The organism is Bosea sp. ANAM02 (assembly GCF_011764485.1).
Classification (GTDB): domain Bacteria; phylum Pseudomonadota; class Alphaproteobacteria; order Rhizobiales; family Beijerinckiaceae; genus Allobosea.
Genome location: NZ_AP022848.1, coordinates 4,485,240 through 4,596,220, shown reverse-complemented (window position 1 = coordinate 4,596,220; position 110,981 = coordinate 4,485,240). Strand labels below are relative to the sequence as shown.

Below are 110,981 nucleotides of genomic sequence, written 5' to 3'. Positions count from 1 at the left end.
CGCGCGGGCGAGGCGCTCGTCGCGCTCGGCACGCGAGACCTTGCGGACCTTCAGGCCGAACAGGATGTTCTCGGCGACGCTGAGATGCGGGAACAGCGCATAGTTCTGGAAGACCATGGCGATGCCCCGCTGCGAGGGCGAGGCATGGGTGACGTCGCGCCCATCGATCTCGATCGTGCCGCTGCTGGTGTCCTCGAGCCCGGCGATCAGCCGCAGCGTGGTCGACTTGCCGCAGCCGGACGGGCCGAGCAGCGCGACGAGATTGCCGCCTTCGACGGCGAAGCTGATGGCATCGACGGCGGCGGTGCCGCCCCAGGTCTTCGAAACCGTCTTCAGCGCTACAGAAACCATTCGCGATCCGGTGAGCCGAGTCATGTTGAGCCGGCACAGCGATAGCGTCACCAGCGTGAAGTCAGCGGGACCATGCCGTGAAAACCGTCAGCCGCACAAGAGGCGCAAGGCAGATCGATGATCAGCCTGCCCGCCCGCCATGATGCCGGACAAAGGCAAGCGCCGCTTCCCAGGCGCCGGCATTGGCCTCGGCATTGGCGGCCGGCGTGCCGCCCATCGTGGTCGCGATGCCGCTGACAGGATGGCGATGGGCGATCCGTGTCGCCGGAGTATGCGGAAACAGGATCGAATGGCCGGCATCAGGCCAGTTCTTCCAGAGAACCTCGTGCGGATGCCCGGCCGCGAGCAGGCTCGACTGCACGATCAGCGAGTAGAGATCGGAAGGCCAGGCGCCGTCATCGCCGCCCGACAGCAGCAGCACCGGTCCGGCGATCCGCTCCACCGGGATGCGGGCGCGGGCCATCGCGGCGGGGTCGCCGAGCGCGGTCCGCATCGCATCGGCATTGCGGCGCGTCTCAGTCGCCTCGTCATAGGGCTTCCAGCTCGCCGTGGCGTTGTGCTGCCATTGATGGACGAGCGGCTTGCCGTCGAGCGTCCAGCCGGGGCCGTCGCGACCGAAAGCCGGATCGGCCGCGGCCTGCCCGCCATGCACGAAGGCGCTCGGCACATAGCCCAGTACCGCCGAGACCTTGTCGGGGAAGGTCGCGCCGAGCAGGAGCGCGAGCTCGCCGCCGCGCGACTGTCCGGCGACCGCGACGAAATCGTTGAGCGGGCGCACCGTGGCACGCAGCCAGTCCAGCCCCCGGGCGAAATATTCGAGCGGCGTGTTCGAGATGTATTTCGGCAGGCCGGGCGCACCGAAATAGCCGAGCGCCAGCGCCGCGACCCCGCGCGAGGCCCAGAGCGCGGCGCGTGGCTCGTTGATGCCGCCGCCCGAGCCGTTGAGGATCATGATCGCGGGATGCGGACCTGCGCTGGCCGGCAGGAACAGCGTCCCGACAAGCCCATCCTTCGCGAGCGGATGGCGCGTCACGCCTTTCGCCATCAGGATTTGGCTGAAGCGCCCGGAAGCAATCGTCTTACCGCCTATTGTGGCGGTAAGCGTGGTTTCGAGTGGGCGGGACAGGTCGGCCGGAAACAGCTCGCCCTGGCCCGTCTGCGCCCAGACCAGTCCCATCGCCGCGACGCCCGCGTAGTCGCCGCGCAAGGGCGCATCGCGTTCGAGGTCGACGCTGCCATCCGCCGTGGCCGCGAAGACGGCCTGCGCCCGCCAGACATGACCGTCGCGCGGGGTTTCCGCGGCGATGGTCACCTCCGCGCCCGCCGGCAGTCCGGAAAGCGCGATCCGGCGGGGCACGTCGATCAGGTCGATGGCGGGGCTGATCGAGAAGGCGACAGGCATGGCTGTTTGCGTCTCCGGTGGATTCGGATCATGCCGATTTTTCTTGGAACCGCGCCGTCATCCCGGGCTTGACCCGGGATCCGTCGAAGGGTTGCGAAGCTTTCCGATAGATCCCGGATCGGCGCTGCTTCGCAGCTTGTCCGGGTGACGGCGCGGTTCGTCAGAAATCAGCAGGCTCCGGGATCACTTGGCCTTGCTGACCTGCATCGCGACGGTGCGGTCGCTGTGCCACGGCACGACCTTCAGGTCCGGCCGGCTCGCCCAGATGTTCTTGTAGTGGTAGAGCGGGATGACGCCGACATCGTCCATCACGACCTTGACGGCGTCCTTGATGATCGCCTCGCGCTTGGCGTCGTCGAACTCCGCGCTGGCCTTGGCGAGGGCCTCGTCGAGCTTCGGATTGCTGTAGCGGCCCCAGTTCGAGGCGCCGAGGCCCTTGGCGGCATTGTTGGTCGCCAGGATCGCGGTCATCGCATAGGTGCCCTCGCCGGTACCGTTGCCCCAGCCGATCATGCTCATCGCGTATTCGTTCTTGTTGGCCGCGCCGGAATAGACCGAGAAGGGTACGACCTCGACCTGCGTCTCGACGCCGATGCGGGTCCAGAACTGGGCGATCGCCTGCGCGGTCTCGGGCGCGAGCGGGTAGCGCTCGCCCGGCACATGCATGGTCAGCTTGAAGCCGTCGGGATAGCCGGCCTCGGCGAGCAGCGCCTTGGCCTTGTTGGCGTCGACCTCGATCTTGGCGCGATCGGGATCATAGCCGAAGCTGCCGGCCGGCATCCATTGCGTCGCGACCGTCACGCCGCCGCGTGCGACGCGGTCGGCGATCGCCGCGCGGTTGATCGCGATGCTCAGCGCCTTGCGGACGCGGACATCGAGCAGCGGGTTCTTGTCGAACGGCTTGCCCGCCTTGTCGGTGATGAACTTCGACGGACTGGGATTGAAGCTCGGCTGCAGGAGCAGAACGCGCAGGCCCGGATAGGACCAGACCTTGACCTTCGGATTCTTCTCCAGCTTCTCGATGTCGGAGAACGAGACCTTGTCGATGACGTCGACATCGCCCGAGAGCAGGGCGGCGGTGCGCGCAGCCGGGTTGGCGATGTAACGGTAGCTCACCTTCTCCCATTCGGGTTTGGGGCCCCAGAAGCGCTCGTTGCGCTTCATCTCGATGCGGTCGCCGGGCGCATAGCTGACGAAGGCGTAGGGGCCGTCCGTGACCATCGCCTTGCCGCTGTTGTAGTCGTCGGTCGTCGCGTTCTGGCCGACATGCTTGCTGACGACATAGATGCTGGAGATGTTGATCGGCAGCAGCGGATCGGGCGCGCGGCTGGTGATGATCAGCGTATGCGGATCCTTGATCTCGACCTTGGCGACGTTGCGCAGGAAGCCCTTGAAGCTGGCGACCGAACCCGGCACGGCCTGGGCGCGCTCGTAGGAGAAGGCGACGTCCTCGGCCGTGACCGGCTTGCCGTCGGTCCAGACCGCGTTCTCGCGCAGCTTGAACTCCCAGGTGTTGGGGGCGAGGTTCTTCCAGGACGCGGCGATGTCGGGCACCACGCCGCCCTCGGTCTTCTGCGCGACGAGCCGCGACCAGAAATGCTGCGAGACCGAGTGGTCGCCCGCATGGTTGTTGAGCTGCGGGTCGATCGCGGAGACCGGGTCGGCAAAGGCGATGCGCAGGTCTTCCGCGCTGGCGGTTCCAGCGGCGACGATCAGCGCCGCCGAAAGGGCGAGCGAGCTCAATGTGGTCGTCATGCGATCTCTCCTGTTTGCGCGCGGACCGGGGTCGTTGCGGTGTCGTTGAGGTGGCAGGCAGAACGATGGCCCGGCGCGATCGCGCGCAGGGTTGGTCTTTCGACGCGGCAGCGGTCGAAGGCGGCCGGGCAGCGTGGGTGGAAATGGCAGCCGGGCGGCGGCGCGGCCGGGCTCGGGATCTCGCCCTTCACCGGCGCATAGACGCGCCGCCGCTGCTTCAGGTCGGGGATCTCCGCCAGCAGCCCCTGCGTATAGGGGTGGTTGGGATGGGCGAAGAACCGGGCCGCCGGCGCATCCTCGACGATGCGGCCGAGATACATGATCACGACTCGGTCGGCGATGTGCTGGACGACGCGCAGGTCGTGGCTGATGAAGAGATAGGTCAGGTCGAGCTCGCGCCGGAGCTGCATGAACAGGTTGAGGATCTGCGCCTGGATCGAGACGTCGAGCGACGCCACGGATTCGTCGCAGACCAGGAAACGCGGCTGTAGCGCGAGTGCCCGCGCGATCGAGATGCGCTGGCGCTGGCCGCCTGAGAACTGGTGCGGGAAGCGCTGGCGATAGGCGGGGTCGAGCCCGGCCCGGCGCATCTGCGCGCAGACATAGTCGTCGATCTCGGACCGGCTCGCGATGCCGTGGACGAGCGGCGCCTCGCCGATCGCCTCGGCCACCCGCATGCGCGGGTTGAGGCTCGCTTGCGGGTCCTGGAAGATCAGTTGCACGTCGCGATGGACCGAGCGGTCGCCCTGCGGCGAGCGGCCGAACACGTCGACTTCCCCGGTGCTCGGCGGCAGGAGGCCGGCGGCGATGCGCCCGAGCGTCGACTTGCCCGAGCCGGATTCGCCGACGAGCCCGACGAACTCGCCGGCGGGAATGGTCAGGTCGATGCCGTCGAGCGCCCGGATGATCGGCTGGCGCTTCGCCAGGTGCAATTTGACCGCAAGCCCGTCCGGGCGGCCGAAATGCCGGGTCAGCTTGCGCGTCTCCAGCGCAGGAGCGGAGGGTGTCGCGGCCATGGTCATGCCGGCACCTCGGCGGCGGAGGCGGGGCCGGAGAGGGGATGGAAGCAGCGCAGGCGGTGCGTGCTCTCCGTGAAGGCGGGCTGGCGCTCGCAATCAGCGTCGCGACGGGCGCAGCGTGGCCCGAAGGCGCAGCCTTGCGGCGGATCGACCATGTCCGGCGTCGTACCGGGGATCTGCACCAGCATCGAGCCCGGCGCGCTCGTGCCCGGCAGGCTGCCGATCAACCCGGCCGTATAGGGGTGGCTGGGTTGGTCGAGCACGGCGTCGACGCTGCCCTGCTCGACGATGCGGCCGGCATACATCACCGCGATCTCGTCGGCGATCCCCGCGATCACCGAGAGGTCATGCGTGATCCAGAGCAGGGCGGTGCCGCTCTCGCGGGTCAATTGCTGCACCTCGGCCAGGATCTGCGCCTGGATCGAGACGTCGAGCGCGGTGGTCGGCTCGTCGGCGATGATGAGGTCGGGCTTGTTGATCAGCGCGATCGCGATGGCAACGCGCTGGCGCATGCCGCCGGAGAGCTGGTGTGGAAAGGCGTCGAGTCGGGCCTCCGGGCTCGGGATGCCCATGGCGCCGAGCAGGTCGCGCGCCCGGACGCGCGCGCTGGCGTCGTCGATCGCCTCATGCGCCCGGACCGTCTCGATCATCTGCGTGCTGATCCGGAGCACCGGGTTCAGCGTCATCATCGGGTCCTGGAAGACCATGGCGATGCGGTTGCCACGCAAGGAGCGCATCGCCTCCTCGTCGAGCCTGGTCAGGTCCTGCCCGCGGAACAGAATCTCGCCGCCGACGATCTGGCCGGGCGGGTCGATCAGCCCCATGATCGAGAAGCCGGTGACGGATTTGCCGGAGCCGCTCTCGCCGACGAGGCCGAGCGTCTCGCCGGCCCGCAAGGTGAAGGAGACGTCGCGCACGGCGTCGAGATCGCCGCGATCGGTGCGGAAGCGGGTGCGCAGGTTGCGGATATCGAGCAGCGGCGCGGTCATTTCAGCGCCCTCGGATCGAGCACCTCGCGCAGGCGGTCGCCGACGAGATTGATCGCGACGATCGCCGTCAGCAGCGTCAGGCCCGGAAAGAAGCTGATCCAGTACTCGCCCGAGAGCATGAACTGGAAGCCGTTGGCGATCAGCAGGCCGAGCGAGGGTTGCGTCACCGGCGCGCCGAGCCCGAGGAAGGAGAGCGTCGCCTCCAGCGTGATGGCGCGCGCCACCTGCAGGGCGCCGATGACCAGCAGCGGCGGCAGGCAGTTCGGCAGGACATGGCGCAAGAGGATGCGCGAGATCGGCAGGCCGAGGCCTCGCGCAGCCTCGAAATAGTCGCGCTTGCGCTCGACCAGCGCCTGGGCGCGGGCGGTGCGGGCGTAATAGGCCCATTCCAGCAGCACCAGCGTCAGCACGACATTGCCGATGCCCTTGCCGAGCAGCGCCAGCATCAGCAGCGCGACCAGGATCGAGGGCAGCGACATGATGAGGTCGACGAGCCGCATGATCACGGCGTCGAGGATGCCGCCGGCCCAGGCCGCGACCAGCCCGAGCAGGATGCCGACGATGCCGGCGAGCACGGCCGAGCCGACGCCGACGGTGAGGCTGGTGCGCAATCCGTAGAGGATGGCCGAGAACAGGTCGCGGCCCTGCCCGTCGGTGCCGAGCAGATAGGTGATGTCGCCGGTCGAGGACATGGAGCCCGGCGTCATCCGGGCGTCGAGCACGTCGATGGCGGCGAGGTCGAACGGGTTCTGTGGCGCGATCTGCGGCGCGAAGACGGCGCCTATGACGAGGAGCGCCATCAGGCCGAGCCCGATCCAGGCGGAGGGCGCGCGCAGGAAGCGGCGGAGCGCGTTGCCCGACGGGCGGCGGGCGGGAGCGGCGGCAGGAACCGTGGTCATGCCGAGGCCTCCTCGCGGACGCGCGGATCGAGCACGCGATAGAGAATGTCGACCAGGAGGTTGATGATGACGAAGAGCGTCACCACGACCAGGAGATAGGCCATCACCACCGGCCGATCGAGCGCGTTGATGCTGTCGAGGATGAGCTTGCCCGAGCCCGGCCAGGCGAAGATGCTTTCGGTCACCACCGCGAAGGCGATGGTCGAGCCGAGTTCGAGCCCGAGCACGGTGACCAGCGGGATCATGATGTTGCGCAGGATATGCATCGTCACGATCCGGCCGCGCCGCAGGCCCTTGGCCCGCGCGAAGCGGACATAGTCGAGCGGCAGAACCTCGCGCACGCCGGCCCGCGTCAGGCGGATCACCAGCGAGACCTTGAACAGCGACAGGTTGATCGCCGGCAGCAGCAGGTGGCGCCAGCCATTCAGCGTCAGGAACGACCACTCGACGCCGAAGACGCGCACCGTCTCGCCGCGCCCGCTCGCCGGCAGCCAGCCCAGCGATACGCTGAAGGTCATGATCAGCAGGAGACCGACCCAGAAGGTCGGCAATGAGAAGCCGAGGATGCTGCCGGTCTGGATCAGCTTCGAGAGCAGGCGCTCGGGATAGAGCCCGGCATAGAGCCCGAGCGGCACGCCGATGATGACTGCGAAGACCATCGCCGCGAAGGCGAGTTCCAATGTCGCCGGCAGGCGCTGCAGGATCAGCGTCACGGCGGGCACGTTGTAGACGAAGCTGCGGCCGAGATCGCCCTGCAGGGCGCTGCCGGCGAAGTTCAGGTACTGCTCCCAGAGCGGCCGGTCGAGGCCGAGCCGCGCCACGAGCTCGGCCCGGTCGATCTGGGTCGCGTCCGGCGCCAGCAGCAGGTCGGCGGGGTTGCCGACGGCATGCAGCCCGAGGAAGACCACGAGCGACATGGCGAAGATGACGAGGAGCGCCTGCGCGACGCGCTGGAGCAGCCACCCGAGCATCAGACCGGCACCTTCGCGGGTTCGGGCAGGATCGGCACCCATTCGTCGCCGAAGATTTCGGGCTCCGAGTACTCCTGGCCGCGCTGGAAATGCGCCTCGATATCCTCGCGGAAGAGGCTGGAGGCGATGGCCTGCGACAGTCGCTCGGCGCCGTCGCTGATCGCCGGGATGTCGCCGGAAACCGTGCCATGCGACATCATCGCCGGGTAGCAGAAGCAGTGGATGCGCTCGAGCCCGGGGCAGGTGCCGGGCAGTTTCGGCTGGAACTCGAAGGCGGGGCCGAGATCGGGCATGGCGCCGAGGCCGGGATCGGCATCCGGGGGCACGCCGCGATCGACCCAGTTGCGGGCGCTGGCCGCGATCTCCCTGAGGAAGGGCCGGCTGCCCCAATCGACCTTGAAGCCGGTCGAGAAGATCATGAAGTCGAAGCGCATCGTGCCGGCGCTGGTCTCGACGACGATCTCGTCGCCCTCCATCCGTGCCGAGATCAGCGCCGTGCCCTGCCGGAAGAAGGCGTTGGGGTGGCGTGAGACGCGCAGAACGCTGGCGCGTGGGGGCGGCACCTGCTCGCGGGCGATATAGCTGTTGATCCGCCATTTCCAGGCGTCGGGCAGGTGGCGATAGCCGGCGATGGAACCCGGGTGGCCCATGCCCTTGCCGCGATTGATGCGGGGGATGTCGCGGCGGCGGATCAAGAGGTCGACGCTGGCCGCCCCGGCTTCGAGCGCCGTGCCGGCGCTGTCCATCGCCGACGCGCCGGCGCCGATCACCGCGACGCGCTTGCCGCGAAGCTGTCCATAGTCGTTCTCATCCGAGGAATGCGCCCAGCGCTCGCGCGGCAGGCTCTCGGCGAACTCCGGCACGGCCGGGCCGCCGAGCCCGTCGCGCCCCGTCGCGAGCACGACATGGCGGGCTAGCACGCGCTGCCGCTTTCCGGTGGCGTCGACCTCCAGCGTCGCATGCTCGCGGCCGGGATGGATCATCGCGATCTCGTGGCCGTTGCGGACATCGAGAGCGAGAACCTCGCGGAACCAGCGCAGATAGTCCATCCACATCAGGCGCGGGATCTTGTCGAGCGCCTCCCAGTCGGCGGCGCCGAACTGCGCCTCGAACCAGGCGCGGAAGGTCAGCGAGGGAATGCCGAGCGCCGGCCCCGTCAACGTCTTCGGCGAGCGCAGCGTCTCCATTCGGGCCGTCGTCGCCCACGGGCCCTCGAAACCCTGCGGACGCCGGTCGAAATTGACGGCGCGCAGGCCGATATTGCGGAAGGCGGCGGCCGCGGCGAGCCCGGCCATGCCGGCGCCGACGATCGCGACATCGAGCACCGGCTCGCCGTCGATGCGCCGTTCCGGCACCCAGGGCGCGGCCGGCAGGGTCAGCAGGCCCAGCTCGCGGGCGACGCGGCGGTTGAGCGCTTCCAGCCCTTCCGGTGTCCCGACCAGATTCGTCGTCACAGCCGCGTCTCCTGTTTGGTCAGCGAGGCGAGGAGCGCGTGGTGCTCTTCGGGCGGGATCAGGGTGAAATCGGCAAGCCGCTTCTCGGCCGTCGTCTGGAGCGCTCCGATCAGGTCCCGGGCCTTGTCGGAGACGGTGATACCGCGCGCGGTCACGACGCCGAAGCAATAGGGGATCGGCGTCGTCAGCGGCAGGATGCGGATGCCCGGCGTCGGATTGCCGGTCAGCGTCAGCGGCTCGACGATCGCGATGCCCGCGCCGGCCCGGATGAAGGAGAGCACGTTCATGGTCGAGGTCGTGCGGATTCTCACCCGCACATCGACACCGGCCGCGTGGAGCGCCGCGCGGATGCGTGCCGGAAAGCCGCGGCGCAGCGACATTCCGACGAGATCGCGCCCGGAGAGGGCGTTGAGATCGATCGGCCCTTCGCTCTGGGCGAGCGGATCGGTCTCGGGCACGGCGAGCACGCAAGGCGCCGTGCCCAGCCATTCGAGCGCGAGATCGCGATGCAGCAGGGGCGCGCTGGTGGCGCCGAGTTGCGCATTGCCGGAGATCACCGCGTTCTGCACGCGATCGGGATTCTCGACCTCGATCGCGAGCCGTGGCGCGCCAGCCCCGTTCCAGGCATCGGTGAGCAGGCCGAAGGCGAGCGACGACACCGCCGAGATCCGGATCGGCGGCTCGGCCTCGCCGATCACCTCGCGGGCGCGTTCCCACAGATTCACGAAGCCGGCCAGCGCCCGCTCGACATCGTCGCGCAGCACCATGCCCTTCTGCGTCAGCACCAGCCGCTGGCCGACGCGCTCGAACAGCGGCTGGCCGAGATCGCGCTCCAGCTCCTGGATCATGCGGCTGACCGAGGGCTGGGACACGCCGAGATGCTTCGCCGCCGCGGTGACGCTGCCGAGCGAGGCGACCTGCAGATAGGCTTCGAGGGTCTTGAGACGGCTCATCTCACCCGTCTTTGCGGACCGGGTCGCCGAGGATGTGCATCAGCCGGTTGGCCCAGCCGAACAGCGCGGTGGACAGGATGAGATCGACGATCTCGGCCCCATCCAATCCTGCGTCGCGCAGGCGGGCGGTGTCGGCCTCGGTCACGGCCGGCGGTGATTGCGAGAGCTTGACGGAATAGTCGAAGATCGCCTGGTCGCGCGGGCCGAGCCTGGCCTTCTCGCCATTGGCGAAGAGTTCGTCGGTGACGGCGGTATCCTTGCTGAGCTGGGCATGGCGGGCGGCATGGACGGCGGCGCAATAGATGCAGCGGTTGACCACCGAGGCACCGATCGCGCCGAGCTCGCGCTCGGCCCGGCTCAGCCCGCCGGAATCGTACATGATGCCGTTGAACAGCGGCGAGCGCACGTTGAGCGTCTCCGGATCATGCGCCAGCACCAGCACATAGTCCGAGACCTTGGTGTTCGACGGCGTGACCTTCAGCGCGTCGAGCTGCTCGGGGCTCGCCTTGGCGAGGTCGACCGGAGTGACCCGCGGCTGCCAGTCCGGCACGTTGCGGGTGAAGCGATGCACGACGCGGCTCATGCGGAAGCTCCCTCGAGAACGGCGAGGCCGGCAAGGACGCGGCACTGGTAGCTCATGAAGGCGTTGAGTTCGCAGAGCCGCACGATATCGGCATCAGTCACGCCGGCCGCCTTGAGCGCCTCGATCTCCTCGGCCTGGACGGCGCGCGGCTGGGTCGCGACCCGGTCCATGAAGGTGATGACGCTGCGCTCGCGGTCGTCGCGCCCGGTCGCGTCGGGGTCGGCGAGGCCACGCAAGGCCGGATCGGTCACGCCGCCGAGATAATGCGCGGCAAGCTCCGGCAGCGCGTTCAGCGTCGCGATCCGGGCTGCGACGGCGCGCCGCCAGTCGGAGGGGAACCCGCCGGCATCGCGCGGGGCGATGACCGCGTTTTCGGCCTGCCGGCTCATCTCGAAGATGTTGCTGCGCGACTGAGCGGCGGCCGATGCGGCGGCGCCGATCCAGGGAGAGGCCTCAGGGTTGGCGGGTCGAGCCATGGCAATCCATTTCATGCATCAACTTCACTTCTTGATGCTCTAAATGAATGAAGCAACGAATTTGCGCTGCGTCAAGGAGCTTTGCCGGCGCCATGTTAAACTGCGCGCCACGGGCGGCTTGCGACGTGGCGCGCTGCTTCCTCGCGGGGCTCCTGCGCCCTACGGCGCAGCTTGGCGGGCGGCGTAGCGATCGCGATGCAGCCACCACGGCCCCTCCGCCTCGTTGCGGCCCTTCGGCGCCCGGTCGAGCCAGGCATACATGCCCCAGACGCCGTCCACGCCGCGCGAGTAGCTGGAATAGGTATGGTAGATCGCGCCATCCTCGCGGATGAAGGCGCTCAGACCCGGCCGGTCGCGGTGATAGGTCGGCACGTCCACGCCGGACATCGCGGCGAGCGAGCGCTCGATCGCGTTGCCGGAGGTCCGCCACTCGAATTTCGGCTGGTGCCGGAAATTGTAGTCGATGCCCTGCGTCCGCTCCTGCATCTCGGTGAAGGAGACGTTGTAGTCGAAATTGAAGTCGGTCTGGCCGGACGAGGCCCAGGGGAAGCTCCAGCCCATCCGTTCGCGGAAGGCGAGCAGCTTGTCGATCGGCGCCCGCGAGATCGCCCAGAGCATCACGTCGTGGTTGGCGAGATGCGTCGCCGAGCCGTTGAACCCGTCGGCGATCGCCGAGCAGGACGGGCAGCCGGCCGTGTAATCCGGCCCGAACATGAAATGGTAGACGAGGAGCTGCGAGCGCCCCCGGAAGAGGTCGGTGAGCGAGGCGTCGCCCTGCTCGGTCTGGAAGAGATAGTCCTTCTCGACCTTGACCCAGCGCAGCGCCTGTCGCCGCTGCGCGAGCGCATCGCCCTGCCGCGTATAGGCCTTCTCGGCCTCCAGCAGCTCGAGCCGTGCGGCAAGCCATTCCTCGCGCGTTCCGATCGTATGACTGGTCATGATGTCTCACTCCTGTCGCCAGATGTCCGCGCCGCCTCGACACTCGATGCGGCGTCGCGATCGGTGGTAAGGCGGGGGCGGCAGACGGTGGGAGTGACAAGTTTGGCGGGATTCCGATGGACTCGCTGATCACGGCGGCGGCCCGCGCCCTCGCGGCGGGCGATCCGTTGGGGGCGCTGAACCGGGTCGCCTTGCGCGACGATGCGCCCGCTCTGGCGCTGCGCGGCATCGCGATGGCGCAACTCGGTGATTTCGCCCGCGCCAAGGTGCTGCTGCGCCGTGCCGGCCGCGCCTTCGGGACGGGGGAGGCGGTCGCGCGCGCCCGCTGCACGGTCGCCGAGGCGGAGGTCGCCCTGGCAGCGCGCGATCTCGGCTGGGCGCCCGGGAAGCTGGAGGAGGCCGCCTCCGTGCTCGAGGCCCAAGGCGACCGCACCAATGCCGCCCATGCGCGCCTGCTCGACATCCGCCGCCTGCTGCTGATCGGGCGGATCGCGCATGCGGGCGAACGGCTCGCCGGCATCGACCCCGCGCGGCTTCCGGCTCCGCTGCGGGCAATCCATGGATTGGCGATGGCCGGCATCGCCTTGCGCAGGATGGAGGCGCGCGCTGCGCGGTCCGCCTTGGACGCTGCGCGCGACGCTGCCGACGGCGCCGGCATTCCCGCCCTGATCGCCGAGGTCGCGGCCGCATGCCATCTGCTCGACGAGCCTGCCGCGCGCCTGCTTGCCGGTGGCGTCGAGCGGCCGCTTATGCTCGACGAGGTCGAGGACCTGCAAGCCTCGCAGGCGCTGGTCGTCGATGCCTGTCGCCACGGTGTCCGCGACCGGTCCGGTTTCGTTTCGCTGGCGACGCGGCCCGTGCTCTTCGCCTTGCTTCGAACCCTGGCCGAGGCCTGGCCGCAGGATGCGCCGCGCGATGTGCTGATCGGACAGGCTTTCAACTCGCGCTTCACCGATGAATCCCACCGGGCGCGATTGCGCGTCGAGATCGGCCGGCTGCGCGCGGCCTTGCGGCCGTTCGCGCGGATCAGCGCGACGGAGCGCGGTTTCGCCATGACGCCGCGGCGCGCGACAGGGATCGTGGTGCTGGCCCGCCCGGTCGAGGATAAGCATGCCACGCTGCTTGCCCTCATGAGCGATGGCGAGACATGGTCGAGCTCCGGACTGGCGCTTGCGCTCGGCTCGAGCCAGCGCAGCGTCCAGCGAGTGCTCGAGGCTCTGGCCGAGACCGGCAAGGTCCAGTCCTACGGGCAGGCGCGGGCGCGCCGCTGGGTGATGCCGCCGATGCCGGGTTTCGCGACGAGTTTGTTACTCCCGGCCTCCTGGCCGGATGGCTAGGGTCTGGCATCGCAACAGACGCTGGAGCCAAGCCATGACGATTTCCAATGCCGATATCGCCCGCACCTACGGACCGTTTCCGGGCGTCGAGAAGGTCCATGGCGTGAGCTTCGACGGCGCCAATGTCTGGTTCGCGTCGGGCGACAGGCTGAACCAGCTCGATCCCGCCAAGGGCGAGGTCATCAGAACCATCGACGTGCCCGCCCATGCCGGCACGGCCTTCGACGGCACGCATCTTTTCCAGATCGCCGAGGACCGCATCCAGAAGATCGATCCGCGGACCGGCTCCGTGCTGGGCACGATCCCCGCGCCGGGCAAGGGTGGCGATTCCGGCCTCGCCTGGGCGGAGGGCTCGCTCTGGGTCGGCCATTACCGCGAGCGCAAGATCCACCAGATCGACCCGGCCACGGGCAAGGTGCTGCGCAGCATCGAGACCAACCGCTTCGTCACGGGCGTCACCTGGGTCGAAGGCGAATTGTGGCACGGCACCTGGGAAGATGACATGTGCGAATTGCGGCGGATCGAACCGGCCTCCGGCAAGGTCCTGGACGCGCTTGCCATGCCGTCCGGCGCGGGCCTGTCCGGGATGGAATCGGACGGTGCCGATCTGTTCTATTGCGGCGATGGCGGCAAGAGCACGCTGCGCGCCGTGCGCCGGCCGAAGCGCGCCTGAATGTTGAAGCATGAGCCTGTTCGACAGCCATGAGGCGGGATCAGGCTCATGTCTACGCCGGCCGGTGTAGGGTTTGGCGCCATAGATCGGGGGATCTCTGCAAGGCTCTTCCCCGAGAGCGCCGGCCGAGAAAAGCTTCTTCTCCCATGCCGCAGGCACTCAGCCGGCGGGCAGCCTGTGCCGGACGATTCCGGCATGGAACCGCGCGCCGTGGATCAGGCCGCGATCGTCGAAATCATAGGACGGGTTGTGCAGGGGGGCCGAATTCTCGCCATTGCCGAGATAGGCGAAACAGCCGGGCACATGGTCGAGGAAGCGGGCGAAATCTTCCGAGCCCGTCATCGGCTCCCCGGCGATCGCGACTTTGTCCTCGCCCAGCACGGTCCGGGCGGCCGAGAGCGCCTCCTGAGATAGCGCCTCGTCATTCACCAGCGGCACGAATTCGCGCGTATAGGTCAGTTCGTGGCCGAGATTGTAGCTCTCCGCCGTGCCGCGCGCGATGATACCCATCTGATGCTCGATCGCGGCGCTGACCTCCGGGCGGAAGCTGCGGGCGTCCCCGAGGATGCGCGCGGTTCCCGGCAGCACGTTGCGGGTGCCGTCCGTCAGCAGTTCGGTGACGGAGACGACCGCGATATCCGCCGGGCTCAGCCGGCGCGAGACGATGGTCTGGAGCTGCATCACCAGCGCGCAGGCGGCGACCAGCACCTCGCTGCCGGCGTGGGGTTTTGCCGCATGGCCGCCGACGCCCTTCAGCACGATCTCGAAATTATCCTCGGCCGACATGAAGGCGCCGGCACGCGTCTGGAATTGCCCGATGCCGAGGCCCGGCATGTTATGCAGGCCGTAGATCTCGTCGAAGGGAAAGCGCTCCATCAACCCGTCGTCGAGCATGGCGAGCGCGCCGCGGCCCCATTCCTCGGCCGGCTGGAACAGAAAGCGCACGGTGCCGTCGAACCCGCCTTCCTCCGCCAGCAGCTTCGCCGCGCCGAGCAGCATGCTGGTATGGCCGTCATGGCCGCAGGCATGCATCACGCCGGGCGTCTGCGAGCGATGGGCCTGCTCGCCCTGCTCGGCGATGCGCAGCGCGTCCATGTCGGCGCGCAGCGCAATGGCGCGGTTGCCGCTTCCACGCTTGAGCGTGCCGACGACGCCCGTGCCGCCGATGCCCTCGGCGACCTCGTCCAGGCCGAACTCGCGCAGCTTCTCCGCGACGAAGGCTGCCGTTCGCTTCTCCTCGAAGCCGAATTCCGGATGGGCATGCAGGTGGCGGCGCCACGCGGTCATCTCGGATTGCAGGGTGTCGAGATCGAGCTTGGACATCGGAGCGGCCTTGCATCACGGGGTGCCGAAGAAATAGGTCAGATGTGCCGAAAGAAGCGCTGCAATACTGCCGGCCAAGTGCAAATTTCTTGCACCCGGCGACCGGCTGGCCAGCGCGCGGACGGGTTCGTCACGGCCTGGCCGGAATGCTAGGAACGTTGCCGGATTCGCGTCAGCCGATGCAGGAGGAATGGACATGGCAGTGGATAAGGTCGCCCTGGTCACCGCGGGCGGGAGCGGGATGGGCGCCGCGGCGGCGAAGCGCCTCGCGCAGGACGGGTTCGCCGTCGGCATCCTCTCCTCCTCGGGCAAGGGCGAGACTTTGGCTGCCGAACTCGGTGGCATCGGCGTCACCGGCTCCAACCAGTCGAACGACGACCTGAAGCGCCTCGTCGATCTCGCCATGGAGCGCTGGGGCCGCGTCGACGTCCTCGTCAACAGTGCCGGCCACGGGCCGCGCGCGCCGATCCTCGACATCACCGACGAGGACTGGCACCGCGGCATGGACACCTATCTGCTCAACGCTATCCGCCCGACGCGGCTGGTGACGCCGATCATGCAGAAGCAGAAGGCCGGCGCGATCATCAACATCTCGACCGCCTGGGCCTTCGAGCCAAGTTCGATGTTCCCGACATCGGCGGTGTTCCGGGCCGGCCTCGCCTCCTTCACCAAGATCTTCGCGGACACCTATGCGGCCGACAATATCCGCATGAACAACGTGCTGCCGGGCTGGATCGACAGCCTGCCGGCGACCGAGGAGCGGCGGCAGGGTGTGCCGATGCAGCGCTACGGCACCAGCGACGAGATCGCCGGCACCATCGCCTTCCTCGCCTCGAAGGACGCGGCCTATATCACCGGCCAGAACCTGCGCGTCGACGGCGGCATCACTCGCGCGATCTGAGGTTCTTCCGGGCGCCGATCCGGCGCTCGGCTTTCCGGCTTCGATCGCCGCGCGGCGCCGTTTGACGCCGCCATGTTTTCGCCTTACGCGTCACTGCGACGGTTCCCTCACGGGATCAAAAGGGAACGCGGTGCGGGTGGTTCGCCACTCCATGCCGCGGCTGCCCCCGCAACTGTAAGCGGCGAGCCTTTCGCCAGACGCCACTGGGGCCTCGGACCTGGGAAGGCGGCGCAAGGCACCGACCCGCGAGCCAGGAGACCTGCCGTCAGCCGTGGTCACACGCGAACACGTTCGGACGGGGTGTTTCGATCGCTGATTTGACTGTTCGCCGCCTTTCGCGCGGCTGATGGGAGATCGCGTTCGCGGTGACGTGCCACTGACGTCAACGCCCGAGGTCTCCATCGTGAACGTCTTCCTCCCGGCCGCCGGATGCGGCCGCCTGCTGCTGTCCGCCTCCTGTTTCGCCATCCTGGCTGCCGTTGCCCCGGCTGTCGCCCAGAATGCACCCGCTACCGTGGCGCTCGACGAAATCATCGTCAGCGCCACGGGCACGCCGACCCCGGCGCGCGAGATCGCGAGCGCCGTCACCGTGATCACCACCAGGGATATCGAGCAGCAGCAGCGCCGCACCTTGCCGCAGGCGCTCGCCACCGTGCCCGGTCTCAACATCGTCCAGACCGGCGGTCCAGGCGGCCTGACCTCGGTCTTCATGCGCGGCACCAACTCCAACCACGTCAAGGTGCTGATCGACGGCATCGAGGCCAACGACCCCTCGGCACCGAACCGCTCCTTCGATTTCGGCTCGATGCTGACCGAGGATATCGAGCGCATCGAGGTGTTGCGCGGCCCGCAGAGCGGCCTCTACGGCGCCAACGCGCTGGGCGGCATCATTTCGGTGACCACGAAGCGCGGCGAAGGGCCGCCGAAGATGACCGCGCGCGTCGAGGCCGGCTCGCACGGCACCTTCAGCCAGTCCGCCGGCTTCAGCGGCGGCGACGATCGCTTCAACTACGCCTTCAACGCCGCGCATTTCCGCGCCGACGGAACCGAGGTGACGCCGCCGAACCTCGTGCCGCCCGGCCGCCGGATCAATCCGAACATCTTCGACAATTACAGCTATTCCGGCCGCCTCGGCTTCGCGCTCACCGACACGCTGACGCTGAACTGGGTCGGCCGCTATCAGGACGGCCAGCTCCGCTATACCGGCGATACCGGCTTCCCGAGCCGGCCCTCGCCCTATCGCTCCCTGCAGAACTACGCGCAGGCCTTCACCCGCGGCGAGGTGGTCTGGGATCCGCTCGCCGGCCGCTTCGTCAACACCTTCGGCCTGTCGTATTCGCGGCAGGACAGGGGAACGCGCACGGCGTCTGCGGCAACCGGCCTGCTCGGCCTGTCCAACCAGAGCCTCGGCGAGCGCATCAAGTTCGACTGGCGCGGCAATCTGGAGATCGCGAAGGGCCACAACCTGATGATGGGCCTGCAATACGAGCGCGAGCGGCTGGACACGACGAACCTCATCGCCTCGAACGGCAACAAGGCGGCCTGGCTCGAATATCAGGGCAATCTCCAGGATCGCTATTTCCTGGCGGCCAATATCCGCCACGATCATGACGACAGCTATGGCGGGCACACGACCTACCGCGTCGCGCCGGCCGTGATCATCCCCGGCACGGACACAAAGTTGAAGGCGAGCTACGGCACCGGCTTCAAGGCGCCGACGCTGAGCGAGCTGTTCATCGACTACCGCCCCGGTTTCAACTTCTTCGGCAATCCCAACCTCAAGCCGGAGGAGAGCCGCGGCTGGGATATCGGCTTCGAGCAGCCGCTCTTCGACAAGCGCCTGCAACTCGGCGCGACCTGGTTCCAGAACGACATCGAGAACCTGATCGTCACCAATACCCGGCGCGATTCCTACGCCAATATCGGCAAGGCGAAGACGAAGGGCGTCGAGGCCTTCGCCGCGCTCGAGATCTTGCCGCAGTTCCGCATCCGCGCCGACTACACCTTCACCCTCGCGAAGGATGAGATCGCCCGGCAGGAATTGCTGCGCCGGCCGCGCCACGAGGCGAGCGCGACCGCAACCTGGGCGCCCACCGACAGGCTCAGCCTCTCGGCGACGCTGGTCTATGTCGGGTCCTGGGTCGACGGCAATCGCGACTTCTCGGTCCCGCGCATGCGGGCGAAGGGCGCGACGCTGGTCAATCTCGCCGCCGAGTACAAGGCGACCGACAGGGTGACGGTGTTCGGACGGGTCGATAACCTCTTCGACAAGCGCTGGGAGAATCCGGTCGGCTTCCTCGTGCCGGGCCTCGGCATCTTCGGCGGCATCAAGGTGGCCATCGGCGGATGAGCTTTGCCCGGCTCCAGCGGCGCCTGCGTGGCGCTTACCTGATCACCGTCGCGCTTTCGGGCGCTGCGGTATCGGTCACGTCCGCCACGGAGCGGCCGGCGCGCATCGTCTCGCTCAACATGTGCACGGACGAGCTCGTGCTGCGCCTGGCCGATCCCGCACGCATCGCCTCGGTGACATGGCTGTCGCAGGATCCGCGCAACGCCAACATCGCCGAGGCCGCACGCCTGATTCCGGCCAATCACGGCCTGGCCGAGGAGGTACTGGGCTTCAAACCCGATCTCGTCGTCGCCGGCGCCTATACGACGCGCGCCACCGTTTCCCTGCTCCGGCGCGTCGGCATCACGGTCAAGGAATTCGGCGTTCCTCGCAACCTCGCGGAGATGAAGGCGCAGATCGCGAAGATGGCGGAGGTTCTCGGCGAGCCCGAGCGCGGGCAAGCGTTGCTCGCCGGGATCGAGCGGCGACTGCAGGCGCTCGCCGCGCGTCGCGTCGAGCGGCCACTCCGGGCGATCGTCTTGCGTCCGAGCGGCTTCACGGTCGGGCGGGGCTCGCTCGTCGACGAGATTCTGGCCCGCGCTGGCCTCGTCAACATCGCCGCCGAGCTCGGTGTCGAGAGCTATGGCCAGATCGCGCTTGAAACTGTGGCGCTCGGCCGTGCCGATATCCTGATCCTGAACGAGACGCCGGACGGGCCGCCGTCGCTGGCGCATGAGGTCCTGCACCATCCGGTGATCGAGCGGCTAGGGGACCGCCTGAAGCTCGTCGCCTTGCCGTCGCGGTTCTGGACCTGCGCCGGCCCGAGCGTGCTCGACGCGATCGAATTGCTGGTGCGTGCCGTGGAGGAGAAGTCATGAGGTCGGAGGCTTCATCCGACGTCAGGCCGGTGGTGCTGCTGGGATTGCTTGCCCTCGCCACTCTGGCGATGACCGCGATCTCCATGGCTGTCGGCTATGCGCCGCTGGCGCTGGGCCAGGCGGTGTCGGACCTCCTCGCGGGGCAAAAGAGCCTGCCGGCACTGGTGCTCTACGAACTGCGCCTGCCGCGCGCCCTGCTCGGCGCGCTCGTCGGCTTCAGCCTCGGCATGGCCGGCGCGGCGATGCAGGGGCTGCTGCGCAACCCGCTGGCCGAGCCGGGCGTTATCGGCATCTCCAGCGCGGCCGCCTTCGGTGCCGTCCTCGCCTTCTATAGCGGGCTCTCGGCCAGCCTCGCGCTCGCCCTGCCGCTCGGCGGCATCGCGGGTGCGCTGCTGGCGACCTCGATCCTCTTCATCCTGCTTGGACGCGGCGCGAGCACGACCACGCTGATCCTTGCCGGCGTGGCGCTCAACAGCTTCGCGGGCGCGGCGACCGCGCTCGCCTTGAACCTAGCGCCCAACCCCTACGCGGCGCTGGAGATCGTGTTCTGGCTGATGGGCTCGCTGGCCGACCGGAGCATGAGCCACGTCGCGCTGGCCCTGCCGCTGATGCTGCTCGGCTGGATCCTGCTCGCCTCGACGGCGCCTGCCCTCGATGCGCTCAGCCTCGGCGAGGACACGGCGGCGAGCCTCGGCTTCGACCTCGGCGGGCTGCGCGCGCGCGTGATCGGCGGGGCGGCTCTCGCCGTCGGCAGCGCGGTCGCGGTCACAGGCGCGATCGGCTTCGTCGGACTGGTCGTGCCGCATCTGCTGCGCCCGCTGGTCGGTCATCGGCCGGGGCGGTTGCTGGTCGCCTCCGGCTTCGGCGGCGCCATGCTCGTGCTCGCGGCCGATATCGGCGTCCGGCTCATGCCGCTCCGGCCGGAACTGAAGCTCGGCGTCGTCACCGCGCTGATCGGCGCGCCCTTCCTGTTCGCGCTGGTCCAGCGCCTGCGTCGGGAGGCCTTGTGATGGCGATCACGGCTTCCGGAATCGCGGTCTCGCTCGGCGGCAAGCCGATCCTGCACGATGTCGATGCCCAGGTCCGGCCGGGTGAGCTGCTCGGCCTGATCGGCCCCAATGGCGCCGGCAAGACGACCCTGTTGCGCGTGCTGGCGGCTCTGCTTGAGCCGGAGCGTGGCAGCGTCGATTATGACGGCGCCTCGGCGCGCGCGCTGGGGCGGGCTGCATTGGCGCGCCGCGTCGCTTTTCTCGCGCAGGGCGGAGAGGCGCCTGCGGCGCTCGCGGTCGAGGCGCTGGTCGGGCTCGGCCGGCTGCCGCATCGCCGCCCCTTCGCGGAGGCCGGCGACACCGACCGCGACGCGGTCGCGCGGGCTCTGACGCTCTGCGACGTGGCGGGCTTCGCCGGGCGTGCGGTCGGGACGCTTTCGGGCGGCGAGCGTCGTCGTGTCCTGCTGGCGCGGGCGCTGGCGGTGGAAGCGCCTTACCTCCTCGCCGATGAACCCTTGGCCGGTCTCGACCCGCAGCATCAGCTCGACACCTTGCAACTCCTGCGTCGGATCAGCGCTGGCGGCACCGGCGTGGTCGTCGTGCTGCACGATCTCACGCTCGCCGCCCGCTTCTGCGACCGGCTGCTGCTGCTCGATCACGGCCGGCGGATCGCCGACGGCGCGCCGGCCGAAGTCCTCGACGATGACAGGCTCGCGCAGGTCTTCGGCATCCAGGCCCTGCACGGCTTCCACGCCGATGAGCCCTTTCTCCTGCCCTGGCAGGTGCTCAACAATGAAAATGCGCCTTGAGCGGCGCCAATATCGACAGCGCCAGCATCAGGCGCTACCTCCTCTGGTCGGCTAACGGGGGCGAGAACGGGGCATGCGTAGGGTAGCGGCAGGTCTGGCGGGCGCGCTGATCCTCTTCCTCGCCCGCTTCGTCACGGCCGTCCGCGGCCGCTGGGCGGGCGTCGAGCCCACGGACGAGCAGCGCATCTACTTCGCCAACCATGCCAGCCATGGCGATTTCGTCCTGATCTGGACCGTGCTGCCGCGGCGCATGCGCTTTTCGACCCGCCCCGTCGCCGGCAGCGATTACTGGCTGAAGAGCGGGCCGCGCCGCTTCATCGGCCGCGACGTCTTCGACGCCGTCCTGATCGACCGCGATCGCGACAGCCGCACCAGCGACCCGGTCACCCAGATGACCGAGGCGCTCGATGCCGGCTCCTCGCTGATCGTGTTCCCCGAGGGCACGCGCAACATGACCGAGACACGGCTGCTGCCGTTCAAGAGCGGCCTGTTCCATCTGGCGCAGGCGCGGCCGGACGTGGCCCTCGTGCCGACCTGGATCGACAATCTCAACCGCGTCATGCCCAAGGGCGAATTCGTGCCGATCCCACTGATCTGCACCGTCACCTTCGGCGCACCGCTGCGTCTTGCCGATGGCGAGGCGAAGCCGGATTTCCTGGCGAGGGCCGAGGCCGCCTTGCTCGCCCTGTCCCCGAAGGCGAACGCGTCATGACGATGCCGCATCCCGATCTGGTGGCCGTGCTCGCCGGCATCCTCGGCGTCCTCGTCCTCGCCTCGGCCATCGGCTTCGTGCTGCAGCGCAAGCTCTCGCCCGACGGCTCGAACGCCGTGGTCGAGAACCTGAACGACCGCATCCGGGCCTGGTGGGTCATGGTCGTGCTGATGGGGCTTGCCCTCATCGGCGGCAAGACCGGCGTCACCCTGCTCTTCGGCTTCTGTTCCTTCGCGGCGCTGCGCGAGTTCATCACGCTGACCGATACGCGCCGGGCCGATCACTGGGCGCTGGCCGCTGCCTTCTTCGTCGTGCTGCCGGTGCAGTATTACCTGATCTGGATCGAGTGGTATGGGCTCTATTCGATCTTCATCCCGGTCTACGCCTTCCTGCTGATGCCGATCATCGCGGCGACGCGCGGCGATACCGACCATTTCCTGATCCGCATCGCGGAAGTGCAATGGGCGCTGATGATCTGCGTCTTCGCGACCTCGCATGTGCCGGCGCTGCTCAGCCTCGATATCGCCGGCTATGAGGGTCGCAACGTCCTGCTGATCGCCTTCCTTGTCATCGTCGTGCAGATCAGCGACGTCCTGCAATATGTCTGGGGCAAGCTTCTCGGCCGCACCAAGATCGCGCCGAAGCTATCGCCCTCGAAGACGGTCGAAGGCTTCGTCGGCGGTGCATTGAGCGCCACCGCCGTCGGCGCAGGTCTGTCCTGGATGACGCCGTTCACACCCCTGCAAGCCGCTTTTCTCGCGCTGGTCATCGTCCTGATGGGCTTCTTCGGCGGGCTCGTCATGTCGGCGATCAAGCGCGATCGCGGTGTCAAGGACTGGGGCAACCTGATCGCCGGCCATGGCGGCTTCATCGACCGGCTCGACTCGGTCGTATTCTCGGCGCCGATCTTCTTCCATCTCGTCCGCTACGGCTGGTCGGCCGTATGAGCAGACCGCTCGCGCGCCTGATGCGGAGCAGCATCGTCCATGTCGGCTTCGCCTTCCTCGCGATGGGAAGCTGGGCGGTCTTCGCCAACCGCGCCCATCCGATGCCGGCGCCGCTCCAGGCCGGACTGCTGCAGGGCGCGATCTCGGCCACGATCACGCTGGTCCTCAAGCGCTGCATTGAGTATCTCGCCAGCCGCTTCTCGGGCCTCACAGCCTTGCTCGCGCCGCCCGCGATCGCCGGCCTTGTCTCGGCGACGCTGCTGACGCTTCTCCACACGATCGGCGGCACGCCCGAGATCGCCAAGACCATCGCCGTGCCGCTCACCGTCGCGACGAGCTACGCCGCGCTCTACAACTATTCGCTCTGGCGCATCCGGAAGGCCTGACCCATGGCGCATGACGAGAACCGCCGCCCGCTCGCCAGCCGCGATTCCGGCTGGGCCCGCACGATCGCCCGCAAGCTGTGCGCGGCTTCCGTGACGCCGAACCAGATCTCCAAGGCGAGCATGGCGATGGCGGCCGTCGCCGGCATCGCCTTCTGGCAGGCGGGCGCGACCACGGGCGGTTCTCGCGTTGCCTTGCTGTTCGTTGCCGCGCTGTTCTGCCAGTTCCGATTGCTCTGCAATCTGTTCGACGGGATGGTCGCGATCGAGGGCGGCAAGCAGGCGCCAGACGGGCCGTTCTGGAACGAATTCCCCGACCGCGTCGCCGATATCCTGATCCTCGTCGGTGCCGGCTATGGCGTGGGGCAGCCGGCGCTGGGCTGGGCAGCGGCGGCTTTCGCGGTGCTGACCGCCTATACCCGCGAGCTCGGTCGCAATTGCGGTCTGCCCGCCGATTTCTCCGGGCCGATGGCCAAGCAGCACCGCATGGCGGTGATCACGGCGGCTGCCGTGCTATCATTGGCGGAGCCGCTCTGGAGTGGCCACAACCAGGTTCTCGTCGGCGCGCTCTGGCTCATCGCTGTCGGCGCCGCAATCACCGCGATCCGGCGCGCCGCGAACATCGTCCGCAAGCTGCGCGCCGGTTCATAATACCCACCGATCTCAGATCGACTCGATCAGCAGCTTGCGCGCCGCGTCGACCGTGAGTTCCACCGGGTTGCCGCCGGTCGAGGGGTCTTCCACGGCGGCCTCCGCCAGTTCGTCGATCCGGTCGGTTCCGACGCCGAGCGCGCCGAGCTTGTCGGGAATGCCGAGATCGGAGCGCAGCTTCAGCACGAAATCGTAGAAGCCGTCGAAGCCCCCGGCGATGCCGAGATAGGCGGCGGCAGCCGCGATCTTCTCCTCGATCGCCGGGCGGTTGAAGCGCAGCACCGGCGGCATCACGACCGCATTCGTGGTGCCATGATGGGTGTGGTAGACCGCGCCGACCGGATGGGAGAGCGAATGGATCGCGCCCAGCCCCTTCTGGAAGGCGACGGCGCCCATCGCGGCGGCCGCCATCATCTGCGTGCGGGCCTCGATATCCCCGCCATCGGCATAGGCGCGCGGCAGGTAGGTCTTCACCAGTCGCATGCCTTCCAGCGCGATGCCCTGGCTCATCGGGTGGAAGAAGGGCGAGGAGTAGGCTTCCAGGCAATGCGCGAAGGCGTCCATTCCGGTGCCCGCCGTGATCGCCCTGGGCATGCCGACGGTCAGCTCGGGGTCGCAGATCGTCACGCCCGGCAGGAATTTCGGGTGGAAGATGATCTTCTTGGTCTGGGTCTGCGAATTGGTGATGACCGAGGCGCGCCCGACCTCGGAGCCGGTTCCCGCCGTGGTCGGCACCGCGACGATCGGCGCTATGCCCTCGATCGAGGCGCGCGTCCACCAGTCGCCGATATCCGCGAAATCCCAGACGGGCCGGGTCTGGCCGGCCATGAAGGCCACGCATTTGCCGAGGTCGAGACCGGAGCCGCCGCCGAAGGCGACGACGCCGTCATGCCCGCCCGCCTTGAAGGCTCGGACGCCGGCATCGAGATTGCGTTCGTTCGGGTTCGGGTCGACATCGGCGAAGATCGCCCGGCCGAGCCCGCCGGCCTCGAGGATGTCGAGCGCGTTGGCGGTGATCGCCATGCTCGCCAGCCCGCGATCGGTGACCAGCAGCGGCCGCTTCATGCCGAGCGCCTTGCAGTGGTCGGCCAGTTCCCTGATCCGCCCCGCACCCAGCTTGACGGCGGTCGGATAGCTCCAGTTCGCGGTGATCGGCATCAGCCAGCTCTCTTCAGATGGTAGGATTTCGGACGGGTGAGGTTGTGGAAGCCGATGACCGAGAGCGAGCCGCCGCGCCCGGTCTCCTTGACGCCGGTCCAGCACAGGGCCGGGTCGAGATAATCGGCGCGGTTCATGAAGACGGTGCCGGTTTCCAGCTCCTGGCCGAGCCGGGCTGCGCGCTCGGCATCGCCGGTCCAGAGCGAGACGGTAAGGCCGTATTTCGAGTCGTTCATCAGTGCGACAGCTTCGGCATCGTCGCGCACCTTCATGATGCCGACCGCCGGTCCGAAGGTCTCCTCGCGCATGATCGTCATGGAATGGTCGACATCGACCAGGACCTGCGGCGCGAGATAGGCGCCGCCATCGTCCTGCGGGAACAGCTTGGGATCGACCAGCGCTCGTGCGCCCTTCGCGGTCGCCTCCGCGATCTGCTCGCGCACCACCTGCGCGAAGCGCTTGTGGGCCATCGGGCCGAGCGAGGTCTCTCGATCGAGCGGGTTGCCGAGGCGGTAATTCGAGACCCAGGCGACCGATTTCTCGACGAAGGCGTCGTAGAGGCTCGCATGCACATAGATGCGCTCGATGCCGCAGCAGCACTGCCCGGAATTGAAGGTCGCGCCGTCCATCAGCGTGTCGACCGCCTTGTCGAGATCGGCGTCCTCCATGACATAGCCGGGGTCCTTGCCGCCGAGCTCCAGCCCGATCCCGGTGAAGGTCCCCGCCGCCGCGCGCTCGATCGCCTGCCCGCCCGCGACGGAGCCGGTGAAGTTGATGAAGTCGAACTGCTTCTCGGCGATCAGGCGCGACGAGGTCTCGTGGTCGAGGAAGACGTTCGCAAAGACCTCTTCCGGCACGCCGGCCTCATGGAAAGCCCGCGCCAAGCGCTCGCCGGTGAGCAATGTCTGGCTGGCATGCTTGAGGACGACAGCGTTGCCGGCGATCAGCGCCGGCGCCACCGAGTTGATCGCGGTCATGTAAGGGTAGTTCCAAGGCGCGATCACGAAGACGACGCCATGCGGCTCGCGCGCGATGGAACGTTTGAACGCGGCGCTATCCTCGATGACGAGAGGCGCCAGCGCCTCGCCGGCGATCGAAGCCATGTAGTTCGAGCGCTCGTTGAAGCCCTTGAACTCGCCACCATACTTCACCGGCCGGCCCATCTGCCAGGCGAGCTCGGTTACCACCTCGTCGCCCATCTCGTTGAGCCGCGCGACGCCCTTGAGCACCAATGCGATGCGCTCGTCGAGCGGGCGCTTCGCCCAGGCCTTCTGCGCCCTGCGGGCATGGGTGACCACGGCCTTGGCCTCGTCGAGGCTCAAGGCCGGCCGCTCGGCATAGACCGAGCCGTCCACCGGCGACACGCATCGGATCATCGTCATCGTTACTATCCGTCTGGCTGAAGGCTTTGCTGCAGGAGGGAGGATTGGTCAGGCGCGCTCGAAACCGCGCTTCACTTCCCAATCGGTGATCCGGCGGTCGTATTCCTCCTGCTCCCATTCGGCGGCGCGGACATAGTGGTCGATCACGCCGTCGCCGAAGGCCTCGCGCAGCATCGCCGAGCCCTTCAGCGCGACGGTCGCATCACGCAGGGTCTTGGGGATTTCGCGGACATCCCGGTCGCCATAGGCATCGCCGACGAAGGCCTCTTCCAGCTCCATCTTCTTCTCGATGCCGTCGATCCCGGCGGCGAGCAGCGCCGCCATGGCGAGATAGGGGTTGAGGTCGGAGCCACCGACCCGGCACTCGATGCGGATGCCCTTGGTGCCGGCGCCGCAGAGCCGGTAGCCGGCCGTGCGGTTGTCGGCGCTCCAGACCGCCTTGGTCGGCGCGAAGGTGCCGGCGACGAAGCGCTTATAGGAGTTGATATAGGGCGCGAGGAAGCCGGTGATGTCCGAGGCGTGCGCCAGCAGTCCCGCGACGTAATTCCGCATCAGCGGCGACATGCCGTGCGGCGCCTGCGCGTCGAGGAAATGCGGCGTCTTGCCGTCGGCGCTCCAGAGTGACTGGTGGATATGCGAGGAGGAGCCGGCATGCGCGTTGCTCCACTTGGCGAGGAAGGTGATCGACTTGCCCTGCGCCCAGGCGATCTCCTTGCAGGCGTTCTTGATGATCGCGTGCCGGTCCGCCATCGTCAGCGCGTCGGCATAGCGGACATTGATCTCCTCCTGCCCGGCCGAAGCCTCGCCCTTGGAGTTCTCGACCGGAATGCCGGCGCTCTGCAAACCGTTGCGGATCGCTCGCATCACCGCCTCTTCCTTGGTCGTCTGGAAGATGTGGTAGTCCTCGTTGTAGCTGCTCGCGGTCTTGAGGTCGCGATAGCCGCTGGCGCAGGCATTCTCGTAGCTCTGGTCGAACAGGAAGAATTCGAGCTCGGTCGCCATATAGGCCTTGAGGCCCATCGCCTCGAGCCGCTTGACCTGCTTCTTCAGCACCGCGCGGGGCGAATGCGCGATCTCGTGGCCGTGATGGTCGAGCACGTCGCAGAGTACGAGCGCGGTGCCTTCGAGCCAGGGCACGCGGCACAAGGTCGAGAGGTCCGGCTTCATCGTATAGTCGCCATAGCCTGCGGCCCAGCTCGTCGCCGTATAGCCGGCTACGGTTTCCATCTCCATGTCCGTGGCGAGCAGGTAGTTGCAGCTATGCGTCTCGTGATGCCCGCTTTCGAGGAAGAAGGCGGCGTGAAAGCGCTTGCCCATCAGGCGCCCCTGCATGTCGACGAGACAGGCGAGCACCGTATCGATGCGGCCGTCGGTGACATCCTGCTTCAGAGCGTCGAGCGTGTAGGCTTGCGTCATGCCGGTCATCCATCTCCGATGCGCGATCTTCACACGGTAATGCCCCCGGCGGAATAGCCGGCTCGCATCCCCCGGCCTGAATATTCGGCAGGGTTCCGCTTCACCCGGTTGCCATCAGGGCGGCGGCGCGCTCTCCAACCATCATGGCCGGTGCGTTGATGTTGCCCGAGGGAATGGTCGGGAAGATCGAGGCATCGACGATGCGCAAGTTGTCGATGCCGTGCACCCGCAATTGGGCATCGACCACGGCATCATCAGCATTGGGCCCCATCCGGCAGGTCCCGCAGGGGTGGAAGACCGAATAGGCGTTGGCGCGGATCGCGGCGACATGGGCCTCCTCGTCGGCGGTTTCCGGCCCCGGCCGGATCGCGGCATCGATCACGGCCGAGAGAGTTGGCGTCGCGGCGAGCCGGTGCAGGAAGCGCGCGCCCTCCAGCAGGATGCGCAGATCCTCCGGCTCGGATAGATAGTTCGGCGCAATCTCCGGTGCGACATTGGGATCGGGCGAGCGGATCGCGACATGGCCGCGGCTGAGCGGGCGGCAGGGCGAAACGCTGAGGCTGAAGCCCGGAAACGGGTCGGGCTTCATCAGGGCGCGCACGCCCGGTACGGCGCGCTCATAGCTCAGCGGCGAGAAATAAAGCTGCATGTCCGGACGCGTCAGCTCCGGCCTTGTGCGGTAGAAGCCGCCGCCCTGATTGACGCTGAGCGAGAGCGGCCCGCGCTGCCGCAACAGGTAATTCGCGGCCATGCCGATGCGGGCCGGCCATGACAGCAGCGCATCGTTCAGGCTCGGCAGCTTCGAGCGATAGACATGGTCGTAGCAGAGATGGTCCTGCAGGTTGCGGCCGACCGCCGGCTGGTCGAGCAGCGGCGTGATGCCGTGCTGCTTCAGCAGTTCCGCCGGGCCGATGCCGGAAAGCTGCAGCAGTTGCGGCGAGTTGAACGCGCCGCCGGAGAGGACGACCTCCCTGCGGGCACCGAAACGCAGGGTCTCGCCGCCGCGCCTGGCCTCGACGCCGATGGCGCGTCGCCCGTCGAACAGGACGCGCGTGACCTGCATGTCGGTTTCGAGCTTCACGTGTCCGCGCCGCCTTGCCGGATGCAGAAAGGCGCGCGCCGCCGACTCGCGCCGGCCGCCGCGCGTGGTGATCTGATAGAAGCCGGCGCCCTCGCTGGTCGCGCCGTTGAGGTCCGGATTGAAGCGCAGGCCCGCTTCGCCGGCCGCCTTGACGAAAAGCGGGGTCAGGGGGTGGACTTCTCCCGCAACGTTCTCGACATGGAGCGGCCCACCGGCGCCGTGCCAGATCGAGGCGCCCAGCGCGTGGTCCTCCATCCGCCTATAGGCGGCGAGCACCTCGGCCCAGCCCCAGCCGGGATTGCCGAGCCGCTTCCACTCGTCGAAATCCTCCGCCTGGCCGCGGGCATAGACCATGGCGTTGATCGCGCTCGATCCGCCGACAACCTTGCCGCGCGGCTGGTAGATCTCACGCCCGTTCAGCTCCGCCTGCGGCGTGGTCCGGTACATCCAGTTCATGCGGCGGTGGTAGAAGGTCTTGCCGTAGCCGATCGGCAGATGGACCCAGGGGCTGAGATCGCGCGGCCCGGCCTCGATCACCAGGATCGAGCCTTGGCCAGCCTCAGCAAGCCGCCCGGCCAGCACGCAGCCAGCCGAACCCGCACCGACGATGATCACGTCCCATTCCGTCAAGATGCTCTCGTCCAGCCTGCCCGGCACGATTCCTAGGAAGGATTGGGCTTCCCGCTAAGGGCCATTCCCACCGAAGCGCCAGTCCATTCGCCGGCCGCCATGAGGTCGTCGATGGCGTGGCGCAGGTCGAGCACGCCCACCTTGATCTCTGCCGGCGTGAAGCCGCTGAAGCCCAGCACGAGCCCGTCCCGCGCGGCGGGTTCGAGGCAGAAGCGGCTGATCGGCGCGACCGTCACGCAGCGTTTCGCCGCGGCCTGCGTCAGCGCGACGGCATCCAGCCCGTCGCGGAGATAGGCGATGGTGTGCATGCCGGTCTGGGTCGGCACGACCTCCAGATCGGGCGTCAGATGCTCCCGCGCTGCGTCCTCCAGTGCCTGATAGCGTTCCTGATAGAGCTTGCGCATGCGGCGGACATGCGTCGCGAAATGCCCCTCGACGATGAAATCGGCAACGATGCCCTGCAGGGCCGTCGGAACGCCCGGCGAGAAGGCTTCGAGGCAGATGCCGATCTGCTCGACGAGATGCGGCGGCGCGACCATGAAGCCGAGGCGCAGCGACGGGAACAGCGTCTTCGAGAAGGTTCCGACATAGATCACCCGGCCGCTGCGATCGATGCTGGTCAGCGTCGCCATCGGCGCACCCTGGAAGCAGAACTCGCCGTCCCAGTCGTCCTCGATGATCCAGGCGCCGCTGGTCTCGGCCGCCTCCAGCAGGGCGAGGCGCCGTTCCAGGCTCATCTTGGCGCCGAGCGGCTGCTGATGAGCCGGTGTCACGAAGGCGAGCCGGAACTCGGGCGCGCGGCGCAGGCCCTCCTCGACGACGAGCCCGGCCTCGTCGACCGGAACCGGCACGATGTCGACGCCGGACTGGATCATGCTGTTGCGCGCGCCGATCGCACCGGGGTCCTCGAACCAGACCTTGTCGCCGGGGTCGAGCAGCGTCGCGGCGATGAGCTGGAAGGCCTGCTGCGCGCCCGCCACGACGAAGACCTGTTGCCATTCGCAGGCGATGCCGCGGTTGAGCCTGAGATGAGCGGCGATGGCCTGCCGCAGGCCCCGTTCGCCATGCGGATCTGGATAGCCGAGCACCTGATGGCGTGGCTTGCGCCAGTTCTTGCCCGAAAGCCGCGCCCATTGCGCCATGGGGAAGGCGTCGAAGGCCGGCATCGCGGTGGTGAAGGCGCGGGGTTGATGGGGCAGGCGCGTGCCGAACAGTTTTGACGCCGTGTTCATCGCCAGCGCCAGCTTGACCCGCGCGGTCGGTGCGGCGATGGCCGCGGCGGCCGGCGTCGGCCGTTCGTTCGCCAGCGCCTGGCTGACATAGGTGCCTGATCCGACGCGGGTCTCGATCAGCCCTTCCGCCGCAAGCCGCTCGAAGCTCTCGACGATGGTGGTGCGCGCGACCCTGAATTCCTGCGCCAGCGTCCGCGTCGCCGGCAATCGCTCGCCGACCTTGAGCGTGCCGCCGAGGATCAATTCGCGCAGGCCGGCGCAGATTTGGACGCTGAGCCCATGCTCGCCCGCGCGGTCCAGCACAATCGACTGGAGCAGGGCGCCTTCCTCGCGTTTGACCATGCTGTCCCGGGACAAGAGTGGACTGTCGATTTGGTGAGAATGGACCTTGGGATCAGGCCAATTCAAGCCCCTTCTTGCGCCGAAGCTGCCTGCGGTCCCGCCGGGCGGCGCTCCCGGAACGGATAGCGGCTGCGATGAAGATCACCCGGCTCGAAAGCTTCTCGACGCAGGATGTCGGCTTCGTCCGCGCCACATGCGAGGATGGCAGCCAGGGCTGGGGTCAGTTCTCGCCCTATAATGCCGACATCACCGCGACCGTCTTCCACCGGCAGGTCGCGCGCTGGGCGGTTGGTGCGGACGCCGTCGACATCGACGAATTGATCGCGACCGTCGGCGAGCGCGAGCACAAGTTCCCCGGGTCCTATCTCTGCCGTGCCATGACCGGGCTTGACACCGCCCTGTGGGATCTGCGCGGCCGGATCGAGCGCAAGAGCGTCTGCGAATTGCTCGGCGGCACGCCACGACCCTTCCCCGTCTACGCCTCAAGCATGAAGCGCGGCGAGATCACGCCGGAGGCCGAGGCCGAGCGCTTCCTACGCCTGCGCGACGCTCATGGCTACCGCGCCTTCAAATTCCGGGTCGGGCGCGAATGCGGCCGCGATATCGACGAGTGGCCGGGCCGGACGGAGGCGATCGTGCCGCAGGTCAGGCGCGCGCTCGGCACCGATGCGACGCTGCTCGTCGACGGCAACAGCGCCTATTCGCCGGCCAGGGCCATCGCGGTCGGCAGGATGTTGCAGGATCACGGCATCGTTCATTTCGAGGAGCCCTGTCCCTATTGGGAGCATGCCTGGACCCGCGAGGTTCGGGAAGCGCTCGACCTCGACGTCACCGGCGGCGAGCAGGACTGCGATCTTGCGGTCTGGCGCGCGATGATCGACGGCCGGGTGGTCGACGTCGTACAGCCGGACGTCTGCTATATCGGCGGCGTCGGGCGGATGCTGAAAGTCGCGCGCTGGGCGCAGGAAGCGGGCCTGCCGGTGACGCCGCATTCGGCCAACCAGACGCTGGTGACCGTTTTCACGCTGCACATCATGGGCGCGCTCGCCAATGCCGGCCCCTATGTCGAATTCTCGATCGAGGGACCGGATTACTACCCCTGGGAGCAGGGCCTGCTGCGCAACCCGCCGCAGGCGCGCGACGGCATGGTGGCGATACCCGACGGGCCAGGCTGGGGCGTCGAGATCGAGCCGTCCTGGCTCGACAAGGCCGCCTATCAGGTCACGGAGATCGGCGCGTGATCCTGAACCGTGCCGAACTTGTCGCCGAAGCCTTGCGGACGGGAACGCTCGCCGGCCTGCCAGGCGGGCATTTCATCGACGGGCGCTTCGTCGAATCCGTCTCGGGGCGGCGGATGGAGAGCTTCGATCCCGGCCGGGGCAAGGCCTTTGCTACCATCGCGGCCGGTGATGGTGAGGATATCGAACGAGCGGTCGCAGCCGCCCGCGCCGCCCTGTCCGGCCCATGGACGCGCCTGAGCCCGGCCGCGCGCGGCGAGATTCTGATGCGGGCGAGCCGCCTGATCGCCGAGCGCGGGGCCCGCTTCGCCGTGGTCGAGACCCTCGATTCCGGCAAGCGGCTCATGGAAGCCGAGGGCGATGTCGGCGGCGTGGTGAAGGCCTTCGCCTATTATGCCGGCGCGGCCGACAAGCTGCATGGCGACAGCATGCCGCTCGGCCCCGACCATATCGGACTGACGATCGAGGAGCCGGTCGGCGTCGCCGCCCAGATCGTGCCCTGGAACTACCCGCTCTCGACGGCGGCGCGCGGCATCGCTCCGGCGCTCGCGGCCGGCTGCACGCTCGTCGTCAAGCCGGCCGAGCAGACGCCCTTCACGACGCTGATGCTGGCGGAACTGCTGCACGAAGCCGGCTTGCCCGCAGGCGTGCTCAACGTCGTTGCCGGTACCGGCGCCGAGGCCGGCGCGGCGCTCGTCGCCCATCCGGGCATCGACCACATCACCTTCACCGGCTCGGTCGCCACCGGGCAACGCGTGATGCGGGCCGCGGCCGAGCATGTCACCCGGCTCGTGCTTGAACTCGGCGGCAAGTCTCCCCTCGCCGTGCTTGCCGATTGCGACCGCGACGCGGCCGTGGCCGGAATCATGGAAGCGATCTTCGAGAATGCCGGGCAGATCTGCTCGGCGGGCTCGCGCCTGATCGTCGAGGAGGCGATCGCCGCTCCCTTGCTCGAACGCCTTGTCGCCGCCGCGCAGGCCTTGCGGCCGGGCCATGGCCTGAGCGATGCCGGGATCGGGCCGATCAATTCGCCGGCGCAGCTCGCGCGCGTCGCCGACCATGTCGACCGCGCCCGCGCCGCCGGCAATCGCATTCTCGCGGGTGGCGCGATCGTACCGCCCGAGGCGTGCGGCGGAGGCTGGTTCTATCGGCCGACCATCGTGCTGGCCGATGGCCCGGACGATCCGCTGGTTCAGGAGGAAATCTTCGGGCCGGTGCTGACGGTGCAGGTCGTCGCCGATTTCGAGGCGGCCATCGCGGCTGCGAACGCGACGTCCTATGCGCTGGTCGCCGGCATCTATACGCGCGATCACGCCAAGGCCTGGCGTTTCGCCCGGGCGGTCGATGCGGGGCAGGTCTATATCAACGAGTTCTTCGCCGGCGGCATCGCGATGCCCTTCGGCGGCAACCGCAAATCCGGCTTTGGCCGCGCCAAGGGCATGGCGGGCTTGCGCTCCTACTGCAAGCTCAAGAGTGTGGTGGCGCGGATCTGATCCGGGGGAAGATTGAGACGATGTCGAGCGATCTGTTCGCCAGTGATTTCAAGGCCGCGCCCTATTGGTGGGACGCGGTGCCCCGGCCTGACCTGCCGCGCAGCGAGCCGCCACGGCAGGCCGAGGTGGTCGTCGTCGGCTCCGGCTATACCGGCCTGCAGGCCGCGCTCCAGACGGCGCGCGGCGGGCGCCATACGGTCGTCCTCGATGCCGAGGCGGCGGGTTTCGGCTGCAGCACACGCAATGGCGGCCAGATATCGACCAGCGTGAAGCCAGGCTTCGACGAACTCGCCCGCCGCCATGGCCGGGAGCGCGCCTTCGCGATCATGCAGGAGGGCCGGAACTCCCTTCGCTATATCGGCGATTTCGTCCACGACGAGCAGATCGATTGCGATTTCGGCGTCGTCGGCCGCTTCCATGCGGCGCATGCGCCCGGCAGATACGAGGAACTGGCCCGCAGCGTCGGCACCCAGCCGAAGGGGCTGGAGGTCGCCTGCCATGTCGTGCCGCGCGCCGAGCAGCGCACGGAGATCGGCTCGGATCTCTACCATGGCGGCGTCGTCTACGAGAGCCATGCCTCGATCAATCCGGCCCGCTACCATCAGGGCCTGTTGCAGCGCGTCGTCGCGGCCGGCGCGGAACTCGTGCCGCATTGCCCGGCGACCGGCATCGAGCGCATCGGGCAGGATTTCCTTGTCCAGACGCCGCGCGGCACGATCCGCACCCGCGACGTCGTCATCGCCACCAACGGCTATACCGGCCCTCTGACCGGCTGGCTGCGCCGCCGCGTCATCCCGATCGGCAGCTATGTCATCGCGACCGAGGCGCTGGAGCCGGCGCTGGTCGACAGGCTGATCCCGAAGAACCGCATCGTCAGCGACACCCGCAAGGTGGTCTATTACTACCGCGCCTCGCCGGACCGTCGCCGCATCCTGTTCGGTGGCCGCGTCTCGCTGAGCGAGACCGATCCGCGCCGTAGCGGGCCGCTGCTCCATGCCGCGATGAGCCGGATTTTCCCGGAACTGGCCAACCGCAAGATCAGCCATTCCTGGTGCGGCCTCGTCGCCTACAGCTTCGACGAGTTGATGCATATCGGCCGTCACGACGGCATGTATTACGCCATGGGCTATTGCGGCTCCGGCGTCGGCATGGCGAGCTATCTTGGCATGCGGCTGGGTCAGCAGGTGCTTGGCCTTGCGGAAGGCAAGACCGCTTTCGACGGCCTGCCCTTCCAGACGCGACCCTTCTACTCCGGCAATCCCTGGTTCCTTGCGCCGTCCGTCCTCTACTACAGCTGGCGCGACCGGTTGGCGCGCTAACTCATCGGATTGGTCGCCCCGAATTCTCAGAGTGGACCTTATGGCCAGACCAATTTCGCCGGACCCTGCATAAGGCGAGATGTGCGGACGCCGCTGACCGGTCAACCGCGCGCCCGTCCATGGGGAACGCATCGTTCAAACGGGAGAACAGACACATGCCGCGCCAGCCGATCATGCCGACGAGAACGGCCCTTGCCCTCGTCATGGGCCTGGGCCTGTTGAGCGCTGCGCCCGCCTGGGCGCAGGAACTGACCGTCGTCTCCTTCGGCGGCTCCTATCAGGACGGCCAGAGCAAGGCGCTCTTCCAGCCCGCCGCCAAGGCGCTGGGTATCAAGATCAAGGAGGAGACCTATACCAGCATCGCGGACCTGCGCCTCAAGGTGAAGGCTGGCGCCGTGACCTGGGACGTGGTCGCCAGCGGCTCCGGCAGCGCCGCCCGCGCCGGCGCCGAGGGCATCCTCGAGAAGCTCGACTACAAGGTCATCGACACCTCGAATTTCCTGCCCGGCGCGGCGCAGGACTATTGCGTCGGCGGCGACGTGTTCTCGACCGTGCTGGCATGGAACACCAAGACCTACGGCCAGAACGGGCCGCAGAGCTGGGCCGATTTCTGGGACGTCAAGAAGTTCCCCGGCAAGCGCTCCTATCGCAAGGGGGTAGCCGGCGCGCTCGAGCCGGCGCTGATGGCGGATGGTGTCCCGGCAAACAAGGTCTATGAGGTCCTCTCCCAGCCCGGCGGCATCGAGCGAGCGATCAAGAAGATCCGCGAATTGAAGCCGCATATCGCGGTCTGGTGGAGCTCGGGCGCGCAGCATGCCCAGCTCATGAAGGACGGCGAGGTCGACATGATCACCGGCTGGAACGGCCGCTTCGACGTCGCCGCCAAGGATGGCGCCAAGGTCGCCTATACCTTCAATCAGGGCCTGCTCGACTATGATTGCTTCGCGATCGCCAAGGGCGCGCCGAACAAGGATCTGGCGATGAAGTTCCTCGCCGAGATCAGCAAGCCGCAATACCAGGCCGAGTTCACGAAATGCATCACCTACGGCCCGACCAACAAGAAGGCCTATGAGGGCGGCGCGATCGACGCGGCTTATGCCAAGACCCTGCCGTCCCATCCCGACAACGCCGCAAGGCAATTGCCGGTCGACCTCGCCTGGTACATCAAGTTCGAAGCCCAGGCCTCCTCCGCCTACCAGAACATGCTGACCGAATGAGGCAGGCCGGCGATCACGAGCGGCCGCACGCTGCGGCCGCTGCCGGGCCGGGTTCCGCTACGGCCCTAGGCATCGCGGTCCGGCGGCTGAGCAAGGCCTATGGCGCTGTGCCGGTGCTGGACGAGATCGATCTCGACGTCCGGCCGGGCGAATTCCTGACCCTGCTCGGTCCCTCCGGCTCGGGCAAGACGACGCTCTTGATGGCGATCGCCGGCTTCCTGCGGCCCGACAAGGGCTCGATCCGCTTCGGCGAGCGCGAGGTCGTCCGCCTCGCGCCGCACAAGCGCGAGATCGGCATGGTCTTCCAGAATTACGCGCTGTTCCCGCATATGGATGTCGCTCGCAATGTCGGCTTTCCCCTGCGGCTGCGGCGCGTGCCGGCGGCCGAGGTGGCTCGCCGCGTCGAGGCGGCCCTGGAGATGTTCCAGCTCGGCGGCTTCGGCGGGCGCCGCATCGATCAGCTCTCCGGCGGCCAGCGCCAGCGCGTCGCGCTCGCACGCGCCATCGTCTTCGAGCCGCGCATCATCCTGATGGACGAGCCGCTTTCGGCGCTCGACAAGCAGTTGCGCGAACGCATGCAGATCGAGTTGCGCCAGCTCCATGAGCGTCTCGGCACGACCACCGTCTATGTCACGCATGACCAGCGCGAGGCGCTGACCATGTCGGACCGCGTCGCCATCCTCGATCGCGGCCGCATCGCCCGGATCGACACGCCGCGCGCGATCTATGACGATCCCGGCAGCCGCTTCGTCGCCGAGTTCATCGGCGAATCCTCCTTCCTCGACGTCGCTGTGGCCGATGGTGTCGCCCGCGCGGCGGGTTCTATCATCCGTGCCGGCAACCTGCCGACCCGGCAGGGGCATTGCACGATGGTGCTGCGGCCGGAGCGCCTGCATCTGCTCGGGCCGGGCGAGGGCGAGGACATGAACTGCTTCGACGGCCGCGTCACCGGCGCGGTCTATCAGGGCGACACGCTGCTCCTTCAGGCTGTCTTGAACGGCGGCAGCCCGGTGGCATTGCGCCTGACGACGCGCGGTGGCGAGGGTCCGCCGCCTGCACCGGGTACGCCCGTCCGCATCGGAATCGCGGTCTCCGATACCGTGCTGCTGCCCGACGAGGCGCGAGGCGCGCCGTGACGGCCGCGAGCGCCTTCGATGCCGCCGGCACGGCTGGCGACGACCATGCCTCGGGCCTGCGGCGCGACCAGTGGCGCGAGCGCATGGGGCTGGCTGGCCTCGCGGTGCCGGCGCTCCTGCTCGTCACCGTCACCATGCTCGTACCGCTGGGCTGGCTCTTCGGCCTGTCCTTCCTCGACGACAGCGGCGCGCTGAGTCTCGAGCATTACCGGCGCATGCTGGCCGAGCCCTCCTATGGCCGGACCTTCCGCACCACCTTCGAGATCAGCTTCGTCACCACGCTGATCTGCATCCTGCTCGGCTATCCCCTGGCCTATTTCCTGTCGCAACTGCCGCGTCGGGCCGCCAATCTCTGCATGATCGCAGTACTGCTGCCGTTCTGGACCTCGCTGCTGGTGCGCACCTATGCCTGGCTCGTGCTGCTCCAGCGCAGCGGGCTCATCAACACCTGGGGCATGAAGCTCGGCCTGTGGAGCGAGCCCTTGCAGCTCGTCCACAACATGGGTGGCACGCTGATCGGCATGGTCCATATCATGCTGCCCTTCATGGTGCTGCCGCTCTACGGCGCGATGCGCGCGATCGACCGCAACCTGCTGCGCGCTGCCGCCAGCCTCGGCTCGACGCCGGTCCACGGCTTCTGGACCGTTTTCTTCCCGCTCTCGCTGCCCGGGCTCGCGGCCGGGGCCGCGCTCGTCTTCGTGCTCTGCCTCGGCTTCTACGTGACGCCGGCCATGCTCGGCGGCGGCAAGGTGACGATGGTCTCGAACCGTATCGCCAACGATATCGAACTGTTCTTCAACTGGGGGGCGGCGAGCGCGCTCGGCGTTGTGCTGCTGGCGATCACGCTGGTCGTGCTCGTGCTGGCGGCGCGCTTGTCGCGCGGCGCCGGCCTGTTCGGGGCAGGGCACTGAGATGGGCTGGCTCGATCGCCCCGCGAGCGACACCCAGATCAGCCACGGCGCGCGGCTCTGGCTCTATGCGCTCGGCGTGCTGGTGCTGGCCTTCCTGGCGATCCCGACGCTGATCGTCATCCCGATGTCCTTCTCCCAGTCGCAATATCTGGAGTTCCCGCCGCGGGAATGGTCGCTGCGCTGGTACGAGGCCTATTTTTCCTCGTCGAGCTGGATGGCTGCGACCGCGACCTCTTTCAAGGCGGGCTTCTGCACGGCGCTCTTGGCGACGCCGATGGGCACGCTCGCGGCCTACGGCCTGCATGCCGGGCGCCTGCGCTTCGCCGGGCTCGCGATCCTCGCCCTGCTGACGCCGACGATCGTGCCGGTCATCCTCGTCGGCATCGCGCTGTTCTACGCCTATGTGCAGCTCAAGATGGTGAACTCGTTCGTCGGCATCGTGCTGGCGCATACGATGCTGGCCGTTCCGATCGTCATGTTGATCGTCGGTTCGGCCCTGAAGAGCTTCGATCTCGACCAGGAGCGGGTGGCGCGCAGCCTCGGCGCGACGCGGACCCAGGCCTTCCTACAGGTGACGGCGCCGCAGATCGGCTTCGCCCTCGTCACCTCGGCGATCCTGTCCTTCCTGACCTCCTTCGACGAGGTCGTGATCGCGCTCTTCGTCTCCGGCGGCGACAATGCGACGCTGACACGCATGATGTTCCTGGCGCTGCGCGACCAGATCGATCCGACCATCGCCGCGATCTCGACGCTCATGATCGTGATCACGTCGCTGCTGCTGGCGGTGTCGCAGCTCTTCGGGAAGAGCGAGAGCTGAGCAGCGCGCTACACGCCACGGCCAACTGATTTTACGGGGAACCGCGCCGTCATCCCGGCTCTTCGCTTCGCTCCGGCCGGGATGACTGGCTGAGGCGTTACGGCTTCTTCGGTTCGGTAGTCGGAGCCGCCTTAGCCCCACTCGTCCCGCCCAGGGAAGCTGCGAGCAGCACCTGCGTCGGATCGGCGCCGGGCCCGAGGGAGAGGGCCCCTAGAGACCGGGCGCGCCTTCTACCGCGCCTGGCTCGCGATCGCGGCGCTGGGTCTTGGCGCCTGTCCGGTCTCGGTGCTCGCCGACTGGCCGATCAGCAACGCCGCCCTCGTTCAGCGCCATCCGCTGCCGGCCGGACGCAGGCTCGTCAATGTCTTCCGGCTGGGCCATGTTCCGCCTGGCGCCGGGGTGCCGCGAGCACGCCTGCCTCTCGCGGAGCTGATCGTCTGACGGGGCTGTCAGTCGCGCCTGCGACGCGAACCAAAGCGATCGAGCAGGCGCAGGCACCACAGGGCAAAGCGCGCCATCGGTCGTTGCAGGATCGGAATATCGGCGGCGAGCAGGAGCAGACCGAGCGGCAGCATCCAGGCGCCGAGCACGGGCAGGAACGAGAAGATTCCACCTGCGATCAGGGCGATGCCGGCGGGGATGCGGATCAGCCGGGAATCGGGATGTCGCAGCCAGCGCAGGCTCCTGGCCAGCCGGGGTGGCAATTCACGCTCGATATGCTTGAAGGCGCGGCGCAATTCCTGCCTGGGCGAGAGCGGCTGCATGATCGGGTATCTGTCGCCTCGTCGGGGGCTAGATCAATTCCGCAATTCCGCATCGCGGAATTGATCTAAGTCTTTATTTTAACGTACTTTCTTCACGCGAACCGGTCTCCGCTTCGCTCGAAAATGCTTCAGCGGATAACGAAACCGCGCCGGCGCCCTTTGGACGTGTGGCAGGCGCAATCATCTCCGAGCGCTGCCGGTCGCGCCAGGGTGCATTGCCGCGCCTGCGTCCGGCAATGGCGCCCGAGGCCGCTCGTCCGCTCCGCCCGGCGATAAGACCGTCCCGATGACGGGCTCGGTTCGTAGAAGCGTGGGCTGGGCGCTCCGGCTCCGACCGGCGGCCCGGCTCCCGGAATTCCGCCCTGGCTCGAACGCAGCCGGATGTCCGGCACATTGTCGGTGATAGATGGCGGTCCCAGCCCCTGTCGCGGACCGCCCGGATAAAGCGGACCATTGCCGGGAGTCGCATCGAATTGGGCGCTGGCGGGCAGCGCAATCAGCATGGCCAGCAAGGCCGCCGTCGCTGCGGTTAGAATGCGCATCATGCTGTGCCTGCCTTCCCGAAATCGCCCATCGATTTAGTCTTCCAAGGCGATGAGCATAAGGCCGGTCTCGTGATCCCGCCGCTTTTTCAGATGGGCTGGCTGCTCGGTCAGGATGATCTCCAGCGTCGGGCGGACGACCCCCTTGTTCAGATGTCCCGCGACGGCGCCGCCATCGCGGCGCCCGAGAACGGCATGGACATGGACGCCGGGTTCGCCGCCGGGCTCGACGGCGATGTCCCCGGTCAGCGAGGCGACCTCGACCTGCTCATCGACCGGGATCGGCTCATAGGTCTTCTTCGACCAGTCGAAGAAGCTGAGCTCGGCGCGTTCGAAGGCGCCGATGGCCTTGAAGCTCGCGGCCGTCAGCCGATTGTCGCGGGCGAAGGCTTTCAGGCAGCCCATGGCCTCGTCGCCGGCATCGAGGATGATGGCGAAGGTCTTCTGCCCGTCGGCTTCGTGGATCAGTTTGTGTCGCATCGCCCGTCCATTTGCTTGAGTCCGCTTGGAACGCGAGGCGGATGGACGTGTTCCGCAATCTCAGCGGCTCGGACTGATGACGGAGGTGATCTCCGACCATGGCTGCCAGCCCAGCACCTGATAGAGGCCCCGGCCGTCCGGCGTCGCGATCAGCGTGCTCTGGCTCGCGCCGCGATCGATCGCGCCAGCTCCGACAGTACCGCGGTATCGAAAGCGCGCAGCACGAAACGGCCGCGCTGGTCCGGCTTCCCGACCTTCAGCCACAGCCCGCTCGGCACGGTCTCCGGGGCGGGGTAGCCGCGTGTCAGGGCATAGCCGAAAACCCAGATTTCGATGGGATTCATGGTCTGCTCTCCGCTCGTCAGACAGGCGGAGTAGGCTCGGACCGCACGATTCCGGCGCATATAAGTGCGCCGAATAGAGGCCGGAAATATATCATAGCGCGTGGCCGCTCCGTTCCCGGGCATGCCCGCTAAGATCGCGCAGCGTCAAAAAGGCGCTCGGCTGCCGAACCCGCACGCCCCCTCCGGGGGGCCTCGCGAGCTTGCCGGCCGGCAAAACGGGGAACCATGATGACCGCTCATTGTCCGGCCGGACGCTGCCTTCCGGCAGCCGCCTTCGCTCTGATGTCCGCACTCGCTGCCGCGACGCCTGCCTTTGCCCAGCAGGGCGGCATTCCGCTGCCGGCAGCGCAGAAATCCGCAGGGCAGATCGTCGTCGGCATCGAGACCACTTATCCGCCGATGGCCTTCAAGGACCCGAAGACCAATGAGCGTGCCGGCTTCAATGTCGAACTGGTCAATGCGATTGCCAAAGAGCTCGGCATTTCCGTGAAATGGGAGGAGATGAGCTTCGAGCAACTCATGACCTCGCTGACGACCGGTCGCATCGACATGATCGGCACCGCGATCAGCGATCTGCCCTCCCGCCGCGAGAAACTGACCTTCGTCGATTATCTCGCCACCGGCGCGCAGCCCTTCGCCCTTGCCGCGAAGGCGGGCGAACTGAAGAGCAATGCCGATCTCTGCGGCAAGACCGTCGGCGCGCCCCGCACCACGAGCTACATGCCGGTGACCGTCGCCTGGAGCGAGAAGAACTGCAAGGGCGCCGGCAAGCCGGCGATCACGGTGAACGGCACGGCCGGCGCGACCGCGACCAGGCTCGAACTCAAGCAGGGGCGGCTCGATGCCGCCGTGCTCGGGCCGGAATATGTCGCCTATCTCATGGCGGACGAGCCGAACACCTACGCCTTCGTCGGCGAGCCCCTGAACAAGACCTTGTTCGGCCTCGCCTTCGACAAGAAGAACGCCGAGCTGCGCGACGCAGTCGCGAAGGCGACCGCGGCGGTGATGAAGAACGGCGCCTATCAGCAGGCCCTGAAGAAGTTCGGCCTCGAACGGCAGCGCATCTCCGAGCCTACGATCGACGCCGGGCAGTGATTCCGGCTCGGAAACTGGGCTTGCTGCCAGCGAATGCACCCCGCCGCCGGCCGGCCGAGCCGGCGGCAGGTCTTTTGCTTGCCCTTCCTTTCACCGACGACCTCAAGCCATCGAGGCCAGATGACCGCTGAAACCGAAAACCTCATCATCGTTCCCCGCCGGCATGTCGGGCGGATCATCGGCGCCGCCGCGGTCTGCATCGCGCTGGCCGCGATCGTGCGCGCCTTCGCCGTCGGCCAGATCGAATGGGACTATGTCGCCGAATTCCTGACCGTGCCGGCGATCCTGACCGGCCTCGTCAACACGATTGTCATGGCGATCCTGGCGATGGTGCTCGGCATCACGCTCGGCGTCGTCTTCGCGGTGATGCGGCTCTCGGCCAATCCCGTGCTGTCGAACACGGCGATCGGCTATATCTGGTTCTTCCGGGCCGTGCCCGCGCTGCTGCAGTTGCTGCTCTGGTTCAACCTTGCGCTGGTCTTCCCGACGCTCGGCATCCCCGGCCTGTTCGCGTTCAAGACCGTCGACGTGATGACGCCCTTCGTCGCGGCTCTGCTCGGGCTCGGCATCCAGCAGGGCGCCTTCACGGCGGAGGTCGTGCGCGCCGGCCTGCTCTCGGTCGACAACGGCCAGTACGAGGCGGCGCAGACGCTCGGCATGACGCGCCTCCAGTTGCTGCGGCGGATCATCATGCCGCAGGCCATGCGCGTGATCGTGCCGCCGATCGGCAACGAGTTCATCGGCATGGTGAAGCTGACCTCGCTCGCCAGCGTCATCCAGTTCGCCGAGATCCTGCACAGCGCGCAGAACATCTATTATGCCAATTCGCGTGTCATCGAGCTGCTGATCGTCGCCGCCATCTGGTACCTGGTGGTCGTCACCGTGCTCAGCCTGATCCAGGGCCGGATCGAGGCCTATTACGCCCGCGGCGTCGCCGCGCCGGCGCAGCGCTGAGGAGCGGCAGGATGACCGACACCCTCCCGCAGGTCCGCACGACCGACCCCGACCATCTCGCCGCCGGCGCCCCGCTGGTCCTCGCCCAGAAGGTGGAGAAGCATTTCGGCCCGCTCAAGGTGCTCAAGGGCATCGACATCGCCGTGCCCAAGGGCGAGGTGCTCTGCATCATCGGCCCCTCCGGTTCGGGCAAGAGCACCTTCCTGCGCTGCATCAACCAGCTCGAGCGCATCGATGGCGGCGCGCTCTGGGTCTCCGGCGAGCGCGTCGGCTATCACCGCGAAGGCAACAAGCTCTACGAACTCGACGACAAGGCGATCGCGCGCCAGCGCCGCTCGATCGGCATGGTCTTCCAGCGCTTCAACCTGTTCCCGCATCTCACCGCGCTGCAGAACATCATCGAGGGGCCGGTGCAGGTCCTGCGCGAGCCGGCCGCGGACGCGACGCAGCGGGCGCTCGCCCTGCTGGAGCGCGTCGGCCTCGCCGACAAGCGCGACGCCTATCCCTCGCAGCTCTCCGGCGGCCAGCAGCAGCGCGTCGCGATCGCCCGCGCGCTCGCCATGCGGCCCGAACTGCTGCTCTTCGACGAGCCGACCTCGGCGCTCGATCCGGAGCTGGTCTCCGAGGTACTCAAGGTTATGCGCGACCTCGCCGAGACCGGCATGACCATGATCTGCGTCACCCACGAGCTCGGTTTCGCCCGGGATGTCGGCCATCGCGTCGCCTTCATGGACCAGGGCCAGATCGTCGAGCTCGGCGATCCGCGCACCGTGCTGACCGAGCCCAGGGAACCCCGCACCCGCGCCTTCATCAACGCCGTCCGTCACTGACCAAAGAAGGGGAATATCATGTCGAAGAAGTCCATCCTGCTCGGCCTTGCCGCCATCGCGCTCTGCGCCACCTCCGGTCTCGCCCAGGCCCAGGCCCTGCCGGCTCGCATCCTGGAGAAGAAGACCATCTCCGTCGCCAATGTGCCGAACTACCCGCCGCTCGAATTCAAGGACCCGAAAACCGGCACGCTGACCGGCCTCGACATCGATCTCGGCAATGCGATCGCCCAAAAGCTCGGCATCACCATCAAATGGGAGGAAATCGGCTTCGAGGCGATGATCCCGGCGCTGACCACCGGCCGCGTCGACATGATCCTGTCCGGCATGAGCGACCTGCCGAGCCGGCGCGAAACCCTCGACTTCGTCGACTACCTCGCCTCGGGCGCGCAGTTCTACACCAATGCCGACCGCAAGGACGAGTTCAAGGATCTCGCCGCGCTCTGCGGCAAGAAGGTCGGTGCCAGCCGCCGCACCTCCTTCCCGAAGGAGATGGAGAAGTGGAGCCAGGAGCACTGCGAGGCCAAGGGCAAGCCGGCCATGCAGATCGTCGGCACGGAAGGCTCGGCCGATGCCCGTACCCAACTGCGCCAGAAGCGCCTCGACGCCGCCGTGCAGGGCAGCGAGACCTTGCCCTATCTGATGAACCAGGACCCCGGCGTCTACGCCGTCCTCGGGGCGCCCTTCACCACGGTGCATCAGGGAATGGCCTTCGCCAAGAAGGACACCGAGCTGCGCGACGCCGTCGCCAAGGCTTTCGCCACCATGCTGACGGACGGCACTTATGCCGCCGTGCTGAAGAAGTGGGAGCTTGGCGAGGCCAAGGTCGACAAGCTGATGATCAACGGCGAAGCCAAGAAGTGATCAGGCCATAACGGCATCTCTCGCGCCCCGGCCATCCGGCAGGGGCGCTTTTCCCGAAAGACGCGTCCCATGCTGACCGATTTCCCCCATCGCATCGCCAACCTCGCCGACCCGGCGCCGGACTACCCCTGGCCGGACGGCTATCGCAGCGCGGTCTTCCCGGCCTTCGACGTCGATGCCGAGACGGCCTGGTTGAACTATGATGCGAAGAATACCGACCGGCTGGTGACGCTCTCGCATGGCGGCTACGAGGAGCGGGTCGGCGTCCCGAAGATCCTCGAGCAGCTCCGCCTCCAGGAGATCAAGGCGACCTTCTTCATTCCGGGCTGGGTCGTCGAGGTGCATCCGGCGATGTGCGAGGCCATCGCCAGGGACGGGCACGAGATCGGCCATCACGGCTATTCGCACAAGCGGCCGGAGCCCGGCGACTTCACCGTCGACAAGGAGGAGATCGACAAGACGCTCGACATCTTCAAGCGCATCCTCGGCGTCACCCCGGTCGGCTACCGCGCGCCCTCGGGCGAGAACTACGACGAACTGCTCGGCTATCTCCGCGACAAGGGCATCCTCTATTCCTCCTCCTTCCGCGACGATATCCGGCCCTATCGCCACAAGCTTCGCGACGGCTCGAAAGGCCCGATCGAGTTGCCGGTGGACATGTATTTCGACGACTGGCTCTACGGCCTGTCGCAGCGCTTCTCACCGCGCCCCATGTTCCCGAAGGAGCATGTGCTCTCGATCTGGAACGACGAACTCGATCAGCTCCGCGAATGGGGCGGCCTCGTCTCGATGGTGATGCATCCGCAGGTCTCCGGACGGCCGATGCGGATCGGCATCATGCGTGAATTCCTGGCCCGCGCTCGCGGGTTCGGCGACGTCTGGATCGCCACCGGCCAGCAGATCGCCGAGCATTTCATCGCGCAGGAGAAGAAGGCGGGCTGAGCCCGTCTTCCAGCCCTCAGCCCTCATCCTGAGGAGCCGTGGTACACGGCGTCTCGAAGGATGTTCCGGGAGGCTCCGGAACCATCTGGAGCATCCTTCGAGACGGACCTTCGGGCCTCCTCAGGATGAGGGCTCACGTATCCGGAGAGCCCAGGTGAAAGCGCCATGACCACCCGCATCCGCAACGCCGACATCGTCATCGCCTATGACGCGGCGGCCGACGACCATGTCTATCGCCGCGATGTCGATGTCGTTTTCGACGCCAGCGGCATCCTGCATCTCGGCGAGGGCTACACCGGCGCGGTCACCCGCGAGATCGACGGCAAGGGCTTCATGGTCATGCCCGGCCTCGTCGACATCCACTCCCACCCGTCGAGCGAGCCCGGCAATAAGGGCATGACTGACGAGGTCGGTACGCCCAAGCTCTACAATTCCTCGCTCTACGAGTTCCTCTGGCTGTTCCGTGCCGATGCGGAGGGCATCCCGCATCTCAACCACGTCGCCTGGTCGGAACTGCTGATGTCCGGCACCACGACGCTGGTCGATCTCTCCTTCCCGAGCGAGGGTTGGCTCGACCGCGCGGCGGCGAGCGGCCTGCGCATGGTGATGGCGCCGATGTATCGCAACGGCCGCTGGTTCACCCGCAACGGCTATACCGTCGAATACGAGCTCGACGACGCGGCCGGCCGCAAGGCGATGGAAGATGCCTTCAGGGTGATCGATGCCGCGCTCGCCCATGAATCCGGCCGGCTTTCCGGCATGGCCTGCCCGGCCCAGATCGATACCTGCACGGAGGAGCTGTTCCGCACCTCGATCGCGGCGGCCGCCGAGCGCAATATCCCGATCCAGACCCATGCCGGCCAATCGATCAGCGAATTCCACGAGATGGTTCGCCGCAGCGGGCTCTCGCCGGTCCAGTGGCTCGACTCGGTCGGCTTCCTCGCGCCCAACGCCTCGATCGCCCATGCGATCTTCCTCGACGACCATCCCTGGGTGCGCTGGCCGACGCGCACCGATCTCGCCCGCCTCGCCGAGACCGGCACCTCGGTCGCCCATTGCCCGACCGTCTTCGGCCGGCGCGGCTTCACGTTGCGCGATCTCGGCCGCTACCTGAAGGCCGGCGTCAATATCGGCATCGGAACCGACACCTTCCCGCACAACATGCTGGAGGAACTGCGCCATGCCGGCGTCTATGCCCGCATCACCGGCGAGAGCCATGCGGTCGTGACGACCGGACAGGTTTTCCGCGCCGCGACGCTCGGCGGGGCGAAGCTGCTCGGCCGCGACGATATCGGCCGGTTGGCCACGGGTGCGCAGGCTGATCTCGTCATGGTCGACCTGACCCACCCGATGATGCGCCCGACGCGCGACCCGCTGAAGAGCCTCGTCAACGCGGCCGCTGACCGCGCCGTCTCCCATGTCTTCGTGCAGGGCAGGCAGGTCGTTGCCGACGGCAAGGTCCTGACCATGGACTATCGCGCCGCCTCCGACGGGCTGGAGCAGGCGCAGCGCCGCGCACTGGCCAAGGCCTCCTCGCTTGACTGGGCCGGCCGCTCTGTCGACGAGCTCGCGCCGCCGAGCCTGCGCTGGGCCTGATCTGGCCTATGATTTGCTGACCGAATAGAGTGGTGCCACTCTATTCGGAATCCTGTCATGAATCTCCGCCAGATCGAACTTCTGCGCGCTGTCGTCCGCTGCGAGACCACGGTTCGCGCCGCGCAGGAACTGGGGCTGTCGCAGCCGGCAGTCAGCAATGCGATCAAGCATCTCGAAAGCCAGGTCGGCTTCCCGCTGTTCGAGCGCGTCAACAACCGCCTGTTCCCGACGGCGGAGGCGCGCACGCTCTACGAGGAATCCGAACCGATCTTCACCCTGCATGCGGCTCTCGAGGCCAGGGTGCAGGACATCAAGGAAAACCGCGCCGGCCATATCCGCATCATCGCGACGCCGCCCCTGGGCTATGGCGTCCTGCCGGCGGCGCTGCGCAACTTCCTCGCCAAGCGACCGAAGGTCAGGATCTCCTTCGACATCCGGCGCTTCGAGCATGTGCTGGAGAGCGTCGAGAACGGCACCGCGGAACTCGGTTTCGTCATGGGGCTGGACGATGATCGCGGGCTCGAAGCCGAGACCTTCTTTGCCGGCGACATGGTCTGCGTCATGCGGCCCGAGCATCCGCTAGCGACTAAGGAAACCATCACGCCGGAGGATCTGCGCGCGGCGCCCTACATCGCCCTCGAACAGGGAACCCGGATGGGTACGATCGTCCGCCGGGCCTTCGCGCAGGCAGACGTGCCCTTCCGCTTCTCCGTCGAGGTCCGCTATTGCAACACGGCCTGCGTGCTGGCGGAGAGCGGTGTCGGCGTCGCCGTGGTCGATCCCTTGTCTCCGGTCTTCAGCGGCCATTACGACCTCGCCATCCGCCCTTTCGCGCCGGCTTCGGAGGTCCGTGCTTCCGCCGTCCGCTCGCGCAAGCGTCCGATCTCGCGGGCTGCCGATGCCTTCCTGCGCGAGGTCCGGCTCGTCGCTGCCGAGACGGCCGCCAAGCTCGGCTCCGGTTGAGACGGATCGCGCTATTCAGCCTGCGAATGTCGCCCCGGAAATCCGCATAGACGGAGCCATTGTCCGGTTGACCGGGCTGGCCCAGAGTCCCCCGGCTGCCGTCCGGCAGCGCCTATCATGAGCCGAAACAGGCCTGGTCCTCGCCGCCGATCGCCGGTGCATGACCAGACCGTCCCGACACCCGACCGGACCGAGATGACTGCAACTGCCAGGACGCCCCATATCGACGCGGCGATCGCCACGGCTGTCGCCGCCCAGCGCAACTGGGTGGAGGTGCTGTTCGGTCGGCTGTCGGAGGGCAGCCGCGACGCTCCCGGCATCACGCGCGATACGTATGGCGCGGGCGAGGATTTCGGCCATCGCCTGCTGGTGGAGCATGGCGAGGCGCGCGGGCTTGCCGTCTCGCACGACTTCGCCGCCAACACCTATGTCACCCTGCCGGGCCGCGAGAGCGGGGCGCCGCGTATCCTGATGGGCTCGCATCTCGACAGCGTGCCGCATGGCGGCAATTTCGACGGCGCGGCCGGTGTCGTCGCCGGGCTCGTAGTCATCGAGACGCTGCGCGCGCTCGGCATCCAGCCATACTGCGACGTCACGGCGATGGGCGTGCGGGCCGAGGAGAGCGTCTGGTTCCAGGTCTCCTATATCGGCAGCCGCTCGGCGCTCGGCACCTTGCCGGATGGCGCGCTCGAAGCCCGGCGCATCGATGACGGCCGCGTGCTGGCCGCCAGCATCGATGCCAGCGGCGGCGATGCCGATGCGATCCGCCGGCGCGAGCGCCATCTCGACCCCGCCACGATCCGGGCCTTCCTCGAAGTCCATATCGAGCAGGCGCCGAGCCTGGTCGAATCGAAGCTGCCGGTCGCGATCTGCACCGGCGTGCCAGGCAATTTCCGCTATCCCGACGCGCGCATCGTAGGCCGGCACGACCATGTCGGCACGCCCCGCCGCTTCCGCCGCGACGCCGCCATGGCTGGCGCCGAATTCGCCGTGATGCTCGACCGGCTCTGGCAGGAGGAGGAGGCGGCGGGCTTCCCGATGGCGGTGACGCTCGGGCGCTTCCACACCGACCCCGCCGTCCACGGCCTGACGACGGTGCCCGGCAGCTTTGCCTTCAGCCTCGATGTGCGCGCCTATGATCCCGCCGTGCTGGAGCGCGTCGAAGCCAGGATGCTGGCCGCCATCGGCGAGATCGAGGCGTGCCGGCGTGTCAGTTTCGAACTCGGCGCCCGCGCCAGCGCCGCGGTCGGCCCGGTCGATCCGGGTATCGTCGCGGGGCTGAAGGCGGCGGCCGACCGGCAGGGCATCGCGACCATGCCGCTCGGCAGTCCGGCCTCCCATGATTCCGCCGCCTTCGCCGCCGCCGGCGTGCCGATCGCGATGCTGTTCGTGCGCAACGAGCATGGCAGCCACAATCCGTACGAGGCGATGGAGATCGACGATTTCCTGGCCGCCTGCACGATTCTCGCGGATTGGATCGTGCGAGAGGTCGCATGAACCGGCTGGCGATGCCATGCTGAACCCCGAATCTGCCACGTCGGAATCATTGCGATGAATCGCCGCCCTCGCATCCTCGTCATCAATCCCAATTCCAACGAGATGGTCACCGAGGGTTTGCGGCAGGCGCTGGTGCCGCTCGCCTTCGCGGAGGGGCCTGAAATCCTTTGCGAGAGTTTACGCGAGGGACCGCTCGGCATCGAGACGCAGGAGCATGTCGAGAGCGTCACGCTGCCTTTGCGGCGCCGTGTCGAGGCGGCGAACGATATCGATGCCTTCGTCATCGCCTGCTATTCCGATCCCGGCCTGCATGTCGCGCGCGAGGGTACCGCGAGCCCTGTCTTCGGCATCGCCGAATGCGGCGTGCTGACGGCGCTGACGCGGGCGGACCGCTTCGGCGTGATTGCGATCAAGTCGCGCTCGATCCCGCGCCATATCCGCTATCTCCGCCAGATGGGGCTGATGGACAGGCTTGCCGGCGAGCGTCCGCTCGAAATGTCGGTGGCGGAAAGCGCCTCGGGCGAGGGCACGCTGGCGCGCATGATCACGATCGGCACCGAGCTCAAGAACCTGGACGGGGCCGGCGCCATCGTGATGGGCTGCGCCGGCATGGCGCGCCACCGTCGGCCGCTGGAGGATGCGCTTGGCATCCCCGTGATCGACCCGACGCAAGCGGCGGTCGCGATGGCGATCGGCACGCTGATGGTACGCTGAGAAGGACGAGGGCAGATGACGGCGAACTATGATCTGGTCATTCGCGGCGGCACGGTCGGCGCCGCGACCGGCAGCTTCCGCGCCGATCTCGCGGTCAAGGGCGGCAAGGTCGCCGCTCTCGGCCTCGGCCTTGGCGCCGGCGCCCGCGAGATCGACGCGACCGGCAAGCTCGTCCTGCCCGGCGGCATCGACACCCATGCCCATGTCGAGCAGGTCTCGGCCGGCGGTCTGCTCAATGCCGATACCTTCGAGAGCGCCACGACCTCGGCCGCCTTCGGCGGCAACACGACGCTGATCTCCTTTGCCGCCCAGCATCGCGGCCTCGATCTCAGGAAGGTCGTCGACGACTACGCGGCATTGGCTCGGCGCGGTGCGCTGATCGACTACGCCTTCCATCTCATCGTCGCCAATCCCGACGCCAGGACGATCCAGCAGGATCTGCCGGCGCTGATCGGCGAAGGCCACGCCTCGATCAAGGTCTTCATGACCTATGACCTGATCAAGGTCGATGACGAGCCATTGCTCGACCTGCTGCTGACGGCCCGGCAGAACCGGGCGCTGATCTGCGTACACGCCGAGAACCACGGCATGATCTCCTGGATGGGCAGGAAGCTCGTCGAGAAGGGCTATGTCGCGCCGAAATACCATGCGATCAGCCATCCGCGCGGCTCGGAGGCCGAGGCCTTCAACCGGCTGATCACCGTGGCCGAACTGCTCGATCAGCCGATCATGATCTTCCATGTCTCGACGGCCGAGGGCGCGCAGGTCATCCGCGATGCGCGCGGGCGCGGTCTCAAGGTCTTCGCCGAGACCTGCCCGCAATATCTCTTCCTCACCCGGCACGATCTCGACAAGCCCGGTCTGGAAGGCGCGAAATGGATGTGCTCGCCGCCGCCGCGCGAGATCGCGGATCAGGAGGCGCTCTGGCAGGCGCTGGCGCTCGGCGACATCCAGACGGTCTCCTCGGACCATGCGCCCTATCGCTTCGACGAGACCGGCAAGCTTTCGGCCGGGCCGAATCCGAATTTCAAGCAGATCGCCAATGGCCTGCCGGGCCTTGAGACACGTTTGCCCCTGCTCTTCGACGCGCTGGTCTCGAAAGGCCGCCCGGAATTCGCCGGTCGCGGGCTCGAAGCTTTCGTCAACCTCACGGCGACGGCGCCGGCCGAAATATACAACCTTCCCGGCAAGGGCGCGCTGCTGCCCGGCTACGACGCAGATATCGCGATCTGGGACCCTGGCAGGCAGGTGGAGATCACCGATGCGGCGATGCATGACCTGACCGGTTTCACGCCCTTCGCGGGCCGTCGCGTCACCGGCTGGCCGGAGCATGTCCTCGTCCGGGGGCAGGATGTGGTCGGCGGCGGCGTGCTGCACGCCGCTCCAGGCTCGGGCCGCTGGCTCGCGCGCACCGGCGGCAATGCCGCGACCCCGACCGGGCGCCTCGTCGCGGATGTCGATCCGCAACGGAACTTCGGCGCAATCTTGCTCGACTGAACGTGGGGTTGCGCGGGCAGGGCTGGCGGTGACAGTGAAGCGCCATGCCGATTCCGAACGATATCCCCGTCGAGATCCGGCGCGCGGCCTGCGCGTTTCATGAGGCTGGCCATATCGTCGTCGGCTGGGAGCATCGGCGCGCCATCACCCATGCCTGGCTGCGGCCGCCCTATGGCGTCTCGGGCGAGACCTGCTTCGAACCCTACACGCGCGGATTCCGGGCCGACCGCCCGGTCGACCGCCGAAGGGCCGAGGTCGAGATCATCATCCTCTCCGCCGGCTATTGCGGCGAGATGATCTATTGGAATGAGAAGGGGCTGAAATGGTATCCGGGCGCGATCGCTTCCCATGAGGACGATCTCCGCCAGATGCGGCCCTATATCGCGCTGCTTCAGCCCGCGGACGAGGCCGCCTTGCGCGAGCGCTGCGCGGCGGCTGCCACCGCGATCCTGTACCGCCCGGCGATGCTCGCGGCCCAGGCCGCCATTGCCCGGCGGCTGTCCGAGCAGCGCCGCATCGATCGCGACGAGGTCGACGAAATCATCGGACGCGCGGCCGGCCGATAGCCGCCGCGCGCCCAAGGGAACGATTGCGGTTACGCCGCCTTCTTGCCGGCGTCGAAGGGAACCTCGATATCGACGGCGAGCGTCGAGACCTGGGCGCCGCGCTCCATCCGGACGCTGACCTTGTCGTCGTCGATCTGCATATGCTTGGAGATCGCGCGTAGGATTTCGTCCCGCAGCTTGCCGAGCAGGTCGGCATCGCCGCCGGCGGCGGCGCGCTCATGGGCGAGCAGCACTTGCAGCCTTTCCCGAGCGGCGGGGGCCGAGCGGGGGCGGGAGAAGAGGCGGAACAGATTCATGCTCATGCCGCCTTCCTTCCGAAGAACTTGCCGAAGAAGCCGCGCTTCTCGCCGGGCACCGTGACCGGGATCTGCTCGCCCTTGAGCCGGCGGATGGCGTCGAAATAGGCGAGCGCAGGGGCGCTGCCCTGGTCCGCCAGCGTGACCGGCGAGCCGATATTGGAGGCGCGCAGCACGTCCATGCTCTCGGGGATGATGCCGAGCAGCGGGATCGACAGGATCTCCAGCACGTCGTCGACCTTCAGCATGTCGCCGCGCTCGGCGCGAAGAGGGTCGTAGCGGGTGAGCAGCAGGTGCTTCTCCATGCGCTCGCCATTCTCGGCCTTCAGCGTCTTGGAATCGAGCAGGCCGATGATCCGGTCGGAATCGCGCACCGAGGAGACTTCCGGATTGGTCACGACGATCGCGATGTCGGCATGGCGCATGGCCAGCGTCGCGCCGCGCTCGATGCCGGCCGGGCTGTCGCAGATCACCCAGTCGAAATTCGCTTTCAGCGCGCCGATCACCGCCGCGACGCCCTCGGCCGTCAGGTTGTCCTTGTCGCGGGTCTGCGAGGCCGGCAGCAGATAGAGCGTCTCGACGCGCTTGTCGCGGATCAGCGCCTGGGTGAGCTTGGCCTCGCCCTGGATGACGTTGACGAGGTCGTAGACCACGCGCCGCTCGGCGCCCATGACCAGGTCGAGATTGCGCAGGCCGACGTCGAAATCGACGACAACGACCTTGTCCCCGCCCTGGGCGAGCGCGGCGCCGAGCGCAGCCGACGACGTCGTCTTGCCGACGCCGCCCTTGCCCGATGTGACGACGATGACCTTGCCCATTGACCGCTCCTTCTGAACGTTGAGTTATGTGTGCGCCTCAGGCGAGCGCTTCGACCTTGAACGCTTCGCCGTCGAGCCAGATCTGCACGGGCTTGCCGCGGAATTCGGGGCCCATGTCCTCGGCCGTCTTGTAGTAGCCGTCGATCGCGATCAGCTCGGCCTCGAGCTTGCGGCAGAAGATGCGCGCCGCCGCGTTGCCCATCGTGCCGGCCATCGCCCGCCCGCGCAGCGTGCCGTAGACATGGATCGAGCCGCCCGCGACGATCTCGGCGCCAGATGCGACCGAGCCGACGACGGTGACGTCGCCTTCGAGGAAGACCAGCGACTGGCCCGAGCGCACCGGCTGCGTCACGATGATCGACGGAACCGCCTTGGGCAGCTCCGGCACGGCCGGCTCGGCGACGGCAACCTCGGCCTTGGCAGACTCGGCCGCGGCGGCCGGAGGTTCGAAATCGGAGGTCGGGCGCCCGTCGGCCATGGCTGGCGGCAGGTCTGCGCCGAGCAGCGCCGGGGAGGCGCCCTCGATGCCCATGATCCTGACCTGGCGCTGGCCGAGTTGGCTGACGAAGGTGCGAAGCTGCGCCCGGTCGACATCCAGCCCGGTGATGTCGAGCACCACGGGGCGCCGCAGGAAGAAGCCGGCGGAGCGCGAGGCGAGGTCGTCGAGCCGCGCCAGCCAGTCCTCGAAGGGCAGCTCCGGGGTCAGCGTCAGCGCAAGATAGGACCGCCCCTTGAGGCGGATGGGCCGGGGTTGAGTTAACACGTCGGTTATCTTGGTAAATTTTCGGTTGCTTCGGTGTATCGAGGGAATGGTTAACAGGTCGTAAACCGGGCTCTCGACGGCGGCTGCTCGATGCATTCCGAGGGAGGCTGTCCACAGCTCCCTGACGCGGCGCTGAACAGGCAGAACTGATTGAGAACGTGCCGGGAAATGGCACGGAAACCACAGTCGTCATGCTCGCCCTTGTGGCGAGCATCTACGTTTTGAACACCGTCCTCGATCAATGAAGACGTGGATGGTCGGGACAAGCCCGACCATGACGCACGTGGGCTGACGATCTGATTCCGTCAGTCGATGCTACCCCTGAAAAACTTCCGGATAGGCGTAGAGCCCCGGCGCGCCGCCGGTATGCCAGAACACGACGGTCCCGTCCGGCCCGATGGCGCCGCTTCGGACCAGTGCGACGAGTCCGGCCATCGCCTTGCCGGTATAGACGGGGTCGAGCAGGATGCCTTCCGTCCGCGCGACCAGTTCGACGGCCTCGATCATCGCGGGCGTGGGCTGGCCATAGCCGGGGCCGACCTGCGAATCATCGATTTCGAGCGCGGCCTGCCTGCCGCGCCGCCGGCCCTCCAACGCGTAGATGTCGTTCACCAGCCCGGAGACGATGGCTCCGGCCTGATCGGAGGAGCGCGAGACGCTGACGCCCTGCACGCGACAGTCGAGCCCGGCTTCCTCGACGCCGGCGAGGATACCGGCATGGGTGCCGCCGCTGCCTGTCGGCACGACGATATGGTCGATATCGACGGCTTCGGCCTTGGCCTGCCCGGCCAGTTCCAGAAGCGCGTCGCGATAGGCGAGGCTGCCCAGCGCATTGGAGCCGCCGACCGGGATGAAATAGGGGCGCTTCTCCTGCGCCTTCAGTCCGGCCACAGCCTCGTCTGCGATCGCGGTCGCATCGCCGCCGGGCGGAAGCAGGCGGATATCGGCGCCAAAAATCCGGTCGAGCAGCCAGTTGCCGTTTCTCCGGTAGGATTCGCTGCGATCCGCCACCGAATCGGTCAGCAGCAGGACGCAGCCCAACCCGCTGCGAGCGGCTGCGGCGGCCGTCTGGCGGGCATGGTTCGACTGGATCGCGCCCATGGTGACCAGCGTGTCGGCGCCCTGCTTCAGGGCCTCGGCGACGAGATATTCGAGCTTGCGCACCTTGTTGCCGCCGCCGGCGAAGCCGGTGCAGTCGTCACGCTTCATCCAGATCGACGGTCCCTTGCCGTTGCGGGCGAGCGCCTGCGACAGGCGGGGCAGGGGCTCGAACGGCGTCGGCAGCAGCGCCAGTCTGATCGTGTCGCGTCGGGTCATTCCGGCAGGCTCCCAGCTTCGTTGCCGTCGTTAGCGGGAACAGCATAGCGCGGCGCTGGGGATTCGCCGGGCGCGCGAACGCATGCCCGGCGTGCAATCCCGGCTTAAGGCTACAGCCGCCGCGACAGGCGCGGATCGAGCCGGTCGCGCAGGCCGTCGCCGAGGAGGTTCACCGCCAGGACGACCAAGGCGAGCGCGATCGCCGGGAAAAAGATCGTCCAGGGCGCGCGCGCGAGGTAGAGCCGGCTCGACGCGATCATATTGCCCCAGCTCGGCACCTCGGGCGGAACGCCGGCGCCGAGGAAGGACAGCGAGGCCTCGACGAGGATCGCCGAGGCGCAGATATAGGTCGCCTGCACGATCAGGGGCGCGATCGTGCTCGGCATGATGTGGCGGAACAGGATGCGCGGCGTCCGCGCGCCGCAGGCCGTGGCGGCCTCGACGAAGGGCAGCTCCTTGACGCTGAGCACGATCGAGCGGACGAGCCGCACGACGCGCGGCAGCTCGGGGATCGAGATCGCGGCGATGACGATGCCGATGCTGCCCTGGTTCAGCGCGACCATGGCGATGGCGAGCAGGATCGCGGGGATCGCCATCAGCCCGTCCATCAGGCGCATGACGATGGCATCGAGACGACGATAATAGCCGGCGAAGAGGCCGATCACGAGGCCGACGAGGATCGATATCGCGGCGACGCTGAAGCCGACGATGAGCGAGACGCGGGCGCCATAGACTGTGCGCGCGAAGACGTCCTGCCCGAGCTGGTCTGTGCCGAAGCGCAGTTCGGGCGAGGGGGGCTGGAGCCGGCGGGTCGGCGCCTTCAGCATCGGGTCGCCGGCGATGAGCGGCGCGATGATGGCGACGATCAGGAAGACGATCAGGATGGCGGCGCCGAACAGCATCGTCGGATTGCGGCGGGCGAACCGGGCGAACCGGGCCAGGCGGTTGCCGCTGGCCGGGGTCGGGAGGGTTTCGGTGTCGATTGCGGTCATCGGTCTCTCGCCTCAGTGCCGGATGCGGGGATCGATGAGCGAATAGGAGAGATCGACCGCGAGATTGATCAGCACGTAGATGCCGGAGAAGACGAGAATCACACCCTGGATGATCGGGTAGTCGCGCTTCGAGATCGCGTCGACGACGAGGCGGCCGATGCCGGGAATGTTGAACACCGTCTCGGTGATCACCACGCCGCCGATGAGAAGGGCGACGCCGATGCCGATCACGGTGATGATCGGCACGCCGGCATTCTTCAGCGCATGCTTCATCAGCATGGTGCGCGCCGAGACGCCCTTGGCATTGGCGGTGCGGATATAGTCCTCCTCCAGCACCTCCTGCATCGAGGCGCGGGTCATGCGCGCGATCAGCGCGACATAGGCGAGGCCGAGCGTCACCGTCGGCAGCACGAGATGCAGGAACCAGGGGCCGATGCCGTTGGCGATCGACCGGTAGCCCTGCACGGGCAGCCAGCGCAGCTCGATCGCGAAGACATAGATCAGGCAGTAGCCGACCACGAACGTCGGCATCGAGAAGCCGAGTACGGAAAAGCCCATCAGAAGCCGGTCGATCGGGCGCCCGGCCTTCCAGGCGGCGAGCACGCCGAGCGTGACGGCGATCGACACCGCGAAGATCATGGTCAGCACGGCGACGGAAAGCGTCGGTTCGAGCCGCTGCAGGATCAGCGTCGAGACCGGAGTGCTGGAGAAGATCGAGACGCCGAGATCGCCCTGGATCACGCGCAGCGCCCAGCGCCCGAACTGGACGAGCAGTGGGTCGTCGAGGCCGAGCCGCTGGCGGATCGCGACGATCTGCTGCGGCGTGGCGTAGTCGCCGGCGATGATGGCGGCGGGGTCGCCCGCCGAGAGATGGAGCAACAGGAAGACGAAGACGCCCACCAGCGTCATCACCAGGATGGTCGATACCAGGCGCTGTAGGAGATAGCTCAGCATGGATTCGGTCGTCCTCCGTCGGGTCGCTTGTCTGGCGCGGAGCTCCTGGTAGGCCCCGCTCGCGCGTGCTGTCGCGTGCTCGCCCTCACGCCGCCGGCACGATCACCTGAAGACGGTCGGACAGGCGGAGCCCGCCGGAAGGCGGGCTCCGCTGGTCGGGGTCGAGGCTCGGATCAGCCCTTCTTCACGTTCCAGAACGGGATCAGCTCGGGCATGCCGATCAGTCCGGTCAGGTTGCGCAACGCCGCCGGCTGGAACCACTGGCCGTAATAGGCGTGCGGCACGAAGTCCCAGGCGTTCTGCTGGATGTCGCGGGCGATCTGCTTGCGCTCGGCATCCGTCTGCGCGGCGGCCCATTTGTCGCGCAGCTGCTCGTGCTTCTCGTTGCTCGGCCAGCCGAACCAGCCCTTCTCGCCATTGGCGGCATGGCCGCTGAGCGAGACGGGATTGCCGAAGGCGTTGACCGAGCCCGAGGTGAAGAAGACGTTCCAGCCGCCCTGGTCCGGCGCGGCCTTGACGGCGCGGCGGGTGATGACGGCGCCCCAGTCGGAAGCCTGCAGCGAGACGTTGAAGCCGGCCTGGCGCATCCATTGCGCGATCAGGTTGGCGGCATTGTTCATATAGGCGATGTTGGTCGCCTGCAGCACGACGACCGGGCGCCCGTCATAGCCGGACTCCTTCACGAGCTGCTTGGCCTTCTCCATGTTCGGCGCCGTCTTGAACCAGTCGATATTGGCGTCGTTCTCCATCGGCGTGCCCATGCCGAACAGCGAGGAGCAGCCGCGGAAATATTTCTCGTCGCCGAAGGTCGCCTTCATCACCTCGGTCGGGTGGATCAGGTGCAGCATGGCCTGGCGGGCCTTGACGTTGTTGAACGGCGGATGGAGCCAGTTCACGCGGCACCAGCCGAGCTGGCCCTGCTTGTTCAGGACCTCGAGCTTGATGTCCTTCTCGCCGGCGAGCGAGTCGAGCAGGTCGACATTCGGGTATTCGATCATGTCGATCTCGCCGGCCCGGATCGCGGCGATCGCCGTCGCCTCGTCGGCGATGTTCTCGAACACGACCCGGTCGACATTCACCACCTTGCCGCCCGAGGTGAAGACGGCGGGCTCGGAACGCGGCACGTAGTTCGGATTCTTGTCGTAGACATAGCGCTGTCCCTGGACGACGGCGCCCTCGTTGAACAGGAACGGTCCCGAGCCGAGGATGGTGCTGATCTGCTGGTTCGGATCGGTCCCGGCCTCCTTCTCGCGCATGATGTAGCAGACATTGGTCGCGGCCTTGGCGAGCCACTCGACCACGAGCCCGTAGGGCTCCTTCATCACGATCTGGAAGGTCTTGTCGTCCTTGACCGGCGTGTCGGCGAGACGCGCCATCATGTGCTGGCCGCCGCCGTCGCGGGCGCCCCAGCGCCGGATCGAGGCGACGCAGTCCTTGGCCGTGACGGGCGTGCCGTCGCTGAAGCGCAGGCCGTCGCGCAGCTCGAAATTATAGGTCTTGCGATCGTCCGAGAGCGACCATTTCGAGATCATCTGCGGCTGCGGTTCGTATTTGTCGTTCACGCCGAACAGCGTGTCGTAGACCATGCCCGCGTGGTAGGAGGTCATGTTCGCGGTCGTCCAGATCGGATCGAAGACGCGAAGATCGCCGTGCAGCACGGCGCGGATGGTGCGGGCGGCGGAAGGGGTGGTCTGCGCGCGGATCGTGGCCGGCGCGGCGACGAGCGCCCCGGTTGCCAATCCGCCCTGAACGAAACCTCGGCGTGTCGTTTTCATCTGGTTCTCCTCCGTTGCATTTGGAAGGCCGCGGGCATTCGCCTCGTCTGGCCCTCGTCGGGTCATGCTTCTCGTCTCTCGTTCCTTCCGTTTCGAGCGGCCTCAGACGACGAGCCGGCCGGGCGGGAGCGGATCATGCGGCCAGAGCGGCCGGTTGATCTTGCGATAGGGATATTTGCGCACGTCGAGATGCGAGGGGCCGCCGCCGTCGGTGTAGATCACCTCGCTGGCGATCGGGCCGTAGGCCGCATGGAAATGGTTGGTCGACTTCACGCTGACGATGCGCTTCTGCGTCGGGTCGATGCCGACGCTGGTGAAGATCTCCAGGCCCAGCGCCTGCGTGCGGTGCGAGAGCAGCGCGACGTCGATGCCGTCGATGCGGATGCCGACCGCGTCGCCGATCGGCACCTTGGCGGTGCCGAAGCTCTGCGTGCCCCCGCGGATCGCACCGAGCACGGTGACCTCGCCATCGACCGGCGTGCCCGAGGTCGCGGCCGCCTTGCCGCCGAAGCGCAGCGGGATGGTCGCGCCGACCCCGGCCGTCAGGCAGAATGCGACCGCGACCGGGTCCCAGACCGGGCCGACCGCCGCGTCGGAAATGCCGCGCTCGCGCAGGCGGTGGATGATGTTGGTGTTGTCGGAGGCCGCGCCGCCGCCGGCATTGTCGGTCGAATCCGCGATGACGCGGGGGCCGTTGGCGGCGCCGCCGAGCGCGCGGTCGAGGGCTTCGTCGAGCGGCGTCACGGGCGGGGCGAACTGCCCCTTGAGCGAGCGGAACTCCTCGCCAAGCTTTGCAGCCAGCGCGTCGCCCTTCGCCTTGTCGTTGTCGGTGATGACGAGGACGCGGGTGCCGATCTCCGGAACGTCGCCCTGCTGGAAGCCATGCGCCAGCGAGACCGAAAGAATGCCGTCCTTGCCTTCGAGCGCGCTCATCCGGTCGACGAAGGAGCGGCCGGGCTCGCGCGTCGTCGGCACCAGCTCGATCATCCGGCAATCGTAGAGCGACATCACCGGCTTGATCTCGCCCCGGATCGTCCGGAGGATGATGTCGACCAGTTCCTCGGCCCGCTCGACGAAGTCGACATGCGGGTATTCCTTGTAGAGGATGACCGCATCGGCGAGGCGCACGCGCTTCTCGGTCAGGTGGCAATGCGGGTCGAGCTCGACGCCGATCGGCACGGAAGGGCCGACGAGGGCGCGGACATGCTCGATGATGTCGCCCTCGCAATCGTCATAGCCATGCGCGACCATGGCGCCGTGCAGGCCGAGCAGCACGCCGTCGACCGGCAGCGCCGCCTTGAGCTGGGTGAGGATCTCGTCCCGCATCTCCTCGTAATCGGCCTTGGCGCAGGTGCCAGACGGCTCGGCCCAGAAGCAGGAGCCCTCGATCAGCTCGAAGCCTTCGCTCTTGGCGTGCTGCCGAGCGACATAGAGCGGGGCGGTGGTATGCGTCGCCCGGTCCGGGTGCTGGCCGGCAGGAAAATAGGCGGATGCCTCGAAATTGGCCCGGGATGTCGGGATCGGAGAGAAGGTGTTCGTTTCGGTTGCGAGCGACGCGGCAAACAGACGCATAAGCTACCTTTCCGAAGAATGAGCCTCATGTTCGGTTGGCCGGGAAGGCCATGTCAAGCTGCAGCGCGAGGCGCAGGGTGTTGCGGCTGCGACATGGGCGCGATGTGCCTTATTATTGCTAATGAGGCGCATTATCGACTATTGCGTCTGCTGCCGGCTCCGCGGCCGGATTGGCGAGAGCGGGCGTGCTGCCTCACTTCGCCAGCGTGACTTCCCACATCCGCAGCTTGGACTGCCAGGGCTGGAAGCCGGAGATCGACTTGTTCATGGCGACCGCGTCCAGGCCGTTATAGAGGAAGATCAGCGGCACCTCGTCGATCACCCGGCGATGCAGTTCGTCGAAGATCTTCTGCCGCTCGGCCTTGTCCGAGATCAGCATCGACTTGTCGATCAGCTTCTGCGCGTCCGGATTGTCCCAGGCCTTGCGCGGCTGCTTGTCCTTCGAGCCGGAGAACTGCTCGAAGGCGATGGCGGGGTCGAAGCGGGCCGAGAACGAGAAGGACTGCATCTGATAGTTGCCCTTGTTGAACCGGTCGAGCTGCGTCGCCCAGTCCAGGATCTCGATCTCGGCGTTGATCCCGACGGCTTGCAGCATCTGCTGCCAGACCACCGCGGCGGGGAAGCTCGGCACGGTCGGGCGCTTGTTGGCGAGAATCGTGATCTTCTCGCCCTTGTAGCCGGCCTCCTGCAGCAATTGCTTTGCGCGGGCCGGATCGTATGCGTGCCCCTGTTTCTCGACCTCGCCGAAATAGCCCGAGGTCGAGTAGATCGGCGAGTTGTTCGGCGTGCCCAGATTGTTGGAGGCGGCTGCGACGAGTTCTGGATAGTCGAGGGCGGCGGCGATCGCCTGGCGCAGCTTCTTGTTGCCCATCACGGGGTCGCGCGTCTGGATCAGGAAAAGATGACGCACCGCATTGGGCGCGATCGCGACCTTGAGGCTCGGCACCTTCTTGAGTTCCTCGACATCGCTCGGCAGCGTCTCGCTCATCTGCAGCGCACCGGAGATGAGGCCTGCCTTCACCGTCGCCGCGTCCTTGACGATCAGGAACTTGACCTCCTTGAGCAGCGGGCGCTTGGAGCCGACATAGCCGTCGATCTTGCCCTGGCCCGGCGACTGGTAGCCGTCGAAGGCGGTCATCGTGAAATATTCGCCGCGCTTCCACTCGCCGAACTTGTAGGGGCCGGTGCCGATCGGCTTATCCCAGGTCCCGTCGGCCTTGACCGAGTCCTTGTGCAGGATCGCGGTCATCGCGCAGTCGGTGCGGGCCATCGTGTCGAGGAACAGCGCGTTCGGCTTGTCGATGGTCATGACGAAGGTCTTGGCGTCGGGCGCCGAGACGGATGTGACCTTGAGGCCGCTGCGCCCGTCGAATTCCGACGTGCAGCGCCACTCGGTCTTTGGGTCCATGTAGCGGTTCCAGCTCCACAGCACGTCGGCCGAGGTCAGTGTCGCGCCGTTGTGGAACTTCACCCCCTCGCGCAGCGTGAAGGTGTAGGTCTTGCCGTCGGCCGAGAGATCGACCTTCTGCGCCAGCAGCGCGGTGGCATTGCCGCCTTCATTGTAGCCGACGAGGCCCTCCACGAGCTGCAGCGCGAAATCATCGGTGCTGTCGTCGCGGTTTACGCCGGGATTGTTGCTGCGGATGTCGGCTGCCACGGCCACGGTGATCGACTGGGCGGCGACCGGACTCGCGCAGGCGGCGAGCAGGACGGCAAGGGCGAGTGGACGTCTCATGGCATCGGTTCCCTCAGATGTCGCCGCAAGCGGCGCTGTCGATGTCGCTCGGTCAGGCGGCCTGCTCGGTCGCAAACGGCTCGCCGGTCAGGCTGTAGCAGGTGAAATGCCGGTTGAGCGCCGGCAGCGGCGCCACTTCCATCACGCCCTTGGCCGACTCGATCAGGATCATCGCCACGCTCGCCGTGATGTCGCCGCGTTGGCCGGGGCGCGGCGGGCGGCAGACCGAGAAGGGCGAGAGGAAATCGTCGAACAAGGCCGCCTTCAGGTCCTCGCGGCCGAGCGGCCGGCGCGGCTCGTTCAGGAGCTGTCGGACGCGCCAGTCGCGATAGGGGCTGTCCGGCGCACTCGCGATGCCGGTCTCGCGCAGCTTCGCCAGCGCCGCCGGGCTGGCCCAGTGATTGGCATGCACGATCAGCCCGTCCTCGGGCAGGATCGGGAACGCCTCGTCCGGCGCGCATTCGAGATCGATGCCGAAGCCCTTGTCCTGGCTCAGCATCATGTTGGTCGAGCAGGCCTTGGGCGTGGTCGCCACGACCTTGATCGCCAATGCGAGATGCTCCTGCTCCATCGCCTTGCGGCGGATCAGGGCCAGTGGCACGCCTTCCTGGCCATAGTCGCGGTCGCTGCGCAGGTAGTTGCCGGTGACGCAGATGCCGGCCTCGTTCATGCCGTGCCGGCCTAGCCCACCGGCTTCGACGAAGGTCAAGAGGTCCGGCCCGTTCCTGCGCTGCACCCTGAGCACGATCGCGGTCTTGGCGCATTCGGGCTGCCAGTCCCAGTTCTGGCCCTGGATCACGCCGCCGGTCGCGCTGCGCTCGGGCAGGATGATCGCGCCGGTGCAGCCGTCGTTGTCGGCCTCGTCTTCCTCTTCCTCCTCCTCGACGCGGTTGGCGATCAGCCTCGCCTTGGCGACGATCTCGGTGCGGGCATTGATCATGATGATCGCATCGAGCGGCACGCCGGAGCCGTCGGCGATGCCGCGCATCTCCTCCAGATAGGCTTCGTCGAAGGCGGCGATCCCTTGCCGGGCCTCGTCGATCAACTGGCGTCGCAGCGTCGGGCTGGAGCCGAGCCCGTCCAACTGCCCGGCATAGAACCGAGCGCTGCCGGCGATGCGATCGGGCACCGCCGCGCCATAGCTGCGGCCGCGCTCATAGGGAGAGCCTGAGACGGAGACGAAGGGGAACGGTTCGATCATGAGACACTATCGTGTTTTTTGATTGACCAAGATGCACAGTGGCGCATCATGGCGCGGATTGTCAAATCGCTTCCGAACACGCAGAAGCACGGAATGGCCAGCAGCCTGCGCGGCGAGATCATCGGCGATATCCTGCGGCTGGCTCGTGACGAGGGCTGGCCTGCCGGTGCCGCTGTCGGCGCGAAACCCCTGGCGGAACGGCTTGGCGTCTCGCGCACCCCGGTGAGAAGCGCGCTCCTGATGCTGGTCGAGTCCGGGCTTCTGGCGCATGAGCCGGATCATGGCTTCAGCCTGCTGCGGCCTGTCGATGACGTCGCGGTCGCCGCGCATATGCCGGCATCGGCCGGTGGCGGCGAACTCTACCACCGGATCCTGATCGAACGGGCGCGCGGCGATCTCCCGACCGAGGTCACCGAGAACGCGATGCTGGCGCATTTCGGCGTGGCCAAGGGCGACCTGCGCAAAGCGCTGATGCGGCTGTCCTCGGAAGGTCTGGTCCAGCGCCAGCGCGGCCATGGCTGGCGCTTTACCGAGAGCTTGGATACGCCGCAGGCCATTCTCGAATCCTATGCCTTCCGCATCGCCATCGAGACGGCGGCGCTGAGCCAGCCCGGCTTCAAGGTCGATGCGGTGGAGCTTGGCCGGCTCCGCACGGCGCATGAGGGGTTGATGCGCCGCCCGGTGGGCGAGGTCACGCCGCAGCTCTGGTTCGAGGTCAACTCGACCTTCCACGAGACGTTGGCCTCATGGTCGCGAAACCGCTTCTTCCTGCAGGCGGTCAGGCGCCAGAACGCCTTGCGGCGCATGCATCAGTTCGCCGATTTCTGGGAGCTCGAGCCGGGGCAGATCCTGCAATCCTGCCGGGACCATCTTGCCATACTCGCCGCGCTCGACAAGGGCGACCGGCCGGGCGCCGTAAGGCTGCTGGTCGAACATCTCTCCGGGGCGGCCCGGGACTGGGAAGCGTCGCCGCCGGAGAATTCAGGGAGGCCCTGACCGGCCAGCCCGCACAGGTCTACAGCGACAATTGCGACCCCGCTTCGGAACAGCTCGCCTTGAGTGCCTTAAGGATCGCGTCCTCGTCTGTCGCAATGCCGTGGCGCTGCAGGCAGGGCACGAGGATCGCGGCTTCCGCCTGCCCGCCGGGCCCGATCACCGGGCAGGCGATATCGGTCACCGCCATGATGTCGCGGCTGGCGGCGACGCGGTGCCCGAGGGCACGGATGTCCGCGAATATCCGCTCTGTCTCGGCCGCTTCGAGGCGCTGCCTGTCGGCCTCGGAGGCTTCGCGCATGAGCTGGCGTCGGCGTGCCTCGCTCTGGAAAGCGAGGATCAGCAGGCCGGAATTGGCGTCGAGCGCCGGGCGGCCATAGCCCGGCCGGACGATGACGCTGGCATCGAGATGACCGGATGTCGTCGCCAGCACCACGGTCTGGGCCCGGCTCAGCACGACGAGATGGGCGACCTGGCCGCTCGCCTCGCTGAAGCGCTCCATCACCGGCAGCACGATCGAGGTGAGCTGTCGTCCCGCCGGCGTGCGGATGCCCAGGTCGAACAGCCGCCGCGACAGTTCCAGTCGATCCGTCCCGGCCTCGCGGGCGAGATAGCCGCGCTGCTGCAGCACGAAGACCATGCGGAAGATCTCGCTCTTCGAGCGGGCGAGGCGCTCGGCGATCTCGCGCGTCGAGAGCGGTTCGCCGACCTCGGCGAGGAGTTCGAGGATGTCGAGCCCCTTCTCCAGGGCCGGTGCCGCGTAGCTGCTCTTGTCTCCGGTCTCAGCGTCGGGCAGGTCGCTCATGTTAGCCTGTTTCATATATGAAGCTTGACATCAAATAAGAAACGAACCTAGCCTCCAGGTAAAGGGGAGGCTGATGGTACGATCGTCGGATCATATCGCAGGTTCTGGCAGCGGCTGCGCGCGGCTGCCGCGGAATGGCCGGCCATGAAATATGGCCTGCAGTTCCGCGATGTCTTCGCCGCCTGGGAATCGATCCTCGACGGCGTCTGGATCACGCTGCTGCTCTCCGCCGCCGCGATGGTCGGTGGCCTGATCATCGGCATCGCCTGCGCCGCCGCCCGCGTCTACGGCCCCGCCTGGCTGCGCCGCGTCGTCGGCACCTATGTCGAGGTCATCCGCAACACCCCGCTGCTGGTACAGCTCTTCCTGATCTTCTTCGGCCTGCCCAGCTTCGGCGTCAGGCTCGACGGGCTGACCGCCGCGATCATCGCGCTGGTCATCAATCTCGGCGCCTACACCACCGAGATCGTCCGCGCTGGGCTGGAGGCCGTGCCGAAGGCCCAGGTCGAGGCCGGCCATTCGCTCGGGCTCTCCGGCCTGCAGGTCTTCCGCTATGTCGTGATGTTCCCGGCGCTGAAGGCGATGTTCCCGGCACTCGCCAGCCAGTTCGTGCTGCTGATGCTGGCGACCAGCGTCGTCTCGCAGATCTCGGTCGAGGACCTGTTCCATGCGGCCTCGATCGTGCAGTCGCGCACCTTCCGCGACTTCGAGGTCTACACAGTCATCGGCGTGCTCTATCTCGGGCTCGCCTTCGCCTTCCGCGGCCTGTTCGCGGGCATCTACTACTGGGCGTTCGTCAGACGATGATCCGCGAATTCGGCCTCATCGATGTGATGTACCTGATCGCGGCGGCACGCTGGACGCTGGCGCTGACCGCGACCGCCTTCATCGGCGCGTCGCTGATCGGTATCGTCATCGCCGTCGCCCGCATCCTGCCCTTCGCGCCGCTGCGCTGGCTCGCCGCCGCCTATATCCACATCGTCCAGGGCACGCCGCTGCTGGTCTGGCTGTTCGTGATCTTCTTCGGCCTGCCGCTCGCCGGCATCTCGGTCAATCCATGGCTCGCGGCGGCGACTGCCTTCTCGGTCTATGGCAGCGCTTTCCTCGGCGAGATCTGGCGCGGCGCGCTCGTCTCCATCGCCAGGACGCAATGGGAGGCCGGCGCCTCACTCGGCCTCTCGCTCGGTGAGCAACTGCGCTACGTCATCGTGCCGCAATCGATCCGGGTCGCGATCCCGCCGACGGTCGGCTTCCTCGTCCAGCTCATCAAGAACACCTCGCTCGCGGCGGTGATCGGCTTCGTCGAGCTCACCCGCGAGGGCCAGCTCACGGCGGCAGGCACCTACAAGCCCTTCGCCGTCTACATCACCGTCGCTGCGATCTATTTCGCGATGTGCTTCCCCCTTTCGCAATGGAGCCGCTCGATCGAGCGGAAGCTCGATGTCGCTCGTTGAAATCCACGGGATCAACAAGAGCTACGGCTCGGTCCAGGTGCTGAAGGACGTCTCGCTTGATATCGCCAAGGGCGAGGTCGTCGCGGTGATCGGCCGCTCCGGCTCGGGCAAGAGCACGATGCTCCGCTGCATCAACGGGCTGGAGCCGATCCAGGCCGGGGTGATCCGCGTCGACGGCACGCAGGTCAACGACCCCGCGACCAACCTGCGCAAATTGCGGCAGGAGGTCGGAATCGTCTTCCAGAGCTTCAACCTGTTCCCGCATCTCTCGGTCTGCGACAACATCACGCTCGCGCCGCGCGTCGTGAAGAAGCAGGCCCCGCAGGCCGCCCGCGAAGTCGCGCGCGAGGTGCTCGCCCGCGTCGGGCTGGAGGACAAGCTCGACGCCTATCCCTCGCAGCTCTCGGGCGGCCAGCAGCAGCGCGTCGCGATCGCCCGCTCGCTCGCCATGCGACCGAAGCTGATGCTGTTCGACGAGGTCACCTCCGCGCTCGATCCGGAGCTGACCGGCGAGGTGCTCAAGGTGCTCGAATCCGTTGCGAAGGAGGGCATGACCATGATCCTCGTGACCCACGAGATGGGCTTTGCCCGCCGCTTCGGCTCGCGCGTCGTCTTCATGCATGAGGGCCGCATTCACGAGCAGGGCCCGGCCGCAGCCGTCCTGGCCGAGCCGAAGACGCCGGAGCTCCAGACCTTCCTCAGCGCGGTGCTGCACTGAGGCGGAACACCAAGACAACATCAACGAGGGGAGAAAAGACGATGCGTTCACTGTTCGCTGGTTTAGCCGCCCTGGCCGTCGCCGCCTTCGGCGCCGCCGAGGCCAAGGCCGACAAGCTCCAGGACATCCTGTCCAAGGGCGTCGTCCGCATCGGCGTGCCGCTCGACGCGCCGCCCTTCGGCTCGCAGGACAAGGACCGCAAGGCGATCGGTTTCGATATCGAGATGGCCGAGATGGTCGCCAAGGGGCTGGGCGTGAAGCTGGAGATGCAGCAGATCACCGGCGCCAACCGCATCCCCTTCCTGATGACCGACAAGGTCGATATCGTCATCTCGGTGATGGGTTTGACGCCCGAGCGCGCCAAACAGATCCAGTTCACGGCGCCCTATGCCAACACCTTCCTCGCGGTCTACGGCTCCAAAAGCTCCACGGTGTCGAGCCCTGAGACGATCGGCTCCGCCCGCGTCGCCGCCGCCAAGGGAACGACGCAGGAACTCGCGATCTCGGCCGCCGCGCCGAAGGCCAGCCTGATGCGCACCGAGGACGACGCGACGGCGGCGGCCGCCTACATCACCGGCCAGGCCGATCTCCTCGCCACCAATTCGATCGTGGCGCAGGCGCTCGCCAAGCAGAACCCGAACAAGGAGTTCGAGCGCAAGTTCGTCATCCGCCGCAGCCCGGCCCATATGGGCGTGCAGATGGACCAGCATAACCTCGTGCGCTGGCTCGACAGCTTCATCTTCTTCAACACGATGAACGGCGAACTCGAGCGGCTGCATCGCAAGTATCTGGACATGCCGATGGATCCGCTGCCGACGCTGTAAGGCGGCGGAGAAACGCGAAGCCTACTCACAAAGAGCACGGAGAACCCCTCTCCTGTAAGGAGAGGGGTAGGGGTGAGGTGTAGCCCTTGGACCAGTTCGCCATGTCCTCGCCGCAGCCGCGGTCAGGTCACGGCCACGGTGTCGAACGGCCTACCCCTCATCCTGCCCTCTCCCTCCGGGAGAGCGTTCCCCGCGGCTCGTCCTGCAACCAAGCGTCTGACGTTGCCGAGCCCGCCATGACCACCACCCGCCCGAAGCCGACCCCGCGCCCCTCCAGCGCCTTCCTCACCGTCGATCCCGACCGCGAGGGCAAGCAGACCGGCTTCCTAATGATCCCGCATTCGCCACATGACGATGCCTGGGGCGCAACCCGGGTGCCGATCGCCGTGATCAAGAACGGCACCGGCCCGACCGTGATCATGGAAGGCGGCAACCATGGCGACGAATACGAGGGACCGATCACGATCTGCGACCTGATCCGCGATCTCGACCCCGGCCGCGTCCAGGGCCGGCTCATCCTGATGCCGGCGAACAATGTCCATGCCGTCATGGCCGGCCAGCGGACCTCGCCGGTCGACGGGTTGAACTTCAACCGCACCTTCCCGGGCGATCCGCGCGGCACCATCACCCAGCAGATCTCGGCCTTCGTCAGCGATCATATCCTGCCGATCGGCGACGCTTTCCTTGACCTCCATTCCGGCGGCTCCTCGCTCGACATCATCCCGAGCGCCATCGTCGAGCCGACCGACGATCCAGCCCTGCACAAGCGCAATGTCGCGGCGGTGCAGGCCTTCGACGCGCCGATGATGGTCGTGATCAGCAATCTCGGCGAGCCGCGCACCGCGACCGCCGCCGCCTGTCGCGCCGGGCTCGTCACGGTCGGCACCGAGATGGCCGGCGCCGGCACGGTCTCGCTGGAGGCGCTCTCGGTCTGCCGGCGCGGCGTCGCCAACGTCCTCGACCATCTCGGCGTCGTCGTCCGCGACAAACCCGAGCCCCGGCGCGGCGACGGCCAGATCCTCGAACTGCCCGGCATCTCCGCTTACGTCTACGCGACGGCGGACGGCATCTTCGAGCCCTTCCACGCCAATGGCACCAAGGTCAGCGCCGGTGAGCCGGCCGGCCGCATCCATTGCACCTGGGACCCGGCGCGTCCGCCCGAGATGCTGCATTACGCTGCCGACGGCATCCTCTACGGCCGCCGCCAGCCCGGCCGGGTGAAGCCGGGCAATTGCTGCCTGATCGTCGCGGCGCCCTATCGCGGGACCCTGTGATGATCGCACTCGACGATATCCGCGCCGCCCGCCAGCGCATCGCGCCTTATATTAGAAAGACGCCGACGCTGCCCTATGCCAGGACGCGCGGCAGCGATTTCGGCGGCGACGTCACGCTGAAGCTGGAACTGTTGCAGGCAGCCGGCTCCTTCAAGGCGCGCGGCGCGATGAACCGCCTCCTGACCCTGTCGAAGGACGAGCTGGCGCGCGGCGTGGTCACGGCGTCGGGCGGCAATCACGGCCTCGCCATCGCCCGCTCGGCCCATGTGCTCGGCGTCGACGCCACGATCTTCCTGCCCTCCAATGCCGCGCCGGACAAGATCGCCAAGCTGCGCGACTGGGGCGCGGACGTCGATATCGTCGGCGCGATCTGGGACGATGCCAATGCCGCCGCGCTCGCCCGTTCCCGTGAAACCGGCGCGACCTACGCCCATCCCTTCAGCGATCCCATCGTGGTCGCCGGGCAGGGCACGCTTGGCCTCGATATCCTCGACGACATGCCGGATGTCGACGTCATCCTCGTCGCCATCGGCGGCGGTGGCTTGATCACCGGCCTCTCGACGGCGGTGAAGGCCCTGCGTCCGCAGACGCGGATCATCGGCATCGAGCCGGTGGGCTCGCCGACGCTTCACGCCTGCCTGGCCGCCGGCCGCCTCGTCGCGCTCGACCGCTTGGAGACCCGCGTCGCCACAATGTCCTGCCGCCAGACCGACCAGGCGATCTATGAGGCGACGGCGCGCAATGTCGACGAGATCGTGCTGATTACCGATGCCGAGATGGAGCAGGCGGCAAAGTCGCTCTGGTTCGAATTCGGCATTGCCGCCGACCTGTCGGGCGCCGCGGCGCTGGCCGCGCTCCAGTCCGGGCGCGTCGCGCTCTCCAGCGGCGAGAAGGTTTGCGCGTTGGTCTGCGGCGCCGGTACGGATGGCTGCCTGCCGGGCTGAGGTCCGGCTTGCAATTCTGGAAACAAAGAGGGAACATGATTGCATGTCTCTCTCGGTTTCCGTTCTCAATCCGCCACCGGCGCGGCCCGATATCACGCGCATCGTCTGTCGCGGTGCCGCCAGGCATCTGCGCGAGCGCGGCTATGCCATCGTCAAGGAGATGACCTTCGCCAATGGCCGGCGCGGCGACATCGTCGCTCTCTCGCCTTCGGGCGAACTCTGGGTCGTCGAGGTCAAGTCGGGCATCGCCGATTACCGCGTCGACGGTAAATGGCCGGATTACCGCGACTATTGCGACGGCTTCCTCTTCGCGGTCGCGCCGGAATTCCCACGCGAGATCCTGCCCGACGATGTCGGGCTGATCGTCGCCGATGCCTATGGCGGTGAGTTGCTGCGCGAGCCGCCGCGCCATCCCTTGAGCGCGGCGCGGCGCAAGATGCTGACTATCGCGCTGGCGCGGCTGGCCTCCAGCCGGCTCGCCGCGATCGAGGACCCCGAAGGCTCAGCCTGACAAGGCGGCCTCAAGCTGTCCTGACCCGGACTCTTCATGCATCGTCGCGAAGCGGCGCAGGTCGATCTCGTCGACGAGGAAATCGATGAAGGCCCGCACCCGCGCCGGCAGCCGGCCGCCATGGCCGACATAAACGGCGTGGATCTCCTCGACATCGCCGGGATTGAAAGCCTCCAGAACGGGCACGAGCCGGCCGGCGGCGATGTCGTCGGCGATATGGAAGAGCGAGAGCCGGGTCAGACCCTGTCCCGCCAGCGCAAGTTCGCGCGCGCTTTCGCCGTCGCCGACCGTGGTGCGGCCATGGGCCGGGAAATCGCAGCGCTTGCCGTCGATCATGAACGACCAGGAATCGCTATGCCGGACGAAGTTGAACGTGACGAGATCGTGCCCGGCAAGGGCGCGGGGAAGGGCCGGGGCCGGGTGCGAGGCCAGATAGGAAGGCGCGGCGACGATCGCCATCCGGCTCGCGCCGAGTTTGCGCGCCACGAGTTGCGACGAGCGCAAGGGGCCGACGCGGATCGCGACATCGGCGCGCTCGTCGACGAGATCGACGACCGCGTCGCTGAGCGTGATGTCGAGCTGCACGCCGGGATGAAGCGCGGCGAAGCGCGGCACCAGCGGCAGCAGGTAGTGCCGGCCGAACGGGACGTTGGCATTGACCCGCAATCGCCCGCGCGGGATCTGGCAGGCGGCGACCGCCCGCTCGGCCTCGTCGAGATCGGCCAGCACGCGCAAGGTCCGCTCATGGAAGGTCGTGCCTTCCTCGGTCAGCATGAACTTGCGGGTCGAGCGCACGATCAGCCTGACGCCGAGCCGTGCCTCCAGCCGCGCGACGAGCTTGCTGACGGCGGAAGGCGTCATCCGCAAGGCGCGCGCTGCCGGCGAGAAGCCGCCGAGCTCGACGACGCGGGCGAAGACCTCCATTTCGCCGGACCGGTTGATCTCGTTGCGCGGCATCGTGAATTCATCTCACAATTGCTGGTCTTTCATGCAGTCTAATTCACAAGCGCTTCCGGCGCTATCTCCGGGCCCGAACAAGCTCCCCGGAGGCATCACATGCCTATTGCCCTTTATGCCCTCACCGTCGGTGCCTTCGGCATCGGCGTCACCGAATTCGTGATCATGGGCCTGCTGCTGCAGGTCTCCGCCGATCTCGGCATCAGTGTCCCGCTCGCCGGCCTGCTGATGACCGGCTATGCGCTCGGCGTCTTCGTCGGCGCACCGGTGCTGACGATCGCGACCCGCACGCTTCCGCGCAAGACGACGCTGCTCGTGCTGATGGCGATCTTCACCCTCGGCAATCTCGCGGCAGCCTTGAGCCCGAGCTTCGGCTGGCTGATGGCGGCGCGCATCGTTACGGCTTTGGCGCACGGCACCTTCTTCGGCGTCGGCTCGCTCGTCGCCACCAGCCTCGTCGCGCCGGAGCGCAAGGCCTCGGCCATCGCCCTGATGTTCACCGGCCTGACGCTCGCGACGCTGCTCGGCGTACCCTTCGGCTCCTGGCTCGGCCTCGCCTTCGGCTGGCGCTCGACCTTCTGGGCTGTGACCGCGATAGGCCTCGTCGCCCTGGTCGTCCTTGCCGTCTTCGTGCCGGCGGATCGGGAGCGCGTAGTTCCCGGTTCGCTTGCCGAGGAGTTCAAGGTGCTGGCGCGGCCGCAGGTCCAGCTCGGCCTGATCATGACCGTGCTCGGTTTCGGCGGCATCTTCGCGGTCTTCACCTTCATCCAGCCGATCCTCGTCCAGCTCGCCGGTTTCAGCGAGGCGGCGGTCTCGCCGATCCTGCTGGTCTTCGGCGGCGGGCTCGTCGTCGGCAACCTGCTCGGCGGGCGCTGGGCCGATCGCCGGCTGGCCCCGGCGTTGATCGGCTCGATCGCGCTCTTGACCGTCGCGATGTTCGCCTCGGGTCTGGCCTTCCACAGCCAGGTCGGTGCCGTCGTCGCGGCCTTCGTACTCGGCGCCGCCGCCTTCGCCACGGTCGCGCCGCTGCAGATGTGGGTGCTCCAGCAGGCCGGCGGCGCGGGGCAGGGGCTGGCCTCCAGCCTCAACATCGCCGCCTTCAATCTCGGCAACGCCTTCGGCGCCTGGCTCGGCGGCGCGGTGATCACGCAGGGGCTGGGCTATGGCGCGATCGCGCCGGTCGCCGCCGTCGTACCGCTGGCGGCGCTCGGCCTCGCGGTTCTGGCAGTGTCGCTCGAGCGGCGCGCGGCCCGCGTCGTCCCCGCCTGCGCGACCTGAGATCCACAGGCATATTGACCAAGCGAAAGCCCGCCGGACACGTCGTCCGGCGGGCTTTCTGCGTTCCCGATCAGGTCAGCGCGGCGCGCGCTTGGCGAGGATGCGCTGCAATGTGCGGCGATGCATGCCGAGACGGCGTGCCGTCTCCGAGACATTGCGGCTGCACAGCTCGTAGACGCGTTGGATATGCTCCCAGCGCACCCGGTCGGCCGACATCGGGTTCTCCGGCGGCTGTGGGCGGGCGTCGCGCTGGGCGGCGAGCGCGGCATGGATCTCGTCGGCATCGGCCGGCTTGGCGAGGAAGTCGAAGGCGCCGAGCTTCACGGCACTGACGGCGGTCGCGATATTGCCGTAGCCGGTCAGGACCACGCCGCGCGCCTCGGGGCGGCGCTCCTTCAGGCGGGCGATGACGTCGAGCCCGTTGCCGTCGCCGAGGCGCAGGTCGATCACGGCGAAGGCCGGTGCGGCTTCCTCCACGGCGGCCATGCCCGCCGCGACGCTGTCGGCGATGCGGACCGTATAGCCGCGGCCTTCCATGGCGCGGGCGAGGCGGGTCAGGAACGGCTTGTCGTCGTCGACCAGCAGAAGGGACATGTCGGCCGCCGGGCCGGGCCTGTCGGTTTCGCTCGCTGCGTCCTGCATCGTCTTCTCCTTGCCGCTTCTCGGCGCGCTGCGGCTTGCGCGCATTAGGGTTTCGGTGTGCTGGCAGCTCTGTGCGGGCTGCTCAACCCGGTTCATGTAAGGCCGATCTTTCGCCCTGTGTACCCCCTTCGACTGGCAGATCGGCCTCGAAATCCTCGCGAGACCAGGTGATCCGGATCGAAGCGCCGCTGGCCGGCGCCGGCCGGTTCGAGAATTCCAGGGTCGCGCCGCCGCGTTCCAGCAGCGTCTTGGCGATGAAGAGGCCGAGTCCGAGGCCGCCGCCGGCCCGGCCTTCGCCGGAGCCGCGCGAGAGATAGGGGTCGCCCGCCCGCATCAGCACGTCCGGCGGGAAGCCCGGCCCGTCATCGGCGATGACCAGCACGACCCGGCTCTGGCTCCACTCCGCCGCGATCGTCACGGTCGAGCGGGCGAAATCGACGGCGTTGTCGACGATATTGCCCAGGCCGTAGATCATGCCGGGATTGCGGCGGCACACCGGTTCGGGCTTCTCGCCGGTCATCGTGATCTCGAAGGGCGTGCCGAAGGGCCTCTGCGGCCCGGCTGCTTCCTCGATCAGCAGGCGCAAGGTGAGCTGGCCGAGCGGGCCGGCATCCTCGTCCTGCAGGCTGGAGAGCTTGCCGAGGATGCCGCGGCAGCGCTCGACCTGCTCGCGCAGGAGGGCGATATCCTCGGCCATCTCGCCATCGGGCGGGGCGAGGCGGGTCAATTCGCGCGCGACCAGCGCGATCGTGCCGAGGGGCGTGCCCAATTCATGCGCTGCGGCCGCCGCGAGCCCGTCGAGCTGCGACAGGTGCTGCTCACGCGCCAGCACGAGCTCGGTCGCCGCGAGCGCGTCGGAGAGATCGCGTGCCTCCTTGGCGACGCGCCAGGCATAGATGCCGGTGAAGCCGAGCCCGAGCACGAGCGCGGCCCAGTTGCCGAGCTGGTAGAAGGCCGGCAGCACCGGCCGGTCGTCGCCGGCCCAGGGCAAGGGCAGGTGATAGCGGCTGAGCAGGGTGGCGAGCCCCATCGCCAGCAGGCCGAGCACCAATGTGCGCTGCGGCGGCAGGGCCGTCGCCGAGATCATCACCGGTGCGAGGAACAGGATCGCAAACGGGTTCTGCAGGCCACCGGTCATGAAGAGCAGGGCGGCGAGCTGGGCGATGTCGAAGCCGAGCAGGGCGGTCGCGGCCCTGTCCTGCAGGCGGTGGCTCAGCGGAAAGCGGATGCGCAGCGCGATATTGAGCCAGGCTGAGATCGCGATGATGCTGAAGCACCAGCCGAAGGGCAGCGGAAAGCCGAGGCCGAAATGCACGCCGGCGACGGCGAGGCTTTGCCCGGCGATCGCGAGCCAGCGCAGCCGGACCAGCGTGTCGAGGCGCAGATGACGGCTGGAGCGGGCCAGAACCGGGGCGGAAAGGTCCGGAAAGCTCACGTTTCGAGGGTCTCCCGCCCGCCGTGTGCCGGCGGTTTTTCTGGCTTCATCCACATTGGTATTGACCGAAAGGCGAAATCTCCGGTTCGGGTCAATCCGATGCGATGCCAATGAGATAGATCATCGTTATCGCGCCCGGTAGGACGCGCGATGATCGCGGCAGGAAATTCTTAGCCTTTAGCCGGGTTGAATGAGAACAAAATCAACGTAAGGTGCGATGCTGCGTCGCATCATCACATGCTGCGACGCCGGAAGGACGATTGATCGTATGTACGGGGCTGCCATGTCGTTTGCCTACCATGCCTACGAAGCGGTTCATATGATGGTGAGCCCGGTGCGTGGGATGTCGGATGCGATGCATCTGGCCTTCAAGAACCCGGCCAATCCGCTGACCTACACGCCGTTCGGCCGGACGGTCGCGGCATCCTGCGAATTGTTCGAGCGCGTTACGCGGCGCTACGGCAAGCCGGCCTTCGGTCTTGACGAAACCACGATCAACGGCGTCAAGGTCGCCGTCGAGGAGCGGGTCGTCTGGGAGCGTCCCTTCTGCAAGCTGGTCTATTTCGACCGCAAGATTCCATCAAACCGCCGCAAGCCGCAGCCGAAGGTGCTGCTGGTCGCGCCGATGTCGGGCCATTACGCCACGCTCCTGCGCGGCACGGTCGAGGCCTTCCTGCCCGGCCACGAGGTCTATATCACCGATTGGGTCGATGCCCGTCTCGTGCCGCTCTCCGAGGGGCGCTTCGACCTCGACGATTATATCGACTACGTCATCGGCATGCTGCAGAAGCTGGGGCCGGACACCCATGTCATGGCGATCTGCCAGCCTTCCGTGCCGGTCATCGCCGCCATCGCCCGCATGGAGGCCGAATCCGACCCCTGCGCGCCGCGCTCGATGACGCTGATGGGCGGCCCGATCGATACCCGCCGCTCGCCGACGGCCGTCAATCAGCTCGCGATGGAACGTGGCACCGACTGGTTCCGCCGCAACTGCATCACGGTCGTGCCCTTCCCGAGCCTGGGCGCCTTCCGGCAGGTCTATCCCGGCTTCATGCAGCTCTCGGGCTTCATGGCGATGAATATCGACCGTCACGTCACCGCCCATTACGACATGTTCAAGCATCTCGTCGGCGGCGACGGCGATTCCGCCGAGAAGCACCGCGACTTCTATGACGAATACCTGGCGGTGATGGACCTGACCGCCGAGTTCTATCTCCAGACCGTCGACACCGTCTTCGTGAAGCATTCCCTGCCCAAGGGCGAGATGATGCATCGCGACAAGCCGGTCGATCTCTCCGCCATCCGTCGCGTCGCGCTGATGACGGTCGAGGGCGAGATGGACGACATCTCCGGCGTCGGCCAGACGCAGGCCGCGCATGATCTCTGCGTCAATATCCCCGCCGACAAGCGCGTCCATTATCTCCAGCCGAAGGTCGGTCATTACGGCGTCTTCAACGGCTCGCGTTTCCGCGCCGAGATCCAGCCGCGTATCTCCGATTTCATGGTCAGCCTCGACATGGAGGCGGCCAAGGAGCGTCGCGACGACAGCGCCAAGGAGCAGCGCAAGGCGCTCAAGGTCGTCGGTTAAGGCAACTCTTCCCCATCGCCCGCGAATCCCGCACAATCGTGGGCGATGCGCATTTCCCTGTTCAGGCGCCAGCCGGATCCCGATCGGATCGAGGTCGTGCATGCCGGCGCGCGCTATGCCGTTCTGGTCAAGCGTCGCAGCGCCGCGCGGCGGATGACGTTGCGCGTCTCGCAGGCGACGGGCGAGATCACCCTGACTCTGCCCGAGCGCGCCGATTTCGCGGCAGGCCGCAGCTTCGCCGAGAATCATGGCGGCTGGATCGCCGCGCGCATGGCCAGGCGCCCGCGCCCCGTGCCGTTCGAGCCCGGCCAGAGCATACCGCTACGCGGCGTGCCGCATCGCATCGTCCACTGGTCGAAGGCGCGCGGGCTGACGCAGGCAACGCGCGATAGCGACGGCGCGCCTGTCATCGCGGTCGCAGGCGATGCCGCGCATGTCTCGCGCCGGGTCAAGGATTTCTTGCGCAAGCTCGCACTCGACGATCTCGAAAAAGCGGTGCGCCGCCACACCGCGACGCTCGGCATTCCCGCCCGCAAGATCACCATTCGCGACACCACGAGCCGCTGGGGCTCCTGCTCCTCGCAGGGGCATCTCAGCTTCTCCTGGCGATTGATCCTCGCGCCACCCGCGGTGCTCGACTATCTCGCGGCCCACGAGGTGGCGCATCTCAAGGAGATGAACCATTCGCATCGCTTCTGGGCGCTGACCCACAAGCTCTGCCCGCATACGGAAGAGGCGGAGGCCTGGCTGAAGCGCCATGGCGCCGGCCTGCATGGCTATGGTTGAGCAATCGCTCCCGCCGCAATTTCGCCGTTAACCACTTTCTGAAGCCTGCCGCCGCACACTGAGGGCCGATTCGCTTTCAGCGTGAGTATGCCTATGGGTCAGGTCATTGCGTTCCGCTTGCCGCAAAAGCCGGCTGCCATTGCCGAGCCGGCGCTGGGCCTCCTCTCGGCCGTCGATTTCGCCCTGCGCGATCTCGCCGAGATCCTCCCCCATATCGCGCTGGATTCGGCGCGCCAGCAGGCCGAGGCGTGCCGCGCCATGCTGGCCCAGGCCTTCGACGCCGAGATCGAGGCCGAGCTCGGCAACTAAAGCATTTTCGAGCGAAGTGGATGCCGGTTCGCGTGAAGAACCGAAGGTCCGCGTCAGCGAATATGCGGTAGTCAAGAAGCCGGAGCATTTTCGCGATTTCGGAGAAACGCGGAAATGCTCCGATCCAGCGCCCGCGCATGCCGCCCCCGGCGATGACGCGGGTTGCCGAAGCGGCTGAAGTGTCGAACCTTTCCGGGCAAGAGCCGGCGATCCGCCGGCCGCATAGCGACCCGGGAGGCTTCATCTGTGTTCCCCACCAACAGCGATATGGTCGATCTCGTCGATCTCCGGCATCGGCTGCATCGCAGGCCTGAAATCTCGGGCGAGGAGCGCGAAACCGCCGCGACCATCGTCGATTTCCTCAAGCCGACGGGGCCGAACCGCATCGTCACCGAGCTCGGCGGCCATGGTGTCGCGGCGATCTACGAGGGTGCCGAGCCAGGCCCGACCGTTTTGATCCGCGCCGAGCTCGACGCGTTGCCGATCGAGGAACTCTCCGGCAGCGATCATCGCTCCGAAATTCCCGGCAAGGGTCATCTCTGCGGCCATGACGGCCATATGACCATCCTCGCCGGCCTGGCGCGTGGCCTGCAGCGCAATCCGCCCAGGAAGGGCCGCGCCATCCTGCTCTTTCAACCGGCAGAGGAGACCGGCGCCGGCGCCGCCGCGGTGATGGCCGATCCGAAATTCGAGGAAATCATGCCGGATTACGCCTTCTCGCTTCACAACCGTCCGGGGGTGCCCGTCGGCCATGCCCGCATCTCGGAAGGCGCCGCCAACTGTGCCTCGCGCGGCATCAAGATCGTCCTGACCGGCGAGACCTCGCATGCCTCGACCCCCGAGCACGGCCGCTCGCCGGCTCCTGCCATCGCGACGCTGATCCCTGCCTTGACGGCGCTTGGCCCCGGTGGGCCGCTCGACGCCAATTTCCGATTGGTGACGGTGACCCATGTCGAGATCGGCGAGCAGGCTTTCGGCATCGCGCCCGGCCATGGCGAGCTCTGGGCGACCTTGCGCACCGTCAATGATGCGCAGATGGGCGCGCTCTGCGAAGCCGCCGAGAAACTGGCGCGCGAAGCGGCCGAGGCCGGGAGGCTCGCCGTCGAGATCAGCTATCACGACATCTTCCACCATTGCGAGAACGAGCCCGAGGCCGTCGCGATGCTGCGCCGGGCGATGGACGAGGAGAAGGTGCCGCACGGTCCGACGCCGCCCTCGCGTGGCTCGGAGGATTTCGGCCTGTTCGGGCGCCGCTCCAAGTCCGCGATGTTCCTCCTCGGCTCGGGCGAGACCGCGCATCTGCACAATCCCGATTTCGACTTCCCGGACGATGCGATCGGCCCCGGCGCGCGCGTCTTCATGCGGGCCTTGCGCAATCTGCTCGGCGAAGCCCGGCCGCAGGGCTGATGGAGGGGCGCATGGCACTGGACTGGACCGGCGCGGCGAGACGCGCGCAGGAAATCGTCGCGAACTGGCAGAGCGCGGCGGGCCCGGGCGGCGCCGTCGTGCTCTTCGACCGCGACGGCGTGCGCGAGTCCTTTGCCGGCGGTCTCGCCAGCATCGAATACGGCGTGCCCTTCACGCCGCAGACGCCGAACCGCTTCGCCTCGATCAGCAAGCATATCCTCGCGGTCGCCTTGCTGCGGGCCGGCATTCCGCTCGATGCGCCGCTCGGCCGCTGGCTCGGCGAATTGCCGGCGCCGCTCGCCGCGGTCGAACTCGGCCGCGCCCTCGACATGACGGGCGCCCTGCCGGACATGATGGAGGCCCTCTGGCATCAGGGCGTGCCCTTCACTGCGACCTTGAGCGCGGAAGAGGTCTTCGCGATGGCCTGCCGCTTTCCCGCGCTGAATGCCGAGCCCGGCACCGAGATGGCCTATTCCAATACCGGCTGGCGGCTCGGCCAGCGCATCCTCGAACAGGTCACCGGAAAGCCCTATAAGGAAACTGTCGCGGAGCTCTCCGGCGAACTGGGCGCCGCCTTCCGCCTGCCCTATGACGGCTCGGAGATCGTTCCCGGCCTCGCCACCGGCTACTGGAATGACGGCACGGCCTGGCGGCGCGGCCATAACGGCCCGCATTTCTCCGCCTCGGGTGGGATCGTCGGTTCCGCCACCGATCTTGCCGGCTGGGCCTCGGCCCTGCTGGCGGGGCGCGGCCCGCTCGCCGGCATGCTGGAGCGCCTGACCGCGCCCCGCCATTTCGCTGATGGCAGCGAGAGCGTCTACCGGCTGGGCCTGGTCTGCAGCCGGCTCGGCGAGACCGGGATCGTCGGCCATGGCGGCTCGCTCGCCGGCTATCGCAACCATTTCTGGATGTCGCCGGCCCATGGCGTCGGCGTCGTCGTGCTGTCCAATCGCGAGGAGGAAGCGCTCTGGCCGGCCCTGACGGTGCTGGCGGCCTTGCTCGGGCAGGACCTGCCGACGATCGCGAGCGCGCCTGCCGGCCTGTTCGCCAGCGACGAGGGGCCGTTCTGGGCCGAGATCGCCGCGGATTCGATCAGCTTCATGGGTGGCTTCGAGCGCCTGATCACCGATGGCGAAGGCGGCCTGCGCAGCCTGCCGGCCTATCTCGACATCCGCCTGAAGCAGGAAGGCAAGGATCGTCTCACGGGCCTGATCGGCGGCGTCGAGCGGTCGCTCCGGCGCGTGCCGGCCGATACCCCGCTCGACGCGCGGCTCGTCGGGCGCTGGCGCGACCCCCGGTTCGGCACGGAGATCGAAATCCGGGCCGACGGCACGGCGCTGATGCCCTGGCCTGCCGGCGGGACGGTCTCACGCCTGACGCCGCTGCCGAACGGCCGCGCGCTCGCCAGCCACCTGCACGGGCCCTGGCTTGCGCGACCCTGCCTCTGGCTCGATGCGGAAGGCGGCTTGCGGGTTGCCGGCCATCGGGCAAGGATCTTGCAGATGAAACGAGCCTGAAACGCGCCGGCTGAAGCGGCTCCGCAGAGGGGTGGTGCCGCAAGGCCGGTGACGAAGGAGGAGAAAACCCGATGCAACTGTCCCGTTTCACCGCCGCGCTGCTGCTGTCGGCCGCCGCGTTCCTGCCGCTTCAGGCATCGGCGCAGTCGCAGCCGGCCTCGAACCGCATCCTGCGCGTCGCTCCGCATGCCGATCTCAAGACGCTCGATCCGGTCGCGGCCTCGATCGTCATCACCCGTATGCACGGGCTGATGATCTACGAGACGCTCTTCGCCTGGGATTCGAACCTCCAGCCGAAGCCGCAGATGGTCGAGAGCTTCGAGACCTCGCCGGACAAGCTGACCTGGACCTTCAAGCTCCGCCCGGGGCTGAAATTCCATGACGGCCAGCCGGTGACGACGAAGGACGTCATCGCCTCGCTCGGCCGCTGGATGAAGCGCGATACGATCGGCGGCAAGCTCGGTGAATATACCGAGGGCATGGAGGCGGTGGACGACGCCACCTTCCGCCTCAAGCTGAAGCGCCCGATGGCGCTGGTGCCTTTCGCCCTGGGTTCGGCCGTCGGCCAGATCCCGGTCATCATGCGCGAGTCCGACGCCAAGTCCGATCCGATGAAGCCGATCACCGAGACGATCGGCTCCGGACCGTTCAAGTTCAACCGCGAGGAATGGCGCAGCGGCTCGAAGGTCGTCTATGATCGCAATCCCGACTATGTACCGCGGTCCGAGCCGGCCGATGGCCTCGCCGGCGGGCGCGTCGTCAAGGTCGATCGGGTCGAATGGCAGATCATGCCGGATGCGGCGACCGCAGCCGCCGCCCTGCAGACGGGCGAGATCGACATCTGGGAGCAGCCGAGCCAGGACCTCATCCCGGTCATCTCCGCCAACAAGCAGGTCAAGGTCGACCGCTACTCCAACCTCGCCAACCAGGTGATGCTGCGGCCGAACCATCTCCACCCGCCCTTCGACAATCCGAAGGCCAGGCTCGCACTGGCCTACGCGACCGAGCAGGCGGATTTCCTCGCGGCCGGTTTCGGCGACGAGGAATGGTGGAAGCGCTGCAACGCCTATTTCGTCTGCGGCGGCCCGAACGGCACGGAGGTCGGGACCGAAGGTTATGCCAAGCCGAATCTCGACAAGGCGCGCGAACTCCTGAAGGAGAGCGGCTACAAGGGCGAAAAGCTGGTGCTGACGACCAGCAACGACATCGCTCCGATCGGCCGCATGGCGGAGGTCGCGGCCTCCTCGCTGAAGAAGGTCGGGTTCAATGTCGACGTGCAGTTCTCGGACTGGGGCGCCGTCACCACCCGCCAGCAGAACAAGAGCGCGCCGGACCAGGGCGGCTGGAACCTGTTCGTCACCTATGCCTCGGGCGCGACCATGCAGTCGCCCCTGACCAATATCGGCACCAACATGGCCTGCGAACGGGCCTGGGCCGGCTGGCCCTGCGATGCCGAGGCCGAAAAGCTGCGCGGCGCCTTCGTCGATGCGCCCGACGATGCCAGCCGCAAGCTGGCGCTGGAGGCGCTGCACAAGCGTCTGGCCGAGATGCAGCCCTATCGCGTGCTCGGCCAGTTCGACCAGCCCTATGCAAGGCGCACCAACATCACCGGCGTTCTGGCGGCGCCGGTCATGCTGTTCTGGAATGTCGAGAAGAAGTGAAGGGCGAGGGCGAGTTCTCCAGGGTTGCCCTTTGAGAGGTCATCCCGGACAAACGGCGTCAGCCGCGCCGATCCGGAATCCACACCTGAGCCTCTATCGGCTGTGCTCCGGAATGGATCCCGGGTCTCCGCTTCGCTCCGCCCGGGATGACGGCGCGGGTGAAATGCTACAGGGTCGCCCGCCAGATGAAATCGCGGCTCTCGCCCGGCGCCAGCCTGAGGATGCCGGGCTTCTCCGCGATTTCGCCCCGCCATCCGGCGGGGCTCGCCATGCCGTACCAGGGCTCGATGCACAGGAACGGCGCCCCTGACGGCTTCGACCAGATGCCGAGGTCCTTGTAGCCTTCCCAGCTCACGGTCAGGGCGCGGCTCTCCCGCCCTGACACGTCCAGCGCCGCGAAGCGCACCGAGCGGTTGGCGGTATCGGGGATCACGATCGCGTCGTTGACGAAGAGGCTTTCGTCGAGATCGAGTTCCGTGCCCTTGAAGGGCAGGGGGATCGGCGCGGTCAGCAGGCCGGCCTCGACGCCGCGACCCTGGCCCGGCTCCGCCTGGGGGAAAGTCAGGCGATGCGCCTGTTTCGCGACGCCCTCGCTCAACGGCCAGAGAAAGGCGGGATGCGCACCGACGCCGCAGATCAACGGTACTTCGGCCGGATTGCTTACCCGCGAGGTCACGGTCAGCGTATCGCCTGCGACCGCGTAGATCATCTGCAGCACGAACCGGAACGGATATATGTCCAGGGTCTCCGGGCTCTCCCGCAATTCCAGCACGGCTCGATCCGCGCTACGTTCGAGCCATGTGAACAGGCTATCGCGGGCGAAGCCATGCTGGGTTAGGCGGTAGGAACGCCCCTGATGGACCAGCCTGTCGTCGCTCAGCCGCCCGACGATCGGGAACAGCACCGGCGCATGGCGCGGCCAGTCCGGCCCGCCATGCCAGAGCGCCGGCCCGTTCGCGTCGGAGAGCGCGATCAATTCGCCACCTTGTGCCCGCACCGTCGCGCGCAGCCTGTCGGAGGCAATCTCATGGGTCTCGCTCATCATCGTCTCCGTCGGCGGTCTCGTCCCGGTTAGCCGATCGGCGCCGACGAAATCCACTGCTTCGTTGCCTGCACAAAGCGTCGTTGCAGAGGGCATGCACGGCGTGTCCGTCTGCCGAGCGCCATATCCTCTTGAAGCCAGGCGCGTTTCGGGCGATCCCCCTATCTGTGCCGAAGGAGGCAAGCCTTGCCGATCACCCGCCGCCAGTTCGCCACCGCTTCGCTTGCCGCGCCGGCCATCCTCAGGAGCGGTCGGGTTGTCGCCGCCGGCCGGCCGATGACCGTCGCCTCGCTTCTGGGAGAGGACAAGCCGGAGACGAAGATCTGGCGGCGCATCGCCGAGATCCTGGAGCGCACGGCGCCCGGCCGCTTCGATCTGCGGATCGTGCCCAATGCCGCGCTCGGCGGCGAGAAGGAGGTGGCGGAGGGCCTGCGCCTCGGCTCGATCCAGGCGGCGCTCTCGACCGTGTCCTCGCTCTCGGCCTGGGTGCCGGCCGGGCAGATTCTTGACCTGCCCTTCCTGTTCCGTGATCGCGATCATCTCGCCCGGACGCTGTCCGGGCCGCTCGGCACGGAGCTTCGGAAGCTCTATGAGGCGCAGGGCTTCGTCGTGCCGGGTTTCATCAATTACGGCGCCCGCCATCTCCTGGCGAAGGAGCCGTTGACCACGCCCGCCTCGGTCAAGGGCAAGCGCATCCGCGTCATCCAGAGCCCGCTTCATACCGCGCTCTGGTCGGGTTTCGGCGCCTTTCCCACGCCGATCCCGATCCCCGAGACCTATAACGCGCTGAAGACCGGCGTGGTCGACTGCATGGACCTGACCAAATCGGCCTATGTCGGCTTCCGCCTGTACGAGGTCGTGCCAGTGCTGATCGAGACCGGCCATATCTGGGCGAGCGGCGTCGTGATGTTCGCAGCGCCCTTCTGGAAGGGCCTGGCTCGGCAGGATCGCGAGGCCCTGACCGCCGCGGTGACCGAGGGCATCGCTTATTTCGACGAATTGATGCGGGCGGACGAGGAAGCCTCGATGGCGCGCGCCAGGGCCGAAGGAGGCAAGGTCGTGCCGGCCGAGAACCGCCAGGGCTGGCAGGACGGCGCGCGCAAGGTCTGGGAGAGCTTCGCGCCGCAGCTCGGCGGCATGCCGGGCATCGAAGCCATCGCGCAGGGCGCCTGAAACCAGCATTGACGGGACGAGAACCATGCCGCTTTCGATCGACCATATCGTCATCGCCGTAACCGATCTCGACGCGGCCGTCCGCGACTACGCCGCGCTTGGCTTCACGGTGCTGCCCGGCGGCGAGCATCCGCGCGGCTCGCGCAACGCGCTGGTCGTGTTCGAGGATGGTGCTTATCTGGAGATCATCGCCTTCCCGCGGCCGGTGCCGGATTTCCGCTGGTGGCAGGTGCTCGACCGCGCCGGCCCCGGCCTCGTCGACTATGCCGTGCTGCCGGATGATCTCGATGCCGACCTCGCCCGCGCGCGGGCCGCCGGCATTGTCATGGACGGCCCGATCGATGGCGGCCGGCTCCAGCCGGACGGCACGCGCATCGCCTGGCGCTCGGCCCGCCCGCCCGAGCCCGATATCCCGTTCCTCTGCACCGATGTCACGGCCCGCAGCTTGCGCGTGCCCGAAGGGGCGGCCCGTCGCCACGCCAATGGCGTGACGGGCGTCGCCGGTGTCACTGTGGCGGTGCAGGACCTCGCGACCTCGGTCGCCCGCTACCGGGCCGTGCTCGGGCGGGAACCGGTCGCCATTGGCGGCGTTCCCGGCCTCGGCTTCGGGCTCGCGCAGTTCCGTATCGGCCGGCAGACCTTATCGCTTGCCGAGGCGCAAGGCCCGGCCGCGGCCAGCATCGGTGAGCATCTCGTCCGTCGTGGGCAGGGCGCTCAAGCCATCTCCTTCTACGGCCCCGACGATGCCCGGCTGGACGAAGATCTTACCCACGGTGCCAGCCTGGAAATCGTCCGCGACCTCTAGCCGCTGATTATTCTCCGAGCCCTCATCCTGAGGAGCCATTCCCTTGGGAATGGCGTCTCGAAGGATGCTTCAGGAGGCTCTGGAGCATCCTTCGAGACGCGCGTCGCGGCTCTTCGGGACGAAGGCTACGTTGCCTCCTTAGCGGCGTCATGATGCCGTCACGCCTGCGGGCGAGAGTAGCTGCCTACATTAAAATAGTTCTATTTACGTAGTAATAACAAAGGCTTGCATAGAATCGTCGACGCGCCTATCTCTCCCCCGCGATCAGTGAATCAGCCGGCGGAGAAACCGAATGGGTGGCGTCACCGAGGTCGATGTCGCGGCCGCGATCGGCCGTATCGACGAGATCATCATCCGCGAGATCGTCCGCACCGGGGCGAGCCGGCCGGAATTGCGACGCGCGCTCGCATTGGCCAAGGGGCCGGGCGATCCCGACGCCGATGCGGCTCTGCCGCCGCGCATGCAGCGCCTTGTCGATCTGCTGGTCGTGACCTTGCCCGAGCAGGGCCCCAAACCCCTGCAGGGGCCCGAACTCCCGCGCGAACCCAAGCCCTTGCAAGGGCCGCAGCGCCGCCTCCATGCCGCCATCAAAGGCATCGACCGTGCAGCCTGATCAGGGGAGCGCCGAATCGCTGGAGACCGCCCGGGCCGAGCTCCGGGAAGCGGTCATGACAGCTTTTTGCGCCGCGCTCCACGATACTCGCCTGCCGCCGCTCACCCTGATCGAGCTGGCGGCGGCAGCGGTCGGTTCTGTCTACGGAGAGGTGGCGGATGCTCATTGCGGTGACCAGCCATGCCCTTGCGGCTGGCTTCCGCGCCTCCAGGCGGATCTGGAGGCGCTTCAGGCGGCGCTGGCGCTGAACGCGACGCCGCAGACCGACCTCGCCCGCATGGCCGTGCTCGGCCGGGCCTGATCTCGCATTCTGCTTAGAGGGCATGCTAAGCCGCCGCGAACGGCGGAGCGGCATGCGCAACATCCTCATCATCGGCATCGGGGCCGGCAATCCCGACCACATGACGGTCGAGGCGATCGAGGCGCTGAACCGCGCCGATATCCTGTTCATCCCCGACAAGGGCGAGGAAAAAGGGGCCCTTCGCGCCCTGCGCGAGGCGATCTGCGCCCGTTTCATCCGCAAGCCGGATTATCGCACGGTTCCCGTCGCGATCCCGCGCCGGGCCGAGGCCGGCAACGACTATCACGGCGTGGTCGACGACTGGCACGAGCGCATCGCTGCGCGCTACCGTGCCCTGTTAGAAGCCGAATTGCAGGATGGGCAGACCGGCGCGCTGCTCGTCTGGGGCGACCCGGCGCTCTACGATTCCACATTGCGCATCATGGAGCGCGTGGCCGCTTCCGGCTTCGATCTCGACTGGCAGGTCTATCCCGGCATCAGCAGCGTGCAGGTGCTGGCCGCGCGCCACCGCATTCCGCTCAACACGATCGGCGCGCCGATCCTGATCACCACCGGCCGCCGGCTTGCGGCGGGCTTCCCGGCCGATCAGGACAGCGTCGTCGTCATGCTCGACGGCGAACAGACTTTCGGCAGGATCGATCCGGCCGGGCTCGATATCTTCTGGGGCGCCTATCTCGGCACGCCCGACGAAATCCTGCGCGCCGGCCCGCTCACAGAGCTCTCGGCCGAGATCGCCGCGGTGAGGGCGGAGGCCCGCGCCCGGCACGGCTGGATCATGGATACCTATCTGCTGCGCCGCCGTCCGGCTTGACGCAGCCGCCTGCATCCGCCATCGCTCGCGCCGATCCTTCTGGAAGCGCCGGAGCCACCCGATGTCCCTCGCCGATCTCAACCAGACCATCGACGCCGCCTGGGAAAACCGGGCCGAGATCGGCGTCCAGACCAAAGGCGCCGTCCGCGAAGCCGTCGAGCAGGCGATCGAGATGCTCGATGCCGGTCAGGCCCGCGTCGCCGAGAAGCAGGGTGCCGACTGGATCGTGCATCAGTGGCTCAAGAAGGCGGTGCTGCTCTCCTTCCGCCTCACCGACAACGTCATCATGGCCAATGGTCCGGGCGAGGCCGTGTTCTGGGACAAGGTGCCCTCCAAGTTCGAGGGCTGGGGCGAGAACCGCTTCCGCGCCGCCGGCTTCCGCGTCGTGCCGCCGGCCGCCGCTCGCAAGGGCTCCTTCATCGCGTCGGGCGTCGTGCTGATGCCGTCCTTCGTCAATATCGGCGCCTATGTCGACAGCGGCACCATGGTCGACACCTGGGCGACGGTCGGTTCCTGCGCCCAGATCGGCAAGAACGTGCATCTCTCGGGCGGCGTTGGCATCGGCGGCGTGCTCGAGCCGCTTCAGGCCAACCCGACCATCATCGAGGATAACTGCTTCATCGGCGCACGCTCCGAGGTCGTCGAGGGTGTGATCGTCGGCGAGGGCTCGGTGCTCTCGATGGGCGTCTTCATCTCGGCCTCGACCAAGATCGTCGACCGCGCCACCGGCCAGGTCCATGTCGGCAAGGTGCCGCCCTATTCGGTCGTGGTGCCGGGCTCGCTGCCGGGCAAGCCCTTCCCGGACGGCACGCCGGGCCCGGCGCTCTCCTGCGCCGTCATCGTCAAGACGGTCGACGCGCAGACGCGCTCCAAGACCGGCATCAACGAGCTGCTGCGCGACTGAGGTCGCGGCCCTGAAGCGTCTTGCCCGGGCTTGACCCGGGCATCCGGGAAACCAGCGCTCTCTCGTCCGGCGATGCCCTGCCTTGCTTCGCTGGGGTATGACGCTCGGCTTTCCTCCTATTCGCCGCCGATGGCCTTGGCTGCCTCGACGGCGCGTCCGCGCAGCGGCAGTTCCTGCATGCGCGCCAGCGACAGCCAGGCCAGCGCGAAGCCGAGGCTGGCGGCGCCGAAGACATAGCGGAACAGCATGACCATGGTCTGCCGGTCGACGGTGCCGAGCTTCAGCGCCTCCGGCGAGAGCTGGGCGCCGACCCCACCGACGCCGCCGAGCACGATCGCGCCGAACACCGCGACGATCAGCGCCCCGCCGATCTGGCGGAAGAAATTGGCCACCGCCGTCACCGTCCCGAGCTGATGCGCCTGCACGGCATTCTGAATCGAGACCGTCGCGACGGGTAGCAATGTGCCGAAGCCGATGCTGACGATCGCCAGGATGACGCAGAAGGGCAGGAGCGAAATCTGCCCGGAGAAAGCGCCCAGAACCGCCGCACCGGCCATCGCGACGAAGAGCCCGGCCAGTGGCACGCGCTTGTAATGGGTGAGCTGCGACATCGCCCGGCCGGAGCTGGTCGCGCCGAGAACGGTGCCGCAGGTCAGCGGCAGCAGGCCGAGGCCGGAATGGGTGGCGCTCAGGCCCATCACCGTCTCGAAATAGAGCGGCAGGTAGATGGTCAGGCCGATAAACGTGCCCATGCCGAAGCCGGCGGCCACCGTGCCGCGTCGGACGACGCGATTGCCGAAGAGGTCGAGCGGAATCAGGGGCTCGGCCGCCCGGCGCAGCCGCCAGGCGAACAGCCCCCAGAGCACCAGTGAGGCGCCGACCAGGCCGGCGATCGGCAGTGAGACCCAGGGATAGGCGGTACCGCCCCAGGACAGGGCGAGCAGCAGCGAGACCGTCGCCAGTGTCATCAGCATGGCGCCGAGCACGTCGAGCTTGTGCGGGCGCTCGTGGCGCGGCAGCCGCTTCAGGGCTTCGCTCGACATCCAGAGGGCGCCGAGCCCGAGCGGCAGGTTGATCCAGAAGATCACCGACCAGTGCAGCTTTTCCGCGAGGAAGCCGCCGAGCACCGGGCCGAGCAGCGAGGAGGACATGAAGACGCTGGCGAAATAGACCTGATAGCGTCCGCGCTCCCTGGGCGGCACCATGTCGCCGACGATGGTCTGGGCCAGCGCGATCAACCCGCCGCCGCCGAGCCCCTGCACGAAGCGCGCGAGGACGAGCAGCCAGAGCGAAGGGGCCAGCGCGCAGGCGATCGAGCCGATCACGAAGACCACGATGCCGGCGAGCAGCGTCACCCGCCGCCCATGGATGTCGGCGAGCTTGCCGTAGAGCGGCGTCACCGCGGTCGAGGCCAGCAGGTAGATCGTGACGATCCAGGAGAGATGCGTGACGTCGTCGAGCTCGCGCCCCATCGTCGGCAGCGCGGTCGCGACGATGGTCTGGTCGAGCGCGGCGAGGAACATCGCCAGCATGACGCCGATCAGGACCGAGCGGATGTCCGCGGGCGTCATGGCCGCGGCCTGGGCTGGGGCGTCGAGCCGCTTGTCCATGGCGATTGTGATCTTGCTTGCGTCTGAGGAATGGCTGGAGGGTAGTCCCGGCGCGCGCCATGCGCCAGCGGCGTGTTGGCGGGGCGGCCCTGCGGCGCAGGCGGGACAAGCTGCCGCAGCTCAGCCCAGCCTGGGCAAGGTATCGCGCAAGGTTGCCGGCGCGCCGCCGGGCATGGCGGCCTCGATCGCCTCATGCGTCCGTTGCCAGATCGGCACGGCCGCCGCGAGCAGGGCCATGCCGTCCTCCGTCAGCGTGAGCAGGCGGCCGCGGCGGTCGGTCGGATCGATCGCGACGGCGACGAGGCCGCGCCGCTGCAGCGGCTTGAGCGCGGCGGTGAGCGTCGTGCGGTCCATCGCCAGCAGCTCGGCGACCGGGCCGAACGTGGCCGGGACGGGGCGGTTCAGCGCCATCATCAGCGAGAACTGGCCGTTGGTCAGCCCGACCGGACGCAAGGCTTCGTCGAAGCGCCGCGCCAGCGCCCGCGCCGCGCGCTGCACATGCAGGCACAGGCAATGGTCGCGCACATGCAGCGTCGTCGCGAAGGGAACGATCGGTTTGCCGTCCATGTTGTCTGCATGTTGACTGCCGTTAGGCAAGTCAAGCCAAGCTGTATTGAACAGATTCCACGCGGGTTGACGGAGCGGCGCCCTGGGGCGCTGCGAAGCTCCCGGACGGCGCCAGGAGGACAGGCCGATCATGCCGCTGCTCACCGCAAAACAGGCCATGCTGGTCGTCATCGACTTCCAGGAGAAGCTGATGCCGGCGATCCATGACGGCGCGGCGGTCCTGCTCAATGCCGGCCGCCTCGCCGAGGCGGCGCGCCTGCTCGATGTGCCCGCCGTCCTGACCGAGCAGTACCCGCGCGGTCTCGGCGCGACGGTGCCGGCACTGACGCAGGTCGCGCCGGCCATCACGAAGATGAGCTTCGACGCCTGCGCCGAGCCTGCCTTCCTCGAGGCCGTGGCAGGAGATCGCGACCTGGTGATCTGTGGCTGCGAAGCGCATGTCTGCGTCGGTCAGACAGTGCTGACGCTGCTGGAGCACCGCCGCCGCGTCGTCGTGGTCGCCGATGCGATCGGCTCGCGCGTGCCGATCTCGCGCGAGATCGCGTTGCAGCGCATGGCGAGCCAGGGCGCCGAGATCGTCACCACCGAAATGGTGCTGTTCGAATGGCTGCGGAGCGCCGAGCATCCGCAGTTCCGCACGGTCTCGAAGCTGATCCGGTAGCTTCTTATCACCCTCGCCGTCATGCTCGGGCTTGACCCGAGCATCTCCAGCCGAAGGAGGCTCCGGCTTCTTCGTATCCGGAGATTCTCGGGTCTCCGCTTCGCTACGCCCGAGAATGACGCTCTGTCATGGTATCAAAGCGGCTTCTTGATCGCTTTGGCGATGACGCCGACGATGCCCTCGCGGAAGAGCAGGACGCAGAGCACGAAAATCACGCCCTGGACGACGGTGACCCAGGCGCCGAGCGTGGCGAGATAGTTCTGCATCGCGACGATGACGATGGCGCCGACGATCGGGCCGAAGACGGTGCCTAAGCCCCCGACCAGCGTCATCAGCACGACCTCGCCCGACATGGTCCAATAGACGTCGGTGAGCGATGCCAGCTGAAAGACGATGGCCTTTGTCGCGCCGGCGAGGCCGGCCAGCGTCGCCGAGAGCACGAAGACCATCAGCTTGTACTGGTTGGCGCGGTAGCCGAGCGAGATGGCGCGGGGCTCGTTGTCGCGGATCGCCTTGCAGACCTGGCCGAAGGGCGAGTGGATGACGCGGTAGATCAGCAGGAGCCCGCCCAGGAAGATGGCGGCGACGAGCCAGTAGAGGGCGCGGTCGTCGGCAAGGCTGATCAGCCCGAGGAACTTGCCGCGCGGCACGGCCTGGATGCCGTCCTCGCCGCCGGTGAAGCGTGGCGTCTGCAGCGAGAAGAAGAATACCATCTGGGCGAGCGCCAGCGTGATCATCGCGAAATAGATGCCCTGGCGGCGGATGGCGAGCGCGCCGAAGACGAGGCCGAGGACCGCGCTGACGGCGGTGCCGAGCAGGATCGCAAGCTCCGGCGTCAGGCCCCAGTGCTTGGCGGTATAGGCGCTGACATAGCTCGCCATGCCAAAATAGGCGGCATGGCCGAAGGAGAGCAGGCCGCCATAGCCGAGCAGAAGATTGAAGGCGAGCGCGAACAGCGCGAAGCACAGCACCTTCATCACGAAGACGGGGTAGGCGACGAAGGGTGCGACCACGAGCACCGCCGCGATCGCGATGAACAGGTTGCGGTGCAGGCGTGCCGTGCTGTCGTCGGTTTCGCTCAGCGCGCGGCCGCTGGCGGATGCATCGGTCGAGGCAAGGTCGGTCATGTCTTCAGTCCTTGCTTGCGCGTCAGGCCGCACGGCCGAACAGGCCGGCCGGCTTCACCAGCAGCACCAGCACCATGATGACGAAGATCACGGTCGCCGCGCCTTCAGGGTAGAACACCTTGGTCAGGCCCTCGATCAGCCCGAGCGAGAAACCGGTGACGATGGCGCCCATGATCGAGCCCATGCCGCCGATCACGACCACCGCGAAGACGACGATGATCAGGTCGCCGCCCATGTTCGGGTTGACCGAATAGATCGGCGCGGCGAGCACGCCGGCGAAGGCCGCGAGCGCGACGCCGAAGCCATAGGTCAGCGTCACCAGCAGCGGCACGTTGATGCCGAAGGCCTGGGTCAGCGTCGGGTTCTCGGTCGCGGCCCGCAGATAGGCCCCGAGCTTGGTCTTCTCGATCAGGAACCATGTGCTGAGGCAGATCACGAGCGAGGCGACGATCACCCAGGCGCGGTAGTTCGGCAGGAACATGAAGCCGAGGTTCTGTCCGCCGGCGAGTTGCGGCGGGATGGCATAGGGCAGGCCCGACGAGCCGTACTGGTTGCGGAACAGGCCCTGGATGATCAGCGCCAGGCCGAAGGTCAGCAGCAGCCCGTAGAGATGGTCGAGATGGGCGATGCGCTTGAGCAGCAGGCGCTCGATCGCGATGCCGGTCGCGCCGACGATGATCGGTGCCAGCAGCAGCGCAGCCCAGTAGTTGATGCCGAGATAGTTCAGGCACATCCAGGCGACGAAGGCGCCCATCATGTACTGCGCGCCATGGGTGAAGTTGATGATGTTGAGCAGCCCGAAGATCACCGCCAGCCCGAGGCTGAGGATGGCGTAGAACGAGCCGTTGATCAGGCCGAGAAGGACCTGACCGAACAGCGCCTGCGGCGGAACGCCTAGAAGCTCGAACATGATGGGCTCAGATCATCTCGTGAGGTTGTTGTCGAACCCCCGCCGTCCGGGCCGGGCGAAACCCGGAACCGGGGCCTGTCCTGGGGTTCCGGAACCCTCCGATGCATCCCGGGCCGACCAGTGTCGCCCGGGATGACTGCGGAGGGCTTCAGATGGCGATCAGGCGCTCACTTCTTGACGAGCGGGCACTCGCTCTCGGCAAGCGGGCGGAACGCCTGCTCCGCCGGCAGGACGGCGAGCTGCTTGTAGTAATCCCAGGCGCCCTTCGACTCGGCGGGCTTCTTCACCTCGAAGAGGTACATGTCGTGCATCTTGCGGCCGTCGGCGCGCACCGAGCCCTTCCCGAACAGCGGGTCGTCGGTGGGCATTTCCTTCATCTTGGCCACGACGGCGCCCGCGTCCTTGCTCTTCGCTGCTTCGACAGCCTTGAGGTAATGCAGCATGCCGGAATAGACGCCGGCCTGGACCATGGTCGGGCGCTTGCCGCCGTTCAGCTTCGAGAACCGGTCCGACCAGGCCCGCGTGCCGTCGTTGCTGTCCCAGTAGAAGGATTCGGTCAGGACCAGGCCCTGCGCGGCCTGAAGTCCGAGCGAATGGACGTCGGTCAGGAAGACGAGCAGGCCCGCAAGCTTCTGCCCGCCCGCGACGATGCCGAATTCGCCGGCCTGCTTGATCGAGTTGATCGTGTCGCCACCGGCATTCGCCAGGCCGATGACCTTCGCCTTCGATGCCTGTGCCTGCAGCAGGAAGGACGAGAAGTCCGTGCCGGGGAAGGGCGTGCGGACGGCGCCGACCACCTTGCCGCCCGCCTTGGTGACGACGGCGGAGGTATCGCGCTCCAGCGCATGGCCGAAGGCATAGTCGGCGGTGAGGAAGAACCAGCTGTCGCCGCCCGCCTTGACCATGGCGCCGCCGGTGCCCTGGGCGAGCGCGTAGGTGTCGTAGGTCCAGTGGATGGTGTTGGCGTTGCAGGCCTTGCCGGTGAGGTCGGACGTGGCGGCGCCGGAGTTGATATGGACCTTGTTCTTCTCCTTGGTGATCTGGCTCACCGCCAGCGCGACGGAGGAGGTCGGCACGTCGAGGATGAGGTCGACGCCGTCCTGATCGTACCATTGCCGGGCGATCGTCGATCCCACGTCGGGCTTGTTCTGGTGGTCGGCCGAGACGATCTCGACCTTGATGCCCTTGTCGGCGGCCTTGAAGTCCTCGACCGCCATGCGCGCGGCGATGACGGAGCCTTCGCCTGAGAGGTCGGCATAGAGACCCGAGCGGTCGTTGAGCACGCCGGCCTTGACCGTGATCTGCTGGGCGAGCGCCGGGACAGCCATCAGGGTTGCAAGCGCCGTGGTCGCGAGAATCGTCTTCAGCTTCATGATCGTTCTCCCTCTATGGATGCCGGCTGAGCCGGCTGCTTTTATGGGTCGCGCTGCTTCAGACGCCGAGATAGCGATGCAGCTTGTCGATATTGGCGTCGAGTTCGGCATTCGGGATCATGTCGATGACCTTGCCTTGCTCGACCACATAGTGCCGGTCCGCCACCGTCTGGGCGAAGCGGAAGTTCTGTTCCACCAGGATGATGGTGAAGCCGTCCTGCTTCAGTTTCGCGATGGTGCGGCCGATCTGCTCGATGATGACGGGGGCGAGGCCCTCGGTCGGCTCGTCGAGCAGGAGCAGATTCGCGCCGGTGCGCAGGATGCGGCCGATCGCCAGCATCTGCTGCTCGCCGCCCGAGAGCTTGGTGCCCTGGCTCTTCAGACGCTCCTTGATGTTCGGAAAGAGCGTGAAGATCGCGTCGAGCGAGAGCCCGCCTGGGCGCACCTGCGGCGGCAGCATCAGGTTCTCCTCGACCGAGAGGGTCGAGTAGATGCCGCGCTCCTCCGGCACGAAGCCGATGCCGAGCCGGGCGATCGAACGCGAGGGCAGGGCGATCGTCTCCTTGCCCTCCAGCACGACCGAGCCCTTGCGCTTGGCCAGCACGCCCATGATCGACTTCAGCGTCGTGGTCTTGCCGGCGCCGTTGCGGCCGAGCAGCGTCACGACCTCGCCGGGCGCGACGTCGAAATCGATGCCGTGCAGGACATGGCTCTCGCCATACCAGGCTTCGAGCCCACGGACCTTGAGCAGCGGGGCGGTGCCGGCGGCAGCCATGGGAGCCTTCAGGGCCTCAGTGGTGGCCATGTCCGCCTCCCGAGCCGATATAGGCCTCGACCACGCGCGGGTCCTTCGAGACGGTGGCGTAATCGCCTTCCGCCAGCACCTGGCCGCGCGCCAGCACGGTGATGCGGTCCGAGAGCGAGGCGACGACCGAGAGATTGTGCTCGACCATCAGGATGGTGCGGTTCTGCGAGACCTTGCGGATCAGCGCCTCGATGCGCTCGACATCCTCGCGCCCCATGCCGGCCATCGGCTCGTCGAGCAGCAGCATCTCCGGATCGAGCGCCAGCGTCGTCGCGATCTCCAGCGCGCGCTTGCGGCCGTAGGAGAGTTCGCCCGCGGTCAGCCCGAGGAAGGGCGTGAGGCCGACGGCGTCGATCAGGCCGGCCGCTTCGGCATCGAGTTGCTTGAGCGACCGTTCCGAGCGCCAGAAGTCGAAGGAATCGCCGCGCTTGCGTCGCTGCAGGGCGATCCGGACATTGGCCAGCACTGAGAGCTGCGGAAACACGGCCGAGATCTGGAAGGACCGCACCAGCCCGAGCCTCGCGATCTCGGCCGGCTTCTCGCGCGTGATGTCGCGACCGTTATAGACGATCGCGCCGCGCGTGGGCGCGAGGAACTTGGTCAGCAGATTGAAGCAGGTCGTCTTACCCGCGCCGTTCGGGCCGATCAGCGCGTGAATAGAGCCGCGGCGCACGTTGAGGTCGACGCCGTTTACAGCTGTAAAGCCGGCAAATTCTTTGGTGAGGCCTGATGTCGAAAGAATAGTGTCCTCAGGCATGCCGGTTGCCAGCCTCCATCAGCTTTATCTTTCTTTTTTAAGCGGTTCCCCTTGCATGTCATGCTGCACCGCGCTCAGGGCATAAGTCAACGCTGGCGGGTTTCAAAGCGGTCTTGGCAGGCGTGCACTCATCCCTTCGTCTATGTGCGCTGTCTCGTGCGAATGAAGGATGCGGGGGCCTCCGCGGCGGTTCGATGCTCGCTGCCCGGCGCGCGACACGGGAAAGATTTGAACCGGCGTCGCGTTCCGCGCGACGAAGAGACGTTCCGGTTTACCGCCGGGGCGTGTTGCGGTAAAAGCGACGGCCATCTTTCGTCCATATTGCCGCCGTGTTTTTGATCGTGCGCTGCGCCGACCGTTGCGGGCGGGCAGCCGGTTGCCGAATTGGGGAGGTTGTCGTGAACTTCGCGTCTCTGGTTCCAGGGTTCCGTGCCCGAATGGCTGTCGCCTTTGCGCTGGTGCTCTCAGCGGTGGCGCTGGCCTCTCCGGGCTCCGCGGCCGTACCCGAGCGGCGGGTCGCGCTCGTTATCGGCAACAGCGCCTATACGGCGGTGCCGCCGCTGGCCAATCCGCAGCGCGACGCCAAGGGCATCTCGGCCGCGCTGAAGCGCCTCGGCTTCGACGTCGTCGAGGGCTACGATCTCAAGATGGACGAGATGACGGGCATCGTGCGCGAGTTCGCGCAGAAGCTCGACGGCGCCAAGGCTGGCCTTGTCTATTACGCCGGCCACGGCATCGCGGTCGGCGACGAGAACTATCTCATTCCCGTCGACGCTTCGCTGCGCTCGGAGGCCGATCTCGATTTCCGCGCCGTGAACGTCCAGCTCGTGCTGCGTCAGATGCAGCGCGACGAGCGCGTCAACATCGTCATCCTCGACGCCTGCCGCGACAATCCCTTCGCCGCCCAGCTCGCCGCGAAGTCGCGCGCCGTCACCCGCGGCTTGACCGCGATCGAGACGCAGTCGGCCTCGGGCATCCTCATCGCCTTCGCCACCGATCCGCGCGCCACGGCGCTCGATGGCGAGCGCGACGGCAACAGCCCCTTCACCAGCGCGCTGCTCAAGCATATCGAAACGCCGGAAGTGTCGATCACCACGGTGATGGACCGCGTGCGTGCCGATGTCTGGGAAACCACCAACAAGAAGCAGAAGCCCTGGACCAATTCCTCGATCATCGGCGAGTTCAAGCTCAACCCGACGCTGAAGCTCGCCGCGGTCGATCCAGGCGTCGCCGCGACCAAGACCATCGACGCGGCCGTGCCGATGCCGGCGATGCCGGCCGCGTCCACGCTCGACCGTGCCCAGATCGACATCAAGACCTGGGAAGTCGCCGAGCGCGGCAATTCGGCCGCCGATTACCGCGCCTATCTCGAGGCCTTCCCGTCGGGCCAGTTCGCGACTTTCGCCCGCAATCGCCTCGCCAGCCTCGAGGCGGCGAAGCCCGTGAGCGGCTTCCTGGAAACGCCTCCAGGCGTCACTGAGGAGGCGCTGAAGAAGGAGATCGGCACCGCGCAGACCGAGACCGCGATGAAGCTTGGCGCCAAGGACCGTCGCGAGCTGCAGGCCCGCCTGCGGGTCAGCGGCTTCCAGCCGGGCAAGGCATCCGCCAGTTTCGGCCCGAGTGCCCGCAAGGCGATCCAGGCCTGGCAGAAGTCGCGCAACATCCCGGAAACCGGCTTCCTGACCGCGATGCAGGTCAGTGCGCTCAACGCCCAGAGCGAGGCTGCCTACCAGGCCGTGCTCGCCGAAGAGAAGGCCGCTGCCGAGAAGAAGCGCAGCCGGACAGCCGGCGAAGGAAAGGCGGGCGGCAAGGCGACGCGCAACGTCACCTACGACGGCGACGAGATGTATCGGCGCGACCTCGCCCGCGAGCGCGGCGAAGCCTACCAGGGTACGACCACGGCTCGTCGCGGCACCACCAGCACCGGCTATCAGGGTCGCGTCCGGACCCGTGAGGGTAACTCCGGGGACAGCGCTGGCGCGGCCATCTTCGGCGGCATCGTCGGCGGTGTGCTCGGCGGCGCGATCGGCGGCGGCTTCCGCCGCTGACGGATCCCTTTCCGTTGCCATGATCCGCAAGGCCGGCCCCCGGGCCGGCCTTTCTTGTGCCTGCCCCGGCTATAGCGGTGGCGGGCAACCCCGGCATGCGCAAGCGGCTTCAGATGCGCTGCAAAAGGGTTTCCAGCTTCCATCCTTCTGGTCTAGTGCTGTGCACAACCCCGCCCGGCGGCGCGGTGTGACGAGCAAGGGCAGGACGATGAAGAAGGTTTATCCCGACGCGAGGACGGCGCTCGCCGGCGCGATCAAGGACGGTATGACGATCTGCGCCGGCGGATTCGGCCTTTGCGGCATTCCGGACGTGCTGATCGAGGCGGTGCGCGAGAGCGGAGCCAGAGACCTCACCGTCGTCTCCAACAATGCCGGCATCGACGGCGCGGGCCTCGGTATCCTGCTCGAGACCCGCCAGATCCGGAAGATGATCTCGTCCTATGTCGGCGAAAACAAGCTCTTCGCGCAGCAATACCTCGCGGGCGAACTCGAACTCGAATTCACACCGCAGGGCACGCTGGCCGAGCGCATCCGCGCCGGCGGCGCCGGCATCCCGGCCTTCTTCACCAAGACCGGCGTCGGCACGCTGGTCGCGGAGGGCAAGGAGGAGCGCGAGTTCGACGGCGAGCGCTACATCATGGAGCGCGGCATCGTCGCCGATGTCTCGCTTGTCCATGCCTGGAAGGCCGATACCGAAGGCAACCTCGTCTACCGGAAGACGGCACGCAACTTCAATCCGATGATGGCGACGGCCTCGCGCTTCACCGTGGCGCAGGTCGAGAATCTCGTCGAGGCCGGCGAGATCGATCCCGACCATATCCATACCCCGGGCATCTTCGTGAAGCGGCTCGTGCATGTGCCGAACGCGCAGAAGCGCATCGAGCAGCGCACCGTCCGCAAGCGTGCCGTCTGAGGAGACCCGACATGGCCTGGACCCGTGAACAGATCGCGCAGCGCGCCGCGAAGGAGCTGCAGGACGGCTTCTACGTCAATCTCGGCATCGGCATCCCCACGCTGGTCTCGAACTATATCCCCGAGGGGGTTTCCGTACAGCTCCAGTCGGAGAACGGCATGCTCGGCATGGGGCCGTTCCCCTATGAGGGCGAGGAGGATGCCGACCTGATCAATGCCGGCAAGCAGACGATCACGCAGCTCCCGACGACGAGCTTCTTCTCCTCGGCGGATTCCTTCGGGATGATCCGCGGCGGCCATATCGACCTCTCCATCCTCGGCGCCATGCAGGTCGCGGAGAATGGCGACCTCGCAAACTGGATGATCCCCGGCAAGGTGGTGAAGGGCATGGGTGGCGCCATGGATCTCGTCGCCGGCGTGAAGAAGGTCATCGTCGTGATGGAGCATGTCGCCAGGAACAAGGACGGCTCGGAATCGCCGAAACTGCTCAAGGCCTGCGACCTGCCGCTGACCGGCGCCGGCGTCGTCGACATGGTCATCACCGATCTCGGCGTCTTCACCATCGACGAGAAGGGCGGTGGCATGGCGCTGATCGAGCTTGCCGAGGGCGTCACGCTCGACGAGGTCAAGGCCAGGACCGAGGCCGCCTTCAAGGTCGCGCTCTGAAAGGCTTCGCTTCGAAGGGTGGCGCTTTGAAGGGTGTCATCCCGTGCGCGCCGCGGCATGAAATGCCGCTGCGCAGCCACGGAAGCGCTCCCCGAAAAAGGCGCCTTCTCGTCGCACGGTCCCGCATCTGCGCAGCGTCACTGCGTGCCGCAGCGCGTGCGGGATGACAGGCGTCAGCCCCCTGTCTCCCAGCCAGCCCTGACCAGCTCGGGTCGGTCGCAATCCTCTTCCGGCCAGCCGACGCAGAGATAGGCGACGAGCTTCCACTGCGCGGGCACATCGAGCGCTCGTGTGATCTCCCGGGGATCGAGGATCGAGACCCAGCCGACGCCGAGCCCGTGCACGCGCGCCGAGAGCCAGAACTGCGTGATCGCCGCCACCACCGAATAATCCAGCATCTCGGGCATGGTCGTCGTGCCGAGGCCATGACCGCGCGCGGTGCCATGGTCGCTGAACACGGCGAACTGGACGGGCGCCTCCCGCAGGCCCTCGAGCTTGAGGCGCGCATAGAGCGCAGCCCGCTCGCCGTCATAGGAGGCCAGCGCATCGGCATTGCAGCGGCTGAAGCTCTCCTGCACGGCCGCGCGCCGGGCCGGCTCCGCAACCGGAATCCAGCGCCAGGGCTGCGCGTGTCCGACGGAAGGAGAGAGCTTGGTCTGCGTCAGCAAAGTCTCGATCAGTTCGGCCGGAACGGGATCGCGCTTGAAGCGCCGGACATCGCGCCGCCAGCGCAGCAGCTCCTCGAACTGCCGGGCGAAGCCTGCGTCAAAGACCGGCGGTTGGCTCACGCGGCTTTCGCCGTGGCGATGGCGTGGAAGAACGAGCCCGTCACCGGGCCGCGCCGGCTCCCGGCCGGGGCAGGGGCCGAGCCATGGGGATCGGTCACCATGGCGAAGGGCGGGTCCTCGCCCTGCGCGACGATACTGGCATAGTGGAATTCATGCCCGGTCAGCGCCGAGCCCGCCGGCCCGAGAGGGCCATCCGCCTCCAGAATGGCGCGGCGATAACCGAGATTCATCTTGCGCCTGGCGAAGGAGGTGTCGACCGAGAGCAGGCCAGCCATCGCGTGGGCGACGCCATCGACATCGGTCAGGTTGCGTCCGAGCACCATGTAGCCGCCGCACTCGCCATGCACCGGCCGGGTCTTGGCGAAAGCGCGGAGGCCGCTGAGGAAGCGCCCGGCAGCCGCGATCGTGCCGGCGTGCAACTCCGGATATCCGCCCGGCAGCCAGCAGGCATCGCAAGCCTCCGGCGGGGCTTCGTCCCTGAGCGGCGAGAACGGCACGAGTTCGGCGCCGTTCGCGCGCCAGCCCGCCTCGACATGCGGATAGACGAAGGAGAAGGCAGCGTCGCGGGCGATGGCGATCCGCCGTCCGGGTACGGGCAGGGGCGGGGCTTCGTCGCCGATCGCGTCCGGAAGCGACGTCGCACCGGCAGCAGCGACAACCGCGTCGAGATCGACCGCCTTCGAGACGGCCTCCGCCAGCGCATCGAGCCTTGCATGCAGGTCGGCGGTCTCCCCGGCCTGGACCAGCCCGAGATGACGCTCGGGCAGGATCAGGCTCGCTTCGCGCGGCAGCGCGCCGAGCACGGGCAGGCCGATGCGCTCCATCCCCTGTCGCACCAGCCGCTCATGGCGGGCGCTCGCGACCTTGTTCAGGATCACGCCGGCGACGCGGATGCGTGGATCATAGAGCTTGCAGCCGAGAGCGACCGCCGCGACCGACTGCGCCGCGCCGGACACGTCGATGACGAGCACGACGGGCCAGCCGGTCAGTGCGGCGATATCGGCGCTCGCGCCGGTATGGCCTTCCCGTCCCGGCACGGCGTCGAACAACCCCATCGAGCCTTCGGCGATGACGATGTCGGCTGCACGAGCCGCTTCTCCGGCGATCTGTCCGAGCAGCCCGTCCGTCATCGCATAGCTGTCGAGATTGGCGCTGGGTGCGCCCGTGGCGGCCGCATGGAAGGCGGGGTCGATATAGTCCGGCCCGCATTTCAATCCGCGCACGGTGAGGCCGCGCTTTGCCAGCGCGCGCTGCAACCCGAGCGTGAGCGTGGTCTTGCCGGAGCCGGAGCGCGGCGCGGCGATGAGCAGCCCGCGCGCGCTCATTGTCCGCCCCGCGGCCGGAACCGGCGGTCGTAGTCGATCGAATAGAGCGCGCTTTCGCCGAAATCGTCGGCGGCCAAGGCCGGCCCGACCAGGATCAAAGCAGTACGCTCAAGCGCGCTGGCGCTGACTTTCCCGGCGATATCGGCGAGCTTGCCTTGCAGCACCGTCTCATCCGGCCATGTCGCGCGGAACACGACCGCGACCGGGCAATCGGCGCCATAGAACGGCGTCAATTCCGCCACGACCTGCTCGACGACATGGATCGAGAGATGGATCGCGAGCGTCGCTCCCGAGGCGGCGAAGGTCGCGAGCGTCTCCCTCTCGGGCATGGCCGAGGCACGCCCGGAGGTGCGCGTCAGCACCAGCGACTGCGCCACGCCCGGCAAGGTCAGCTCGCGCTTCAGCACGGCGGCGGCAGCGGCGAAGGCGGGCACGCCCGGTGTCACCGTATAGGGAATGCCGGATCGGTCGAGCCGGCGCATCTGCTCTCCGCAGGCGCTCCAGATCGAAAGGTCGCCGGAATGCAATCGCGCTATGTCCTGGCCGGCACGATGCGCTGTCTCCATCTCGGTGATGATCGCGTCGAGATCGAGCGGCGCGGTGTCGACGATGCGCGCGCCCGGCGGGCACCAGTCGAGCATCGCCTTGGGGATCAGCGAACCCGCATAGAGGCATACGGGCGAAGTGGCGATCAGGTCGCGTCCGCGCAGCGTGATGAGATCGGGCGCGCCGGGGCCGGCGCCGATGAAATGGATGGTCATGCGAGGCTTCTGGCGAGCGCGCAGGTGACACGCGCGGTTGCGATGCGCGGCTGGACCAGTTCGCCGCCGGGGCCGGCCGCAGCCAGCGCCGCGGCTTCCGCCACCGAGCCGACGCCGTAGAGCGAGGCGATCCGGGTCGAGCGCGTCGCGCAGGCGGCCTCGAAACCTTTCAAGGCCTCGTCAGGGATGGCGACGAGCTCGGCCGCGCGTTCCTGGGCGGCCGCGACGATGCCGGCCTCGCTGACGCGGCTGGCGAGCGTGGCGAAGCGGGGCGTTTGCGCGCCGGCAAGCCCGGCGCTTGCCAGAGCCTGGTCGAGGCAGGCGAGGATATCGGCGGCCTCCGTGCCGGGCCTGATGCCGATGCCGGCGACGATGCGGCCCGTCATTGGGGAACCCCTGCAACAATACACGCCGTCATCCCGGGCGACCGAAGGGAGACCCGGGATCCATGCCTGAACCGCTCCGGACTGGATCCCGGATCGGCGCCGCTGACGCGGCTTGTCCGGGATGACGCGGTGGGTTGCACGGAGCGCGTCAAGGCTTCTCGACCCGCCATTGCGTCACCGGCATGGCCGGGCGCCAGCCATGCTTGCCGCCGACGGGCGCCAGCCGGTCGATCGAGATGCGGCGCAAGGAGCCGCCATGCTCGGCATGGAGCGCGGCGAGCTTCGCCTCCCCCTCGATCGTCACGACATTGGCGACGAGCCGTCCGCCCGGCTTCAACGCCGCCCAGGCGGCGTCGAACAGGCCGTCCTCGGTCAGGCCGCCGCCGATGAACACCGCATCCGGCGGCTCGCGGCCGACGAAGCTGGCCGGCGCCTCGCCGGTGACCTCGACGGAGAGCCCGCCAAGTTCCAGCTTGTTGCGCCTGATCCGCTCGGCCCGTTCCGGCTTGGCCTCGAAGGCGACGGCGCGGTTGCGTGCGTGCCGCTGGCACCATTCGACCGCGACCGAGCCCGAGCCCGCGCCGACATCCCAGAGCAATTCGCCGCCGCGCGGGGCGAGTGCCGAAATCGTGATCGCGCGGACTTCCGACTTGGTGATCTGCCCGTCATGGGCGAACCACTCCTCTTCGAGCCCCGGCGCCAGCGGCAGGATGCGGGAATCGCGGGTCGCCGCGACCTCGACCGCGATCAGGTTGAGCGGAACGATGTCGTTCAGATTGAAGGCATCGGCGCGGCATGCGCGGATGCGCTCCTGCGGCCCACCCAGCGATTCCATCACCACAATGCGGCTCGCGCCCATGCCGCGTGCGGTCAGGAGTTCGGCCACGGCGCGCGGCGTCGTCTCGTCCCAGGACAGGGCGAGGATGCGGGCCTCCGGCTGGAGATGCGGCACGATCCGGTAGAGCGTGCGGCCATGCAGCGAGACCAGCGCGCACTCCTCCTGCGGCCATCGCATCCGCGTGCAGGCCATCGAGAAGGAGGAAAGCTGCGGGATGATCCGCATCTCCTCCGCGGGGATCGCCCGGCTGATGCTGTTGCCGATGCCGTAATGGAACGGGTCGCTGGTCGCGAGCACGCAGACCTTGCGGCCGCGCTCCTTCAAAATCTGCGGCAGCGCGTTGCGGAAGGGCTGCGGCCAGGGGCGCAGTTCGCCGGGCACGGAGCCGACCAGCGCGATATGCCGCTCGCCGCCGAAGACGATCTCGGCCTCGTTCAATGCGGCAAGAGCCTCGCGGCACAAGCCTGCGGCGCCATCCTCGCCGAGGCCGATCAGCGCGAGCCAGGGCGCCGGCGCCTCACGGCTCGACAGAACATCCGATTCACGCAAAACTGGCGACATGACCGTCCTCATTCTCGGCGGAACGACTGAAGCTGCTGCGCTTGACCAGCACCTGGCTGATCAGGCTCCCGATATTCGCGCCATTATCTCGCTGGCGGGCCACACCGTCGATCCCCGCCCGAGCAATCTGCCGGTCCGCACGGGCGGTTTCGGCGGCGTCGAGGGCTTGCGGCGCTATCTGGTCGAGGAGGGCATCGTCGCCGTCGTCGACGCGACCCATCCCTTCGCCGCGATCATGCCCTTCCATGCCGAGCATGCCTGCAAGGCGGAGGGTGTGCCACTGCTGGCGATCCGCCGCGAGTCCTGGAGGCCGCGCCCCGGCGATCGCTGGAAATCCGTGCCTGATATCGAGGCGGCCGCGCAGGCGCTGGGCGACGCGCCGCGGCGCGTCTTCCTCACGGTCGGCCGGCTCGAACTGCCGGCTTTCGCCGACGCTCCGCAGCATCGCTATCTCGTCCGCGCCATCGAGCCGATCGGTGACCGTCTGCCCGTGCCGCATGTCGACGTCATCCAGCAGCGCGGCCCCTTCGACGCCGACGACGAGGAGGATCTGATGCGCCGCGAGGGTGTCGAGATACTCGTCAGCAAGAATTCGGGCGGTCCCGCCACGGTCGGCAAGCTCGTGGCGGCGCGCCGGCTTGCCCTGCCGGTGGTGATGGTGGAGCGCCCGCCCAAGCCCGCTGTCGAGACCGTCGACCAAATCGATCAGGTCCTGCCCTGGCTGGTGGCGCAAGGCATCTTCGCCACGGAACGCGGCGTGTAGACGTAAGGCGCCGCGCCTTCGCGGGCGATCAGGCGCGTGCTCGAAGCTCCGATCATCACCAGCGTCGCCATGTCGGCCGTGCTCGCGGCCGCGACGGCCTCAGTCAGCGTCAGGATGCGCAGATTCTCGTCCGGCCGCCCGACGGCGCGGGCGAAGAGCACCGGCGTCGCCGCGCCGCGATGCGTTGCCGCCAATTCCAATGCCTTGCCGAGCTGCCAAGGGCGCGCCTTCGAAATCGGGTTGTAGAGGCAGATTACCAGATCGGCCGCGAGAACGGCTCCGAGCCGTGCGGTCACGACATCCCAGGGTTTGAGATTGTCCGAGAGCGAGATCGCGCAGAAATCCCCGCCGAGCGGAGCGCCTGCCTTTGCCGCCGCCGCCAGCATCGCGGTGATGCCGGGCTCGACCGTGATCGGAAGCCCACGCCATCCCGCCGGCCCGGCCTCCAGTGCCTCGAACACCGCCGCCGCCATCGCGAAGACGCCGGGATCGCCGCCCGAGACCACTGCGACCGCCCGGCCTTCCGCCGCCAGTTGCAGGGCATGCGAGGCGCGCTCGACCTCGACGCGGTTGTCGGAAGCGTGCCTGGTCAGTCCCGCCCGGTCCGGCACCCGGTCGACATAGGGACCGTAGCCGACGATATCGGTCGCGGCATCGAGCGCGGCCTGTGCCGCGGGCGTGATCCAGTCCGGCATGCCCGGCCCGAGCCCGACGATGGTGAGGGAGCCGGTCACGATGATCTCCCCGTTCTCGGTATCCTGGCTTCCCCAGCGCCGTCATCCCGGGCGACCGGAGGGAGACCCGGGATCCATGCCTGAACGTCTACCGGAAGGGTTCCGGAATGGATCCCGGATCGGCGCCGCTTCGCGGCTTGTCCGGGATGATGGCGAAAGACGGGAAGAAAAGGCTGGATCGCCGTCACAGACGCCGTCCTTCGCCGGGCACCAGCACCATCGCGAAATAGGGCGCCTCGTCATCGCCCTTGTCGGCGAGGCGGGCCACGACCTGCCGCACCATCGTCGCGCGCTCGACATAGATCGCGCGGCCTTCCAGCCCGGCGGCTACGAGCGCGCGCCGCACCTTCGGCAGGTTGCGGCCGAGCTTCATGATCACGGCAGCGTCGGTATCGGCGAGGCGGCGCGTGAGTTCCGCTTCCGGCAGCGTGCCGGGCAGCACGGTCATCACGTCGTCGCCCCAGGTGATCGGCGCGCCGGCCTCGCCCCAGGCACCGGTCATGCCGGTGACACCGGGTACGACCTCGGTCGGAAAGCGCTGCGAGAGCCGTCGCCACAGATGCATGAAGGAGCCGTAGAAGAACGGATCGCCGTCGCAAAGCACGGCGAGCGTCCGCCCAGCCTGCATTTCGACCGCGAGCCGTTCGGCCGCTTCCTCGTAGAAGGTCGCGATCGGGCCGTCATAGTCGGGCTCGCCGACACTGGCCTCGACCGTTACCGGGAAGGCGAGCTCGATCTCGCGGGCCGGATCGGGCGCAATGATCGCATCCGCCGTGCTGCGGGCATTTCCGCGACGGCCGCGCTTGCAGAAATGCACCAGCCGGTCGGCCGTGGTGATGATCTCGCGTGCCCTGACCGTCATCAGGTCCGGCGCGCCGGGCCCCAGGCCGACGCCGTAGAGCAGGGTCTTTTGCGTCCCGCTCATCGCCTATTCCTTGTCCTGCGCCAGCGCATTGACGGCGGCCGCCGCCATGGCCGAGCCGCCGCGCCGTCCATGCACGACGACGAAGGGCACGCGCCCGTCCTTCGCCAGTGCCTCCTTCGATTCCGCCGCGCCGACGAAGCCGACGGGAATGCCGATCACGGCTGCCGGCTTGGGCGCGCCGGCATCGAGCATCTCGAGCAGGCGGAAGAGCGAGGTCGGCGCGTTGCCGATCACGACGACAGCGCCGGCAAGCCGGGGCCTCCACAGTTCCATCGCGGCGGCGGAGCGGGTCGTCCCCATCTGCGCGGCCAGCGCCGGCACCTGCGGATCGTCGAGCGTGCAGAGAACCTCGTTGTTCGCCGGCAGGCGCACGCGGGTCACGCCATTGGCGACCATCTTGGCGTCACAGAGGATCGGCGCGCCGGCCCGGAGCGCCGCCTGCGCGGCCTCGGCGAAACCGGCGGACATCTCGACGTCCCTGGGCAGGTCGGTCATGCCGCAGGCATGGATCATGCGCACAACGACACGCTCGGCCGCGCCGCTGAAGCGCGTGAGGTCGGCCTCGGCGCGGATGATGGCGAAGGAACGCTCGTAGATCGCCGCGCCGTCCTGAATGTAGTCGTATGCCTTGCTCAACCCTGCGATCCCGTCGAACGCGCGGCCTTCAGCCGGGCGTGAATATCCTGTCCGGGCTGCAATCGCGTGAGCAGCGCCGAAAGGTCAAGCGTCGCGAGCGGCTTGTCCCGCGTCGTGCCGTTCAGGACGACATCGTAGCGCCCGTCTCGCCCCGCCAGCGTCAGGTCCGCAGCCGCCGGATGGGCGCACGCCTTGACGCAGCCGGAGACGTGCAGCGTCACGCCATGAGCGAGCAGATCGGCGGCGGTGTCGGCGAGTTTGGCTGCATCCGCCATGGCCGGCGCTTCGGCGCGCGAGCATGCCGGGCTGCCGGCGCAGGCCTGCACCGCGAGGCGCGGATCGTCGTCGCTGGTGATCAGCCCGAGCTCGCCGCCGAGCCCCAGCAGGCTCTCGGCCTCGGTGCGGCCGAGATCGCGGAAGGCGAGCCCGCGCCAGGGCGAAAGCCGGATATCGGACGTCGCCTGGGCCGTGCCGAGCCTGTCGAGTGTTGTTGCAGCGCATCGGCCGAAGGGCAGGCCGATGAGCGCGGCGAAGCGGCCGCCTTCCAGTGCGAACAGCCCCGCGCGCGGGGGGCGTGGGCGTGGCGCGGGGAAGGTGGTTTCCGGCAGAGAGGTCAGGCTCGCCAGTGCCTCGGGCGAGAGGTCGCGCAGGCGGCGGATGCGATCGGGAGCGGCTTTGCGCAAGGCCGCGAAGCGGCGCAGGGCGGTTTCGACCGACGCGGCGGCCTCCCCCTCGCCGACCGGGCCGCGCCAGACGCAGTCTCCAAGGCACAGGGCCGCTTGTCCGGCCGCGATGCCGACAAGCCGGATGTCGCCGGAGAATTCATCCAGCGCCTGTGCGCCGCCATCATCCACGACGACGGCGAGCTTGGCCGGCAGGCCGGCGATGGCGCGGGTGCGCTGTTCGATCTGCGCGGCCAGTAAGGCGGCGTCGATCAGAGCGGTCGGGTCCCGTCCCGCCAGCGACGAGACCAGTGTCACGCGTTGCGGTCCGTCGCCGTCATGCTCGTCGACGAGGCGTTCCGCCAGCAGGCGCTCGACCAGCAGCGGATGACTCTCGGCCGTCACGCCGCGAATTTGCAGGTGGGCTCGGGCGGAAATCTCGATCAGCCCGTTACCATGCTCGGCAGCCAGCGCCGCGATCCGCCGCAGTTCTGCGAGTGACAGTCTCGCGCCCGGTGGATGCAATCGCACCAGCCAGCCGTCGCCGGTCTCCATTGGCCTGAGTGTGCTCGGGCACCAACCGCGCCGCAGCGCCTCCTGAGGCCGCGCGCTCACTCCGCCGCCTCCCGCGCCAGGAAGGCGCCGACGGAATTGCGTCGGCTGGTCCAGAGCCCACGTCGCGCGGCTTCGGCGAGCCGCGAGCGGATCGCGGCGGCTGCTGGCGCATTGGCGTTTTCCAGCGCCGCCCAGACCTGCGGATCGGCGCAATAGGCCTGGAAGACCGCGTCGAGCAGCCCATCCACGACGGCATCCGTGCTCGCGGCGAAGACGAAGAGCGTGTCGACTGCCTCGGCCAGTTCCGCCGCGCCGCGCCAGCCATGGCCGAGTTGCGATGCGATCCAGCGTGGATGCGTCAAGCGGCCATGGACGATGCGGGCGATATCCTCGGCGAGTGTGCGGGCCTTCGGCGCTTCCGGGTTCGCGCTGTCGAGACTGTAGAGCGCCGGGTCGGCACCCAGCGCTTTTGCGGCCGCCGCGAGGCCGCCGATCACGTCGGCCGCGCTGCTGGCTTCGAGGATGTCGCGCCCGGCCGTGTCGCTGACATGGATGAAGGCGTCGCAGGCGCGGATGCGATCGGCGAAGCCGGCATCGGCGCTGCCCACGCCTTCGGGTCCGCCATAGGCATGGTCCGAAGCCGCGAGATAGGCGCCGCCCAGTTCCGCGCGCTCGGTCCAGTCGCCGTCGAGCGCGCGGTCGGCCATCGCCGCGCCGTAGCGGCCGGGCGCGGCGCCGAAGATGCGCGCGCCATGCTCGCCGCGGCGGCGAGCGGCGGCGGGTTCGTTCCAGTCGTCCGGCTCGTCTAGCGCAGCCACGGCCCGTGCCGCCTGGTCGATCAGCGCGATCTGGCCGGGGAAGGTGTCCCGGAAGGTGCCGGAGATGCGCACGGTCACGTCGAGGCGCGGATAGGCGAGCTTCGGTTGCGGGACGATGCTGAAGCCGGTGACGCGGGTCGAGGCGTTGTCCCAGAGCGACTCAACGCCCATCAGCGCCAGCGCATGGGCGATGTCCTCGCCGCCCGAGCGCAGAGTCGGCGAGGCCCAGAGGTCCATGACGACCCGGCGGGGATAGTCGCCGTGGTCCTGCAGATGGCGTGACACAACCGCCTGCGCCGCAAGCTGGCCCAGCCGTGTGGCGGCGCGCGTCGGGATCGCACGGGGATCGAGCGTCGAGAGATTGCGGCCGGTCGGCAGCACGTCCGGCCGGCCGCGATGCGGGGCGCCGGCCGGTCCGGGCGCGACGAAACGGCCGTCGAGCGCGGTGAGCAGGTTGTCGCGCTCGTTGCGGGCGGAAACGGGATCGATCGCCGAGTGACCGAAGACGTGCAGACCGTCGCGGAAGGGCAGTTCGGCGATATCGCAGAGATGGGCGTCGAGCCGCGTCAGCGCCTCGTTCATTTCGGTATCGGCAGCGACGCCGCAGGAGGCGGCGAGACCGCTCGCCTCGGCACGCGCCCGGATTTCGCCGGCGACGATATCGGCCCGGCGCGGATCGAGCACCTGCGCCTGCGAGAACTCCTCGACCAGATCGCGCAGCAGGGCCGTCTCGCCGGCCGCTTCCGTTTCGGCCAGCGGTGGCGGCAGATGGCCGAGCGTGACGGCCGAGAGCCGGCGCTTGGCCGGCGCCGCCTCGCCGGGATCGTCGACGACATAGGGGTAGATCACCGGCAGTCCGCCGGTGGCGAGCCGCGGCC

General features: G+C 67.7%; 108 protein-coding genes and 1 riboswitch (2 of these 109 cut by a window edge). Of the genes, 55 read left to right on the top strand and 53 right to left on the bottom strand.

Annotation, left to right across the window (positions count from 1 at the left end):
* The 12 genes from OCUBac02_RS21925 to OCUBac02_RS21870 all read right to left on the bottom strand — a co-directional run.
* Positions 1 to 351: the beginning of an ABC transporter ATP-binding protein gene (locus tag OCUBac02_RS21925; protein ID WP_173048673.1), read on the bottom strand. Its footprint begins 687 nt before the window's first position; only the first 351 of its 1,038 coding nucleotides appear in the window; its start codon is at positions 349 to 351; its stop codon lies off the left edge, out of view.
* 121 nt (positions 352 to 472) lie between these two features.
* On the bottom strand, positions 473 to 1,753 hold the full coding sequence (locus tag OCUBac02_RS21920) for an acyl-CoA thioester hydrolase/BAAT C-terminal domain-containing protein (RefSeq protein WP_173048671.1): 1,281 nt from the start codon (positions 1,751 to 1,753) through the stop codon (positions 473 to 475).
* Between the two features lie 183 nt (positions 1,754 to 1,936).
* Positions 1,937 to 3,508 carry an ABC transporter substrate-binding protein gene (locus OCUBac02_RS21915; protein ID WP_173048669.1) on the bottom strand — a complete coding sequence of 524 codons (1,572 nt, stop codon included), beginning with the start codon at positions 3,506 to 3,508 and terminating at the stop codon, positions 1,937 to 1,939.
* Positions 3,505 to 4,524: an ABC transporter ATP-binding protein gene (locus OCUBac02_RS21910; protein ID WP_173049789.1), complete on the bottom strand. Its 1,020-nt coding sequence runs from the start codon at positions 4,522 to 4,524 to the stop codon at positions 3,505 to 3,507. The genes OCUBac02_RS21915 and OCUBac02_RS21910 overlap by 4 nt, the downstream gene beginning before the upstream one ends.
* A gap of 2 nt (positions 4,525 to 4,526) precedes the next feature.
* On the bottom strand, positions 4,527 to 5,516 hold the full coding sequence (locus tag OCUBac02_RS21905) for an ABC transporter ATP-binding protein (RefSeq protein ID WP_173048667.1): 990 nt from the start codon (positions 5,514 to 5,516) through the stop codon (positions 4,527 to 4,529).
* Positions 5,513 to 6,415, bottom strand: coding sequence for an ABC transporter permease (locus OCUBac02_RS21900; protein ID WP_173048665.1), 903 nt, complete (start codon positions 6,413 to 6,415; stop codon positions 5,513 to 5,515). Before OCUBac02_RS21900 ends, OCUBac02_RS21905 begins: the two co-directional genes overlap by 4 nt.
* Positions 6,412 to 7,386: an ABC transporter permease gene (locus tag OCUBac02_RS21895; RefSeq protein ID WP_173048663.1), complete on the bottom strand. Its 975-nt coding sequence runs from the start codon at positions 7,384 to 7,386 to the stop codon at positions 6,412 to 6,414. Before OCUBac02_RS21895 ends, OCUBac02_RS21900 begins: the two co-directional genes overlap by 4 nt.
* Positions 7,386 to 8,840 carry a flavin-containing monooxygenase gene (locus tag OCUBac02_RS21890; RefSeq protein ID WP_173048661.1) on the bottom strand — a complete coding sequence of 485 codons (1,455 nt, stop codon included), beginning with the start codon at positions 8,838 to 8,840 and terminating at the stop codon, positions 7,386 to 7,388. The genes OCUBac02_RS21895 and OCUBac02_RS21890 overlap by 1 nt, the downstream gene beginning before the upstream one ends.
* Positions 8,837 to 9,793 carry a LysR family transcriptional regulator gene (locus OCUBac02_RS21885; protein ID WP_173048659.1) on the bottom strand — a complete coding sequence of 319 codons (957 nt, stop codon included), beginning with the start codon at positions 9,791 to 9,793 and terminating at the stop codon, positions 8,837 to 8,839. Before OCUBac02_RS21885 ends, OCUBac02_RS21890 begins: the two co-directional genes overlap by 4 nt.
* A 1-nt stretch (position 9,794) precedes the next feature.
* Entirely contained in the window at positions 9,795 to 10,376 is a 582-nt protein-coding gene (locus tag OCUBac02_RS21880) for a peroxidase-related enzyme (RefSeq protein ID WP_173048658.1), read from the bottom strand.
* Complete coding sequence (locus OCUBac02_RS21875) at positions 10,373 to 10,852, bottom strand: hypothetical protein (protein ID WP_173048656.1); 480 nt, start codon at positions 10,850 to 10,852, stop codon at positions 10,373 to 10,375. The genes OCUBac02_RS21880 and OCUBac02_RS21875 overlap by 4 nt, the downstream gene beginning before the upstream one ends.
* A gap of 159 nt (positions 10,853 to 11,011) precedes the next feature.
* On the bottom strand, positions 11,012 to 11,791 hold the full coding sequence (locus OCUBac02_RS21870) for a DUF899 domain-containing protein (protein ID WP_173048654.1): 780 nt from the start codon (positions 11,789 to 11,791) through the stop codon (positions 11,012 to 11,014).
* 116 nt (positions 11,792 to 11,907) lie between these two features.
* On the opposite strand from OCUBac02_RS21870, the gene OCUBac02_RS21865 reads away from it, so the two are divergent.
* Positions 11,908 to 13,128, top strand: a complete 1,221-nt coding sequence (locus OCUBac02_RS21865) for a helix-turn-helix domain-containing protein (RefSeq protein WP_173048652.1) — start codon at positions 11,908 to 11,910, stop codon at positions 13,126 to 13,128.
* Between the two features lie 34 nt (positions 13,129 to 13,162).
* The gene (locus OCUBac02_RS21860) at positions 13,163 to 13,801 is read left to right on the top strand and encodes a Vgb family protein (protein ID WP_047582086.1); all 639 of its coding nucleotides are present in this window, start codon (positions 13,163 to 13,165) and stop codon (positions 13,799 to 13,801) included.
* A gap of 159 nt (positions 13,802 to 13,960) precedes the next feature.
* Here the strand turns inward: OCUBac02_RS21860 and OCUBac02_RS21855 are convergent, their stop codons facing one another.
* Positions 13,961 to 15,124, bottom strand: coding sequence for a M20 aminoacylase family protein (locus OCUBac02_RS21855; RefSeq protein ID WP_173048650.1), 1,164 nt, complete (start codon positions 15,122 to 15,124; stop codon positions 13,961 to 13,963).
* Between the two features lie 196 nt (positions 15,125 to 15,320).
* Between OCUBac02_RS21855 and OCUBac02_RS21850 the strand changes: the two genes are divergently transcribed.
* The 9 genes from OCUBac02_RS21850 to OCUBac02_RS21810 all read left to right on the top strand — a co-directional run bounded on the left by OCUBac02_RS21850 (position 15,321) and on the right by OCUBac02_RS21810 (position 23,723).
* On the top strand, positions 15,321 to 16,025 hold the full coding sequence (locus OCUBac02_RS21850) for an SDR family oxidoreductase (RefSeq protein WP_173048648.1): 705 nt from the start codon (positions 15,321 to 15,323) through the stop codon (positions 16,023 to 16,025).
* Between the two features lie 83 nt (positions 16,026 to 16,108).
* Positions 16,109 to 16,306, top strand: a riboswitch (cobalamin riboswitch).
* 122 nt (positions 16,307 to 16,428) lie between these two features.
* Positions 16,429 to 18,375 (top strand): TonB-dependent receptor plug domain-containing protein, encoded by a 1,947-nt coding sequence (locus tag OCUBac02_RS21845; protein ID WP_244639015.1) that lies wholly within the window; start codon positions 16,429 to 16,431, stop codon positions 18,373 to 18,375.
* Positions 18,372 to 19,232 (top strand): ABC transporter substrate-binding protein, encoded by an 861-nt coding sequence (locus tag OCUBac02_RS21840; protein ID WP_173048644.1) that lies wholly within the window; start codon positions 18,372 to 18,374, stop codon positions 19,230 to 19,232. Before OCUBac02_RS21845 ends, OCUBac02_RS21840 begins: the two co-directional genes overlap by 4 nt.
* Positions 19,229 to 20,242 carry a FecCD family ABC transporter permease gene (locus OCUBac02_RS21835; protein WP_173048642.1) on the top strand — a complete coding sequence of 338 codons (1,014 nt, stop codon included), beginning with the start codon at positions 19,229 to 19,231 and terminating at the stop codon, positions 20,240 to 20,242. The genes OCUBac02_RS21840 and OCUBac02_RS21835 overlap by 4 nt, the downstream gene beginning before the upstream one ends.
* On the top strand, positions 20,242 to 21,030 hold the full coding sequence (locus OCUBac02_RS21830) for an ABC transporter ATP-binding protein (protein WP_173048641.1): 789 nt from the start codon (positions 20,242 to 20,244) through the stop codon (positions 21,028 to 21,030). Before OCUBac02_RS21835 ends, OCUBac02_RS21830 begins: the two co-directional genes overlap by 1 nt.
* 73 nt (positions 21,031 to 21,103) lie before the next feature.
* Positions 21,104 to 21,742, top strand: a complete 639-nt coding sequence (locus OCUBac02_RS21825) for a lysophospholipid acyltransferase family protein (RefSeq protein WP_173048640.1) — start codon at positions 21,104 to 21,106, stop codon at positions 21,740 to 21,742.
* Positions 21,739 to 22,689, top strand: a complete 951-nt coding sequence (locus OCUBac02_RS21820) for a phosphatidate cytidylyltransferase (protein ID WP_047575283.1) — start codon at positions 21,739 to 21,741, stop codon at positions 22,687 to 22,689. The genes OCUBac02_RS21825 and OCUBac02_RS21820 overlap by 4 nt, the downstream gene beginning before the upstream one ends.
* Complete coding sequence (locus OCUBac02_RS21815; protein WP_173048639.1) at positions 22,686 to 23,075, top strand: hypothetical protein; 390 nt, start codon at positions 22,686 to 22,688, stop codon at positions 23,073 to 23,075. Before OCUBac02_RS21820 ends, OCUBac02_RS21815 begins: the two co-directional genes overlap by 4 nt.
* A 3-nt stretch (positions 23,076 to 23,078) precedes the next feature.
* The gene (locus OCUBac02_RS21810) at positions 23,079 to 23,723 is read left to right on the top strand and encodes a CDP-alcohol phosphatidyltransferase family protein (protein ID WP_173048638.1); all 645 of its coding nucleotides are present in this window, start codon (positions 23,079 to 23,081) and stop codon (positions 23,721 to 23,723) included.
* Positions 23,724 to 23,735: 12 nt separating this feature from the next.
* Here the strand turns inward: OCUBac02_RS21810 and OCUBac02_RS21805 are convergent, their stop codons facing one another.
* The 5 genes from OCUBac02_RS21805 to pdxR all read right to left on the bottom strand — a co-directional run bounded on the left by OCUBac02_RS21805 (position 23,736) and on the right by pdxR (position 30,964).
* The gene (locus tag OCUBac02_RS21805) at positions 23,736 to 24,881 is read right to left on the bottom strand and encodes an iron-containing alcohol dehydrogenase (protein ID WP_047575291.1); all 1,146 of its coding nucleotides are present in this window, start codon (positions 24,879 to 24,881) and stop codon (positions 23,736 to 23,738) included.
* Positions 24,881 to 26,263, bottom strand: a complete 1,383-nt coding sequence (locus OCUBac02_RS21800; RefSeq protein ID WP_173048637.1) for an aldehyde dehydrogenase family protein — start codon at positions 26,261 to 26,263, stop codon at positions 24,881 to 24,883. Before OCUBac02_RS21800 ends, OCUBac02_RS21805 begins: the two co-directional genes overlap by 1 nt.
* A gap of 48 nt (positions 26,264 to 26,311) precedes the next feature.
* Positions 26,312 to 27,679: a glutamine synthetase family protein gene (locus tag OCUBac02_RS21795; RefSeq protein WP_173048636.1), complete on the bottom strand. Its 1,368-nt coding sequence runs from the start codon at positions 27,677 to 27,679 to the stop codon at positions 26,312 to 26,314.
* Positions 27,680 to 27,779: 100 nt separating this feature from the next.
* Positions 27,780 to 29,390 (bottom strand): GMC family oxidoreductase, encoded by a 1,611-nt coding sequence (locus OCUBac02_RS21790; RefSeq protein WP_173048634.1) that lies wholly within the window; start codon positions 29,388 to 29,390, stop codon positions 27,780 to 27,782.
* A 32-nt stretch (positions 29,391 to 29,422) separates the two neighbouring features.
* Entirely contained in the window at positions 29,423 to 30,964 is a 1,542-nt protein-coding gene (pdxR, locus tag OCUBac02_RS21785; protein WP_173048632.1) for a MocR-like pyridoxine biosynthesis transcription factor PdxR, read from the bottom strand.
* A 134-nt stretch (positions 30,965 to 31,098) separates the two neighbouring features.
* On the opposite strand from pdxR, the gene OCUBac02_RS21780 reads away from it, so the two are divergent.
* The 7 genes from OCUBac02_RS21780 to OCUBac02_RS21750 all read left to right on the top strand — a co-directional run bounded on the left by OCUBac02_RS21780 (position 31,099) and on the right by OCUBac02_RS21750 (position 39,095).
* Entirely contained in the window at positions 31,099 to 32,205 is a 1,107-nt protein-coding gene (locus tag OCUBac02_RS21780; protein ID WP_173048630.1) for a mandelate racemase/muconate lactonizing enzyme family protein, read from the top strand.
* Complete coding sequence (locus OCUBac02_RS21775; RefSeq protein ID WP_197933289.1) at positions 32,202 to 33,695, top strand: aldehyde dehydrogenase family protein; 1,494 nt, start codon at positions 32,202 to 32,204, stop codon at positions 33,693 to 33,695. Before OCUBac02_RS21780 ends, OCUBac02_RS21775 begins: the two co-directional genes overlap by 4 nt.
* A 20-nt stretch (positions 33,696 to 33,715) precedes the next feature.
* Positions 33,716 to 35,014, top strand: a complete 1,299-nt coding sequence (locus OCUBac02_RS21770; protein ID WP_173048628.1) for an NAD(P)/FAD-dependent oxidoreductase — start codon at positions 33,716 to 33,718, stop codon at positions 35,012 to 35,014.
* Between the two features lie 155 nt (positions 35,015 to 35,169).
* Positions 35,170 to 36,231: an ABC transporter substrate-binding protein gene (locus tag OCUBac02_RS21765; protein ID WP_197933288.1), complete on the top strand. Its 1,062-nt coding sequence runs from the start codon at positions 35,170 to 35,172 to the stop codon at positions 36,229 to 36,231.
* Positions 36,228 to 37,367 carry an ABC transporter ATP-binding protein gene (locus OCUBac02_RS21760; RefSeq protein WP_173048626.1) on the top strand — a complete coding sequence of 380 codons (1,140 nt, stop codon included), beginning with the start codon at positions 36,228 to 36,230 and terminating at the stop codon, positions 37,365 to 37,367. Before OCUBac02_RS21765 ends, OCUBac02_RS21760 begins: the two co-directional genes overlap by 4 nt.
* Positions 37,364 to 38,278: an ABC transporter permease gene (locus tag OCUBac02_RS21755; RefSeq protein WP_244639014.1), complete on the top strand. Its 915-nt coding sequence runs from the start codon at positions 37,364 to 37,366 to the stop codon at positions 38,276 to 38,278. The genes OCUBac02_RS21760 and OCUBac02_RS21755 overlap by 4 nt, the downstream gene beginning before the upstream one ends.
* Position 38,279: 1 nt before the next feature.
* The gene (locus OCUBac02_RS21750; protein WP_173048624.1) at positions 38,280 to 39,095 is read left to right on the top strand and encodes an ABC transporter permease; all 816 of its coding nucleotides are present in this window, start codon (positions 38,280 to 38,282) and stop codon (positions 39,093 to 39,095) included.
* A gap of 449 nt (positions 39,096 to 39,544) precedes the next feature.
* On the opposite strand, the gene OCUBac02_RS21745 is transcribed toward OCUBac02_RS21750, so the two are convergent.
* The 3 genes from OCUBac02_RS21745 to OCUBac02_RS21735 all read right to left on the bottom strand — a co-directional run bounded on the left by OCUBac02_RS21745 (position 39,545) and on the right by OCUBac02_RS21735 (position 41,225).
* Positions 39,545 to 39,859: a hypothetical protein gene (locus OCUBac02_RS21745; protein WP_173048621.1), complete on the bottom strand. Its 315-nt coding sequence runs from the start codon at positions 39,857 to 39,859 to the stop codon at positions 39,545 to 39,547.
* A 578-nt stretch (positions 39,860 to 40,437) separates the two neighbouring features.
* Entirely contained in the window at positions 40,438 to 40,881 is a 444-nt protein-coding gene (locus OCUBac02_RS21740; protein WP_047579806.1) for a PPC domain-containing DNA-binding protein, read from the bottom strand.
* A gap of 149 nt (positions 40,882 to 41,030) precedes the next feature.
* On the bottom strand, positions 41,031 to 41,225 hold the full coding sequence (locus tag OCUBac02_RS21735) for a hypothetical protein (protein ID WP_047579809.1): 195 nt from the start codon (positions 41,223 to 41,225) through the stop codon (positions 41,031 to 41,033).
* A gap of 282 nt (positions 41,226 to 41,507) precedes the next feature.
* Between OCUBac02_RS21735 and OCUBac02_RS21730 the strand changes: the two genes are divergently transcribed.
* From OCUBac02_RS21730 to OCUBac02_RS21680, 11 genes are all read left to right on the top strand, one after another.
* Positions 41,508 to 42,320, top strand: a complete 813-nt coding sequence (locus OCUBac02_RS21730; protein ID WP_173048619.1) for an ABC transporter substrate-binding protein — start codon at positions 41,508 to 41,510, stop codon at positions 42,318 to 42,320.
* 120 nt (positions 42,321 to 42,440) lie between these two features.
* Positions 42,441 to 43,274 carry an amino acid ABC transporter permease gene (locus OCUBac02_RS21725; RefSeq protein WP_173048617.1) on the top strand — a complete coding sequence of 278 codons (834 nt, stop codon included), beginning with the start codon at positions 42,441 to 42,443 and terminating at the stop codon, positions 43,272 to 43,274.
* Between the two features lie 11 nt (positions 43,275 to 43,285).
* Complete coding sequence (locus tag OCUBac02_RS21720; protein ID WP_173048615.1) at positions 43,286 to 44,104, top strand: amino acid ABC transporter ATP-binding protein; 819 nt, start codon at positions 43,286 to 43,288, stop codon at positions 44,102 to 44,104.
* An 18-nt stretch (positions 44,105 to 44,122) separates the two neighbouring features.
* A complete protein-coding gene (locus OCUBac02_RS21715; protein WP_173048613.1) occupies positions 44,123 to 44,965 on the top strand; it encodes an ABC transporter substrate-binding protein in 843 nt (280 codons plus the stop codon).
* 69 nt (positions 44,966 to 45,034) lie between these two features.
* Positions 45,035 to 45,907 (top strand): polysaccharide deacetylase family protein, encoded by an 873-nt coding sequence (locus OCUBac02_RS21710; protein WP_047579529.1) that lies wholly within the window; start codon positions 45,035 to 45,037, stop codon positions 45,905 to 45,907.
* 165 nt (positions 45,908 to 46,072) lie between these two features.
* Positions 46,073 to 47,503: an amidohydrolase family protein gene (locus OCUBac02_RS21705; protein ID WP_173048611.1), complete on the top strand. Its 1,431-nt coding sequence runs from the start codon at positions 46,073 to 46,075 to the stop codon at positions 47,501 to 47,503.
* 57 nt (positions 47,504 to 47,560) lie between these two features.
* Positions 47,561 to 48,466, top strand: a complete 906-nt coding sequence (locus OCUBac02_RS21700) for a LysR family transcriptional regulator (protein WP_173048608.1) — start codon at positions 47,561 to 47,563, stop codon at positions 48,464 to 48,466.
* A gap of 195 nt (positions 48,467 to 48,661) precedes the next feature.
* Positions 48,662 to 49,963: a Zn-dependent hydrolase gene (locus tag OCUBac02_RS21695; RefSeq protein ID WP_244639013.1), complete on the top strand. Its 1,302-nt coding sequence runs from the start codon at positions 48,662 to 48,664 to the stop codon at positions 49,961 to 49,963.
* Between the two features lie 54 nt (positions 49,964 to 50,017).
* Positions 50,018 to 50,677 (top strand): aspartate/glutamate racemase family protein, encoded by a 660-nt coding sequence (locus OCUBac02_RS21690; RefSeq protein WP_173048606.1) that lies wholly within the window; start codon positions 50,018 to 50,020, stop codon positions 50,675 to 50,677.
* Positions 50,678 to 50,692: 15 nt separating this feature from the next.
* Positions 50,693 to 52,174: a dihydropyrimidinase gene (gene hydA / locus OCUBac02_RS21685; RefSeq protein WP_173048604.1), complete on the top strand. Its 1,482-nt coding sequence runs from the start codon at positions 50,693 to 50,695 to the stop codon at positions 52,172 to 52,174.
* A gap of 44 nt (positions 52,175 to 52,218) precedes the next feature.
* Positions 52,219 to 52,740, top strand: a complete 522-nt coding sequence (locus tag OCUBac02_RS21680) for a hypothetical protein (RefSeq protein ID WP_173048602.1) — start codon at positions 52,219 to 52,221, stop codon at positions 52,738 to 52,740.
* A 29-nt stretch (positions 52,741 to 52,769) separates the two neighbouring features.
* Here the strand turns inward: OCUBac02_RS21680 and minE are convergent, their stop codons facing one another.
* The 10 genes from minE to OCUBac02_RS21630 all read right to left on the bottom strand — a co-directional run bounded on the left by minE (position 52,770) and on the right by OCUBac02_RS21630 (position 64,163).
* On the bottom strand, positions 52,770 to 53,036 hold the full coding sequence (gene minE, locus OCUBac02_RS21675; RefSeq protein WP_047579542.1) for a cell division topological specificity factor MinE: 267 nt from the start codon (positions 53,034 to 53,036) through the stop codon (positions 52,770 to 52,772).
* Positions 53,037 to 53,038: 2 nt separating this feature from the next.
* Positions 53,039 to 53,854 carry a septum site-determining protein MinD gene (gene minD, locus OCUBac02_RS21670; protein WP_173048600.1) on the bottom strand — a complete coding sequence of 272 codons (816 nt, stop codon included), beginning with the start codon at positions 53,852 to 53,854 and terminating at the stop codon, positions 53,039 to 53,041.
* Positions 53,855 to 53,891: 37 nt separating this feature from the next.
* Entirely contained in the window at positions 53,892 to 54,626 is a 735-nt protein-coding gene (minC, locus tag OCUBac02_RS21665) for a septum site-determining protein MinC (RefSeq protein WP_173049779.1), read from the bottom strand.
* Positions 54,627 to 54,932: 306 nt separating this feature from the next.
* The gene (locus OCUBac02_RS21660) at positions 54,933 to 55,934 is read right to left on the bottom strand and encodes a D-cysteine desulfhydrase family protein (RefSeq protein WP_173048599.1); all 1,002 of its coding nucleotides are present in this window, start codon (positions 55,932 to 55,934) and stop codon (positions 54,933 to 54,935) included.
* Positions 55,935 to 56,044: 110 nt separating this feature from the next.
* Positions 56,045 to 56,926, bottom strand: coding sequence for an ABC transporter permease (locus tag OCUBac02_RS21655; protein WP_052232085.1), 882 nt, complete (start codon positions 56,924 to 56,926; stop codon positions 56,045 to 56,047).
* A gap of 12 nt (positions 56,927 to 56,938) precedes the next feature.
* Positions 56,939 to 57,880, bottom strand: coding sequence for an ABC transporter permease (locus tag OCUBac02_RS21650; protein WP_173048597.1), 942 nt, complete (start codon positions 57,878 to 57,880; stop codon positions 56,939 to 56,941).
* Positions 57,881 to 58,053: 173 nt separating this feature from the next.
* Positions 58,054 to 59,655 carry an ABC transporter substrate-binding protein gene (locus OCUBac02_RS21645; RefSeq protein WP_047576299.1) on the bottom strand — a complete coding sequence of 534 codons (1,602 nt, stop codon included), beginning with the start codon at positions 59,653 to 59,655 and terminating at the stop codon, positions 58,054 to 58,056.
* A 102-nt stretch (positions 59,656 to 59,757) separates the two neighbouring features.
* Positions 59,758 to 61,227: a M81 family metallopeptidase gene (locus OCUBac02_RS21640; RefSeq protein ID WP_047576298.1), complete on the bottom strand. Its 1,470-nt coding sequence runs from the start codon at positions 61,225 to 61,227 to the stop codon at positions 59,758 to 59,760.
* A 193-nt stretch (positions 61,228 to 61,420) separates the two neighbouring features.
* A complete protein-coding gene (locus OCUBac02_RS21635) occupies positions 61,421 to 62,962 on the bottom strand; it encodes an ABC transporter substrate-binding protein (protein WP_173048595.1) in 1,542 nt (513 codons plus the stop codon).
* Positions 62,963 to 63,014: 52 nt separating this feature from the next.
* Positions 63,015 to 64,163, bottom strand: coding sequence for a C45 family autoproteolytic acyltransferase/hydolase (locus OCUBac02_RS21630; RefSeq protein WP_173048593.1), 1,149 nt, complete (start codon positions 64,161 to 64,163; stop codon positions 63,015 to 63,017).
* 93 nt (positions 64,164 to 64,256) lie between these two features.
* Here OCUBac02_RS21630 and OCUBac02_RS21625 point away from each other — a divergent pair, with 93 nt between their 5' ends.
* Positions 64,257 to 65,159, top strand: coding sequence for a GntR family transcriptional regulator (locus tag OCUBac02_RS21625; protein WP_173048591.1), 903 nt, complete (start codon positions 64,257 to 64,259; stop codon positions 65,157 to 65,159).
* Between the two features lie 19 nt (positions 65,160 to 65,178).
* On the opposite strand, the gene OCUBac02_RS21620 is transcribed toward OCUBac02_RS21625, so the two are convergent.
* Positions 65,179 to 65,961, bottom strand: coding sequence for an IclR family transcriptional regulator (locus OCUBac02_RS21620; protein ID WP_173048589.1), 783 nt, complete (start codon positions 65,959 to 65,961; stop codon positions 65,179 to 65,181).
* 144 nt (positions 65,962 to 66,105) lie between these two features.
* On the opposite strand from OCUBac02_RS21620, the gene OCUBac02_RS21615 reads away from it, so the two are divergent.
* From OCUBac02_RS21615 to OCUBac02_RS21585, 7 genes are all read left to right on the top strand, one after another.
* Positions 66,106 to 66,768 (top strand): amino acid ABC transporter permease, encoded by a 663-nt coding sequence (locus OCUBac02_RS21615; protein WP_173048587.1) that lies wholly within the window; start codon positions 66,106 to 66,108, stop codon positions 66,766 to 66,768.
* Positions 66,765 to 67,415: an amino acid ABC transporter permease gene (locus tag OCUBac02_RS21610; protein ID WP_173048585.1), complete on the top strand. Its 651-nt coding sequence runs from the start codon at positions 66,765 to 66,767 to the stop codon at positions 67,413 to 67,415. Before OCUBac02_RS21615 ends, OCUBac02_RS21610 begins: the two co-directional genes overlap by 4 nt.
* Positions 67,402 to 68,133, top strand: a complete 732-nt coding sequence (locus tag OCUBac02_RS21605; protein ID WP_173048583.1) for an amino acid ABC transporter ATP-binding protein — start codon at positions 67,402 to 67,404, stop codon at positions 68,131 to 68,133. The genes OCUBac02_RS21610 and OCUBac02_RS21605 overlap by 14 nt, the downstream gene beginning before the upstream one ends.
* Before the next feature lie 41 nt (positions 68,134 to 68,174).
* Entirely contained in the window at positions 68,175 to 68,957 is a 783-nt protein-coding gene (locus OCUBac02_RS21600) for a transporter substrate-binding domain-containing protein (protein ID WP_052232119.1), read from the top strand.
* A 236-nt stretch (positions 68,958 to 69,193) separates the two neighbouring features.
* Positions 69,194 to 70,231: a succinylglutamate desuccinylase/aspartoacylase family protein gene (locus OCUBac02_RS21595; RefSeq protein WP_173048581.1), complete on the top strand. Its 1,038-nt coding sequence runs from the start codon at positions 69,194 to 69,196 to the stop codon at positions 70,229 to 70,231.
* Positions 70,231 to 71,175: a threonine ammonia-lyase gene (locus OCUBac02_RS21590; protein ID WP_173048578.1), complete on the top strand. Its 945-nt coding sequence runs from the start codon at positions 70,231 to 70,233 to the stop codon at positions 71,173 to 71,175. Before OCUBac02_RS21595 ends, OCUBac02_RS21590 begins: the two co-directional genes overlap by 1 nt.
* A 43-nt stretch (positions 71,176 to 71,218) precedes the next feature.
* Positions 71,219 to 71,686 (top strand): MmcB family DNA repair protein, encoded by a 468-nt coding sequence (locus OCUBac02_RS21585; RefSeq protein WP_173048576.1) that lies wholly within the window; start codon positions 71,219 to 71,221, stop codon positions 71,684 to 71,686.
* On the opposite strand, the gene OCUBac02_RS21580 is transcribed toward OCUBac02_RS21585, so the two are convergent.
* Positions 71,678 to 72,643: a LysR family transcriptional regulator gene (locus OCUBac02_RS21580; protein WP_173048574.1), complete on the bottom strand. Its 966-nt coding sequence runs from the start codon at positions 72,641 to 72,643 to the stop codon at positions 71,678 to 71,680. The genes OCUBac02_RS21585 and OCUBac02_RS21580 overlap by 9 nt on opposite strands.
* Positions 72,644 to 72,742: 99 nt before the next feature.
* Between OCUBac02_RS21580 and OCUBac02_RS21575 the strand changes: the two genes are divergently transcribed.
* Positions 72,743 to 73,921 carry an MFS transporter gene (locus OCUBac02_RS21575; RefSeq protein ID WP_173048572.1) on the top strand — a complete coding sequence of 393 codons (1,179 nt, stop codon included), beginning with the start codon at positions 72,743 to 72,745 and terminating at the stop codon, positions 73,919 to 73,921.
* 75 nt (positions 73,922 to 73,996) lie between these two features.
* On the opposite strand, the gene OCUBac02_RS21570 is transcribed toward OCUBac02_RS21575, so the two are convergent.
* Entirely contained in the window at positions 73,997 to 74,563 is a 567-nt protein-coding gene (locus OCUBac02_RS21570; RefSeq protein ID WP_173048570.1) for an ActR/PrrA/RegA family redox response regulator transcription factor, read from the bottom strand.
* Positions 74,564 to 74,645: 82 nt separating this feature from the next.
* Positions 74,646 to 75,998, bottom strand: coding sequence for an ActS/PrrB/RegB family redox-sensitive histidine kinase (locus tag OCUBac02_RS21565; protein WP_173048568.1), 1,353 nt, complete (start codon positions 75,996 to 75,998; stop codon positions 74,646 to 74,648).
* A 283-nt stretch (positions 75,999 to 76,281) separates the two neighbouring features.
* On the opposite strand from OCUBac02_RS21565, the gene OCUBac02_RS21560 reads away from it, so the two are divergent.
* The 6 genes from OCUBac02_RS21560 to OCUBac02_RS21535 all read left to right on the top strand — a co-directional run bounded on the left by OCUBac02_RS21560 (position 76,282) and on the right by OCUBac02_RS21535 (position 83,266).
* Positions 76,282 to 77,586 (top strand): polyhydroxyalkanoate depolymerase, encoded by a 1,305-nt coding sequence (locus OCUBac02_RS21560; RefSeq protein ID WP_173048566.1) that lies wholly within the window; start codon positions 76,282 to 76,284, stop codon positions 77,584 to 77,586.
* 45 nt (positions 77,587 to 77,631) lie between these two features.
* Complete coding sequence (locus tag OCUBac02_RS21555; RefSeq protein ID WP_173048564.1) at positions 77,632 to 78,372, top strand: M48 family metallopeptidase; 741 nt, start codon at positions 77,632 to 77,634, stop codon at positions 78,370 to 78,372.
* Between the two features lie 93 nt (positions 78,373 to 78,465).
* The gene (locus OCUBac02_RS21550; protein ID WP_047572732.1) at positions 78,466 to 78,681 is read left to right on the top strand and encodes a hypothetical protein; all 216 of its coding nucleotides are present in this window, start codon (positions 78,466 to 78,468) and stop codon (positions 78,679 to 78,681) included.
* Between the two features lie 246 nt (positions 78,682 to 78,927).
* Complete coding sequence (locus OCUBac02_RS21545) at positions 78,928 to 80,088, top strand: amidohydrolase (RefSeq protein ID WP_173048562.1); 1,161 nt, start codon at positions 78,928 to 78,930, stop codon at positions 80,086 to 80,088.
* An 11-nt stretch (positions 80,089 to 80,099) separates the two neighbouring features.
* The gene (locus tag OCUBac02_RS21540) at positions 80,100 to 81,605 is read left to right on the top strand and encodes a serine hydrolase domain-containing protein (RefSeq protein WP_173048560.1); all 1,506 of its coding nucleotides are present in this window, start codon (positions 80,100 to 80,102) and stop codon (positions 81,603 to 81,605) included.
* Positions 81,606 to 81,676: 71 nt separating this feature from the next.
* Positions 81,677 to 83,266 carry an ABC transporter substrate-binding protein gene (locus OCUBac02_RS21535; RefSeq protein WP_173048558.1) on the top strand — a complete coding sequence of 530 codons (1,590 nt, stop codon included), beginning with the start codon at positions 81,677 to 81,679 and terminating at the stop codon, positions 83,264 to 83,266.
* A 166-nt stretch (positions 83,267 to 83,432) separates the two neighbouring features.
* Here OCUBac02_RS21535 and OCUBac02_RS21530 read toward each other — a convergent pair whose 3' ends face one another.
* Positions 83,433 to 84,308 carry an aldose 1-epimerase family protein gene (locus tag OCUBac02_RS21530; protein WP_173048556.1) on the bottom strand — a complete coding sequence of 292 codons (876 nt, stop codon included), beginning with the start codon at positions 84,306 to 84,308 and terminating at the stop codon, positions 83,433 to 83,435.
* Between the two features lie 186 nt (positions 84,309 to 84,494).
* On the opposite strand from OCUBac02_RS21530, the gene OCUBac02_RS21525 reads away from it, so the two are divergent.
* The 6 genes from OCUBac02_RS21525 to dapD all read left to right on the top strand — a co-directional run bounded on the left by OCUBac02_RS21525 (position 84,495) and on the right by dapD (position 88,915).
* Complete coding sequence (locus OCUBac02_RS21525) at positions 84,495 to 85,481, top strand: TRAP transporter substrate-binding protein (protein ID WP_465247739.1); 987 nt, start codon at positions 84,495 to 84,497, stop codon at positions 85,479 to 85,481.
* 25 nt (positions 85,482 to 85,506) lie between these two features.
* A complete protein-coding gene (locus OCUBac02_RS21520) occupies positions 85,507 to 86,286 on the top strand; it encodes a VOC family protein (RefSeq protein ID WP_173048554.1) in 780 nt (259 codons plus the stop codon).
* 292 nt (positions 86,287 to 86,578) lie between these two features.
* On the top strand, positions 86,579 to 86,899 hold the full coding sequence (locus OCUBac02_RS21515) for a hypothetical protein (RefSeq protein WP_173048552.1): 321 nt from the start codon (positions 86,579 to 86,581) through the stop codon (positions 86,897 to 86,899).
* A gap of 55 nt (positions 86,900 to 86,954) precedes the next feature.
* A complete protein-coding gene (locus OCUBac02_RS21510) occupies positions 86,955 to 87,200 on the top strand; it encodes a hypothetical protein (RefSeq protein ID WP_173048550.1) in 246 nt (81 codons plus the stop codon).
* Between the two features lie 52 nt (positions 87,201 to 87,252).
* Complete coding sequence (gene cobF / locus OCUBac02_RS21505) at positions 87,253 to 88,011, top strand: precorrin-6A synthase (deacetylating) (protein ID WP_173048548.1); 759 nt, start codon at positions 87,253 to 87,255, stop codon at positions 88,009 to 88,011.
* Positions 88,012 to 88,072: 61 nt separating this feature from the next.
* Positions 88,073 to 88,915, top strand: a complete 843-nt coding sequence (dapD, locus tag OCUBac02_RS21500; RefSeq protein WP_047580860.1) for a 2,3,4,5-tetrahydropyridine-2,6-dicarboxylate N-succinyltransferase — start codon at positions 88,073 to 88,075, stop codon at positions 88,913 to 88,915.
* 116 nt (positions 88,916 to 89,031) lie between these two features.
* Here dapD and OCUBac02_RS21495 read toward each other — a convergent pair whose 3' ends face one another.
* Both OCUBac02_RS21495 and OCUBac02_RS21490 read right to left on the bottom strand, forming a co-directional pair.
* Positions 89,032 to 90,486 (bottom strand): MDR family MFS transporter, encoded by a 1,455-nt coding sequence (locus tag OCUBac02_RS21495; protein WP_244639012.1) that lies wholly within the window; start codon positions 90,484 to 90,486, stop codon positions 89,032 to 89,034.
* Positions 90,487 to 90,645: 159 nt separating this feature from the next.
* Positions 90,646 to 91,092: a MarR family winged helix-turn-helix transcriptional regulator gene (locus OCUBac02_RS21490; RefSeq protein WP_173049775.1), complete on the bottom strand. Its 447-nt coding sequence runs from the start codon at positions 91,090 to 91,092 to the stop codon at positions 90,646 to 90,648.
* Positions 91,093 to 91,222: 130 nt separating this feature from the next.
* Here OCUBac02_RS21490 and OCUBac02_RS21485 point away from each other — a divergent pair, with 130 nt between their 5' ends.
* Positions 91,223 to 91,753 (top strand): hydrolase, encoded by a 531-nt coding sequence (locus tag OCUBac02_RS21485; protein WP_173048544.1) that lies wholly within the window; start codon positions 91,223 to 91,225, stop codon positions 91,751 to 91,753.
* Positions 91,754 to 91,887: 134 nt separating this feature from the next.
* On the opposite strand, the gene OCUBac02_RS21480 is transcribed toward OCUBac02_RS21485, so the two are convergent.
* The 5 genes from OCUBac02_RS21480 to OCUBac02_RS21460 all read right to left on the bottom strand — a co-directional run bounded on the left by OCUBac02_RS21480 (position 91,888) and on the right by OCUBac02_RS21460 (position 96,725).
* Complete coding sequence (locus OCUBac02_RS21480) at positions 91,888 to 92,880, bottom strand: branched-chain amino acid ABC transporter permease (protein ID WP_173048542.1); 993 nt, start codon at positions 92,878 to 92,880, stop codon at positions 91,888 to 91,890.
* Between the two features lie 22 nt (positions 92,881 to 92,902).
* Positions 92,903 to 93,790: a branched-chain amino acid ABC transporter permease gene (locus OCUBac02_RS21475; RefSeq protein WP_173048540.1), complete on the bottom strand. Its 888-nt coding sequence runs from the start codon at positions 93,788 to 93,790 to the stop codon at positions 92,903 to 92,905.
* A 167-nt stretch (positions 93,791 to 93,957) separates the two neighbouring features.
* A complete protein-coding gene (locus OCUBac02_RS21470) occupies positions 93,958 to 95,163 on the bottom strand; it encodes an ABC transporter substrate-binding protein (RefSeq protein ID WP_047579291.1) in 1,206 nt (401 codons plus the stop codon).
* Between the two features lie 58 nt (positions 95,164 to 95,221).
* Positions 95,222 to 95,968, bottom strand: a complete 747-nt coding sequence (locus OCUBac02_RS21465) for an ABC transporter ATP-binding protein (protein ID WP_173048537.1) — start codon at positions 95,966 to 95,968, stop codon at positions 95,222 to 95,224.
* Positions 95,955 to 96,725, bottom strand: coding sequence for an ABC transporter ATP-binding protein (locus OCUBac02_RS21460; protein WP_173048535.1), 771 nt, complete (start codon positions 96,723 to 96,725; stop codon positions 95,955 to 95,957). The genes OCUBac02_RS21465 and OCUBac02_RS21460 overlap by 14 nt, the downstream gene beginning before the upstream one ends.
* A gap of 437 nt (positions 96,726 to 97,162) precedes the next feature.
* Between OCUBac02_RS21460 and OCUBac02_RS21455 the strand changes: the two genes are divergently transcribed.
* The 3 genes from OCUBac02_RS21455 to OCUBac02_RS21445 all read left to right on the top strand — a co-directional run bounded on the left by OCUBac02_RS21455 (position 97,163) and on the right by OCUBac02_RS21445 (position 100,351).
* The gene (locus OCUBac02_RS21455; RefSeq protein ID WP_173048533.1) at positions 97,163 to 98,773 is read left to right on the top strand and encodes a caspase family protein; all 1,611 of its coding nucleotides are present in this window, start codon (positions 97,163 to 97,165) and stop codon (positions 98,771 to 98,773) included.
* 208 nt (positions 98,774 to 98,981) lie between these two features.
* Positions 98,982 to 99,686: a CoA transferase subunit A gene (locus tag OCUBac02_RS21450; protein ID WP_047579285.1), complete on the top strand. Its 705-nt coding sequence runs from the start codon at positions 98,982 to 98,984 to the stop codon at positions 99,684 to 99,686.
* Positions 99,687 to 99,697: 11 nt separating this feature from the next.
* Positions 99,698 to 100,351, top strand: a complete 654-nt coding sequence (locus tag OCUBac02_RS21445; protein WP_173048531.1) for a CoA transferase subunit B — start codon at positions 99,698 to 99,700, stop codon at positions 100,349 to 100,351.
* A gap of 173 nt (positions 100,352 to 100,524) precedes the next feature.
* On the opposite strand, the gene bluB is transcribed toward OCUBac02_RS21445, so the two are convergent.
* The 5 genes from bluB to cbiE all read right to left on the bottom strand — a co-directional run bounded on the left by bluB (position 100,525) and on the right by cbiE (position 105,010).
* A complete protein-coding gene (bluB, locus tag OCUBac02_RS21440; RefSeq protein ID WP_173048529.1) occupies positions 100,525 to 101,139 on the bottom strand; it encodes a 5,6-dimethylbenzimidazole synthase in 615 nt (204 codons plus the stop codon).
* Positions 101,136 to 102,464, bottom strand: a complete 1,329-nt coding sequence (locus tag OCUBac02_RS21435; protein WP_173048527.1) for a cobyrinate a,c-diamide synthase — start codon at positions 102,462 to 102,464, stop codon at positions 101,136 to 101,138. The genes bluB and OCUBac02_RS21435 overlap by 4 nt, the downstream gene beginning before the upstream one ends.
* Entirely contained in the window at positions 102,461 to 103,225 is a 765-nt protein-coding gene (cobM, locus tag OCUBac02_RS21430) for a precorrin-4 C(11)-methyltransferase (RefSeq protein WP_173048525.1), read from the bottom strand. Before cobM ends, OCUBac02_RS21435 begins: the two co-directional genes overlap by 4 nt.
* Positions 103,222 to 103,611: a cobalamin biosynthesis protein gene (locus OCUBac02_RS21425; RefSeq protein WP_173048523.1), complete on the bottom strand. Its 390-nt coding sequence runs from the start codon at positions 103,609 to 103,611 to the stop codon at positions 103,222 to 103,224. Before OCUBac02_RS21425 ends, cobM begins: the two co-directional genes overlap by 4 nt.
* 148 nt (positions 103,612 to 103,759) lie before the next feature.
* A complete protein-coding gene (gene cbiE, locus OCUBac02_RS21420) occupies positions 103,760 to 105,010 on the bottom strand; it encodes a precorrin-6y C5,15-methyltransferase (decarboxylating) subunit CbiE (RefSeq protein WP_173048521.1) in 1,251 nt (416 codons plus the stop codon).
* Here cbiE and OCUBac02_RS21415 point away from each other — a divergent pair.
* Positions 105,009 to 105,773, top strand: a complete 765-nt coding sequence (locus OCUBac02_RS21415) for a cobalt-precorrin-6A reductase (protein WP_173048519.1) — start codon at positions 105,009 to 105,011, stop codon at positions 105,771 to 105,773. The two genes, cbiE and OCUBac02_RS21415, sit on opposite strands and share 2 nt — an antisense overlap.
* Here OCUBac02_RS21415 and cobJ read toward each other — a convergent pair.
* From cobJ to cobN, 5 genes are all read right to left on the bottom strand, one after another.
* A complete protein-coding gene (cobJ, locus tag OCUBac02_RS21410) occupies positions 105,716 to 106,507 on the bottom strand; it encodes a precorrin-3B C(17)-methyltransferase (protein WP_465247738.1) in 792 nt (263 codons plus the stop codon). The two genes, OCUBac02_RS21415 and cobJ, sit on opposite strands and share 58 nt — an antisense overlap.
* Before the next feature lie 184 nt (positions 106,508 to 106,691).
* Positions 106,692 to 107,432: a precorrin-2 C(20)-methyltransferase gene (locus tag OCUBac02_RS21405; RefSeq protein ID WP_173048517.1), complete on the bottom strand. Its 741-nt coding sequence runs from the start codon at positions 107,430 to 107,432 to the stop codon at positions 106,692 to 106,694.
* A 3-nt stretch (positions 107,433 to 107,435) separates the two neighbouring features.
* Complete coding sequence (locus OCUBac02_RS21400; RefSeq protein ID WP_173048515.1) at positions 107,436 to 108,068, bottom strand: precorrin-8X methylmutase; 633 nt, start codon at positions 108,066 to 108,068, stop codon at positions 107,436 to 107,438.
* Positions 108,065 to 109,345, bottom strand: a complete 1,281-nt coding sequence (cobG, locus tag OCUBac02_RS21395) for a precorrin-3B synthase (protein WP_173048513.1) — start codon at positions 109,343 to 109,345, stop codon at positions 108,065 to 108,067. Before cobG ends, OCUBac02_RS21400 begins: the two co-directional genes overlap by 4 nt.
* Positions 109,342 to 110,981, bottom strand: the final stretch of a protein-coding gene (cobN, locus tag OCUBac02_RS21390) for a cobaltochelatase subunit CobN (protein WP_244639011.1). 1,945 nt of this gene lie beyond the right edge of the window; 1,640 of the gene's 3,585 nt are visible here — the last part of the coding sequence; its start codon lies off the right edge, out of view — the gene reads right to left on this strand; its stop codon occupies positions 109,342 to 109,344. The genes cobG and cobN overlap by 4 nt, the downstream gene beginning before the upstream one ends.

Bases quoted from the DNA above. Each gene is read 5' to 3' on its own strand.
- OCUBac02_RS21920 (WP_173048671.1), bottom strand. From the start codon at position 1,753: ATGCCTGTCGCCTTCTCGATCAGCCCCGCCATCGACCTGATCGACGTG.
- OCUBac02_RS21915 (WP_173048669.1), bottom strand. From the start codon at position 3,508: ATGACGACCACATTGAGCTCGCTCGCCCTTTCGGCGGCGCTGATCGTC.
- OCUBac02_RS21910 (WP_173049789.1), bottom strand. From the start codon at position 4,524: ATGGCCGCGACACCCTCCGCTCCTGCGCTGGAGACGCGCAAGCTGACC.
- OCUBac02_RS21905 (WP_173048667.1), bottom strand. From the start codon at position 5,516: ATGACCGCGCCGCTGCTCGATATCCGCAACCTGCGCACCCGCTTCCGC.
- OCUBac02_RS21900 (WP_173048665.1), bottom strand. From the start codon at position 6,415: ATGACCACGGTTCCTGCCGCCGCTCCCGCCCGCCGCCCGTCGGGCAAC.
- OCUBac02_RS21895 (WP_173048663.1), bottom strand. From the start codon at position 7,386: ATGCTCGGGTGGCTGCTCCAGCGCGTCGCGCAGGCGCTCCTCGTCATC.
- OCUBac02_RS21885 (WP_173048659.1), bottom strand. From the start codon at position 9,793: ATGAGCCGTCTCAAGACCCTCGAAGCCTATCTGCAGGTCGCCTCGCTC.
- OCUBac02_RS21880 (WP_173048658.1), bottom strand. From the start codon at position 10,376: ATGAGCCGCGTCGTGCATCGCTTCACCCGCAACGTGCCGGACTGGCAG.
- OCUBac02_RS21875 (WP_173048656.1), bottom strand. From the start codon at position 10,852: ATGGCTCGACCCGCCAACCCTGAGGCCTCTCCCTGGATCGGCGCCGCC.
- OCUBac02_RS21870 (WP_173048654.1), bottom strand. From the start codon at position 11,791: ATGACCAGTCATACGATCGGAACGCGCGAGGAATGGCTTGCCGCACGG.
- OCUBac02_RS21865 (WP_173048652.1), top strand. From the start codon at position 11,908: ATGGACTCGCTGATCACGGCGGCGGCCCGCGCCCTCGCGGCGGGCGAT.
- OCUBac02_RS21860 (WP_047582086.1), top strand. From the start codon at position 13,163: ATGACGATTTCCAATGCCGATATCGCCCGCACCTACGGACCGTTTCCG.
- OCUBac02_RS21855 (WP_173048650.1), bottom strand. From the start codon at position 15,124: ATGTCCAAGCTCGATCTCGACACCCTGCAATCCGAGATGACCGCGTGG.
- OCUBac02_RS21850 (WP_173048648.1), top strand. From the start codon at position 15,321: ATGGCAGTGGATAAGGTCGCCCTGGTCACCGCGGGCGGGAGCGGGATG.
- OCUBac02_RS21840 (WP_173048644.1), top strand. From the start codon at position 18,372: ATGAGCTTTGCCCGGCTCCAGCGGCGCCTGCGTGGCGCTTACCTGATC.
- OCUBac02_RS21835 (WP_173048642.1), top strand. From the start codon at position 19,229: ATGAGGTCGGAGGCTTCATCCGACGTCAGGCCGGTGGTGCTGCTGGGA.
- OCUBac02_RS21830 (WP_173048641.1), top strand. From the start codon at position 20,242: ATGGCGATCACGGCTTCCGGAATCGCGGTCTCGCTCGGCGGCAAGCCG.
- OCUBac02_RS21825 (WP_173048640.1), top strand. From the start codon at position 21,104: ATGCGTAGGGTAGCGGCAGGTCTGGCGGGCGCGCTGATCCTCTTCCTC.
- OCUBac02_RS21820 (WP_047575283.1), top strand. From the start codon at position 21,739: ATGACGATGCCGCATCCCGATCTGGTGGCCGTGCTCGCCGGCATCCTC.
- OCUBac02_RS21815 (WP_173048639.1), top strand. From the start codon at position 22,686: ATGAGCAGACCGCTCGCGCGCCTGATGCGGAGCAGCATCGTCCATGTC.
- OCUBac02_RS21810 (WP_173048638.1), top strand. From the start codon at position 23,079: ATGGCGCATGACGAGAACCGCCGCCCGCTCGCCAGCCGCGATTCCGGC.
- OCUBac02_RS21805 (WP_047575291.1), bottom strand. From the start codon at position 24,881: ATGCCGATCACCGCGAACTGGAGCTATCCGACCGCCGTCAAGCTGGGT.
- OCUBac02_RS21800 (WP_173048637.1), bottom strand. From the start codon at position 26,263: ATGACGATGATCCGATGCGTGTCGCCGGTGGACGGCTCGGTCTATGCC.
- OCUBac02_RS21795 (WP_173048636.1), bottom strand. From the start codon at position 27,679: ATGACGCAAGCCTACACGCTCGACGCTCTGAAGCAGGATGTCACCGAC.
- pdxR (WP_173048632.1), bottom strand. From the start codon at position 30,964: ATGGTCAAACGCGAGGAAGGCGCCCTGCTCCAGTCGATTGTGCTGGAC.
- OCUBac02_RS21780 (WP_173048630.1), top strand. From the start codon at position 31,099: ATGAAGATCACCCGGCTCGAAAGCTTCTCGACGCAGGATGTCGGCTTC.
- OCUBac02_RS21770 (WP_173048628.1), top strand. From the start codon at position 33,716: ATGTCGAGCGATCTGTTCGCCAGTGATTTCAAGGCCGCGCCCTATTGG.
- OCUBac02_RS21765 (WP_197933288.1), top strand. From the start codon at position 35,170: ATGCCGCGCCAGCCGATCATGCCGACGAGAACGGCCCTTGCCCTCGTC.
- OCUBac02_RS21760 (WP_173048626.1), top strand. From the start codon at position 36,228: ATGAGGCAGGCCGGCGATCACGAGCGGCCGCACGCTGCGGCCGCTGCC.
- OCUBac02_RS21750 (WP_173048624.1), top strand. From the start codon at position 38,280: ATGGGCTGGCTCGATCGCCCCGCGAGCGACACCCAGATCAGCCACGGC.
- OCUBac02_RS21745 (WP_173048621.1), bottom strand. From the start codon at position 39,859: ATGCAGCCGCTCTCGCCCAGGCAGGAATTGCGCCGCGCCTTCAAGCAT.
- OCUBac02_RS21740 (WP_047579806.1), bottom strand. From the start codon at position 40,881: ATGCGACACAAACTGATCCACGAAGCCGACGGGCAGAAGACCTTCGCC.
- OCUBac02_RS21735 (WP_047579809.1), bottom strand. From the start codon at position 41,225: ATGAATCCCATCGAAATCTGGGTTTTCGGCTATGCCCTGACACGCGGC.
- OCUBac02_RS21730 (WP_173048619.1), top strand. From the start codon at position 41,508: ATGTCCGCACTCGCTGCCGCGACGCCTGCCTTTGCCCAGCAGGGCGGC.
- OCUBac02_RS21725 (WP_173048617.1), top strand. From the start codon at position 42,441: ATGACCGCTGAAACCGAAAACCTCATCATCGTTCCCCGCCGGCATGTC.
- OCUBac02_RS21720 (WP_173048615.1), top strand. From the start codon at position 43,286: ATGACCGACACCCTCCCGCAGGTCCGCACGACCGACCCCGACCATCTC.
- OCUBac02_RS21715 (WP_173048613.1), top strand. From the start codon at position 44,123: ATGTCGAAGAAGTCCATCCTGCTCGGCCTTGCCGCCATCGCGCTCTGC.
- OCUBac02_RS21710 (WP_047579529.1), top strand. From the start codon at position 45,035: ATGCTGACCGATTTCCCCCATCGCATCGCCAACCTCGCCGACCCGGCG.
- OCUBac02_RS21705 (WP_173048611.1), top strand. From the start codon at position 46,073: ATGACCACCCGCATCCGCAACGCCGACATCGTCATCGCCTATGACGCG.
- OCUBac02_RS21700 (WP_173048608.1), top strand. From the start codon at position 47,561: ATGAATCTCCGCCAGATCGAACTTCTGCGCGCTGTCGTCCGCTGCGAG.
- OCUBac02_RS21695 (WP_244639013.1), top strand. From the start codon at position 48,662: ATGACTGCAACTGCCAGGACGCCCCATATCGACGCGGCGATCGCCACG.
- OCUBac02_RS21690 (WP_173048606.1), top strand. From the start codon at position 50,018: ATGAATCGCCGCCCTCGCATCCTCGTCATCAATCCCAATTCCAACGAG.
- hydA (WP_173048604.1), top strand. From the start codon at position 50,693: ATGACGGCGAACTATGATCTGGTCATTCGCGGCGGCACGGTCGGCGCC.
- OCUBac02_RS21680 (WP_173048602.1), top strand. From the start codon at position 52,219: ATGCCGATTCCGAACGATATCCCCGTCGAGATCCGGCGCGCGGCCTGC.
- minE (WP_047579542.1), bottom strand. From the start codon at position 53,036: ATGAATCTGTTCCGCCTCTTCTCCCGCCCCCGCTCGGCCCCCGCCGCT.
- minD (WP_173048600.1), bottom strand. From the start codon at position 53,854: ATGGGCAAGGTCATCGTCGTCACATCGGGCAAGGGCGGCGTCGGCAAG.
- OCUBac02_RS21660 (WP_173048599.1), bottom strand. From the start codon at position 55,934: ATGACCCGACGCGACACGATCAGACTGGCGCTGCTGCCGACGCCGTTC.
- OCUBac02_RS21655 (WP_052232085.1), bottom strand. From the start codon at position 56,926: ATGACCGCAATCGACACCGAAACCCTCCCGACCCCGGCCAGCGGCAAC.
- OCUBac02_RS21650 (WP_173048597.1), bottom strand. From the start codon at position 57,880: ATGCTGAGCTATCTCCTACAGCGCCTGGTATCGACCATCCTGGTGATG.
- OCUBac02_RS21645 (WP_047576299.1), bottom strand. From the start codon at position 59,655: ATGAAAACGACACGCCGAGGTTTCGTTCAGGGCGGATTGGCAACCGGG.
- OCUBac02_RS21640 (WP_047576298.1), bottom strand. From the start codon at position 61,227: ATGCGTCTGTTTGCCGCGTCGCTCGCAACCGAAACGAACACCTTCTCT.
- OCUBac02_RS21635 (WP_173048595.1), bottom strand. From the start codon at position 62,962: ATGAGACGTCCACTCGCCCTTGCCGTCCTGCTCGCCGCCTGCGCGAGT.
- OCUBac02_RS21630 (WP_173048593.1), bottom strand. From the start codon at position 64,163: ATGATCGAACCGTTCCCCTTCGTCTCCGTCTCAGGCTCTCCCTATGAG.
- OCUBac02_RS21625 (WP_173048591.1), top strand. From the start codon at position 64,257: ATGGCCAGCAGCCTGCGCGGCGAGATCATCGGCGATATCCTGCGGCTG.
- OCUBac02_RS21620 (WP_173048589.1), bottom strand. From the start codon at position 65,961: ATGAGCGACCTGCCCGACGCTGAGACCGGAGACAAGAGCAGCTACGCG.
- OCUBac02_RS21615 (WP_173048587.1), top strand. From the start codon at position 66,106: ATGAAATATGGCCTGCAGTTCCGCGATGTCTTCGCCGCCTGGGAATCG.
- OCUBac02_RS21610 (WP_173048585.1), top strand. From the start codon at position 66,765: ATGATCCGCGAATTCGGCCTCATCGATGTGATGTACCTGATCGCGGCG.
- OCUBac02_RS21605 (WP_173048583.1), top strand. From the start codon at position 67,402: ATGTCGCTCGTTGAAATCCACGGGATCAACAAGAGCTACGGCTCGGTC.
- OCUBac02_RS21600 (WP_052232119.1), top strand. From the start codon at position 68,175: ATGCGTTCACTGTTCGCTGGTTTAGCCGCCCTGGCCGTCGCCGCCTTC.
- OCUBac02_RS21595 (WP_173048581.1), top strand. From the start codon at position 69,194: ATGACCACCACCCGCCCGAAGCCGACCCCGCGCCCCTCCAGCGCCTTC.
- OCUBac02_RS21590 (WP_173048578.1), top strand. From the start codon at position 70,231: ATGATCGCACTCGACGATATCCGCGCCGCCCGCCAGCGCATCGCGCCT.
- OCUBac02_RS21585 (WP_173048576.1), top strand. From the start codon at position 71,219: ATGTCTCTCTCGGTTTCCGTTCTCAATCCGCCACCGGCGCGGCCCGAT.
- OCUBac02_RS21580 (WP_173048574.1), bottom strand. From the start codon at position 72,643: ATGCCGCGCAACGAGATCAACCGGTCCGGCGAAATGGAGGTCTTCGCC.
- OCUBac02_RS21575 (WP_173048572.1), top strand. From the start codon at position 72,743: ATGCCTATTGCCCTTTATGCCCTCACCGTCGGTGCCTTCGGCATCGGC.
- OCUBac02_RS21570 (WP_173048570.1), bottom strand. From the start codon at position 74,563: ATGCAGGACGCAGCGAGCGAAACCGACAGGCCCGGCCCGGCGGCCGAC.
- OCUBac02_RS21560 (WP_173048566.1), top strand. From the start codon at position 76,282: ATGTCGTTTGCCTACCATGCCTACGAAGCGGTTCATATGATGGTGAGC.
- OCUBac02_RS21555 (WP_173048564.1), top strand. From the start codon at position 77,632: ATGCGCATTTCCCTGTTCAGGCGCCAGCCGGATCCCGATCGGATCGAG.
- OCUBac02_RS21550 (WP_047572732.1), top strand. From the start codon at position 78,466: ATGGGTCAGGTCATTGCGTTCCGCTTGCCGCAAAAGCCGGCTGCCATT.
- OCUBac02_RS21540 (WP_173048560.1), top strand. From the start codon at position 80,100: ATGGCACTGGACTGGACCGGCGCGGCGAGACGCGCGCAGGAAATCGTC.
- OCUBac02_RS21535 (WP_173048558.1), top strand. From the start codon at position 81,677: ATGCAACTGTCCCGTTTCACCGCCGCGCTGCTGCTGTCGGCCGCCGCG.
- OCUBac02_RS21530 (WP_173048556.1), bottom strand. From the start codon at position 84,308: ATGAGCGAGACCCATGAGATTGCCTCCGACAGGCTGCGCGCGACGGTG.
- OCUBac02_RS21520 (WP_173048554.1), top strand. From the start codon at position 85,507: ATGCCGCTTTCGATCGACCATATCGTCATCGCCGTAACCGATCTCGAC.
- OCUBac02_RS21515 (WP_173048552.1), top strand. From the start codon at position 86,579: ATGGGTGGCGTCACCGAGGTCGATGTCGCGGCCGCGATCGGCCGTATC.
- OCUBac02_RS21510 (WP_173048550.1), top strand. From the start codon at position 86,955: ATGACAGCTTTTTGCGCCGCGCTCCACGATACTCGCCTGCCGCCGCTC.
- cobF (WP_173048548.1), top strand. From the start codon at position 87,253: ATGCGCAACATCCTCATCATCGGCATCGGGGCCGGCAATCCCGACCAC.
- dapD (WP_047580860.1), top strand. From the start codon at position 88,073: ATGTCCCTCGCCGATCTCAACCAGACCATCGACGCCGCCTGGGAAAAC.
- OCUBac02_RS21495 (WP_244639012.1), bottom strand. From the start codon at position 90,486: ATGACGCCCGCGGACATCCGCTCGGTCCTGATCGGCGTCATGCTGGCG.
- OCUBac02_RS21490 (WP_173049775.1), bottom strand. From the start codon at position 91,092: ATGGACGGCAAACCGATCGTTCCCTTCGCGACGACGCTGCATGTGCGC.
- OCUBac02_RS21485 (WP_173048544.1), top strand. From the start codon at position 91,223: ATGCCGCTGCTCACCGCAAAACAGGCCATGCTGGTCGTCATCGACTTC.
- OCUBac02_RS21480 (WP_173048542.1), bottom strand. From the start codon at position 92,880: ATGACCGACCTTGCCTCGACCGATGCATCCGCCAGCGGCCGCGCGCTG.
- OCUBac02_RS21475 (WP_173048540.1), bottom strand. From the start codon at position 93,790: ATGTTCGAGCTTCTAGGCGTTCCGCCGCAGGCGCTGTTCGGTCAGGTC.
- OCUBac02_RS21470 (WP_047579291.1), bottom strand. From the start codon at position 95,163: ATGAAGCTGAAGACGATTCTCGCGACCACGGCGCTTGCAACCCTGATG.
- OCUBac02_RS21465 (WP_173048537.1), bottom strand. From the start codon at position 95,968: ATGGCCACCACTGAGGCCCTGAAGGCTCCCATGGCTGCCGCCGGCACC.
- OCUBac02_RS21460 (WP_173048535.1), bottom strand. From the start codon at position 96,725: ATGCCTGAGGACACTATTCTTTCGACATCAGGCCTCACCAAAGAATTT.
- OCUBac02_RS21455 (WP_173048533.1), top strand. From the start codon at position 97,163: ATGGCTGTCGCCTTTGCGCTGGTGCTCTCAGCGGTGGCGCTGGCCTCT.
- OCUBac02_RS21450 (WP_047579285.1), top strand. From the start codon at position 98,982: ATGAAGAAGGTTTATCCCGACGCGAGGACGGCGCTCGCCGGCGCGATC.
- OCUBac02_RS21445 (WP_173048531.1), top strand. From the start codon at position 99,698: ATGGCCTGGACCCGTGAACAGATCGCGCAGCGCGCCGCGAAGGAGCTG.
- OCUBac02_RS21435 (WP_173048527.1), bottom strand. From the start codon at position 102,464: ATGAGCGCGCGCGGGCTGCTCATCGCCGCGCCGCGCTCCGGCTCCGGC.
- cobM (WP_173048525.1), bottom strand. From the start codon at position 103,225: ATGACCATCCATTTCATCGGCGCCGGCCCCGGCGCGCCCGATCTCATC.
- OCUBac02_RS21425 (WP_173048523.1), bottom strand. From the start codon at position 103,611: ATGACGGGCCGCATCGTCGCCGGCATCGGCATCAGGCCCGGCACGGAG.
- OCUBac02_RS21415 (WP_173048519.1), top strand. From the start codon at position 105,009: ATGACCGTCCTCATTCTCGGCGGAACGACTGAAGCTGCTGCGCTTGAC.
- cbiE (WP_173048521.1), bottom strand. From the start codon at position 105,010: ATGTCGCCAGTTTTGCGTGAATCGGATGTTCTGTCGAGCCGTGAGGCG.
- OCUBac02_RS21405 (WP_173048517.1), bottom strand. From the start codon at position 107,432: ATGAGCGGGACGCAAAAGACCCTGCTCTACGGCGTCGGCCTGGGGCCC.